The following is a 114614-nucleotide window of genomic DNA, read 5'->3' as shown; positions in this document are numbered from 1 at the left end:
CTGGCCCCCCGGTCGAACCCGGCCACCTCGGCATCCCTCGCCGCCGACTCCACAAGCCCCTCCGCCACCCAGACCACGAAACACCCGGCCACGAAACAGCCGGCCACGACGCCCCCGCCACGGAAGACCCACAAGCCCACCCATACGCCCACCGCGCGAAAGACCACCCCCAAGACCACTCCCACGCGCCCGGCCACCCCCACCCCCAAGGTCACCACGGCGCGCCCGACCAAGACCCCGACCCCTACCCCTATCCGCACCACCAAGAAACCGGCCACGACCGCCAGGGCCAGCATCCTCGAGATCGAGTTGTTCGGCGGTCCCGGCCAGAACCACGCCGATGGCTGCTACATGCCTCCGGTGCACTTCCAGACCAATGTGGAGTCGACCCAGCGTGAGGTGTGGGTCTCCTACGTCTGGCTGCTCGACGGCAAGGCGGTCTCGCGAAACAGGTCGTGGGTGCCGGAGGACCAATACACCGCGTTCGCGACTTCGGGGATGTACATGCTCAAGGCCGGGCGCCACACCGTCAACCTCAAAGTCACCTCACCCTCCGCAACGCAGAAGAGCGTCTCGTTCAACGTCTGCGACATAGAGAACATGTGACGTTGGAAGCCATCGGCCCGTACCGGGTTGTCAAGCAGCTCGGCGAGGGCGGCCAGGGTGTGGTCTACCTGGCCACCGCCCCCGACGGCACCCGGGTCGCCGTCAAGGTGCTGCGCGAGGGGCTGCCCGGTGACGGCCGGTTCGCCAAGGAGATCGCGGCCGCGCGGCGGGTCGAGCCGTTCTGCATCGCGCAGGTGCTGGACGCGTCCCTGGGCGCACGGCCGTACATTGTGACCGAGTACGTCGACGGCCCCTCGCTCCAGAACGCGGGCCTCCACGCCGGGGCCGACCTGCAGCGACTGGCGGTCGCGACGGCCACCGCGCTGGCCGCCGTCCACCGCGCGGGCGTCGTCCACCGGGACTTCAAGCCCGCCAACGTCCTGCTCGGGCGGGACGGGCCGCGCGTCATCGACTTCGGCATCGCCCGGGCGATGGATGCCGCGCTGACCCGTACCAGCAGCATCGTGGGGACGCCCGCGTACATGGCACCCGAGCAGTTCATGGGGGCCGCCGCCGGCCCGGCCGTGGACGTGTTCGCGTGGGGGGCCGTCATGGTGTACGCGGCCACCGGTGCCCCGCCGTTCGGCAACGACTCCGTGCCCGCGGTGCTCAGGCGGATCCAGTACGAGGAGCCGCGCCTCGACGGGGTGCCCGAGCCGCTGCGCTCGATCGTGTACGCGTGCCTCGCCAAGGACCCCACCGCCCGCCCGGCCATGCAGGACGTCCTCTTCCAGCTCATCGGCGGCCAGGCACCCCCACCCCCAGGACCAGGTCCAGGCGGACACGCGTACCACGCATCGCCGGGCGGTCCCGCACACGCGGCCTCCCCAGGCCACGGACCCGGGCACGTGGCATTCCCGGGCGGTCCTTCGCACGCGTCCTTCCCCGGGCCGGGCGCCGGACCCGGGCATCCGAGCCGACCTCCGGTCCACCACCTCCAGGCCGGACCCATTCGAACGACTTCCGGCAACAGGCGAACAACGGCCTTGCTGGCCGGCGGGGCCGCAGGCGTCGTGGCCGGTGCCGTGGCGGCGGCCTGGCTCTGGTCACCCATATGGCCGGGCCGGACCACCACCGCCACCATCGTCACAGCCCCGACCGCCACCCCCTCCGCAACCACCACCGAGACGACGAAGTCCGCCAAAACCCCGCACCCGACCTCCGACCCACGCCCCACCAAGACCAGCAAAACCCCGAAAGCCCCCAAGACCAGCACCACCGCCCGCCCCACCACGGAGCCCACCGAAAAGCCCACGTCGCGGCCCACCACGAGACCCACCACCGCCAAACCGACCGCGACCAGCGGCGGCTCGGGGGGCGTAACGTCGGTGGCCTTCACCTACGAGGGCGACAAAGTGGGCGACTGCTGGCGCAACGACATGAACATCTGGGCCAAGGTCGCGGCCAAGGGCACCTACAGCTACCGGTGGCTCGTCAACGGTCAGAACCAGGGCAGGCAGCAGGGCACGCCGTCGTCGAAGCCCCTGCTTCCGTCCATCACGTGGAAGGGCGCCGGCACGTACAACATCGTCTTCGAGGTGGTCACCCCCAAGAGTTTCCGGAAGAGCGTCGCGGTGAAGATCTGCAGCAACAGCGAAAGCTGGGGCGAAGGTTGGTAAGGCCCACTTCCGCGAGATGAACCGCAAGCCCGAACGTGCAGAGGCGCTACACCACCGCGGGCGGCGGGTACCGGTGGATTTCCGCCCGATGACCCGTGGAGCCCGCGAACTTGGCGTCATCGGTGAGCAACGGCACTCCCAGCAGTTCGGCGAGTGCCACGTACATGCCGTCGTATGCCGTGAGATTGTTCCGGAGCTCCAGCACTCGGGGCTGCAGGGGAAGCATGGGGTGCCGCACGATCTTGAGCTGGCCATACCGCTCCAACATGACCCTGGCACGTGCTTCGGAGATCCGCACCTCCGGCTTGCTGGTAATCACATGTCCGCGGACGACTGATGCGATCTCCACATCTATCAGCGCCGGAGCGTGCACTCTACGGGCCAACCGTTGCCGAAGAAGGTCATCGCCTTTCACGTTCGCCAGCAGGCGGAAAACGATCGAAGCGTCCACGACCAAGCTCATCGGCGCCCCTCGCGCATCGTCTCCCGCACGAAATCAGGGTCATAGGGCACTGGCTCGTCAGCCGCGATCTTGGTCATCACCTCGTCCAGGGTCGGGACGGACGCCTCCTCATTCAGCAGGTCGCGCACATATGCCGCCAGCGACTTGCCCTCACGCTCGGCCCTGGTTTTCAGCGTCCGCTCGGTCTCTTCGGGAACATCCCGAACCTGTATAACTCCCATGCATTCACATTAGCATGCAGCTTGCATGCAAAGTGCTGGTGGGAGCGGGCTTCCTGCTCATCGTCTCCTCCGCCACCGGCCTGTTCCTCCGCCGGCGCAGGCGTGTACCGGCTCTGTAGCCGGTTTGTAGGACCCGGGTTGATCGTTTACCAGCAGAGGGCCAGAAAGCCCTCTGTCCCCGAACGAAGAGGGAGAGTCCCATGGTCAAGACCGTTCGCCGGTACGCCAAGTACGCCGTCAGCACCCTGTCGACCGCGGTGTTCGTCCTCAACGGCTGACACTCGGTGTCCCCCAGGCACTCCGGGCCTGGGGGACGCACAGCTCCATCGCGACAGGAGGGCGAGGCGTGTTCGGCACAGCGGTGCGGCAACTGGGATACGCGTGGTCGATGATGTCGGGCCGGCGGTTCCGGATCCGGGACGTGCGGGCCCTGGTGGAGGACACGCGGGCGACCATGGAGGCGTTCGGCTCGCCCGGTGAGGGCTCCGAGGACATGCTGGCGGCCGCCGATCCGGAGATCCAGGAAGACCTCACGAAACGGCGCCTGCGCCGGACGATCAAGCATGCCAAGGCGGAGGTCCCGTACTACCGCCGCCTCGGGGCGGACGACCTGGCCGGCATCCCGCCCACCCCGAAGCAGGCACTGCGCGGCATGTCCGCCGCGTTCGTCTCCGACCTGGCCCGTCCCGCCGTGCTCGCGCACACCACCGGCACGACCGGCAGCCCCACGCTCGTGTGGTTCTCCACGTACGAGATCGAGCTGATGTCGTACATGGCCGCGCTCGCCGCCATGCTGAACGGCGGGCTGCGCTCCGAGCACGTGTGGGCCAACGCCATCAGCTCCCGCTCCATCGCCCAGATCGTGGCCGAGCGGGCGGTGCCCATGACGGGCGCGGGATTCGTGCACCTCGGCATGATCGACCCGCGCGCCACCCTCGACCGGCTGGCCACGCCGCTGCCCGTCCCCGGCAAGCAGCCCCTGGTCACGCACCTGAACGTGACCGCCTCCTACCTTGCCGCGCTGGTCCAGGAGGCCGAGCGGGGCGGCTGGAGCCCGCGCGACTTCGGACTGGTCGAGATCACGTCCGGCGGCGAGGTGCTCACCGACGCGCTGCGCCTGCGTGCGGAAGAGGCCCTGGGGGCCAAGGTCTTCGACGGCTACTCCATGACCGAGGTCGCGCCCGTCGCCGGCCGGGTATGCGCGGACGGCCACCTGCATCTCCCCACTGACCAGGGCCTGGTCGAGGTGCTCGACCCGGTCACCATGGAGCCCGCTGGGCCGGACGCGCCCGGCGTGCTGGTCATCACCCCGTACTCCACCTTCCGTGACACCACGCTGCTGCTCCGGTACGTCACCGGCGACCTGGTCAGGACGCTGCCCGAGCCGCCCACGTGCTCGATGGCGGCGGTCCCGGCGACCTCCCGCATCCTGGGACGCGCCGTCGATGCCGAGGTGACCACCCGTGACGTGCTGGACCTGCTGCAGGCCGAGGCCGCGGTGCCGCTGCCGACCAGGTTCGCGATCGAGGACGGCGTCCTGCACGTGGTGTCGGGCAAGGACGATCCGGCGCTGCTCGGCAGGCTGGAGGAGCGCGTCGGGGCGTTGAAGATCAAGGGCATCAGGCTGGTCGAGACCCCCGACGACCTGCCGCACCCCTGCCACGTCCGGGCGGACCTGATCGAGCAGAGCTTCGAGCACGCCGCTCCCCTCTCGATCGGAGTCAGATGACCGCGCACGTCCTGGCCCTGAACGCGCTCATCGTGCTGACCGTCGCGCTGGCGGCCCTCTTCCTGTCCCGGTACGAGATCCCGCGCCCGCCGGTCGGCAAGTTCGTCGGGTCCGACATCGCGATCATGGTCGTGGCGCTGGTGGCGATGCCGTTCGCGTACCTGCACATCCCCGTCGGCATCGTCGTGACGATCTTCGGCATCGTGGTGTTCACGTTGACGCAGCTCACGCTGGCGCCGGTGCTCGGCGGGCGGGTGGCGGCGCTGGCGGCGGCGCTGCTGATCGGCGGCGACGTGGCCGCGTACTTCGCCGGGTGGGAGCCGGGCGTGCTCGTGCTGAACGACGTGGCGGTGATCGTGCTGGTCACCGGCGTGGTCAACCTGTGGGTCCAGACGGCCATCACCCCGGCCCAGGTGGCTGCCCTGGCCGCCGCCCTGACCTGCTACGACACGCTCGCCACCGGGCTCAGCTCGCTCACCATGGACTTCGTGGCGCGGCTCGACGGGCTGCCGTTCGCGCCCGTGCTGGCCACCCGTTACGGCGCCGACCCCTCGATCGTCGGGCTGGGCGACTGCCTCATGCTCACGCTGTGGCCGCTCGTGGCGTACAAGCGGTACGGCAAGCGCGCCGGCTGGACGGCGGCCGGGATCGACGCCGCGCTGCTGATCGTGATGGCCACGGCCATCCTGTCCGGGAGCGGCGCGGTGCCGCTGCTGACCACGCTCGGCCCGCTCATCGTCGCGCAGTGGCTCTTCTGGCGCAGCCGGCCCACCCCGGCGCCGTCGCGCCCGCAGGTGGATCAGGCGCTCGGCGACACGATCCCGGAAGGGGTGTGGGTGGCGCTGGCGGACGGCCGGGTCGTCGGCGAGGGGCCGACACCGGGCCGGGCGAGGCAGGCGGCCCGGCGGTCGGGAGTGGAAGCCGTGCCGGTCATCCGGCATCAGCCGGCCAGGTAGGCCTCGACCTGCGCGCTCTCCGGTCCGCTCTCGAACAACTTGATCGACTCGCGCCACGCCGCGGTCGCGCTCTCGTGCTCCCCCAGCTCGGCGTGCGCCCGCCCGAGCTCCCGCAGCACGCGGGCCCGCCACGCCGGCGGCCCGTCGGGCCCGAGTGCGTCATGTGCGGTGCCCAGCAGGGCGAGCGCCTCCTCCGCGCGCCCCTGCCGCAGCCGCACCTCGCCCAGCGCGTACGTGGCCAGCGCCTCCCCCAGCCCGTCCCCGCACTCGCGGAACAGCGACCGCGCCCGGACGAGCGCATCGACGGCCTCCTCGAACCGGCCGAGCGCGCCCAGCGCCTCGCCGAGCCTGCGCAGCACCTTGCTCGCCGCGACCCGGTCCCCGATGTCCTCGCTGATCAGCAGGCTCTCCTGGTAGCACCGCACCGCCTCGGCCACCTCGCCACGCAGGTAGGAGGCGGTGCCCAGAGCACGCAGCAGGTCGCCGCGCGCCCGCCGGTCCTCCCCCGCCTTGGCCAGCCGCTCCTGGCAGAGCCGCACCGCCTCGCCGTGCCGGCCGAGCTCCATGTGGATCCAGATCGGCCACGTCCAGGCGTAGTCGAGCCCGCCCGTGTCGCCCAGCTCCTCCAGCATGGCGATGGCCCGGTACGCGTCGTCCAGCCCTTCCTCCCACAACCCGGCCCCGTGGTGACATGCGGCCCGGTTGATCAGCGCGTACGCGGCGCCGTGCGAGTCCGCGACTCTCTGAAAATCCCCATATAACCGGCCGAAGTGCGCCCCCGCCATTCCGTAAGTCCCACGCGACAGCGCCACCCCCGCCAGCAGCAGCTCGGCCCGCAGCGCGGTCCGCTCGCCGGGCGCCGCCGCGATCACCACCTGCTGCACCCGCTCCACGTCGTCGAAGAACCCCTCGAGGCTCAGGTAAGCCGACAAATGGTGCGCCAGCTCGGCCGCCTCCTCTGCCATCCCCAGGCCGACGGCCGCCGACACGCTGTGGACGAGCGTCCTGCGCTCCGCGGCCAGCCACGCCATGCCCAGCCCCTCGTCCACCTCGTCCGGCGACTCCGCCTGCGGATACGGCGGCGCGGTCGGGATGGGCAGGTCGCGGGTCGCAACCCTGAGCCGGCGTAAACACTCCAGCACGTGCCTGGTCAGCGCCGCCCGCTGCGCCTCCGGAGCGTCCTCGGCCTGGGCGCGTTCGCCCGCGTAGACCCGCAGCAGATCGTGCAGCCGGTAGCGCGGCTGGCCCGCCCCGTCGACCTCGCCCGCGTCGAGCATCCCCCTGGCGACCAGCGTCTCCAGCGCCTCGTCTGCTTCGATGGCCGGCACGCCGAGCAGCGCCGCCGCCGACCACTCGGCGATGCTGCCCAGATCCGCCAGCCCGAGCAGCCTGAACGCCCGCCGCGCCGGCTCCGGCAGTGCCACGTAGCTCTCCCAGAACGTGCCGCGCACATCCAGCCCGCCCACGAGCAGCTCGTCGAGCCGCCGGTCCGCGAGCCTGGTGGCGAACGCGCGTACCGGCCAGGAAGGGCGGATCGCCAGCCGGGCGCCCGCCACCCTGATCGCCAGCGGCAGCATCCCGCAGGCCCGCAGGATCGCCTCGGCGGCCTCCGGCGCCGCCCCGAGCCGGACGTCGCCCGCCACCCGCTCGAGCAGCAGCCGGGCGTCGTCCTCGCCCGGCAGGTCCAGCGGCAACCGGGTGGCCCCCTCCAGGGCCGGCATCCGGGACCTGGAGGTCACCAGCACGCAGCACCGCGCCGTGCCCGGTAGCAGGTGGCGCACCTGCGTCTCGTCCTGGGCGTCGTCGAGCACGATGAGCACCGCCAGGTCGGCCAGGCGCTGCCGGAGCAGCCCGGCCCGCTCCTCCAGCGACTCGGGGATCAGCGTGCCGTCCACGCCCAGCGACCTGAGCAGCTCGCCCAGCAGGTCGCCGGGCCTGCGCGGGCCGGCCGCGTCGCGGCCCAGCCGCAGGAAGACCTGGCCGTCGGGGTAGTCCGCGCGTAACAGGTGCGCGGCGTGCACGGCGAGCGTGGTCTTGCCCACGCCCGGCAGTCCCGAGACGACCACGATGGGCGGCGACATCCGGTCCGCCCTGGCCCGCGCCACGGGCAGCAGCACGTCCAGCTCGGCCTGCCTGCCCACGAAGTCGGCGGTGTCGGCGGGGAGCCGGCACAGCGGCGCGCGGGGGACGGGGGCGCTCTGCCCGGTGACCGGCGCGGGGCCGCCGGCGAGCAGGGCGGCGTGCAGTTCGGCCAGCTCACGGCCCGGCTCGAGGCCCAGCTCCGTGCGCAGCACCGCGCGGACCTGGCGGAAGGCGTCCAGCGCCTCGCTGCGCCGCCCGCTCTTGTGCAGGGCCAGCATGAGCTGCGCCCACAACCGCTCGCGCAGCGGGTGGGCGGCGACCAGCGTACGCAGCTCGGCCACCAGGTCCTCCCCGCCGAGCTCCAGCCGTACGTCGATCCACTCGGACCTGGCCAGCAGGAGCTGCTCCTCCAGCTCGGCGATCCTGGGCTCCATCACGCTGCCGAGCCGGGCGTCCTCCGCGGGGCTGCCCCGCCACAGGGACACCGCCGCCTCGTAGGCGCGCGCCGCGGCCTGGCGCTCGCCGGCCTGCCGCGCGCGCCGCGCCTGCCGTACGGACTCCTCGAACGCGAGCAGGTCGAGCAGGTCGGGCGTCAGCTCACACGCGTACCCGGAAGGCTCCGTGCGCAGGTGGAGCGCGGTGCCGCGCATGGTGCGGCGCAGCTGGGAGACGTACGTCTGGAGGTTGGCCACCGCCGAGCGCGGCGGGTCGTCCCAGACGGCGGCGACCAGGCGTTCGGTGGAGACGACGACGTTGGGATGGAGAAGCAGTGCGCTGAGCACGGCCCGTTGCTTGGCGCTCAGCCGGACGGGCCCTTCTGCGCCGCGCACGCGCAGGGAGCCCAGAACCTCGAAATCCACAGTGGCATCTCCCCGAAGCCGTCTGGACCCAGGAGGCAGTACATCCCTTGCCGAACTTTTTGGCAACTGCCGACCTTGCCCCGTCTAGTTTGATGGCATGGGATATCTGCCGATCGGCGAGCACGGGCTGATCGGCGACCTGCGGACGGTCGCCCTGGTGGGCACGGACGGCACCATCGACTGGTACTGCTGTCCGCGCTTCGACGCACCCAGCGTGTTCGCCTCGATCCTGGACGACGAGCGCGGCGGGTCGTTCGAGCTGGCCGCCGACCTGCCCGTGCGCACCAACCAGTTCTACGTCGCCGACACGAATGTGCTGGTCACCCGCTTCTTCACCGACGAGGGCGTGGCCGAGGTCCAGGACTTCATGCCGATCGCCGAGGAGGACTCGCGCGAGGCCGACCGGCACCGGCTGATCAGGCGGGTGCTGTGCGTGCGCGGCGCGCTGCCGTTCCGCGTGCGGGTGGCGCCCCGGTTCGACTACGGCTCCCAGCCGCACTCCGTGCGCCTGACCGACGGGCAGGCCGCGTTCGAGTCGCCCGAGTTCTCGCTGAGGCTGACCTCCACCGTGCCTCTGGAGAGCGACGGGCGCGATGTCCAGGCGCGGTTCAAGCTCACCGAGGGCCAGCAGGCCGTCTTCGCCCTCGACCGGGTGAGTGAGCGGGTCGGGCCGAAATCGTGCGCGCTCATCGAGGCAGAGAAGGCGTACAACGACACGGTGCGCTACTGGCGGCACTGGTTGTCCACCTCCCGCTACCGCGGCCGCTGGCGGGAGATGGTGCACCGCTCCGCGCTGACGCTGAAGCTGCTCACGTACGCGCCGACCGGCGGGATCGTCGCGGCCGCCACCACGAGCCTGCCGGAGCAGATCGGCGGCGGGCGCAACTGGGACTACCGCTACGTGTGGGTGCGCGACGCGGCCTTCTGCGTGTACGCCCTGCTCAGGCTGGGCTTCACCGAAGAGGCCGAGGCGTTCATGAGCTTCCTGTCGAAGCACGTCACGGTCGGCCGCGGTCAGCAGTCAGGCCCGCTGCAGATCATGTACGGCATCGACGGCCGCACCGAGCTCCCCGAGCGCGAGCTCACCCACCTGAGGGGCTACCGCGGATCCGCCCCGGTACGCGTGGGCAACGCCGCCGTCGGCCAGCTCCAGATGGACATCTACGGCGCCCTGATCGACTCCATCTACCTGTACAACAAGTGGGGCCAGCCCATCTCCAGCGACCGCTGGGACGAGATGTGCGGACTGGTCGACTGGGTCTGCAAGAACTGGGACCAGCCCGACGAGGGCATCTGGGAGACCCGCGGCGGCCGCAAGAACTTCGTCTACTCCCGGCTCATGTGCTGGGTGGCCGTGGAACGCGCCATCCGCGTGGCCATCCAGCGCGGGCTCCCGGCCGATGTGCCGACCTGGCGGGAGGCCCGCGACGCGATGTACCGCCAGATCATGCGGCACGGCTGGTCGTCCTCCTTGAACGCCTTCGTCCAGCACTTCGACGAGGACGTGCTGGACGCGTCGGTGCTGATGATGCCGCTGGCCAAGTTCGTCTCGCCCACCGACCCCAAGTGGTTGTCCACGCTCGACGCCCTGGCCGAGGGGCTGGTCTCCGACACGCTGGTGTACCGCTACGACCCCATGATCAGCCCCGACGGACTACAGGGGGAGGAGGGCACGTTCTCGATCTGCACCTTCTGGTACGTCGAGGCACTGACCAGGGCGGGACGTCTGGAGGAGGCCCGCCGGGTCTTCGACAACATCCTCAGCTACGCCAACCACCTGGGCCTGTACGCCGAGGAGATCGGGCGCTCGGGCGAGCAGCTCGGCAACTTCCCTCAGGCGTTCACCCATCTGGCTCTGATCAGCGCCGCCGTCAACCTCGACCATGCCCTGGGCTGAAGCGTTCCATCCCTCTCATGATGGCGGCGTGTGTCTCGAGCACCTGGCGCTCCATCGCCTCGTACGCGGCCTGGTTACCGGAAACGTCCACGCCGGAGTCGGCGATCAGCCCGTTGGTCTGCCGCGAGCAGTCGTCCTGCGCGGCATTGATGGCGCGGAGCAACGCCTCCGCCAGCTCCTCGCTCCCCATCCGCATCGCGCGCGGGTTGAGCTGGATCGAGTCGATCCGGCCTGAGCCGTCGGCACTCGCGACGACCAGCCCGTCCGCCGCCGTGCCCGTGCCGCGGACGGTGTCGAGCCTCTCCTGAAGGCCGGAGAGCCGCCGCAGCGCCTGGTCGGCCTCCCGCGCGACCCGCTCCAGGTCATCGGGACCGATACCGCCGGGAGTCAGCGCCATTCGCCCCTCATTTCACATTTGTCACTACATTACCGGCGAGTATACGGGATACCCTTAACCTTAGTTAAGTCAGTGTTTTTGATCTTGTAAACCACTGGCCACCAGGGGGAGAGATTCTGCCACGGACGGCGGCCAAGGGAGCACGAAGCAGGATCCGTTCGCGACCGTCGAGCAGGCCCGCGACGACCTTGCCGGCCGGACGAGCGCCCGCGATCCGGGCGTCGTCCACATCAGGGGCGGCGTCTACCAGACCGCCAAGACCATCCAGCTCAGCGGCGCGCGGAACTCCCACGTCACCTACGCCGCCTACCCGGGTGAGCAGGCCGAGTTCGCCGGGGTCACCACGCTCAAGCCGGAGAAGTTCCGCTCAAGGGGCTGAAGCTGAACGGCACCACGGGCACCGGCGTCCGCCTGCTCGACGCGGAGTCGTGCACGATCGACGGCCTGGAGATCCTCAACGTCAGCATGGACGCGGTCGCGATCGGGGAGGCCAACGACGCGATCACGGCCATCGCGGAGTACCGCACGAGCCGGGGCGGGCACCGCAACAGGGTGATCAACAGCAGGCTGCACGACCTGGGCGGCGGCGGGGTGTTCACGGCCGGCGGCGACCGCGACTCGCTGCGGCGCGGCGACCATGTCCACGACGCCCCCCACATGGCCATCCAGATCATGGGCAACGACATGGAGATCAGCCACAACAGGTTCGAGAACCTCGTGACGCACGCCTCCGACCAGGGAGTGATCTACGCGGGCCGCGACTACACGTTCCTGAACAACGTGATCTCCTACAACCTCTTCAGGAACGTGGGCCGCGCCGGCAACCAGGCCGTCTACATGGACGACGGGATGTCGGGGATGGTGATCCACCACAACTTCGTCGACGGGGCCCAGCACGGGCTGTTCTTCCAGTCGGGGCACAGCAACGTCGCGTCCGACAACGTGTTCAAGGACGTGACGTACGTCGGGCACGACAAGCTCTACCACGAGAGCGGGCTGAAGTTGCCGGTGCCCAATGCGAAGGTCGTGGTCGAGCGTTTCAACGACATGCTCAAAGCAGGCGACGGCACCGGATTCACCAACACGCGCGAGAACGTCGAGAAGTGGTACCGGCATTACGGCAAGCAGTACCCGAACATCCGGTCCTGGTACGTCCCGGCGGACTCGAGCGGGCGGATCTGCACCGCGATCGGCACCACGGAGTGCACCGAATCGTACGTGTGGCGGAACCCCGACTCCCTGTACGTGCCGTCGCACAACGTGCTGACCCGGTCGGTGAGCATCGCCTCTGGCGACTTCGCCTACACCGACGACGCCGGCGGCCTGAGCAACAAGACGTTCAACCCGGACTTCGACTCGCACCACGTCAAGAAGGAGACCGCCGCCGAATTCGCCTTCGATCCGGCCACGGGCAAGTTCGACGCGGACGCCACGCCACTCAATTCCGCCGAGGGATTCGGCCGGAAATGGGTAAAGGACTGGAACACGCACTTCACTCTGGAAGGCATCGGACCGGCGTGACGAAGAACACGGGATGGGGCCTCGTGGTGGCCGCCGCGGCATGCGTGCTGGCCACCCCGGTGGTCGTCTGGTGGCTGGTCGGGGATTTGAGCGTGGCGGCTCCGCCGAGCACCGAGCTCGACCGGGCGATCCACCCGCCGGCCATCGGCGAGGGGGCCGAGCACGCCATCGGCATCGCGGCGGCGCTGGTGACGGCCGGCACGCTGGCCCTGCTCGTACTGGCCTCCAGGCGCCGCCGGTTCGACCGCCGCTGGTGGGCGGCGCTCCTGCCGGCGCTGGCCGCGGGAGCCATCGCGGGAGCCGGTGGGCGGGTGATCACGGCGGGGACGCTCGGCGCCAACATCGGCGCGGGGCTGACGATCATTCTGGGCGGCCCGCTCGTGGCCCTGCTCCTGCTGTGGGCGATCGGCTGGTCGCTCCGCCTCCTGCTGTCCCGGGGATCCCGCTCGCTGACTTAGGCCGCTGACAGAAAAACGGCCTTTTGTAAAGATGGATCTTGCGCGAAGCCTGCCTTCGGAATTGAGCAAGATCTGCTTCTGCGTTTCCGGCCGTTTCGGGTCATCGTGAGGACGTCCCTCCCCCCGGCATCAGGAGCAGGTCCTCATGGCCAGACGATCCCTCACCGCTGTCGTCCTCTCCCTGATCACCGTGCTCGGCTTCGCGTTACCGGCGCACGCGGTGACCCTGGAGCAGAAACTCGCCGCGCTCTCCCAATTCAGCCAGCCCACCTCGGCCAGCGCCACGGCCTGGCGGGCCGCCTGGCAGAACCAGGCGGCATGGGCCGACTACGCCTTCGACTGGTCGACCGACCTGTGCTCGAGCAGCCCCGACCAGCCGCTCGGATTCGATTTCAGGATGTCCTGCAGGCGGCACGACTTCGGCTACCGCAACTACAAGGACGTGAACCAGTTCCCGGCCAACAAGTCACGCATCGATGACGCGTTCTACTTCGACATGAAGCAGGTGTGCGCGAAGTACTCGGGAGTCTCCAAGTCCACCTGCAACGGCCTCGCCTGGACGTACTACCAGGCGGTCAAGGAGTTCGGCGACCTCAACGTCACCGAGGAGCAGATCCAGGAGGTGCAGCGGCAGGCGGAGCTGCAGGCCCAGAACGCCGAGAACGTCGACGCCTGAACCACATCGGGCGGGGATGCCGTCGCATCCCCGCCCTTGATCAGGACACAGAGGACGGCATTGACCAGGAGGCGTGACTGGCGAAAACACCACACGTTCCACAAATTCGGATTCTTTGTGTCAAGTGCCCAGCTATGGTGAGCCCGTGGGCGAAGATCTTCAGCGGATCTCGGCGGGGCGGTATCGCGTTCTCGGCCCCCTCGGCAAGGGCGGCATGGGCGCCGTGTGGCGGGCGCTGGATGTGGAGTGATTTCCGGAGCGCACCGCGTGGACGCGCTCGTATGGCGGGAAGTCTGTCCGGCTCTGGAACACCCGCACCTTCGAGCAGATCGGGCCGGACATGACCCCCGTCGAGACGGAGGTCGTGTCACGCGACGACGACCGAGTCGCCATCACCCCGGACGGCAACGTCCTCATCAGCGTCTTCGGTTCCCTGTGTTTACCTAGGCAAAACGGACATCGGCGTAGCCTCGTCGCCTACCGACCGAGGTCGGGATGCGATCTGGTGGAAGCCGATGCCGCGTCCGTCCGGCGAGCCGGGCGGACCGTGGGTGAGAACCGCGTTGTCGGGGCCTGACTCCGCAGTCCTGGATGGAGTGCGGCTCTTGGGCCACCGCCCCGCCGGACGCTGTCTCGTTGGTGCGCACACCAATGGGGGCGGGGACCGGGCGCCAGTCAGGCACCCGGCGGTGACTGAACATTACCGTCCGATTACCTTACGTCGCAACCCGATTGGAGAGAAATCGGACCACAGTTCCACCGGTAACCACAGGCTCGCATAGCGAGCGCCGGTGACAGTCCATACCCGGACCAGCGCGGGCGTCGAGTTCTGGGACATCAGCTCCGCCCGTTGAGCGGCTCCCGGCAGCACGTGCGCCGGGCCGGTCAGCGATCCCAGGCCATCAGGACGGGTTCGTCGGGGACATCCTCGGCGAACAGACGTTCCAGCAGGTCGGGAAGGTGGACCGGGAGGATCTGCTCCGTACTGCCGCGCAGCTCGTCCAGGGTCCACCAGCGGAAACAATCGAGGTGGGCGCGCTCGTAGTCCTCCATGCCGGAGGTATCGATCTCCAGGCCGGGGACGCGGTGGAAGAAGAAATGGTGCTCGGAGCGCATCAGGACACCGTCATCGCGCAGCCAGACACCCGCGTTCAGCGCCACAGCCGGGCCGAGGGCGGCGGGATCGACGCGGTAGCCGATCTCTTCCCGCAGTTCCCGGGCTGCCGCGATCTCGGGCGTCTCGCCGGGGTTGAGGCCGCCGCCGGGCGTGAACCAGGCGTGCCCGCCCTTCTTCGCTGCTCGTGGCGCGCGATAGAGCAGCACCCGGTCTTCGGCGTCGGCCAGGATGACGCGGGAGGCGACGCGCAGGATCGGCGCGGGGTGGTGCCAGGGGATGACGTACGGCTCAGCCGGGACGTCGCCCTTGAGCAGCGGCTCCAGCAGGTCGGGCAGGTTGCGCGGGATCAGCTTGTCCGTCGTGGCCCGCAGTTCTGCCAAGCTCCACCAGCGGTAGGTGGTCAGGAGAGAGCGTTCGAGCTCTTCCATCGCAGAGATGTCCACGGTCGTGTCCTGGACGCGCAGCAGGAAGTAGTGGTCGGTGGCGTAGTAGATGGTGTCGTCGTACCTGATCCAGTGACCCTCGCTGACGGCGACCACCGGGCCGACCGCCTCCGGCTCGACCTGCAGCCCGGTCTCTTCGCGTAGTTCACGGGCGGCGGCCACCGCCAGGTCCTCGCCGCTGTGCACCCCACCGCCGGGGGTGAACCAGGCCAGGTCCGGGACCTTGGTCGGCCCTTGCCCCAGGAAGAGCAGGATCCGGTCATGGTTGTCGACCAGGAGGATGCGGGCAGTGGGGCGCATGATCGGTTCGGCCACGGCAGGGAGCCTATATCGAGTGGCTCAGCAACGAGTGGCACGCCTGGGCGTCCGCCAGCGAATCCGGGCATATCGGGTAGCAGAGCCGAACCGGGGCTCTATAGGATCCGCGAAAGCGCTTTCCCATGCCCGGGATCCACGACACCGACGCCGAGTGACGCCGCCCGGGTCAGAGGTCTGGAGTGAAGATGCGAATCGCGTCGTTGCGGGGCACTGATCTGTTCGTAGGCTCCGCGTCCGCGCCACGCCAGGTCGTCCGGGTGACCCTGACCGATGTGACGGGGCCGGTACGGGTGTGGGTGGAGGGTCCTGCCGTCACCACGCCCGAGCCCGTGACGGTCACCGGTGACGGAGAGGCCGAGGTGGGGGTGCTCATCGCCGCGCCCGCGCCGGAGGGCTCCGTCCACCGGGTCGCCGCCGTCGCCGAAGGTGCGGGCGAACGCCGTACTCTCGACGGGAGCGTCGAGGCGGCGGCCACCGGCTGGACGATGTGGATGGTCTCGCACTTCCACTACGACCCGGTCTGGTGGAACACCCAGGCCGGCTTCACCGAGGTGTGGCACCAACTACCCGACCTGCCGTGGGTCGGCAAGCTGCGGCCGCCGTTCGTCCGTACCGCCTTCGACCTGGTACGCGCGCACCTGGACGCGGCCAGGCACGACGACGACTACAAGTTCGTCCTGGCCGAGATCGACTACCTCAAACCGTTCTGGGACGTCTTTCCGGAGGAGCGGGAGCAACTGCGGCGCTTCCTGGCCGAAGGGCGGGTCGAACTCGTCGGCGGAACCTACAACGAGCCCAACACCAACTTGACGCACCCCGAGTCGACCATCCGCAACGCGGTCTACGGCATCGGCTACCAGCGGGACGTGCTCGGCGGCGACCCGCGTACCGCCTGGATGCTCGACGTCTTCGGCCACGACCCGGCGTTCCCAGGACTGATGGCCGACGCGGGGCTGGACTCCGCCTCGTGGGCGCGCGGGCCGTTCCACATGGTCGGCGCCAAGCGGCACACCGGCGACATCACCCGCATGCAGTTCCCCAGCGAGTTCGAGTGGGTCTCGCCGTCCGGGCGCGGGCTGCTCACCAGCTACATGTCCAACCACTACGTCGCCGGCTGGGACGTGGAGCGCAAGGCGACGCTCGAAGAGGCGATGGCTGAGGCGTACAAGCAGTTCAGCGAGCTGAAGAAGGTCGCGGCCACGCCCCATGTCCTGCTGCCCGTCGGGCACGACCACAACCTGCCGTCGCGCTGGTGCACCGAGGTGCACCGCGCATGGGCCGGCCGCTACGTCTGGCCCCGGTTCAGGGTCGGCCTGCCCCGCGAGTTCTTCGCCGCGGTACGCGCCGCCGCTCCGCGGGGCCGGATCACCCCGCAGACACGGGACATGAACCCGGTCTACACCGGCAAGGACGTCTCGTACATCGACACCAAGCAGGCGCAGCGGGCCGCCGAGGTCGCCGTGCTCGACGCCGAGCGGCTCGCCACCCTGGCCGCGCTGCTCGGCGAGCGCTACCCCAGCGAGGCGCTGGACAAGGCGTGGCGGCTGCTGGCGTACGGCGCCCACCACGACGCGATCACCGGCACCGAGTCCGACCAGGTGTACCTGGACCTGCTCGCGGGCTGGCGGGAGGCGTACGAACTGGGCGCGGCGGCCCGGGACGGCGCCATCGCGGGCCTCGCCGCCCATGCCGACACCGACGCTGGGGGCGCGGGCCGGGCGATCCTCGCCGTCAACACGCTGTCCTGGAACCGCGACGGCGCCACGACCGTGCGGGTCGCCTTCCCCGAACCGGGGACGACCGGCGCGGAGCTGCGCGACGACCGGGGCGAGCCCGTCCCGGCGGTGGCCGAGGGGGTGCTGCGCCACCCGGATGGCACCGTGGCGGAGCTGAGCCTGACGTTCGTCGCCCGTGACGTGCCGTCGCTGGGCTTCCGCGTCTACCACCTGGCCCCCGCGCCCGATCTGCCCGCCGGGTGGGCCGAGGAGCCCGGACGCGCCGCGATCGAGAACGAGACGTTCCTGATCGAAGCCGACGCCACCCGAGGCGGCGCGCTCAGCCGCGTCCTCGACCGGCGTACCGGCCGGGAACTGCTGCGGCCCGGCGGCCTCGGTGGCGAGCTCTACCTGCAGGACGAGTACGAGACGCATCCGGTCTGGCACGAGGGCCCGTGGCACCTGCTGCCGAAGGGACCCGGCGTCGGCACCCGGGAACAGGCCACGACCGTACACGTGCGCAGGTCTCCGGTAGGTCGCCGGATCGTGGCCGTCACCCGCCTCGCCGACCTGCGGGTCACCCAGGAGACGACCCTGTGGGACGGGATCGGCCGGATCGACTTCCGCACCCACGTGGACGGCTCGATCGGCCGCGACCACCTGCTGAGGGCGCGGTTCGACCTCGACCTGCCCGGCGCGCTGCCGGTCAGCGAGGTCGGCTTCGCCGCGATCGGCCGGTCGTTCGGCTTCCCGAACTCCGACACGGGAGAGCACCTGTACACGCTGGACAACCCCGCGCACACCTGGGCGGGCCTGTCGGCCACGGCGCGGATCGCCCTGTCGCTCGCGGACGGCCGCCGCGAGCACCACGCGATCGGGGTCGCCGAGGTGGTGGCGTCCGGGGACGGGGACCGCATACGCGGCCTGCTCGACCGGCTGGCCGCCTGCGGCGTCACCGCCACGCTCACCCGGCCGGACGGCCCGCGCTACGGCGCGCTCGACGGCGACTCCAACCTGCCCGACGTGCGGATCGTGCTCGGCGACGCGGACGCGAACGCCTTCGCCGAGCAGGTCCTCGGCGACGCGCCGGAGGGCTGCCGGGAGGCACTGGCACGGCACGGGCGGGTGTTCGTGCCCGCCCGCCGCACCCGGCGCGAGGCCTGGGTTCCGGGCGCCGACCTGCGCGGCGTACGGGATCTGCCCGTGCTCATCGTGGCCGGGTCCGCCATTGACGATGTCATTGACGACCTCGCCGACTCGGTGATCGACGTGCCCGTCCCCGCCGGACTGCCCGGCACCGCGGAGCCGGTCGACGACTACTCGGTCGCCGTGGTCAACCGCGGCACGCCCGGTTTCGTGGCCGAGTCCGACGGCACCTGCTACGTCTCGCTGATGCGCTCCTGCGGGGCGTGGCCGAGCGGCGTCTGGATCGACGGCCCGGCCAGGACGGCCCCCGACGGCAGCAGTTTCTCCCTTCAGCACTGGACGCACACCTTCGAGTACAGCCTGGTGGCCGGGGCCGGTGACTGGCGCGCCGCCGGATTCGTACAGGCCGGGCAGGAGGTCAACCACGCGGTGCTCGCGCGTCAGGTGGCCGCGTCGCCGGGTCCGCTGGCCACCCGGACCAGCCTCGGCGGGGTCGAGCCGGCCAGCGTCGTGCTGACCGCGTTGAAGCCGCGCGGGAACCCGATGGCGTCGGGGCGGTCCGGCGACATCGATCTTTCCGCCGGTGTCACCGTGCGGCTCTACGAGTCGGCCGGGTCGCCCGCGGTGGCGCGCGTACGCCTGCATGGCGGCCTGGCCGACGTGGAAGTCGCCACGGTGCTTGAGGCGGCGGCGCCTGAGGCGGCGACGCTCGCGGGGGCGGGTGGGCGGCCCGGCGACGCGGTGATCCCGCTGCGGCCCGCCGAGATCGTCACGCTGGGCGCGCGGGCGGCCCTGGTGCCGGGTCGTCACGCGGCCGCCCACGTCGAGCCCGCCCAGCCGGTCTTCACTCGGTACTGGCTGCACAACAAGGGTCCGGCCCCGGCCGGGTACCTGCCGGTCGCGGTCCACGTGCATCCGGTGGCGCTGCGGGTGGATCCGGGCGACGAGGAGACCGTGCGGGTCACCGTCGCCTGCTCGGCGCGGTCCGCCGTCGGCCTGGTGGAGCTGGACGTGCCGGATGGCTGGGCGGTGGCTCCTCCCGGTTCCCTGAAGTACGACCTGGAGGCCGAGGAGCACGCCGAGTTCGAGACAGTCCTGCGGCCACCCGCCGACGCCGCGGCCGGGACCTACTTCGTCGCCGCCCGCATCCGCGACGAACTGGGCCAGACCCTGGAGGACGTGGTCACCGTGACCGTCGGCGACCCGGAGCCCCGCGAGCCGCTCACCGTGACGTCGGATCCGGCCGGGCTGGAGGTCGTACCGGGTGGGTGGGCGACACTCACCGCCGAACTCGTCAATGACGCGCGCACCGAGGTACGCGGAGAGGCGCAACTGCTCAGCCCGTTCGGCACGTGGGGCGCCGGGGCCGGGGAGGTGCTCTCCGGCCCGTGGACGCAGGGCTTCGCCGTTCCCGCCGGAGGCCGCGTCCCGCTGCGCTTCACCGTACGGGCGCCGGGCGACGCCCGGCCGGGAGCGCACTGGTGGGCGGCGGTGAAGGTCAGCGCCTTCGGCCGGGTCCACTACACTCGGACGCTCCCCGTCGAGGTGCGAGCTTTGTCAGGACAAGATTTGTAAGAAAGTCATGACAATGCATCTGCCATAATGACGCTTATGATCTCCGAAGTCCCCCGGCTGGAGTCACTCGCCGCCCTTGTCGATCTCGACAAAACCAGCCCTGTCCCTCTCTACTTCCAGGTGGCGCAGCAGCTGGAGGCGGCCATCGCGGGCGGCATGCTGCCACCGGGCACCCAGCTCGACAGCGAGATCGAGCTGGCCGACCAGCTCGCGGTGTCGCGTCCCACCATGCGCAAGGCGATGGAGTTCCTCGTCGACAAGGGCCTGATCGTGCGGCGACGGGGGGTGGGCACCCGGGTCGTCCAGTCCCAGGTCCGGCGGCCGCTGGAGCTCAGCAGCCTGTACGACGACCTCAGGAGCACCGGCCAGGAGCCGGCCACGACGGTGCTGTCCAACACCGTCGAGCCGGCCTCCGCGGCCGTCGCGGAAGCCCTCAGGCTGGCCGAGGGGGCGCCGGTGATCGCGTTAGAGCGGGTCCGGATGGCCCGCGACCAGCCGCTGGCCAGGATGCGCAACTACCTGCCCGCGCTGCTCCTCGAGATCAGAACCGACGCGCTGGAGAGGCATGGGCTCTACGAGCTGATCCGGGCGGCCGGCATCCGGCTGCACGCGGCGACGCAGACGGTCGGCGCCCGCAACGCGACGGCGGCGGAGGCGCGGCTGCTCGGGGAGAGCCGGGGCGCCGCCGTCCTGACCATGGAGCGCGTCGCCTACGACGACAGCGGCACGCCCGTGGAGTACGGCACGCACATCTACGCCGGGGCCCGCTACAGCTTCCAGATGAACCTCCTGATGGGCGATCGATGACGTGATGAACGACAACCAGGTGGACGCCGCGTTCATCGCGGCGGTCCAGGCTGCCCTGACCGGGCAGGTCAAGGCCATCCTCAACGAGGGCGACGGCTGGGGTCACCTGCAACACCGCCGGCTGGCCGAGCAGATCCTGGCCCTCGTCGCGCACGGGCGGGACGGCGAGCTGCTCGATCACGCAGCCCGGCTCGCCGCCCGGCTGCGCGAGCTACAGGGCCCCGGCGGGTTGTTCACCGGCGGCGACAACGTCGACTCCCCGCCCGACTCCGCGTTCAGCGTCAACGATCTCGCCGACGCCCTGTGGCTGCTGCGGCGCGACCCTCCCGGCGCCGCCGACCATGAGCTGGCGGACCTGCTCGACGACCTGCTGACGGCGGCCACCCCGGCCCTGGCGCGGGGCGGGGTGCACACCCCCAACCACCGCTGGGAGCTCTCGGCCGCCCTGGCCAGGCTGCACCGGCTGGCGCCCGACCCGGCGCTGGCGGAACGGGTCGGCCAGTGGCTGGCCGAGGGAGTCGACATCGACGACGACGGGCTCTTCTCCGAACGCAGCGCCAACTACGCCGCGTTCGTGTCGAACCCGTCGCTGCTCGCCATCGCCGAGGTGTTCGACCGTCCCGACCTGGTCGAAGCCGTCGAACGGAACCTGGACGCCACGCTCGATCTGCTGCTGCCGGACGGGTCGGTCGAGACGGTGCTGTCGCGCCGCCAGGACCAGCGGCGGCCGCTGCCCCTGGCGCCCTACCTGCTCCCGCTGCGCCGGATCGCGCTGCTGCGCGGCCGGGGCGACCTGGCCTGGGCGGCCGGGCTCGCGCTGTCCCAGGGGGTCGTCTTGCCGGCACGCGCGGCCGCGGAGCTGATCCTCGACCCCGGCATCGCGCGGGAGCTGCCGGAACCCGCCCCGCCCCGAAGACCGCGGCGGCGCGTCTTCGGCGCCGCGGGACTGCTCGTCGATCATCGGCCCGCGACGACGACCGTGGTCTTCGGCGGTTCCGACTATCCGCGCCACAGACGCATCCGTTCCGGGCTGGCGAACTCCCCGACGTTTCTGCGCCTGTTCGCCGGGGCGGCCGTCCTGGGGGACGTGCGCCTCTCGCGTGTCTTCTTCGGCCTGGGGCCGTTCCGCGCCGCCCGATTCCTGGTCGATGGCGATCAGGGGGACACGACCGCGACGCTCACGGAATCCGTGTCGGCCTCCTACTACCAGCCGATGACGGATCAGAACCGCGACGCGCGCGGCCACTACGGGCTGGTGGACGATGGCCGGTTCAGCGCGGCGATGGACTTCGGCCGGCGCGCACGGGACGAGGTCACGCTCACCACCGCCGTCCACGTGGCCATCACGGACACCGGGGCCGAGCTGACCGTCGACCTGGCGGGTGCGGCCGTGGACTGGGCGCTGGAGCTGGCCTTCCGGCCCGGCGGGCGGATGACGGGCGCCATCGCCCTGGACGAGCACGCCTGGCAGCTCGACCCGGGCGAGCCCGCGGTCTACCGCGCCGGCGACGACTCGATCACGGTCACGGTGCCCGCCACGTCGATGGCCGCCTCCCATTCGGTTCCCGGCTACGAGCCCGGCGAGGAGTACCGGTTCCTCGGGGGCACCGACGCCGTGTCGGGAGAGCGGCTGTACGTCGCCGGACGGGTTCCGGGAAGGTTGCGTTTGTGTCTCGCGACCACCCATCACTCTGGATGAAACCGCAGCTCAGGGCCTATCGTTCGCTTCATCCTGATGTGCATATGTCAGGAGATCTTAAGTCCTTATGTCCTGACTATTGACTCGGCAAACGCTTTCCCGTTACCGTCCGACGCCACAGGCAGACGACGTTCGAGGAGACGCCATGACGACTTCTGCGACAACCCGGGGACGACTCATGCGCTGGCGCTGGCTGCCAGTAACCGTCGCCGCGGCGCTCGCGCTCACCGCGTGCGGTTCCAGCTCCGACGGGGACTCGGGCGGGGGCTCGGGCGGGGGCTCTGGCGCCAAGAGCATCACCTTCTGGCTCTCGGCGAGCGCGGCCCAGGCGCAGGGCTACCACGACCTGGCCAAGGAGTTCGAAGCCAAGGAGGGCGTCAAGGTCGAGATCGTCAACGTCCCCTACGACGGCTACCAGGACAAGCTGCGCCAGGCCGCGCAGGCCAACTCCCTGCCCGACGCGGCCAGCGTGCCCTCGCTCGACACCATCTGGATCAACCAGCTCCAGGACCTCGGCGCGACGGCCAACGCGCCGGCCAACAAGATCAACAAAGACCTGCTCACCGTCCAGGACGGCAAGGTCCTCTGCATTCCCTCCGACCTGACGGCGGCCGGGCTGTTCGTCAACAAGAGCCTGTTCGAGAAGGCCAAGGTCGACATTCCCGCCGACCCGGACAAGGCCTGGACCTGGGACGAGTTCCTGGCCGCCGCCACGAAGGTCCGCACCGCCACGAACGCCAAGTACGACCTGGTCTACGACCAGTCCCCCGCCCGCATCAGGGCCTTCATCTACGGCCACGGCGGCAAGGGCTTCCAGCTCGGCCCGGACAACAAGTACGCCACTCCAGACGACGCCACCGTGCAGGCGCTGTCGAAGTTCGCCTCGCTGAACGACGACAAGGTCATGCCGAAGTCGGTCTGGGGCGCGGGCGCCGACCCGAACGCCCTGTTCAAGAGCGGCCAGGTCGTCGCGTACTTCTCCGGTGTCTGGCAGGTGGCCGACTTCGCGGAGAGCATCACGGACTTCGACTGGGCCAGCGCGCCGACGCCGGTGGGAACCATCCACGCCACCGACATCAACCTCGGCGGCAAGGTGGTCGCCTTCAACAACGGTGACAAGGCCGACCCCGCCAAGAAGTGGGTGGACCACATCTTCCAGCCCGCGAACTACACGAAGCTCGCGCAGGTCAACGGCTACCTGCCGGTGGAGTCCGGCCTCACGCTGAACTACCCGTTCAAGAACAAGGCCGCCCTCGACGCCTTCCAGCTCTACCTCAAGGAGATCGAGCTGGCGGACCCGATCTCCTCCTATGGACACCAGAGCGGGACGAAGCTCCTGCTCGCCGGTAAGTCGTCGATCCAGGACGACCCGACCAAGGTCGAGATGGCCAAGCTGATCAACGGTCAGCAGGACGTCAAGAAGACCGTCGACAACATCGTGTCGGGACTCAACCAGCAGATCGGCTGATCATACGGCCCGCCGGCGCTTTCCCGCGCCGGCGGGCCGAGCCCTGCAGAACGCGGAAGAAGGAGGAGAGCGCAATGGCGGAGAGTGTGCCGCAATCGGCGGGGCGCGCCGACGAGACGCCGGCCCGGACCGCATCGCGGTGGTGGTCCGGCCTACGGACCCGGCGGCATGACCGCTACACCCTGGCGCCCCTGTTGCTCATCTCGTCCAACCTCGCCCTGTTCCTGCTCTTCTTCCTCTGGCCGGCCGTCATCGGCCTGGGGTACTCCTTCACCAGCTACACGGGCGTCGGCTCGGCGCCGTTCGTGGGTCTGGACAACTACCAGCGGCTGCTGAGCGACGACGCGTTCTACGCGGCGCTGGTCCGTACCCTGATCTTCACGGCGGCCGTCGTCCCGCTGACGTACGTCGCCTCGCTGAGCGCGGCCGTGCTGATCGTCAACCCGTACAGCCGTGGCAAGCCGGTCGCGCGGGTGATCTTCTTCGTGCCCTGGCTCATCTCCCCGATCATCGCCGGTGTCATCTGGCGCTGGATCTTCGGTGAGAACTTCGGGCTCGTCAACTACGTCATCATCGCGCTCGGCGGCGAGGCGGTGCCGTGGCAGTCCAACGCGGACCTGTCCCTGATCATCGTGATCATCGCCGCTGCCTGGGGCAACACCGCGGTCAACATGCTGATGTTCGTCGCGGCCATCAAGAACGTGCCGGCCGCGTACTACGAAGCCGCGTCCCTGGACGGCGCGGGCTCGTGGGCCAAGTTCCGCCACATCACGCTGCCCTCGATCGCGCCCACGTCCTTCATCGTGATCTTGCTCACCACCCTGCACTCGATGAAGGAGTACGCGCTCATCCAAGCGGTCAACGCCGGAGGTCCGGGCACCGAGAACAACCTCCTCATCCAGTACATCTTCACGACCGGCTTCCGCCGCGCCCAGATCGGTTACGCGAGCGCGGCGTCCTTCGTGCTCATGCTGCTTCTGATGATCATCGCTATCACGCAGTTGGTCATCAACCGCCGGAAGGACTCCTGAGATGGACAACCTGCTGCCGAAGAAGGTCTGGGCGACGGCGGCCCTGTGGTTCATGGTCGCCCTGTACGGCGTTCCCGTCCTGTGGTTCCTGCTCAGCTCCGTCAAACCGGCGGGAGAGCTGTTCTCCTATCCGCTGACCCTCTTCCCGAAGCAGCCGACCATCTCCGGCTTCACCCAGGCCTGGACGAGCTTCGACTTCAGCCGCTACTTCGGCAACACCCTCGTCGTGGCCGTGTCCGCGACGCTCATCACCATCGTGACGAGCGCGACCTGCGGGTACGCCCTGGCGAAGTACACCAACTGGTGGCTGCGGGCGTTCACCATCTGCATCCTGGCCACCACGATGCTGCCGGGCGAGGTCATCCTCTCCCCCCTGTTCCTCATCGTCCGCGACCTGGGTCTGTACAACAGTCTCGCCGGCGTCGTGGCCCCCTCGGTGATCACGGCGACGGGCACCTTCTTGTTCCGTCAGTTCTTCCTGAGCGTGCCGCGCGACCTGCTGGATGCGGCCCGCATCGACGGCAGCGGCGAACTGTCGATCTTCGTCCGGATCATGCTCCCGCTCTCCCGGCCGATCATCATGACCCTGGCCATCATGTCGTTCCAGTGGCGGTGGAACGACTACATCTGGCCCCTCGTGATCCTCAACGACCCGAACGAGTTCACCCTGCAGATCGGCGTCGCGAGCATCGTGGGCGCGGAGAACGTCAACTGGTCGGTCCTGCTGGGGGCGTCGGTCCTGTCCATGATCCCCCTTGTCGTGATCTATCTGATCTTCCAGAAGTACGTGATGAACGCCGACCTCAGCGCGGGCCTGAAGGATTAGGATAGGGCACCGAACAAAGAAACCCCAGCTCAGTGAACCGAGCTGGGGTTTCATGCGGTGCGCCGCCAGGGACTCGAACCCCGGACCCGCTGATTAAGAGTCAGCTGCTCTAACCAACTGAGCTAGCGGCGCTTGCAGAGAGGAATATACCGGTGATCCCCATCCTGGTCGAATCGGTATCAGGCCGGCCCGTCCGGCTAGAATAAAGTTCGGCCCCCGGAAGACAGGATCATCGATGTTCGACTCTCCCGCCGAGGTGACGGAGCGGCTCGCCGCCGTGGACTACCTCTCCGACGACGCCATCTCCACCTCGGTGTTCCTGGCCGCGGCGCTGGGCAAGCCGCTGCTGGTCGAGGGCCCGGCGGGAGTCGGCAAGACGCAGCTGGCCAAGGCGGTGGCGCTGGCGACCGGGGCCGAGCTGGTCAGGCTGCAGTGTTACGAGGGCCTCGACGAGGCCAGGGCGCTGTACGAGTGGAACTATAAGAAGCAGCTACTCAGGATCCAGGCCACGAGCGCCGACGACGACATCTTCTCCGAGGAGTTCCTGCTGGAGCGGCCGCTGCTCAAGGCGATCAGGGCCGCGGAGCCGACCGTGCTGCTCATCGACGAGACCGACAAGGCCGACGTCGAGGTCGAAGGGCTGCTGCTGGAGCTGCTGTCCGACTTCCAGGTGACGATTCCGGAGCTGGGGACCATCGTCGCGACGCGCCGGCCGTACGTGGTGCTCACCTCCAACGCCACCCGCGAGCTGTCGGAGGCGCTCAAGCGGCGCTGCCTCTACCTGCACCTCGGATACCCCACCCCCGAGCGGGAGCGGGACATCGTGCTCAGCCAGGTGCCGGGCATCCGGGCCGACCTGGCGGAGCGGCTCGCCAGGACGGTCGCGACGCTCCGGGCGCTCGAGCTGAAGAAGGCGCCGTCGGTGGCCGAGACCGTGGACTGGGCGAACACGCTGCTGGCGCTCGGGCGGGAGGAGCTGGACGAGGCCACCGTGGCGGGCACGCTGGGCGTGGTGCTCAAACACGCCTCCGATCAGGCACGGGCGGTCAAGGAGCTGGGGTTGCCGGATGTCGCTGATCGATAGGCATGTCGGGTTCGTGCGGGCGCTGCGCGAGGCCGGGATACCGGTCTCGGTGGCCGAGGGACTGGACGCCGCGCACGCGCTGCGGGTCATCGAGCTGAGCGATCGGGAGTCGCTGCGTGCCGCTTACGCGGCCACGCTGGTCAAGAAGCCGGCGTACCGGCCGGGGTTCGACGTGCTGTTCGACCTGTGGTTCCCGGCGTCGACGTCCGGCCTGTACGCCCAGCGCGCCGACAGGCCGATGAATCTGGAAACGGCCACGGTCGAGGAGCTCCGCGACCACCTCGCCCGGCTCCTGACCGGCGGCACCGACCAGGAGCTGCGCGAGTTCGCCCAGGCCATGGTCGGGCGCTTCGGCCGCCAGCCCACGACGAGCCCGGGGCGGCAGAACTGGTTCTCCTACAGCGTCATGCGCGCACTCTCCCCTGAGACGCTGATGGCGCGCATCCTCCAGAACGTCCTCCAGGGCCAGGAGCGCGGCGGTCTGGCCGAGAAGAACGTACGCAGGCGCGTCCACGACAACACCAGGCGCTTCGAGGACGCCGTGGCCACCGACGTGCGCCGCCGCATCGCCGAGGACTCGGGCATCGAGCGCATCGCCCGCTCCGCCGTACGCCCGCCGCTCGACCAGATCGACTTCCTCCGCGTCACCAAGGCCGACCTGGCCCGGCTGCGCCGGGAGGTGCATCCGCTGGCCAGGCGCCTGGCCACGCGCCTGACGATCAAGCAGCGCAAGGGCCGGCGCGGCCGGCTGGACTTCCGCAGGACCGTACGGGCCTCGCTGCAGAGCGGCGGCGTGCCACTGACCACTCACTTCCGGCCCCCGCGCCCGCACAGGCCCGAGCTGGTCATCCTCTGTGACACCAGCGACTCGGTCTCGTCGTTCGCGCACTTCACGCTGCTGCTCACGTACGCACTCAGAGAGCAGTTCACCAAGGTGCGCGCGTTCGGGTTCGTGGACACGGTGGATGAGATCACCAGGTTCTTCGTCCCCGGCGCCGACGTGGTCGAAGCCATGACAAGGCTGGCGAACGAGGCCGACATGGTGCGCTTCGGCCGCACGAACTACGGGCACTCGCTGGAGCGCTTCGCCGAACGGTACGGCGACGCCATCGGCCCCAAGACATCGCTGCTGATCCTGGGCGACGCCCGCTCCAACTACCAGCCGCCCGCCCTGGATGTGCTGAAGTCGCTCGTGGCCGGCTCGCGCCACGCGTACTGGCTCAACCCGGAGCCCAAGGCGCAGTGGGACACGGGAGACTCCGTCGCGAGCGAGTACGGCGCCGTCGTCCCGATGCATGAGTGCCGCAACGTCGCCCAGCTCACCGCCTTCATCGAGACGCTCGCCTGAGCGCACGGCGCCGGCGTCAGGTGCGCTGGAGCTCCCTGGCCGCGGTGCGGGCCAGCAGCTCGATCTGCTCGTCGTTGAGCACGACCCCATCGGCCGCCTTGATCACCTTGGCCGCGAGCCGCGGCTTGAGCAGCATGAGCCCCTCGGCGACCACGATGCCGCCCTTGGGCAGCAGCCCGCAGTGGACGGCGAGCATGGGCGTGATCGTCACCGGGACGCGCGTCTCGCGGGTGAGCAGCTCGGCGAACGCCTCGGCGGTCTCCACCAGTGGCTTGGCGGTCTTGCTGCCGTACTTCTCGCCGAAGAACAGCCGCCCGCCGTAGCAGGCGATCTCGGTGTCCGGGCTCCAGGACTCGTTGTCGATGATCCACACGCCGCCCGGGCCGATCACCAGGTGGTCGATGGAGGCCTGGCCGCGGATGGCGCGGCCGTCGAGCACGCTGTAGCCGAGACGGCCCAGCGACCTGCGCAACATCTTGCCGGTGATCGCCTCACCGCGCCGCGCGCCGCGCCAGACCGCCGTCGCGTGGAACGAGCGCCAGTCGAGGTACCAGTCGCCTCCGGCCACGATCCCAGCCAGGAGCAGGCCGAAAAGGGGGGACGCTCCGGTGAGGTCGAACCTGAGCGCGAGCGCGACCCCGATCACGAATCCCACAGCGGCCTTGACGTACCTGGCCCTGCGCCGGTTGGGGGCGTCCTCCCGCCAGAACTTCTCGTACCACCACTGCGGGGATGACCCTGTGTACTTCTCGTCTGGTTGCACGTAGATAGAGCCACCGGGCACGGCAAATCCCCCCAAATGAGTAGATATGTTGCAGGATCTGCCACGCCGAAGATCCCTCGCCGGTCAAGAGATACCCGCCTACCAACCAAGGCGAGCCTAAGGTGACGTAATTAGTACCCGCAAGACCAGCAAATGACCTCAACCGACCAGTCGGTATGCTAAGGCGGGTGACCAAGGGGGACGAAGTGAAAGAGGAACCGGTCAGGCAGCGGTTGCTCGCGGAGGCGACCCGCCTGTTCGCGGAGCGCGGCTTCGAGGGCGCCTCCGTTCAGGAGATCGTCGTGGCGGCCGGCGTCACCAAGGGCGCCATGTACCACTACTTCGACTCCAAGGACGATCTGCTGCACGAGATCTACGCCCGGGTCCTCCGCATGCAGATGGAACGGCTGACGCGGATCGCCGACGGCCCGGGCGACGTGCGGCAGCGCCTGCACAGGGCCGCGGCCGACGTCGTGGAGACCACGGCCGCGAACCTCGACGACTCCAAGATCTTCTTCAGGTCGATGCACCTGCTCGCCCCGGAGACCCAGAAGACCGTACGCGCCGAGCGCCGCCGCTACCACGAGCGCTTCCGCGAGCTCGTGGCCGAGGGGCAGCGCGCGGGCGTCTTCAGCGACCGGGTCCCGGCCGAGCTGGTCGTCGACTACTTCTTCGGCTCGGTGCACCACCTGGGCACGTGGTTCCACGCGGCGGGCCCGCTGACCGGCGCCCAGGTGGGCAAACACTTCGCCGACCTGCTGCTCACCTCACTCGGGGCCGGGCACGTCGACAAATGAGGCCAGCGCCGCGCGGTGGTCGCCGGGCGTGCCCAGCGCGATCTCCGAGGCTTTCGCACGCTTGAGATAGAGATGTACGGGGTGCTCCCACGTCATCCCGATCCCTCCATGCAGCTGCAGGGCCTCTTCCGCGGCGTGCACGGCCACGCCCGCGTTCCACGACTGGGCCACGGCCACGGAGATCGCCGAGCCGTCGGTCGCGGCACTCCTGGCGGCGGCCCTGGCCCTGACCACGTCCAGCCACAGGTCAGCCAGCCGGTGCTTGATCGCCTGGAAGGAGCCGACCGGCCGGGCGAACTGGTGGCGCTCCTTGACGTACGCGAGCGTCGTGTCGAGGCACCATTCGGCCACCCCGAGCTGCTCCGACGCGAGCAGGCCCGCCCCTGACCGCAGCACCGCCGCCAGGTCGCACTCCCCCACGTCGCGGGCCGGAGTGCGGTCGAAGGTGACGGTCGCGACCGGCCTGGTCAGGTCGAGCGACGGCACCACCTGGACGCTCGCACCCTCCTCCACGGCGTAGAGCCGGCCGTCGACGGGCGCCAGCAGCACGTCGGCCACGTCCGCCCCGGCCACGCCGGCGACGGTCCCGGTCAGCCGCCCGCTTTCGGCCCGCACGGATGCTCCGGTCCGGTACGGGTTCGCCGCGAACGGCACGGCGAGCGCGGCGGTCTTCCTGCCCTCTGCCAGCTCCCCAAGCAGGGCGTCCCCGGTCGGCAGCAGCGCGTACGTGGCCAGCACGGAGCTGGTGAAGAACGGCACCGGCGCCACTCCCCTGCCGAGCTCCTCCAGCACGACGGCCGCCTCGCTGGCCGACGCCCCGGCCCCGCCGTGCTCCTCGGGGATGAGCAGCCCCGCCACCCCGATCTCACCGGCCAGCGTCTTCCACAGGTCCAGGTCGTAGGGCTCGGACTCGATCCGCTTGAGCACGGCGGCAGGCGGGCACCGGTCGGCGAGCAGCCCGCGCACCGCGGCCCTCAGCTCCTCCTCGACCTCTGAGTAAAGAAGGCTCATCGCGGCAGGTCCTTCCAGGGCACGTCCTTGTCGACGCGGGGCTCTGAGGGCAGGCCGAGCACCCGCTCGGAGATGATGTTGCGCAGGATCTCGGAGGTGCCGCCCTCGATCGAGTTGCCCTTGGCCCGCAGGTAGCGGTAACCCGGGCCGCGGCCGTAGAAGTCGACGTCCTCCGAGCGGCGGAAGGTCCAGTCGTCATAGCCCAGGTCGCGCCCGAACTCCACTTCGAAGCCGGACAGCGCCTGATTGAGCCTGGCGAACGACAGCTTCATCCCGGACCCCTCGGGCCCCGGCTCGCCCGCCGCGAGCTGCTCGCGCAGCCGTACCCCGGAAAGGCGGGTGACCTCGGACTCGACCCAGAGCGACAGCAGCCGCTGGTGCAGGTCGTGGGTGCGCAGCTCCGGGTGCGCGCGCCAGGAGTCGAGCACGACCCCGACCATGCCGCCGCCGCGCCGCACGGGAGCGCCCCCGATGGCGATGCGCTCGTTCATCAGCGTGGTCTGCGCGACCCGCCAGCCGTCTCCGACCTCGCCGAGGCGCAGGTCGTCGGGGAGCCGCACGCCGGTCAGGAAGACCTCGTTGAACTCGGCCTCACCGGTGATCTGCCGCAGCGGCCGCACCTCGACGCCCGGCGCGTGCATGTCGCAGACGAAGTACGTCATGCCGCGGTGCTTCGGCACGTCCGGGTCGGTACGCGCGACGAGGATGGCCCACCTGGCGTGATGGGCACCGGACGTCCACACCTTCTGGCCATCGACGACCCATTCGTCCCCGTCCCTGACGGCGCGGGTCGCGAGCGTGGCCAGATCGGATCCGGCGCCGGGCTCGCTGAAGAGCTGGCACCAGATCTCCTCCCCCGTCCACAGCGGCCGGAGAAAACGGCGTTTCTGGTCCTCCGTACCGAACGCCAGGATCGTCGGAGCGGCCATCCCCAGTCCGATGCCCTGGACGCCCGAGTTGATCTGCGGCGTGCCGGCCAGCTCCCGCTCCACGACCTGCTGCAGCTCCCGCGGCGCGCCCAGCCCGCCGAGCCCTTCGGGGAACCACACCCAGGCCAGCCCCGCGTCGAACCTGGCCCGCAGGAACTCCAGCCGATCTCCGTCCGGGTCGTGCTCCGCGAGGAACGCCGCGACCCGCTCCTTGATGTTCACATCCACTTTTTCAGCTCCCGGTGGGCCAGAGACCGCTTGTGCACCTCGTCGGGGCCGTCCGCGAAGCGCAGGGAGCGGGCGCCCGCCCAGAGCCCCGCGAGCGGGAAGTCCTGGGAGACGCCGCCCGCGCCGTGCACCTGGATGGCCTTGTCGAGGATCCACTCCACGGTCTTCGGGGTGGAGATCTTGATGGCCTGGATCTCGGTGTGCGCGCCCTGGTTGCCCACTGTGTCCATGAGCCAGGCGGTCTTGAGCACGAGCAGGCGCAGCTGCTCGATCTTGATGCGCGACTCGGCGATCCAGTCCTGCACGACGCCCTGCTGGGCGACGGGCTTGCCGAACGTGGTCCTGGACAGCGCGCGCCTGCACATGAGCTCCACGGCGCGCTCGGCCATGCCGATCAGGCGCATGCAGTGGTGGATGCGGCCGGGGCCGAGCCTGGCCTGCGCGATGGCGAAGCCGCCGCCCTCCTCGCCGATCAGGTTCTCGACGGGCACCCGTACGTCCGCGAACTCGATCTCCGCGTGGCCGCCGTGGTCGGCGTCGGTGTAGCCGAACACGTGCATGCCGCGCTTGATGTGCAGCCCGGGTGTGTCGCGCGGCACCAGGACCATGCTCTGCTGGCGGTGCTTGGGCGCGTCCGGGTTCGTCTTGCCCATGACGATGAAGATCTTGCAGTTGGGGTTCATCGCGCCGGAGATGAACCACTTGCGGCCGTTGATGATGTACTCGCCGCCGTCGCGGACGATGGAGGTGGCGATGTTCGTGGCGTCGGAGGAGGCCACGTCGGGCTCGGTCATCGCGAACGCGGAGCGGATCTCCCCGTCGAGCAGCGGCTGCAGCCACTCCTTGCGCTGCCACTCGCTCCCGAACATGGACAGGACCTCCATGTTCCCGGTGTCCGGCGCGGCGCAGTTGGTGGCCGTCGGGGCGATGGTGGGACTCCGGCCCATGATCTCCGCCAGCGGCGCGTACTGGAGGTTCGTCAACCCGGCGCCGTGCTCGCCAGGGAGGAACAGGTTCCAGAGCCCGCGCTTCCTGGCCTCGTCCTTCAGGTCGGCCATCAGCGGCGGAGGGCTCCAGCCGCTGGTCGCCGCCTGCTCCTCGAAGGCGGGCTCGGCGGGATAGACGCATTCGTCCATGAAACTCAGCAGTCGTTCGCGCAGGTCCTCGGTGACCGTGTCGAAAGCGAAGTCCATACCTGCGACCCTACCGACCGGCCGGTATGAGTGTCGACAGGTGGTTCCCCGCAAAAACCGGCATGTGGCCGTAATCGTGACTCCGCGGGCTCCCTAGGGTTGCTGCCATGACCACGAAGCTGCCTGCGCCTGCAGTGCTCGAGAACGACGTCGTCCGGCTCGAGCCGCTGACCCTTGATCACATTCCCGACCTGTTCGCCGCCGGTGGCGGGGACGAGGAGGTCTGGCGCTGGCTGTCCGTCCCCGTGCCGCGTTCCGCGGACGAGCTGGCGAAGATCGCCCGCGGCCTGGTGTCGGACGACAAGCACGTTCCCTTCGCCGTGGTGGTCAAGGAGAGCGGGCGGGCCGTCGGCTGGACCACGTACGGCGACGTGCCGGGGTTCGACGAGAGCATCGAGATCGGCTGGACGTGGTACGGCCGGGCGGTGTGGCGTACGGCCGTGAACACCAACTGCAAGCTCCTGCTCATCGACCATGCCTTCGGGCTCGGCTACAACCGGGTCCTGCTCAAGACCGACCACCTCAACCTCAGGTCGCAGAACGCCATCAAGCGGATCGGCGGCCTGTACGAAGGGACGCTGCGACGGCACCGCAAGCGGCTGGACGGCACCTGGCGCGACACGGTCTGTTTCGGCATCCTCGACGAGGAGTGGCCAGAGCACCGGGCCCGCCTGACGCGCGTGGGGGGTGTGGCCGAGGACCGGCGATGAGGGTGCAGCCGGGGGTCAGCTGACCTCGGAGGTCGCCGACACGGGATGCGGCGCCGGCTTGACCTCCACCGGGGCCGGGCGGGAGTGGTCGGGGGCGAGGCGGCCGAGGGTGATCGTGCCGCCGATGGTGAGGGCGCTGGCCAGGATGGCGGGGATCGCGGTGGAGGGGCTGGCCGGCAGGGGCTCGCCGAGCAGGACCGCGCCGGCGAGGACCGAGGTGATGGGGTCGATGACCTGTACGCCGGCGTACGCGATGCCGAAGTATCCCACCGCGTAGGAGCGCTGCAGCAGCACCACCGCGCAGACCAGCAGCACGGGCACGGCGAGCGTGAACCAGTGGAGCAACCGCCCCCAGTCCCCCTGCATGCCGCCGCCGACCACCCGCACGAACGTGGACACGCTCGCCGTCACCACACCCGCGCCGACCGCCAGCAGCAACGCCCGGCTCGGGCCGTGGACGCGGGTCGCGAGCAGCTGGGTGACCAGGACGATCAGCCCGATCACGGCCAGGAACCCGAGCGCGGCGCCGTCGCTCAACCTGGGCGTCACGTTGTGCTGCGGAACCAGGAGCATGAGCCAGAGCAGGCCGACCGCCACCGCGATCGAGCCGATGATCTCTGCTCTGTACGGCTTGCGCCCGTACATGAACGCGGCCAGCGGCACGGCGAACACCAGCGTGGCGACGCTGATCGGCTGGACGGCCACCAGCGGGGCGAAACTGAGCGCCACGGCGTGCAGGCAGGCGCCCGTGAAGCCGATGATGCCGCCGATCCACCAGCGAGGCCGTCTGACCAGCTTCAGCGAGGCGCCCTCTGCCACTGCCTCGTACTGTTGCAGGGCCGCGCCGAGCGCGTACCCGAGCGCTCCCACGAGGGCGATTACCAGGCCGACCCAGGTCATCGTCGCCCACGCAGGGGCATGGATCCTTCCAAGAGCATTGCTCTAGCTTATGGGCCAAGCAAAGCGCGCGAATCATACTTTAGGTGGATCATTCAGCGATAAACGCTCCCGACCGGGACGTACATGTGGCCTCTTGTTCCATATGGCCGCCCGGCCGACGGACGCCGTGGCGGCCACAGGTCAGGACTGCTCGGGGCAGACGCAGAACAGGTGGCCCTCAGGGTCCTGCAGGACGATCCAGCGCACGCCGTCCTCCGTGACCCCCGGCTGGAACTCGGGCTTCGTGGCCCCCAGCGCGATGTAATCGGCCGCCGCCTGCTCCACGTCCGGCACCCTGAAGTCCAGGTGGAACTGCTTGTCCGGGCTCGGCCACGTCACCGGCTTGCGGTCGGGGACCCGGCCGAAGTAGATGTTCCTCGTCTCGTCCCCGATGGCCGCGTACTCGTCCTCCGCGTATTGGATCTCCCACCCGGTGATCTCGTGGTAGAACTCGGCCAGTTTCTTGGGCTCCGCGCAGTCGATGGTGAACGCCAGGAGCTTTGCCTTCGTCGTCATGGGTCCAGCCTTCCAGGCGTACCTGCCATCTTCTGTCAGGTACGGCTAGCCGCGTCGAGTGGCCGTCTTGACGCGTTTGAGAATCCGGTCCCACTCCGTGCCGAACGGGTTGTCCTGCACCAGGTACGTCCACGTCGCCGTCGGCCGCTTCAGGTCCGGCTCGGGTGCCTCGAAGGACTCCAGCGAGCGCCGTTCCACCTCCGCGAGCAGCGACTTGTACTCCGCCACCGCCTCCCGGTGGAACTCGTCGATCGGGCTCATCCGGCCCAGCGCGCGCAGGTGGATGCCCTCGCGGAGGTCTGTCAGGAACGCCAGGTGCTCGGTCCAGCAGCGGTCGATGGCGTGCAGGACGATCTGGCGGGCCGTCTCGTCCCTGGTGTCCTCCGGCAGCGACTCCCAGCGTTCCGGGTCGGCCGAGGACAGGGCCTTGGCGGCGGCGTCGCCGTGCAGGACCTTGTCGCGCCACTCCAGGATCAGCTCGCGCTGGTGCTCCAGGAGGCGGGTGTAGCGCCAGGTGTTGCGGTGGATCTCCAGGTTGACGCCCTCGGCGACGCGCTGGGCGTGGCCGACGAGGTACGCGCCGCGCCGGTGGCGGACGATGCCGTCCGCCTCGGCGGGGGGCGGGCGCTCGTCGGAGACGAACTGGGTGATCAGGTCGTCCTGCATGCTGACGAAGAAGACCGAGCCGCCCGGGTCGCCCTGGCGGCCGGCCCGGCCGCGGAGCTGGTCGTCGAGGCGGCTGCTGGCGTGGCGGCCCGAGCCGATCACGTACAGGCCGCCCAGCTCGGCGACGCCCTCCCCCAGGCGGATGTCGGTGCCGCGCCCGGCCATCTGGGTCGAGACGGTGATGGCGTCGCGCTCGCCGGCCCTGGCGATGATCGCGGCCTCTTCCGCGTCGTTCTTGGCGTTGAGCACGACCGGCTCCATGCCGCGGCGATGGAGCAGCTTGGCGAGGTTCTCCGACTCGGCGACGTCGAGCGTGCCGATGAGGATGGGCCGGCCGGTGGCGTGGGCCTCCTGGATCTCCTCGACCAGCGCGGCGTCCTTGTCGGGCACGGTCGGGTAGATGCGGTCCGGCTCGTCCCCGCGCACGCACGGGCGGTTGGACGGGATGACCGCGACCTTGAGGCCGTAGAACTCGCCGAGCTGCTCGCTGACGGCCACGGCCGTGCCGGTCATGCCGCAGATCTGCGGGTAGCGGCGGATCAGGCCCTGAACGGTGATCGAGTCGAGGATCTCGCCCTTCTCGCTCGGCGGCAGCGCCTCCTTGGCCTCCACGGCCGCCTGCAGGCCGTCGGGCCAGCGCTGGAGCAGCGCCACCCGGCCACGCGAAGGGTTGATCAGCTGGACCTTGCCGTCGCGCACGATGTAGTCGACGTCGCGGGCGAGCAGGGCGTGGGCGTGCAGGGCCAGGTTGAGCTCGATGAGCGTGCCCGGCTCGTGCTCGTCGTAGAGCTCGACGCCGAGGAGGTTCTCCACGCTGTCGGCGCCCTTGGGGGTGAGGTAGACGTTGCGGGCCTGCTCGTCGATCTCGTAGTGGTAGCCGCGAACAAGCTGCCTGACCAGCGCCGCCATCTCCGGCACCGCGTTACCCGGATCGGTCGACCCGGCCATCACGAGCGGCACGCGGGCCTCGTCGACGAGCACGGAGTCGGCCTCGTCGATCAGGGCGACCTCGGGCGCGGGCACGATGATCTCGCTCGCGTCGGTGCGGAGCCGGTCGCGCAGCACGTCGAACCCGATCTCGCTGACTGGCCCGTACGTGACGTCCTTCGCGTACGCCTCGCGCCGCTCGTCCGGCGTGGAGTTCTGTCCGATCCAGCCCACGCTGACGCCGAGCGCCTCGTAGAACGGTCCCATCCACTCGGCGTCGCGCCTGGCCAGATAGTCGTTCACCGAGATCACGTGGACACGCTTGCCCTGCAACGCGTAGCCCGCCGCCGCCATGGCGCCGGAGAGCGTCTTGCCCTCGCCGGTGGCCATCTCGGCGACCTTCCCGTCGAGGAGGGCCAGCGTGCCGAGCAACTGCACGTCGTACGGCCGCAGTCCCAGCGTCCTGTCGGCGGCCTCCCGTGCGACGGCGCAGAACTCGGCCAGATCGTCCATCGTGGGCTCGGGCAGCTCGTCAAGCTCGCGCACCCGCTCGGCACGGGCGTCAGCCGCCTTGACGACCTTGAGATAAGGGGTCAGTGGCACCCCGCCTGGACGATCCAGGAGGTTCCTGAGAATTCCCTTTATTGAGGCCACAGTTCCTCCAACGCACGCTTCGCCGACACCGTTCCCTCTTTTTAGGGAGTCCCTCTTTCAAGGGAGGGGAGCGAGCGACGATACGGCAAGCGTCGCCGTACCGGACCTTAACTCATCCGGCGCGCTGTGCCGTCACATCGCTCGCGCCCGAGTCACCTGGATTCAGTGCGTGCGGCGAGAATCCCGACGGCCGCCAGCAGCAGCGCGCACCCCGACCAGGCGAGAGGTGTGAGCGTTTCGCCGAACAGCACCACGCCGAGCAGCGCCGCGCCCACGGCCTCGCCGAGCGAGATGATCGACACCGTGGTCGCGCGGAGCACGGTGAGCGCGCTGAAGAACAGGCCGTAGGCGAGGGCGGTCGGCACCGCGCCCAGATAGAGCAGCAGCGACACCGACGCCGCGCTCACGTCCGGCACCACCCCTTCCACCAGCGCGAACGGCGCCAGGCACACCGCGCCGACCACGAACCCGCCGATCGCCACGCCCTGCGGATCGTCGTCCTTGTGCCGCCTGGAGTAGAGCGTGACGCCGGCGTATCCGGCGGCCGAGGCCAGCGCGAAGCCGATGCCGGCAACCGATGACGGGCGCGACTGCAGTGCGGTCTCGCCGGTGAGGAGGACGAGCCCGGCCAGGGCCGCGGCGAGGGCGGTGCCGGCGACGCGGCCGAGCGGCTCGCGAAGGAGGAAGCGACTGCCCAGGGCGGTGAAGACGGGCGTGGCGCCCATCGTCACCACGGTCGCGACGGCCACGCCCGAGTGGGCGATCGCGGCGAAGTACGCCGTCTGGTAGACGGCCATTCCGGCCCCCACCAGCAGGAGCCGTCCGTTGACGACGACGGGGCGGCGGGTGAGGACGAGGAGGAAGGCGGCGCCGAGAAGGTAGCGCCACAGGGAGACGCCGGCGGGGCCGAGGTCGCCGGTCTGGAAGAGCAGCGAGCCGGCGGCGCCGCCCGTGCCCCAGGCGGTCGCGGCCACGGACACGTAAAAGGCGCCCCGCCGGGCGGAGACATGGGTCATGAGAGGAGTGCTCCGGATGGAGTGGTTGGAATGGGCCCGGTGTGCGGGCAGCAACCACCCCCGGATCGATCAGACCCGGAAATTTCAGGAAATGCCGCCCGCTATCGGGCGGGGGGCGGGGAGCAGATCAAACGTCGCGGCACGGGCCCAACCTTAGCGCTCAGCGTGCCGGCGTGCTCAGGGCTTGCGGGCCACGCCGCCCAGCAGCAGTTCCTCCCAGATCGCGAGCGGGCCGGGGATGCGCTCGTCGGGATGCCATTCGGGAAAGTGCACCACTCCGGGCTCCACCAGCACCAACCCGTCGAAGAACGCGGTGATGGACGCCCGGTCGCGGAAATAGCCGGTGCCCATGGTGGCCTGGAGCATCGCCTCCAGGGCCTGGGCCTTGGGGTTGGCCGAAGCCAGCATGTTGGAGGCGGCGAGGTAGCTGCCCTTCGGCAGCGCGGACATGTACCGCCTGACCAGCCCGTGCGGGTCTGCACGGTCCGGGAAGAGGTGGAGCACACCGATGATCAGGATCGCCGTGGGCTGCGACAGGTCGATCAGGCGGCGCAGCGTCGGGTGGCCGAGCACGGCGTCCACGTCGCGAACGTCGGCGGTGATGGCGCCGGTGCACGGGTTGCCGTTCAGCAGGGCACGGGCGTGCGGCTCCACCATGGGATCGATGTCGACGTAGACCACCCTGGACCTGGGGTCGGCGAACTGGGCCACCTCATGGGTGTTCTCCACTGTGGGCAGCCCGGCGCCCAGGTCGATGATCTGCCTGACCCCGGTCTCGCGGATGAGGAAGTCCACCACCCTGCCGACGAAGGACCGGTTGCACCAGACGAGGTCCACCACCTCGGGCACCGCGTCCTTCAGCTTGCGCGCCACCGCGCGGTCGGAGGCGAAGTTCTCCATGCCGCCGAGCAGGGCGTCGTGCACGCGCGCCACGCTCGGGCGCGCCGGATCGACCCCGGGAGGAACCCACTCGTACTCGTTGGCGAGGCTCATCCCGCCCCCCTTCACCGGCTCGTGACCGGGATCGTAGCCGAGGATCGACCCGGGCCGCCGGACGACGAGCACTTTGCGAGTGGTTTACCCGGCCCGGTCCGGGTAGCGGGAGTGCGCCCGAGAAAGACGGAAGAAGAGAGGGAGAGAGCCCCCATGGAGCTCTGGAACTATCGACCTGACGTCTACGACCGCGGCCAGCCCCTGGACCTCATCGGCTACCACGTCCAGGCGACCGACGGAAAGATCGGGACCGTCGACGAGGCGACGTACGAGGTCGGCGAGAGCTACGTCATCGTCGACACCGGCCCGTGGATCTTCGGCAAGAAGGTCATGCTCCCGGCACAGGTCATCACGAGCATCGACCCTCAGGAGCGCGATCTGTACGTGGCGCGCACCAAGGCCGAGATCAAGGCCGCGCCCGAGTTCGACGAAGGCACGTTCAAGGAGCCCGAGTACCGATCGCGAATAGGCGACTACTACGGCCGCCTGCCGCGGTGACTCCAGTGCCGTGAAAGGAGGGCCGCGCCCCACGAAGGGCGCGGCCCTCCGCCGTGTCTCACGGCCACTTGGGATCGCCCAGCGGCTCGATCGGCCCCTTCAGCACGTCCAGCCGCTCCAGCAGCGTGAGGAAGGTCATCGCGTACGGCGAGTCCTGGAGCACAGCCGCCACGCGCGGCCAGTCGACCTGCTCGCGCAGCGCGCGCACCTGGGCCAGCAGCGCTCCGTAGTCGCAGGCGTGCTCCGACAGCGGCAGCAGCCACGTGATGACCAGATCGGTGGCCTCCAGTACGGGCACGATCACCGCGGAGGCCTTGAGCGGCTCGGCGCGGTCGAGCAGCTCGTCAGTGATCGGCAGGTCGGACACCCGGTAGATCAGGTCTACCAGGCGCCCCTCGTCATACGCCTTGACGAGCCAGTCCTCCGGCGGCTTGGCCGTCTGGAAGCCCAGCTCGCGCAGCGCTTCAAGCGCGGCCGGCACATCATGCTCCGTGAGCACGAAGTCCACGTCGTGCAACGACGGCGCGGCGCCCCTCGCGTACGCGGCGCACCCACCGGCCAGCGCGAACTTCACTCCGGCATCCTTCAGCCCGGAGCTGGCACGCTTGAGCGTGTCGAGGATGGCGTCGGTGACCGCGTGGCCGTGGCTAGTCATGTTTTCGGGCTACCCAAACGATCGTCAACTAGACGTTGGACAGCGTTACCTCAGGGTAGCGCCAGGAGGTATGACCGAAATCCCCGAGAAGACCGAACAGAACTATGAGGGTGGTGGTGGTGGTGGTGGGGTGGTGGTGGTGGCCGAACCCCGACATTTGACGTGCTCCTCCACATGAATGACTGATGTGGAGGATTCCTGTGCTGCTTACGCAGCAGCTCGCAGCGCGGGTGCGGGCGAGACTGTGGGACAGGATGCTTGACGCTTCACAGACCCCGGTATCCCGGAGTCTCCACGTCCTGTGACCGCCCGTCCGGCGGCAGAGTTGTACCGATGAAGCTGGTTTCGGGCGGCGTTGGTATCGGCGTTGCCGATCCATCCGCACGCCAGGTTCTTGCACGCGAACCGCGATTGCGTTTCGCGTGATCCTGGAGTGGTGGTGTGGCAGCGGTGGCACTCTTGGCTGGTGCCGTGCGGGCGGACCTTGGCGACCAGGCCGCCATGGTCGGCGCTCTTGTAGGTAAGGAGCTCCACCGTTCGGCCCCACGCCTGGTCCGCGATCGAGCGGTTCAGGCCCCGCTTTTGGGCGACGTTGATCCCCGGCTCCTGCACGGTCCCGCGCGCCGAGGCCATCATGGCGGTGATGTTCAGGTCTTCGACCACGATCGCGCTGAACCGCCGCGCGAGGTCGGTCGTGCTCTGATGCTGCCAGTCGACGGCTCGGCGCTTGGCTGTCGCGCGGAGCCGGGCGATCTGGTCGTAGGTGCGGCGTTCCCGGTTGGATACCGGGTCGCCTTTCTTGCGGGTGGCACGCTGACGGGCGCTTTTGCGCTCCAGACGCAACAGCCGCTCGCTCTGCCCGCTGGTGAGCCACGGGCCGTGCCGAAGCTGTTGCCCGTTGGAGAGGGCGAGAGGGACCGTGATACCCCGGTCCATGCCGGCCTTCGGCCCGGTGTGCAGGACGGGGGCGGATACGAGCAACTCGGCACGGAAGACGATGTTCCACCCGTGGGCTTGTTTCACCAGGCGAGCCCCGGTGATCCTTCCGGATGGTCCGCCCTTGGTGACGCCGGGCAGGTCTTTCGTCCACCGGAACTTCACCCGCCCGACCTTGGGCAGGTTCACCGCACCCCACCTGCGGTTGATCCGGGTGATCTGCAAGTCGCGGGCCTGGGGGACGTCCACGACCATCCGGGACCGGAACCGGCCCTTGAACGTCGGGCGCTTGGCCGGATGGCCGGGATTGAAGAAGTTCGCCCACGCCTGCCGGTAGGTCTTCAGTACGGCTTGCGCGGCCTGAGCGGGCAGCTGCCCCATCCACTCGATCTCGTGGCGAGCCTGGCGAATCGCCGCGTCGCACTCCTTCAGCGACGCGAACCGGCCCTGACGGAAGGTCGTGAACTCATGGAGCAGGTTCCACAAGGCACGCGCGGTATGGGCTTGACCGTCCAAAACGGCCACCTGGGCCGGACCGAGGTCGAGTCGCGCCACGTGCGCACGAGTCCGCTTCACCTTCTCCACACGCTGATCATATCGTTTGGTTTATGTCACCACGATGGAATCCGAACCCCGATACGAAAGGGGATGGTATGTCGTCTGCAACCTCCACGCCCATTTGGTGTTCGTGACAAAGTACCGGTGTGGGGTGAACCGGTGGTGATCGGCAGAGACGTGGCCTCGGCCACCGCGCCGATGACGGACCAGACGAACGGGGCCTGCCCCTGCTCGTCCAGCCACGGGTGGAAGTGATCGGATATCCAGAGGGCCTCGAAGCCGGCGCGCTCGGCGGCCTTGGCCTGCCGCACCAGCTCTCTGGGGCCGTGCTCCTCACAGGACAGGAAATAACCGAAGGTCGTCATGCGAATTCCCTGCCCCTTACGCAAGGGAAAAACATGTTATGTAACTCATCCTGAGGGCAGCTGCAGTTTATGGCTACTTTGCTCTGGATCATCGCGGTAATACTCGTCATTTCCGGGATCTATGTGATCCTGGCCAGGCGCGACCTCCTGTGGGGGATCGTGCTGATCGTACTCGGATTCCTCGTCGGACCTGGTGGGGTAAGCATCTTCAATGTGTAAGTTCGCCGCTCCCCAGGGCATGGGGAGCGTGTGAGCAAATATCCGCCGTTCAGCCGCTTCGAAACGGGCGCGGCCTCGGCGAGAGTACGTGAACAGCTCGCGCGGCTGCGGCACCGCATGCGCAACGAGGCCATACTCGACGAGGCGACCGCCCGGCTCGCGGCGCAGCTCAACATACGCCCGGGCGAAGCCGCCGCACAGCTCGCCCGGATGGCGCAGCACAGCGGGCTCGACCTGATCGAGGTCGCCAAGGGCGTCGAGCGGCCGCAGGAGGAGACACTGGCGCTCGCCGTGCCCGCCTGGATACACGGGATGCTGGAAGCCGTCCACGCCTCGGCCCTCTACCTCACACCCGTCAAAGACTCTCTGGGCCGCGTGGTGGACTTCCGCATCCTGGCGGCGAACCGGCACGCCAGAACCGTGCCGGGGCGCGCCGCCGGCGAGCTGGCCGGGCGCCGGCTCATGACGGCCACCCCCGGCGTGGCCAGCTGCGGGCTGCTCGACGACTACATCGTCGTGTACGAGACCGGCGAGGCGGTGCACCGGCAGCCCCTGGAGTACGTGGAGGTGATGGACTACCTGCTCTGGCCCGCCACGCTGAGCGTGCGCGCGTCACGCGTGGACGACGGGCTGCTGGTGAGCTGGCGCACGCTCGACGACAAGGAGCTCCTGGTCTCCGGCTGGGAACGCGCCCAGCGCCTGGCGGAGCTGGGCTGGGGCGAGTGGAACCTGGCCACCGAGCGCACGTTGTGGACGCCCCAGATGTATGAGATGTTCGGCCGCGACCGCGACGACGGGCCGATGTCGCTGGAGGAGCTGCCCGGCGTCGTCGTGCCCGAGGACCTGCCGATCGTCGAGGACATGATGCACTCCCTGCTGGAGTTCAGGGAGGCGGTCGAGACCGAGTTCAGAATCCAGCACCGGCACGGGGTGCGCCATCTCAGCGTGTTCAGCGAGCCGATACTCGACGGCGACGGCCTGCCGGTCAGGGTGCGCTGCCTGACCCAGGACGTGACCAGGAACCGCCGCAGGGAGCGGGCCCTGGCGGTGGCGCACGAACAGGCCCACTGGCAGCGCAAGCGGGCCGAGGAGGAGCACCGGGTCACCGTCCAGCTGCAGAACACGATCATGCCGATCCGCCGCGGCCTCATCCAGCTGCCCGGGCTGACCGTCTGCGTGCGTTACCTGCCCGGCGAGCAGCTGGCCCGGCTCGGCGGCGACTGGTTCAAGGCCCGCCTCATGCCCGACGGCCGCGTGCTGCTGGCGATCGGGGACGCGATGGGACACGGGCTGACCGCGGCCAGCATCATGCTCCAGATGCGCTCGGGCCTGGCCGGGCTGGCCTACACGGGAGCCCACGCGGGCCGGCTCACCACCTGGCTGAACGATCTCATCGTGCACTCCAGCGAGGGCATCACCGTGACCGGCACCGCGGTCATCGGCCACTTCGACCCTGAGGAGCACACCTACGCCTGGACGAACGCCGGACACCCGCCGCCCGTGCTGATCAGGAATGACCACGCCGCGCTGGTGCAGGGAGCGGCGGGGACGATGCTGGGGGCGTTCGACGCCGCCGAGTACGGCCTGACCACCACCCGGCTCGAGCCCGGCGACGTCCTGCTGCTCTACACCGACGGGATCGTCGAGCGGCGCGAGCAGGACCTGGAGAGCGGCATGGAGGCGCTGGTCCAGGCCGCGCACCTGTGCGCCGGGAAGGATCCAGAGGAGATCATCAACTGCCTGCTCAAGCGGCTGGGCGGGGAGAACGCCGAGGACGACATCTGCCTGCTGGCCGCGAAGGTCCTCTAGAAGCCGCTCTCGCAGTCGAGGCAGTAGACCGCGTAAGACCGTCCGAGCACCGGCATCGCGACGTTACGCACCCTGATGCCGCCCGGCGTCATGCCCTTCTCACTGCCCTTGTGCGCGTGCCCGTGCAGGATCAGGTCGGCGCCCGCCGTGTCGACCGCCTCCGCCAGCAGGTAGCTGCCCAGGAAGGGGTAGATCTCGGGCGGCTCGCCCTCCAGCGTCTCCTTGATCGGGGAGTAGTGCGACAGCACCACGCGCTTCTCGGCCACGATCTCCTTCAGCGCGACCTTCCACGACTCGGCGATGTAGCGGGTGTGGGCGACGAAGTTCTTGATCTCCCGCTCGCCGAACTCGCTGGCGCACTTGCCCGCGTACCCGCCGCCGAACCCCTTCCCGCCGACCACGCCCAGCTTCCTGTCGCCGCACTGGAGGACCGCGCCGTCGTCGTCCAGCACGACGACGCCGGCGTCGCGTAGCTCGCCGGCGATCTCGTACTGCAGGTCGGAGTGGTAGTCGTGGTTGCCGAGCACCGCGACGACGGGGATCGGCAGGCCGCGCAGCTCGTCGGCCACGACCCGTCCCTCCTCCAGTGTGCCGTGCCTGGTCAGATCTCCCGCCAGCATCAATACGTCCGCGCGTTCCTCGATGGCCCCCAGATTCTTCCGGTACTGGCCTCGGTCGTCCTCGCCCAGGTGGATGTCTCCGACGGCCGCGATGCGCAGGTCAGTCAAGACGCTCATCCTCCCCCGGTTCCCTGGCCTCCACGACCTTGATCTCGTTGTGCAAGTGGAGCTCGGGCGCGGCTTCGTGCGCCACCTGACCCAGCCGCTCGCGCTGCCCGGCGCCGCTCACCTGGCCGCGCAGGAACAACTGGTCACCTCGTATGTCGACGCGGATTCCGAGCTCGTGCGTGCGTCCGTCCTCGGCCAGCGCCTGCTGGACGCGGGCCGCGACGTACTGCGGAGCTTCCATCGCTCGCCTCCTTCTTCTGTCGCCGCATGCCCGGGGACGAACAGCTCAAACGGCGCGGATGAGGTCGATGACCGCGTGTTCCACCGTGCCCGCCGTGGCCAGCTGCCCGAAGTCGACGTCCGCGCCCAGCTCGGTCAGCACGGCCGCGATGGTCCTGTCCTGGTCGTACGCCTCGACCACCCGCGGGTCCACGTACGACGCCCTGGCCACGGTGGGGGTGTTGCCGAGGTATTCGGCGACCTCGCGCATGACCCGGGCGACCGCCCGCCTCTTCTGACCGGCCGGCTTGGACACCGCCAGGCCCACGGCGGCCAGGACCGTGGCGTGCCAGGTGCGGAAGTCCTTGGCGGTGACCTCGTACCCGATGGTCTCCCGCAGGTAGTCGTTGATGTCCTCGCTCCTGATGTCGGCCCAGCCGCCCGCGTGCCGGTAGCGCAGCAGCTCGCCCTGGACGCCGAGCGCCTTGAGCGCCCTGAGCACCTTGCACGCCCCGGGATCGGCCACCTCGACCTCCCGCAGGACGTCCCCCTTGGCCTGGTACGAGCACGAGACGATGCCGTTGACGCAGATGACGTGCTCCATCCTGAGCGTGGCGAGCCCGTAGGTGTCGTAGCTCTCGCCGCCGATAACGCCGGCAACCGCTCTGCCACCTCGAGCACCCGGTCGAACTTGGCCTGGTCCTGCTGCTCGCGCCACAGGTCGTGGTAGCGGTACTGCCTGCGCCCGGCGGCGTCCGTGCCCACGGCCTGCAGGTGGCCGCGGGGCGACCCGCAGATCCACACGTCGATCCAGGCCGGGGGGATGGCGAGCGCCTTGATCCGGTCCAGCGTGGCGCGGTCGCGCACCGGCCCCCCGTCGGGGCCCTCATAGCCGAACCCACGCCCGCGACGCTTCCGCACGATCCCCGGTTCGCTTTGGTCACTGGGATGCAGCTCGAGCACGGAACGCCGCTACCCCTGACGTTAGGCAACAAACAGCACGGGCAGATGAGCCGCATGTCTGACTTGCCTGATAACGGAAAGTGGCACGAGGAAGGCGACGCGAAAGGCCATCCCATGGTGCCGGCCACACCGCGCGACGTGGTGCACATCAGGGTCGGGTCGTTCATGCTGGTGTTCCTCTTCGCGTTCGCGGTGCTCGGGATCATCGCGCGCGCCCCGGTCATGACCGGGGTCGCAATCGTGCTGGGCATCGCCACGGTGGTCGACATCGTCCTGGCCGTACGGCGCCAGAAACTACGACAGAACGGAGAGGCGGGCTGATCTCGACATGGCACCACTTCGAGGGCGGGTGGTAGTGGTGACGGGCGCGAGCGGCGGGGTCGGCCGTGCGGTCGTCCGCATGCTCGGCCGGCAGGGAGCAAAGGTGGCGCTCATCGCCCGGGGCACGACCGGGCTGGGCGCCGCCGCCGTGGACGTGGGTGTGGAGGGAGGCACGGGGCAGGTATTCGAGGCCGACATAGCGGACTACGACCAGGTGAGGCGGGCCGGGGAGCGTATCGAGGCGGAGATGGGACCGATCTCCGTCTGGATCAACACCGCCTTCTCCTCCGTCTTCAGCAAATTCACTGAGATCTCCCCGGAGGAATACACCCGCACCACCGCGGTGACGTACCTGGGCTATGTCTGGGGCACGAAGGTGGCCCTGGACCTGATGCGCCCGCGCGGCACGGGCACGATCGTCCAGACCGGCTCGGCCCTGTCCTACCGCGGCATCCCGCTGCAGTCGGCGTACTGCGGCGCCAAACACGCGATCAAGGGCTTCACGGAGTCGCTCCGTACCGAGCTGCTGGCCGACGGCAACGGCATCCACGTCACCCTGGTGCAGTTGCCCGCGGTCAACACCCCGCAGTTCGACTGGGTGCTGTCCAAGCTCCGCCGCCACCCGCAGCCGGTCCCCCCGATCTACCAGCCGGAGGTGGCGGCCAGGGCCATCGTGTACGCGGCCGAGCACCCCGAGCGCAAGGAGTACTGGGTGGGCGCCAGCACCGCCGCCACCCTCCTGGCCCAGCGCGTGGCCCCGGCGCTGGTGGACCGCTACGTGGCCAGGACCGGCGTGCGCTCCCAGCAGACCGACGAGAAGCCGCCGAGCGGCGTGTCCAACCTGTGGCAGCCGGCCGACGAGGCGGAGGACTACGGCGCCCACGGCTCGTTCGACGACCGCTCCCATGCCCACAGCCCCCAGCTCTGGTTGTCGCAACACCGTGGCCCGGTCCTCCTCGCCCTGGCCGGAGGCACCGCCGCCGCCTTCGCCGCACTCCGCCGCCGAAACCGTTGAGCCGGGCGCGATTCTCACAGGGGTTAAGGGGGCGTGGCGGGGTAGGCGGCGGGAAACCGTTTCCGAGGAGGCCATGATGCCCGAGCGCGATCTTCAGTACCTGACCGAGCTGGCCGCGCAACTTCGTGTCGACTCCGTACGAGCGGCCGCGGAGGCCGGGTCCGGCCATCCGACCTCGTCCATGTCGGCGGCCGATCTGATGGCCGTGCTGTTCGCCTACCACCTGCGTTACGACTTCGACCACCCGGACAATCCCGCCAACGACCATTTGATCTTCTCGAAAGGCCACGCGTCGCCCCTCCTCTATTCGCTCTACAAGGCGGCCGGGGTCATCGGCGACAAGGAGTTGCTGACGTTCCGGAAGCGGAGCAGCCGGCTGGAGGGTCACCCCACGCCCCGGCTGCCCTGGGTGGACGTGGCGACCGGGTCGCTGGGGCAGGGCCTGCCGGTAGGGGTCGGGGTGGCCATGGCCGGGCGGCTGGAACGGTTGCCGTACCAGGTGTGGGTGCTCTGCGGGGACAGTGAGCTGGCCGAGGGGTCAATCTGGGAGGCGGCAGAGCACGCGGGCTGCGAGGGGCTGGCCAACCTGACCGCGATCGTGGACGTGAACCGGCTCGGCCAGCGGGGGCCGACCCGGCATGGGTGGGACACCGGGGCGTACGCGCGCAGGTTCGGGGCGTTCGGATGGCACACGATCGAGATCGACGGGCACGATCCCGGGCAGATCGACTACGCCTTGAGCGACGCCCGTAACACGCGCAGGCGGCCGACCGTGATCCTGGCCAAGACACGCAAGGGCGAGGGCGCCCTGGAGGTCGAGAACCGCGAAGGGGCCCACGGCAAGCCGCTCAAGGATCCGGACAAGGCGATCGAGGAGCTGGGCGGCTCCAGGGACGTGCGGGTGGAGGTGCACAAGCCCGATGACTCCCCCGCGCCGTACCGGTTCGAGACCAGGCCGATGAGTCTGCCGGCGTACAAGGTGGGCGACAAGGTGGCCACGCGGACGGCGTTCGGGGAGGCGCTCGCGGCGCTCGGCGCGGCGCGGGAGGACGTCGTGGTGCTGGACGGCGAGGTGGCGGACTCGACCAGGACCGAGGCGTTCGCGAAGGAGTTCCCCGAGCGGTTCTTCGAGATGTACATCGCCGAGCAGCAGCTCGTTGCCGCCGCCGTGGGCCTGCAGGTGCGCGGGTGGCGGCCGTACGCGGCCACGTTCGCGGCGTTCCTGAGCAGGGCGTACGACTTCATCAGGATGGCCGGCGTCAGCAGGGCGTCGATCCGGCTGGTCGGCTCGCACGCGGGGGTGTCGATCGGCGAGGACGGGCCGTCCCAGATGGGCCTCGAGGACCTGGCGATGCTGCGCGCCATATACGGGAGCACCGTGCTCTACCCGTGCGACGCCAATCAGGCGGCGGTGCTGACCGTCGAGCTGGCCGACCTCGAAGGCGTGTCCTACCTGCGTACGACGCGCGGGGACACGCCGGTGATCTACCCGCCGGGCGAGCGGTTCCCCGTGGGCGGGTCACGCATACTGCGCCACTCGCACAACGACCGGGCCACGATCGTCGCCGCGGGCGTGACCGTGCACGAGGCGCTGGCGGCGGCCGACGAGCTGCGTGACGCCGGGATCCCGGTGGGGGTGATCGATCTGTACTCGGTCAAGCCCGTCGACACGTCGGTGCTGGTCGAGGCGGCCACCACCACGGGCAATCTGATCACGGTGGAGGATCACCGGCTGGAGGGCGGGCTCGGCGACGCGGTGATGGACGCGGTCAGCGAGCTGGGGCCGCGGGTGGTGAAGCTGGCCGTGATGGGCCTGCCCGGGTCCGCGACGCCGGAGGAGCAGCTCGCCCTCGCCCGCATCGACCGCCGCGCGATCGCCGAGGCGGTCAAGCGGCTGTTGTGACGGACGGCGGTGACACGCATGAGGGCCGACGGCTTGTGCGCCACCGGCCCTCGGAGTGGACGGCCCCGGTCAGCGGGCCTTCGCCGTGGCCCTCCGATTGGCCTTCTTGATGGCGCTTACCAGCTCCTGCTTGGTCATCTTGGACCGGCCGCGTACCTCGAGCTGTGCGGCCACCTTCTGCAGGTGCTCCTTGCTGGCGTTGGCGTTGACGCCCTCGGCCGTCCTGCCGGACCGGTCGGTCGCGCCCTTGTCGGAAGGCCCCTTCTTCTCCTTCGGCTCCCAGTGGTCGCCGACCTTCTCGAACGAGTGCTTCAGCGCGGCGAACGCGGTCATGTGGGCGCGCCGGCCCTCGCCGTACTCCTGCACGGCGTTGTCGTGCGCCTTGATCCACGTGTTCTGCGCCTTCTTCGGCGAACGTTTGATGGTCGACGGCAGCTCTTCGACAGCGGGCATGCCGATTCACCTCCTACAGCGGTGGTTCGTCGTAGTGGCGGCGTTCCTCGTACACGGTGGTCCTGCGGGCTTCAGGCTCCTCGTAGACGTCGTGGCGGTGCACGGGCTCGTCGATCGGGCCGACCGCCCTACGGGTGACGCTGATCCGGTAAATGCCGAACAGGAGTCCGACGAGGCCACCGAGCATGAGGATGACCCCTACTACGTTGATGTCGAGGCCGGCGAGATCGAACTCGACGGCCCAGGTGAGGATCGCGCCGAGCATGATGAGGATGATGCTTCCGGCGATGGTCATCAGATTTACCTCCTTGACACGAAGGAACCTCTATCCACATGTCGAAAAACAAACCAGTCGTGGTGGTCGGGCTGATGGGCTCGGGCAAGTCGACGGCCGGCCGGTTGATCGCCGAGGCGCTGGGGCTGCCGTTCAGTGACAGCGACCCGTTCCTCCAGGCGCGGTACGGCGGCACCGCCGCGCAGCTCGCCGCCCGCGACGGCGCGGACACGCTGCATGGGTACGAGGCCGAGCACGTGCTGCACGAGCTGGCCGGGGAGCCTGAGGTCGTCGCGGCGGCCGCGAGCACGGTGGAGGACCCCCGGGTGCGCGCGGCGATGGACAAGGCGTTCGTGCTCTGGGTGGACGCCTCCGACGAGGTGCTGGCCCAGCGGATGAAGTCGAGCGACCACCGCCCCGACTTCGACCCGGCCGCGATGCGGGCCCGGCGCGAGCCGTACTTCCGCGAGGTCGCGGACCTGAGATGCGACGTCGGCACCATGCGCCCCGAGGAGGTGCGGGACGCGGCATTGCGGGAAATGGGTTTGCCCGTCGAGGACCCGCACTGATAGCCAGATGGGATGCCACACGGGATGTTCGCCGAGAAACCCACGCTGACGGGCGAGCGCGTGACGCTGCGCCCGGTCGGCCCCGAATACGTCGACGGCCTCTTCGAGCTGATCTCCGACCCCGAGGTGGGCCGGCTGACGGGCTCCCACGGCGAGATCGACCCCGAATTCGCCCGCCAGTGGTACGCCACCAGGAAGGACCACGCCGACCGGCTCGACCTGGCGATCATCGCGGACGGCGAATACGTCGGCGAGGTCGTGCTCAACGAGCTCGACCGGCACAACCTCTCCTGCAATCTGCGCATCGCGCTCATCGGCGAGCGGGTCTTCGGCAAGGGCTACGGCACCGAGGCCATCAGGCTGGTCCTCGACCACGCCTTCGCCACGACGCCGCTGCACCGGATCAAGCTCGACGTCTACGCCTTCAACGAGCGGGCGCGCCACGTGTACAAGAAGGTCGGCTTCGTGGAGGAGGGCGTGGAGCGGGACGCCCTGCTGTGGGACGGCGAGTGGCACGACGCGGTGCTCATGTCGGTGCTTCGCCACGAGTGGCCGGCAAGATCCAGGAGCCTGGCATAATGATCATGACGCATGGGTCCCCCGAGGCGCGCGGGGGACCTGTGGCGTTCTGTGGATCTTGTTGTTTCGGGGACAACCAATGTGCGGTGTCGTGCATCTAAGCATCAGTGACGATGCGCTTGGTGCCCGGTGACCCCGAGAGGCTCGGCGGCTTCTGGCTGGCGGCCAGGCTCGGCGCGGGCGGTCGCGGCGTGGTCTACGACGCGTACGACGACGAGGGGCGCCGCTTCGCGGTCACGGTGCCGCGGGGCTCGCGCGAAGGCCAGGCCGGGCGCCGGTTCGAGCGGGTGACCTGCCCCCATCTGGCCGAGGTGGTCGCCGTCGGAACCGACGAGGGTGTGCCGTACGTGGTGAGCGAATACGTGGACGGGCCGGACCTGCGGCGGGCCGTGGAGCTGCACGGGCCCTACCAGGGTGATGAGCTGGTCGCGCTGGCCGGGGCGCTGGGGTCCGCGCTGGACGCGCTGCACGAGGCGGGGCTGACGCATCGGGGGCTCGATCCGGAGAGCGTGCTGCTGGCCGCTGGCGGCCCCAAGGTGATCGAGCTGGGCGTGCCCGCCGGCGGGACGTACACGTACACGGCGCCCGAGGTCCTGACCGGGAAGGAGGCCGGGGCGGCGGCCGACGTGTTCGCGTGGGGCGCGGTGGTGGTGTTCGCGGCCACCGGGCGCGACCCGTTCAGCGGGGAGAGCCTGGGCGGGGTCATGCACCGGCTCCTGACCGTCGATCCCGACCTGGACGTGCTCCCCGAGCCGCTGCGCGAACTGGTCGGACGGGCCCTGGCCAAGGATCCCGCCGACCGGCCGGCGGCGCGGGAGCTGCGCGTCGAGAGCCCAGGCGAGGGCGCGGCGGAGGTGCGGCCGCCGGCGGGACACACGGGGCCGCGCTCGCTCGGTGAGGTGGCCGAGGAGGTGTACCAGTCGCTCACGCCGCGGCAGCAGGCGGAGGTGCCGGGGCTGCTGCTGCGCCTGTTCGACGGCGACAGCCCGCACGACGAGGGTGACGTGCTCGGCCCGCTCATGGACGCGGGTCTCCTGGTACGGCGGAGCGTACGCGTGCCGCCGACCGAGACCACAGTGGGCAAGCTCGTGGCCGTCAGCGACAACCGGGTGGCCCCCGCCAGCGCCGCGCTCTACCGGGCCTGGCCCCGGCTGCGCGACTGGCTCGCGGACGAGCGCGAGAGCATGCAGGTGCACCGGCTGATCCGCGAGGCCGCCAGGAGCTGGTCCGAGCACCGGCGCGGCCGGAGCCGGCTCCTTCGCGGCCAGGCGCTCGACACCGCGCTCGCCTGGGCCGCGACCAAGCGCCGCCATCTCCGCCTCAACCAGCTCGAACGCGACTTCGTCAACGACAGCGTGGCCCTGTCCAAGCAGCGCAGGAAGCTCCTCGCGCCCGCGCTGGCGGCGCTCGGCGCGGTGCTGGCCGTCGCGGTGACGCTGTCGGTGGTGTCCGTGCACGGGCAGAACCAGCTGCGCGAGCAGCTCATCGAGGCCAACGCGCGGGCCGTGGCCGCCAGGGCCGAGGCGCTGCGGTCGTCCGACCCGCGTACGGCGATGCGGCTGAGCGTGGCCGCCTGGAAGCTGTCGCCGGTGTTCGAGGCGCGGGCCGCGCTGCAGGCCTCTCTCGTGCAGCCGGAGCTGGGGATGTTCACCGATCCGGCCGCCGACATGCGGGCGCGTTACCTGCTGCGCGGGGACGAACTGGTCAAATGGGGCACCGGCGCGGTCACCGTCTGGGACATGGGCCGCGGGCGGCGGCTCGCGTCGTACCCGCTGCCCGCGGGGAGCGTACTGAGCGACGACGGGAAGTTCGCGGTGGGGGCCGACGGCAGGCCGTTCGAGGTGGCCACGGGGCGCCCGCCCGCCGCGACGGCCGCCTATGCGATCAGCCAGGACAACAGGACGAGGGTCTATCGGGGCGACCGGCTGCTGTTCGACGTCGCCGACCGCCAGGTGACGCTCTCCACGGACGGGACCCAAGCGGCCTTCTCCGCTCTGAACGGGCGGGTCGAGCTGTGGGAGCTCGGCGGGCGGACCAGGACGGGCGCGGTCGAGGTCCAGCCGCTCACCGGCGCGGACGCGGCGGCGCCCGCCCTGGCGTTCAGCCCGGACAGCGCCACGCTGGCGGTGGCGGGGCGCGACGGGGTCACGCTCGTGGCGGCGCGGCGGACCGGGACCGTGCGCGCGGAACGCGCGGATACGTTCGGCACCGACGGCCCCGGGCCGGCGAACACGGCACCGTCCGAACGGGACCCCGCAGGCGCGGCGTCACCGGTTCCCTCGGCATCCACTGGGCAGGAGCCCGTCGACGCGGCATCCACTGGGGAGAAGCCTGCCGACGCGGCGTCGCCGAGCCCTTCGGTGGGCGGCCGTCCTGAGGCGCTCCGCTCGGACAGGCACGACGCTCGGGACGCGGAGCGCGACAGCTCGAAGGCGCCCGTCCTGTCCGGCGTGGAGGTGGTCGGCAACGACGACCTGGGGCACACCTCGGCCGACCCGCCCGCCTTCAGCCCCGACGGCCGTCTGCTCGCCCTGCCGGGCGAGGGAGCGGTGCGGGTCTGGAACGTGGCCGAGCGCCGCCTGGCAGGCGCGTACCCGCTCAGGAACCCCGAGCGCGGCCTGGCCTTCTCCACCGACGGACGCTCGCTGCGCTACCTGAGCGGCGCCGGATCCGTCATCTCGCTCGACGTTTCAGGGCTGCCGGTCCCGTCAGAGGACAGCCACACCGCCGCCTTCTCCGGCAACGGGCGCATAGCCGCCAAAGAGGTCGGCGACTCGATCGAGCTCACCGATGCCGTCGAACGCAAGCCGCTGGGCCGCGTCGCCGCCGCCGGTGATCTGGCCTTCGACGCGGACGGCCGGCTGCTCGCCGTCGCGGGTGACCCGGTGACCGTGTGGGAGGTGGCCGGCGGCAGGCAGGTGACCGCCATCGACGCGGGCGGCGACGTGACCGCCGTCGCGCTCTCCCCCACCGGCGACACGCTGGCCACCGCGCGCGGCAAGACGCTGGAGACGTGGGACGTGCGCGCGGGGCGGCGCATCAAGATGTACGAGGGCGCGGGTGACCTGGCGCTGGCCTTCAGCCCCGACGGCTCGACGCTGGCCGCCGGCGCCAAGCTGCTCGACCTGCGCACCGGCGCGGTCACCCCGCTCGACCTCGCCCTGTCCGCCGAGGCCGGGGAGGCGCCGCCGGCGCCCACCGCGCTCGCCTTCTCCCCCGACGGGCGCACGCTGGCGTTCGGGCTGGAGGGCGGCCGGGTGCTGCTCTGGGACGTGAGCAAACAGGAGCCGCGGGGCACGATCCAGACGGGCACGGCGCCGGTGAACGAGCTCCGCTTCTCCCCCGACGGCGACCTGCTGGCCATCAACACCGCCCGTACCTCGCTCTGGGACGTGAGCACGATGCGCGAGGTCGGCCAGGCGGGCTCATGGGCCGCGGGCCCGGCCTTCACCCAGGACGGCAGGCGGCTGCGCGGCGTGGCGCTCGACGGCACCGTACGCGAGAGTCCGGTCGATCCGGCGCTGGCGGCGCAAGAGGTGTGCGCCAAGGCGGGCGGGGCGCTGAGCAGGGCGGAGTGGACCAGGTTGATCCCCGAGAGCGGCTACCAGGACAGCTGCTGACGGGCGACAAGCCGGCGACCAGAGGACGAAAAGTGGGCCGGCCCATGCTGGCCGCATGAACACCGTACAGATCCTGGCCGTTTCGCCCCGGAAGAGCGGCGAGCGTGAGCCGGACCTCACCTCCATGTACGTCATCCACCGCGCCATGCTCGCCGACCTGCGGCGCCTCACCGACCTGCTCGGCGGGGCCGGCCCGCTGCTCGGCGCCAGGCTCTGGGCGACGCGCGCGTACGCGGCCGCGATCCTCACCGAGGTGCACGACCACCACGCGAACGAGGACGAGCTGCTGTGGCCCATCATCGAGCGGACGGCCGGTCACGCTGTGGACCTCAGCCCGTACAACGACGACCACCAGGCGCTCGGCCCCATACTCGACCGGTGCCGCGCCGCGCTCGGCCGCGACCGTCACGAGCTGGAGTGGGCCCTTGGCGTGCTGCTCCACATGCTCGACGAGCACATCGCCGAGGAGGAGTCGCAGCTGTTCCCGATCATCTCCAGGTTCGTCCCGTACGAAGCGTACGCCTGGGTGGAGAAGCAGGTGGCCAAGCGGGCGGGGCTGGCGCAGCTGACGTTCACGGCGCCGTGGCTGCTGCGCTACGCCACGGCTGACGAGGGCGCGCGGCTGCTGGCGGGGGCGGGGGCGCCGCTGCGGCTGCTGTACGCCCTCACCAAGAGCCGGTACGCCCGGCGCGAGCGCATGGTCTTCGGCTAGTCCCGTCCATACTGCTGGTGTCAGGCACTTCTGGCCAGTTCCTCCGCTCCCACGCCGTGCCGGAACGGCAGCCCCTGGGCGTACCTGCCAAGCTCGTCGAGGGCCAGGTGGGCGAGGCGGGGCAACTCGCCGCCGAGCGAGCCGGCGATGTGCGGGGTGAGCAGGATGTTCGGGAGGTCGTAGAGGGGCGAGTCGGCGGGCAGCAGGTCGGGCTCGGTCACGTCGATCACCGCGTACAGCCGCCCGCTGGCCAGCTCGGCGATGAGCGCGTCCTGATCCACGAGCGCGCCGCGAGCCGTGTTGATCAGTGTCGCGCCGTCGGGCATGCGCGCGAGGCGGCTCCCGTCTATGAGGTGCCTGGTCTCCGGGAGCGCGGGCGCGTGCAGGCTGATCACGTCGCACCGCTCGAACAGCTCGTCCAGCTCGACGCGCGGCACGCCCAGGTCCTCCGTCAGGTACGGGTCGGCGACGAGCACGTCCAGCTCGAACGGGCGCAGCAGCTCGATCACCCGGCGGCCCACCCTGGAGGCGCCGACGATGCCGATCGTGCGCCGGTAGTTGCCGAAGCCGGGGAAGCGGCTCTCCAGGTCGAGTCGTGCCCGGTGCTCGCGGTAGAGCCGGGAGATGTCGAGAACCCGCTTGTTCGCGAACAGGATGGAGGCCAGCGTGTACTCGGCGACCGGCTCGGCGTTGGCCGCCGCGGCGGACGAGACCAGGATGCCGCGCTGCCAGCACGCCTCGGTGACGTGATGCTTCACGGAGCCGGCCGCGTGCACGACCGCGCGCAGCCTGGGCGCCCTGGCCAGCACCTCGTGGGTGAGGGGCGGGCACCACCAGCTCGTGTAGAGCACCTCCGCCTCGGCCAGTGCCTCGGCCACGACCGGGTCGGCGAAATCCTCGGCCACCAGGCCGGGGTCCACGTCGGCGATGCCGAGCAGGCGGTCGCGCACCTGCCCCGTGACAAGCCGCTCAGCCACCGGCCGCCCCATGGCGAGCAGGGTCTTCGGCCGCGATTCGGTCATTCGCTCCCCAACAATCAATTCGATCGAATCGATCATAACGAAGGAGCCGATCATGACTCCGCGCGCCCTCAGGACGCGGGAGCGGTGACCGCCTGAGCGGCCAGGGGCCGAGGAGGATCAGCCCCTGGCCCCGTGGTCACCTGTACCACTCGTAGTGGACGCTGGTCTTTGTCTTGGTGTCGAAGTCGATCTCGCCGTCGAGGTAGCGGTTCCACAGGTTGGCGAGTTTCGCCGACCGCACGGTGCACCCGGCCCAGCGGACCCCCTTGGGGCGGATGCTGCCGACGTAGTCGTAGCAGGCCCCGACCTTCTTGCCGTTGACCCAGAGCCGGGCGTTCAGGCTGACGTCGTAGAGCTTCGTGCGGGAGACGTTCTTGATCCGCACCTTGATGCGGCAGGTGTCCTCGCACTTGCCGAAGTAGATCTTGTAGTCGAGCAGATGCGGACGAGCTGTCGTACCTGCTCCCAGGGCGGTCTGCGCCACCGTGGACGCCGAGGCTGCCGCCGGCGCCACCGCGACGACCCCGGTCGCGGCGGTGGCGGCTAAGAGCATGCCGACAAGAGTCCTGGTCATGTTTCCCCCATGGCACTGAACAGCCGCTTCCCCCGTTGAAAGCGGCACTCTCTCTTCGATTAACCATCAGGAAAGTGCAATGGTCAACATTTATTCGCATATGTGCCCCAGGGCGTTGCGGGCCGCGTCGATCCAGGGGTGGACGCCCGCGCGTTCAGCGATCGCCAGGGACTCCCGGTAGTGCGGCTCCGAATCCACTCCCAGGTAGTCGCACAGCTCCCCCAGCACCTGCGCAGTCGGCCAGACCGCCAGGTAGCCGGTGCTTCCCACGGGTTCGGGCGAGAACGGCAGCAGCGCCTCGTACGCCGCCCTCGCCCGTTGCCGGTCGTCGATCGCGATCCCGAGCAGCCCGCGCACCGTCGTCAGCATGTGCCAGAAGTAGTCGCGCCTGATCGGCCGGGGCAAGGCGGGCACCAGGACACGGGCCTCGTCTGCCCGGCCCGCGTGGCAGAGCGCGAGCGCGTACAGCTCGAGCATCTGCTCCCGCCACGGCCCGTGGGAGGCGAGCGGCTCCAGGTCCGGCAGCAAGGGCGACAGATCCCCACGCATCAGGCGTATGCCGTACAGGGCGAGCAGCAGTAGCCCAACCTCGTGCTGCCACATCCCAAGCCTGCCGGCCAGCTCGGCGGCGGCGCGGTAGAGGGACTCGGCCCGCTCGTACTCGCCCGCCAGCGTGGCGCGCAACCCGTCGTAGAAGCCGGTCACCACCAGGGTCAGCGGCAGATCGTACTGCTCGGCCAGCCGCCTGGCCCTGGCCGCGTGCCGGTCGGCCACGTCTAGTTCGGCCCGGCTGATGGCGGCCTGCATGAGCATGAGGTTGCCGAGCACCTCGACGGTCACGTCCGAGCCCGACAGGGTCAGCAGCTCGTTGCCGATCTCGGCCCATTCGGCATGGCCACCGTAAGCGCCGAACCCGCTGCCTGCGGCTGCCCCCTGAACGCGACCGCCGTAGGACCCCACACCACTGCACGCGTCGGACTCCTGAACGCGGCCGCCGTAGGCGCCCACTCCGCTGCCTGCGGCGGGCCGCTGAACGCGGCCGCCGTACCTGAAGGACTGGTGGAAGCGGCCGTTGAGTGCGAGCACGAGCAGGTGGCGGTCGCCGAGGCGGCGGGCCATGGCGACGGCCTCCTGGGAGGCGAGGTAGCCGCGCTCGGTCGGCTCGCCCTCCAGCTCGAACGCCAATGTGGTCAGCAGTTGGCACCGGGTCCCGCCGTCCCCGGGCGGGAGCCTGGTCAGCGCCTCCTCGACCGCGTCGATCAGGCCGGTGTCGAGCGTGCCGTACTCCCTGCTGCTCCAGAACGTCGGCACGTCGAACGACACGATCACCCGGGCCAGCAGATCGGGGTCGCCCAGCGGCAGGGCGGCGCGGACGGCGCGCTCCCGGTGAGTACGGGCCTTGACGAGCTGCCCGGTGTTGGCCAGCGCACTCACAAGGGACAATGTGAGCTCGAGCCGTTCCCGCGGATCACCGGTGAACGCGTCGAGCGCCTGCCGCCAGAGCGCGGCGGCCTCGTGGTGGGCGAAGCGGCGCTCGGCCTGTTCGGCGGCGAGCCGGGCGTACCGCACGGCCTTGGCGGGGTCGGCGGCGGAGGCGGCGTAGTGGTGGGCGAGCGCGGCCACGTCGACGGGGTCGCGCTCCTCGATGGCCCTGGCCACGCGCAGGTGCAGGCGAGCGCGGCGGATGCGGGACAGGTCGTCGTAGAGCGTGTCGCGGATCAGCACATGCGCGAAACTCAGCCGCCCCGCCTCCGGCTCCGTCAGCAGCCCCGTGACCAGGCCCGACTCTATGGCGGCCAGTACGGTCTCCTCGTCGGCGCCGCTCACGACGGTCAGCACGTCCACGTCGCTCTCGCGGCCGATGACCGCGCCGTGCCGCAGGATCGTCTGCGCCTGCGCGGGCAGCCTGGCCACACGGCGGCGCAGCACGTCACGCACGCCCGCGGGGATGGCGACCACGCCCTCCGAATCCAGCAGCCTGGCGGTCTCCCTGACGAAGAACGGGTTGCCGCCGGTACGCACGGCGATCTCCGCGACCGTCTCGGGCGGTGCGGGGCGGTGGCAGGTGACGCCGATCAGCTCGCCCACCTCGGGCTCGGACAGGCCGTCGAGCGGCACACGGAGCGGCTCGCGGGCGGCGACGGTGGCCAGGGCGTCGGCGAGGTGCTCGTTCGGCTCGGTGTGGCGGTAGCTGCCCACGACGAGGACCGGCAGCCCGGCGGCCTCGCCGATCACGTGGGTGAGGATGGCCAGCGTCTCCGCGTCGGCCCGGTGCAGGTCGTCGAGCACGAGCAGCAGCGGCCGCCCGATCGACGTCACGAACGCGCCGATCGCCCGGTGTAACCGGAACCTGGCCCCCGGCACGTCGCCGCTCACCGGCATGTCGAACAGCAGCGGCGCCAGTGACTCGGGATCGCCCGGCGGGAACCGGGCGGCCAGCTCCCTGAGCAGTTCGGCCCACGCCCAGCCCGCCGGCGCGCCCTCGTGCTCGGGGCAGCGGCCCCATCCGACGGCCCAGCCCTTGGTCGCGAGCGTGCCGCGTACCTGCTCGATGAAGGCCGTCTTGCCTGCGCCCGGCTCGCCGCTGACCAGCACCACGCCCCCGCTCAGCGCGGTCACGGCGGCGAGCTCGGCGCGCCTGCCGACGTACGGCTGGGAGACGGCGGCGGGTCTGACCACGGGAACGGGCGGGGGCGCGGCCTCGCTCAGATGAGCCGCCTGCGCCAGGATGTCGTCCTCCAGTCGCCGCAGTTCGGGCCCGGGGTCGACGCCGAGCTCCGCGACGAGGTGCGCGCGGGCCCGGCGCAGCGCACCGAGCGCCTCGCCCTGCCGTCCGCACCGGTAGAGCGCCCTGGCCAGCAGCGCCCACGCCGCCTCCCGCAACGGGTGCTCGCCGACCAGCCGCTCCAGATCCGGTACGGCCTGCGTTGCCCGACCGAGCCTGATGACCGCGTCCGCGTGGCGTTCGATCGTGGACAGGCGCAGCTCCTCCAGCCGCGACGCCTCAGCATCGGCCCAGTGCGCCCCGGCGAACTCCTGGTAGGCCGGGCCGCGCCACAGCGCGAGCGCCTCGGCCAGCCCCTCGTGCCCCGCCCGAGGGTCGCTCACCAGGCTCTCGAACCGCCAGGCGTCCACCGCCCCGGCATCCAGGCGCAGCGCGTACCCCGGCGGCTGGGTGACGAGGACCCCGGCCGGGGCGCGGGGCGACCTGCCGGGCTCCAGGGCGCGGCGCAGGTTGGACACGTACGACTGGACGGCGGCCAGCGCCTTGGGCGGCACCTCGTCGGCGTACAGGTCATCGATGAGCCGGTCCACGGGGACGGCCTGGCCTCCGGCGGCCAGCAGCCGGGCGAGCACGGAGCGCTGGCGCGGCCTGCCCAACGCGACCGGCTCGCCGTCGAGGTGGGCGGCGAGCGGCCCGAGCACGCGGAAGGTCAGCACGATGCTGCCACGGTACGACACCCCTGTCCGGTCGGTCATCGCGGCCCGGGACCGGCCGCGATAGCCCCTAACCTTTGGACCATGGATCCCCTCATCAGCCGCAAGGCGCTCAACCGGGCCACGCTCGACCGGCAGCACCTGCTGCGCCGTACCGGCAAGACCGTGATCGAGGTCGTGGAGCACCTCGGCGGGCTCCAGGCGCAGACCCCGCACACCTGGTACACCGGCCTGTGGAACCGCATCGAAGGCTTCAAGCCCGCCGACGCCGCCGACCTGCTGCTCTCGCGCGATCTCGTACGCATCGCACTCCAGCGCTCCACGATCCACCTCGTGTCCGCCCGCGACTGCCTGGCCATGCGGCCGCCGCTGCAGATCGTCACCGAGCGCGGGACGCGGGGCACGTACGGCAAGAAGCTGCAGGACGTGGACCTTGACGAGCTGGCGGCGCGCGGCCGAGCACTTGTGGAGGAGCAGCCCATGACGTTCGCCGAGCTGGAGCGTGATCTCGCCGAGCGGTGGCCGTCACACGACCGCCACGCGCTCGGCCAGGCGGTCCGGTGGCTGGTGCCGCTGGTGCAGGTGCCACCCCGCGGGTTGTGGGGCAGGAGCGGGCCCGTCGCGCACACGAGCGCCGAGTCGTGGCTGGGCTTCGAGGCGCCGCCGATGACGCCTGCCGGGCTGGTGCTGCGTTATCTCGCGGCGTTCGGGCCCGCGTCGGTGATGGACGTACAGACGTGGTCGGGGCTGACCCGGCTGGGCGAGGTGGTGGAGTCGCTGGAGCTGGTCAGGTTCAGGGACGAGTCGGGACGGATCCTGTACGACCTGCCCGACGCCGTACGGCCCGACGAGGACACCCCCGCACCGGTACGGCTGATGTACGACTTCGACAACCTCTTCCTGTCGCACGCCGACCGCTCCAGGGTCATCACCGAGACGGGCCTGGCCGCGCTCCGGGGCTTCATGGGCACGAACGTGCAGCCCCGCACCATCCTGGTGGACGGCTTCACCGCCGGGGACTGGACGGTCACCCGCGCCAAGGGCACCTCCACGCTCACCATCCACCAGTGGGCGCCGATCCCCGTCCTGGAGGAGGTCGAGGAGGAGGGGCTGCGGCTGCTGGAGTTCCTGGCCCCGGGCGACAAGCATGAGATCTCGGTCGCCGATCGCCCATCAAAACCGTGACACTAGGCTTCAACCATGCACGAACTGGTGACTTTCGGTGAGACCATGGCGCTGTTCGCCGCCCGCCGCACGGGACCGCTGCGCTTCGCCCGCGATTTCGACCTCGGCCTGGGCGGCGCCGAGTCGAACGTCGCGATCGGCGTGGCCAGGCTCGGCCACAGCGCGACGTGGATCGGCAGAGTGGGGGCCGACGAGTTCGGCGACCTCATCCGCGCCACGCTGGCGGGCGAGGGCGTGGACGCGCGCGCCATCCCCGATCCCGCGGCGCCGACCGGGCTCATGATCAAGGGCAGGCGCACGGCGGACCTCATCGACGTGCGCTACTACCGCAAGGACAGCGCGGGCTCGCGGCTGTGCGCCGCCGACCTCGACCCGGAGCTCATCAGGTCCGCCAGGGTGCTGCACATCTCCGCGATCACGCCCACGCTGTCGGAGTCGGCACGCGACGCCGTACGGCACGCCATCGCCGAGGCGCGGGCCGCCGGGGTGCTGGTCTCGCTGGACGTCAACTACCGCAAGGCGCTCTGGACGCCCGAGGAGGCGGGGGCGTGGCTGCGGGAGACCATCGGGAACGTGGACGTGCTGTTCGCGACGGAGGCCGAGGGCCGGCTGATCGTCGACGCGGAAGACCCTGACGAGCTCGCCAAGGCGCTGGCGGCGCTGGGCCCGCGGCACGTGCTGGTCAAGTTCGGCGCGAAGGGCGCGATGGAGCTGTCCGAAGGCGTCGTACGGCGGGCGGAGCCGTACCAGGTGACCGAGGTCGACTCCGTGGGGGCCGGGGACGCGTTCGCGGCCGGCTGGCTGGCCGACTGGCTCGCGGGCGCCGAGCCCGGGGAGCGGCTCAGCACGGCGTGCGCGGCGGGAGCGTTCGCGGTGACCTCCCAGGGCGACTGGGAGAGCCTTCCGCGGCGGGCCGATCTGAGCCTGTTGCGGCGGCCCGCCGACGGCGTGAACAGGTGATCGCGCGGCGGGGGCGTTGGCGGCGCAACGCTTAGCATGAGCTCATGAAGCGCGCCCTGGGAGAGAAAGGGCCTGCTCAGGCGCGAGCCGGTCGGAGGCCACCGCGCTGGAGGGCAGCTCTCCAGGTCTATCCACCCAAGAGCCGCCGCACCTGACCCTCCATCCGGCCTGGAGCGTCCGCGCCTCATCGCCACCGGAACCGTGCGACCGTGCGGGACGCGTGCCGCCGCCTCGGGCGAGCGCGCTCATGCCTGCTGATAGAGGTTGACGATGTTCCCGTCAGGATCGCGCAACCACACCGATCGGCGTCCCCACGGCTGCGTGGTCGGCGGCTTGAGGATCTCGATTCCCCGGGCCGCCAGGCGCTCGTGACGCTGGTCGACGTCGGTGACCTCGAACTCCAAAGTGAAATTACCGCCCGTGGCGGCCCCCATCGAGCCATGCACCATCGCCTCCATACCCCTCACCGAGAAGAAAGAGAGCACGGCACCCGGAACGGTCACCATGGCAAACGGCTCCCCGCCCTCCGCCTCCGCTTCCAGGACGTCGGCGTAGAAAGCGGCCAGGGCCGGGACGTCATCGGTGATGAGGCACGTGCCGGTGAAGCGCGGTCGCATCCTGGCAGCCTAGGGAAACCTTCGACCTCCTTCAAGATCATGGCACCTGGGACACCGGCTCATGCGGGACCGTACGGGTCCACCAGGGGCGACGGGGTCCGGGCGACCTCCAGCACTGCCTCTGGGAAGGCCGGCCCGGTGGTGTAGAAGCGGGCACGGGTCTTGCCGATCGGGGTGAGCAGTTGGGCGGTGACCAGGTCGCGCAGGTCGCGTTGAGCCTGTTGGATGCTGAGGCCTTCGGCGGTCTCGTAGCGGGTGCGGCGGACGCGTCCGGACATCGCCGCGTCGTGAAGCGCGGTCACCACGCGCTCGTCGAGCCGCCGTTGCCCTGCGAACTCCTCCAGAAGCACCCACACCCGGTTGGAGCGCTCAAGACGGGCTTTTACCGTTTGTCCCTGCTGGTGGTAGGCGGTGAGGTTGAAGCGGATCCAATCGGAGACATCCTGGTCCGGGCGATAGGTCGCGCCGCGCCGGGCGAGCACGGCGTAGTACTCCCAGGTGTTGCCGGGCCTGCCCAGCCATGCCTCGATGGAGGAGAACTCCGGCGCGAGCACCCCGTCCCTGGCGATGATCAGAGTCTGCAGTGAGCGCGACATCCGGCCGTTGCCGTCGGCCCAGGGGTGGATCGAGACCAGGTGCAGGTGCGCCATGGCTGCTCTGATGAGCGGGTGCTCGCCGTTGTCAGTGTTGAGCCAGTCACACAACTTGCGCATCAGGACGGGTACGGCTGCCGCCTCGGGTGCGGTGTAGGCGGCGATGCTCGGATCGCGGGCGTCAGTGACGTAGACAGGGCCCTTGCGCCATTGCCCGGCCGGCTTGCGCACGGTGTGGCGGTGGCCCTGGAGCATCCAGTGGAGCGCGTTGAGGAAGCCGGTGCTGTAATGGAAGTCCTCGACGTCGTGCAGAGTCTGGATGTAGGTCATCATCCGCTGGTAGGCAAGAGTCTCCTCGCGGTTCTCTTCCGAGACATCCACGTCTCGCTCGCCCTCGATCAGGTCTTCCACGTCGATCGTGGAGACCTTGAAGCCCTCGATGGAGTTGGAGGCGGCGACCGCGTCGGCGGTCAGAAACTTTCGAAGTCCTGCAGTCCACTTGGCGGGTGTGGCACGAATCTGATGACGCAACGCGCGTCGGGCTGCCTCGATCTCTTCGAGAACCCGGCTGTCCCGCGCCGTGAGGGACGGGGTGGCATACAACATGCGGTCATGATACTTTGACGCAATCATCACGTCAAAGAACCATCTTGGATTCAGGCGCCCGGTCGCAGCAGGCCGGTCTCGTAGGCGGCGGCGACGGCGGCGGCACGGTCGTTCACCTGGAGCTTGGCGAAGATGTGCAGCAGGTGCGTCTTCACGGTGGCCTCCGTGATGAACAGCTTCCTGGCGACCTCACGATTCGTGGCCCCCCGGGAAATGAGCGAGAGGACCTCGAGCTCGCGGGGGCTGAGCGACTGCTGCTGCGGCGCGCGTACCTGCTGGGTCAGCACGCCCGCCACGGACGGGGACAGCACCGTCTCGCCGCGGGCCGCGGCCTGGACGGCGCGGCGCAGCTCGGCGCGCGGGGTGTCCTTGAGCAGGTAGCCGGTCGCGCCCTCCTCGATGGCGGGCAGCACGTCGGCGTCGTTGTCGTACGTGGTCAGGACGAGCACGCGGACGCCAGGGGCTTCCTCCCGCAGGCGGCGGATGAGCTCGGCGCCGCTCATCCGGGGCATGCGCAGGTCGGTGAGGACGACGTCGGGACTGGTGCGGGCGACAACGGCGAGCGCTTCCAGGCCGTCGCCCGCCTCGCCGACCACCTCGAACGCGTCGTCGGTGAAGATCCCGCGCAGGCCGTCGCGTACGACTGGATGATCGTCAACGATGATCAAGCGAATCGGCATGGCTCACTCAGCCGGGATGGCGGGGACGGTGGCGGAGACGCCGGTGCCCTCGCCGGGGGCCGATTCGAGCTGGAAGTCGCCGGCCAGCCTGGTCACGCGCTGGCGCATCGAGATGAGGCCGAAGCCGCTCGCCTCTGCGGACGGGGCGAAACCGGCCCCGTCGTCACGTACGTCCAGCACCACGACATCTTCCATGTACGACAGGGTGAGGGCAACCCGTCCGGCGGAGGCGTGCTTGGCGACGTTGGCCAGCGCCTCCTGCGCCACCCGCAGCAGGGTGCCCTCCACCTCCGGGTGCAGCGGGCGGGCGTCGCCGGTGACCGACACCGAGGCCGGTACGCCGCTGGACCGCGTCCACCTGCCGGCGACCTCCCGGACGGCGGCGGGGAGCTCCGCCCCCGCCAGCGGCGCCGGGCGCAGGGCCCGCACCGAACGGCGTGCCTCCTTCAGGCTGTCCCTGGCCAGGGTGCGTACGGTGTCGAGGCGGGCCCGGGCGGCGACCACGTCATCGAGCTCCTCTTCTGCGGCCTCGACCTGGGTGACGATGGCGGTCAGCCCCTGCGCGACCGTGTCGTGGATCTCCCTGGCCAGGCGCTGCCGCTCATCCAGCACCCCGGCCTCGCGGGCCCGGGTCAGCAGCTGGGCCTGCAGGTTCGCGTTCTCCTCCGCGAGCGCGGCCAGCTTGGCGCCGGTCTCCTGGAGCTGCGCGATCAGCACTTTGCGGCTCTCGTTCTGGTCGGAGATGGTCTGTACGACGAAGCCGATCGCGGAGGCGACCAGCGCGGCCACCAGGAACGAGTAGAGCAGCTGGCCGGGAGAGCGCCCGGGCTCGGGCCGCATGGAGACCAGCACGCCCGCGGTCGCCATCACCCCGGCGTAGGCCCACCACCGGGGCAGCACCGCGAAGGACTGGATGAAAGCCGCGGGCCCGGCCACCGTGAACAGCGAGTCGATGCTGACCAGCGCCCCGATGGCGGCGAGCAGGACGCCGAAGTAGACGACCGCCACCACGGGCCTCCTGACCCACCCGGTGGTGACCATGAGCCAGTGCCAGCCCACCGCGAACAGGGTCAGGGCGAGCGTGTCGAGCCGCCAGTGCTGCAGCAGCGAGGCGCCCGCGGGGAGCAGGACGAACAGGTACGGGAGCACGGGCCCGACCCGGTCCCAGCGACTGGGACCGGGTCCTTTGCTCACCAACGGAACGCCTTCACGGCTGCGCAGCCGGCGACGAGGCAGATCGCGATCATGATGATCAGCGACATGGGTGACACCGCGTGCCCCTCCCAGCCGTCGCGGATCGCCTGGACGGCGGGGGCCATGGGGGTCAGGTCGCCTATGGCCCGCATCCCGCCGCCCATGGTCTCGCGGGGGATCACGGCGCCGGAGGTGAAGACCATCGGGAAGAACAGGCTCAGTCCGATCACGGTCGCGGTGCGGCCGGACGGGACGACGGCCCCGAGCAGCAGTCCGACGCCGCTGAGGCTCAGCGCGGCGAGGATCCAGGCGACGACCACCGCGCCTGCGTTCGCGGGGGCCGTCAGGTCGTAGGCGACGAGGCCGATGGCGACCAGCAGGGCCGTGCCGAGCACGGCCAGCAGCATGTGAGCTGCCAGCTGGGCGCCGAACAACATGCCGGGCGAGGCGGGAGTGGCGCGCATCCGCTTGAGCACCCGGCGCTCGCGGTACTGCGCCAGGGTGGCCGGCAGGATGACCAGCGCGGCCAGGCCGATGACGAAGACGCTCAGCATCGGCACGGTGGCGTCCACCGCCGGCAGCCCGCCGGGCAGGGGCTTGCCGCTGCGCAACTTGACCCAGAGCATGATCGCCGGGAAGGCCAGCGCGAAGAACGCCGACATCGGATCCCGCATGATCAGCTTGAGCTCGACCCCGATGACCTGTGTGATGCCTCTCATGCCGCCTGCCCTCCCGTGAGCGTGAAGTACGCGTCCTCCAGCGAATCGGTGCCACCCTGGGCGATCAGCTCGCCCGGGGTGCCCTGGGTGATGACACGGCCGTGATCGATGATCGCCATACGGTCGCACAGCGCCTGGGCCTCGTCCATGAAGTGGGTGACCAGCACGACGGTCACCCCGCGGTCGCGGATGTCGCGGATCAGCCCCCACGTGGTGCGGCGGGCGGAGGGGTCGAGACCGGTGGTGAGCTCGTCGAGGAAGACGACCTCGGGATCGCCGACCAGGGCCAGCGCGATGAACAGGCGCTGCTTCCAGCCGCCCGACAGGCTCGAGAAGCTGGCGCGCCGCCGGTCCGCCAGCCCCCACTCCGCCATGAGCGCCCGCCAGTCGGCGGGCTTGTCGTAGAAGGAGGCGTACAGCTTCAGCGCCTCACCGACCTTGATCGCGTCCGGCAGGGCCGCCTCCTGCAGCTGGACGCCGATGCGCGGGAGCAGCCGGCGCCGGTCGGTCCGCGGGTCGAGGCCCAGCACGCGCAGGACGCCGCCGTCTCGCCCCCGCAGGCCCGACGCGCACTCCACGGTCGTGGTCTTGCCTGCGCCGTTGGGGCCGGCGATGCCGAAGATCTCGCCCTGTTCCACCCTGAGCGAGACGCCGTTCAGTACCTTGTCGCCCCGGTAGCTCTTGGTCATGCCCTCGATCTCGATGACTGTCATGTATTGAGGGTCATCCGCGGCCGGGACCTGCAACATCCTCCGAACGGTTGATGGGGGTCAGCCGTAGTAGCCCTCCACCGGCACGCGCGCCTCCTCGTACAAGGCCGGGCCTTCGGCGGGCGGTTCGACGAAGGCGCTGCCCGGCGGCTTGAGGCCGTCGAGCTGCTCCCCGGACAGCGCGTAGACGACGCGCCCCAGGCCCGAGCGGGCGATCGCCCCCGTGCACATCCCGCACGGCTGGCAGCTCGTGTACATCGTGGTCGTGGCCGCCGCGGCCGGGTCGAGCTCGCGGGCGGCCCAGCGGGCCAGCTTCAGCTCCGGGTGCGCGGTGATGTCGCGGTCGGTGAGCGAGGAGTTGCGCTCCTCGGCCAGGACCGTGCCGTCCGAGGTCGCCAGCAGGGAGCCGAACGGCGGGTTGCCGCCCGCACGGGCCTCCGCGGCCAGCTCGATGGCGCGGCGCAGGAGTCTCTCTTCGTCGCGGGTCACGCTCGCTCCTCAGGTCATGGGTCTCTGCGCCCATTGTCCATCGGCGGGTGATGCCGCCGGCGCTCAGGCGGTCAGGACTCCTGGAGCCGGCGGATCATGGCCTGTTTGGCCGCCGCGAACTCCTCGTCGGTCAGCACGCCCGACCGGTGCAGCTCCCCGAGCTCCGCCAGCCGGCGCAGGACCGCGTCGTGCACGTCGTCGGAGACGGGCGGCGGCGGGGGAGGCGGCAGCTCGGCCACCCGCGGCAGGCGGGCCAGCACCGCCGCGGCGACCAGGGCGGTGGCGCCGCCGTACCGCTGGATGCCCCACGAGACGCAGCGGAGATCCTTCTGCGGCGACAGCGCGGGCCCGTCGCTCTTGAGGCGGAAGCGGAGCGTGCCGTACCCCATGCCGGACTGCGGCTTCCACTCCACCCCGGCCACGTCCGACAGCGGGAACTCCTGCGGCCCCGCCTTCTCCTTCTCCGAGCTGGCGAACCCGGTCCACTCCAGGCGCACCCGCTCCCCGTCGAAGAGCGCCGTGCCGTCTCCCGCCGTGGCCGAGATGGGCACGGAGGGCCCGGGCAGGAGGTAGTCCTCGCAGGCTGCGGTGGGGGTCTGGTAGACGAGCAGGGTGTCGCGGACCTCGTCGGCGAAGTATTCGGCCGCGCCCGCGCGGCTCTTCGGCACGGCCAGCCGGTACGGGTCGGCGGGCGGCCCGAGCAGCCCAGCCACCGCGTCCGACAGCGGGTCGGCCCCCTTGCGCAGCCGCAGCCGCACATGGCCGCCCTTGCGTGCCGGCTCGAACGCCACGCTCGCGATCGCCTCGAGCGGGACCATCACCTCGCCCAGCGTCCTGCGCAGCTCGTGCACGTCCTTGTCGCTGCCGGGGACGATGCGCAGGAACTCGCCGTTGAACGTCCACGAGCCGTCGGCGACCGCAATCTCAGCCATGTTCCAAGTCTCTACGATCGGCCACGGGTGCTGCGCCGGGAATCCTCCCCAGGAGGGTCTTATCAGGACCCCGACCTTTACCTTTGGGCTCACACGAGAGATCCTCGAAGGTAGGGAGGTGGTCCTCCATGGAGTACAAGCAGTGGAATGTACAGATCTGGATCAGTGAAGACGACAACGACGCCGTGACCACGGCCACGGCGGTGCTGTTCACGGCTGACGGCAAACGGCACGAGAGCGTGGCCCACGCCCGGCGCAATCCCAGCGACCGGCCGGTCCCCGGGATCGGGGACGAGCTGGCCGCCGGGCGGGCGCTGTCCAACCTGGCCTCGAAGTTGATCGAGGACGGTGCTGAGGACGTGGCCCAGCTGGCCGGCACGGCTTAGCTCAGAGCAGCCCGGCGGCTGCCAGGAGCTTGCCGATCCGGCCGACCTCGTCGTCGTTCAATGAAATCTGCGGGAGCGCGGTGATCGGGCAGTCGATGACCCCGCGTAGGTGAAGTGCGGCCTTGAAAGCGCCGAGGCCGGACGAGCTGCCGCCCATGCGCGTGCCACCGACGCGGACTATCTCGAACAGCCTGACCAGGCGCTCCTGCTCCATCCTGGCCGCTTCCCAGTCACCGCGTACGGCACAGCGGTACAGCTCCACGTACCCCTGCGGGTCCACGTTGCCCAGCCCGGGCACCACGCCGTCGGCGCCCATCCACAGGGCCGAGTCCACGGTCACCTCGGACCCGGTGAGCACGCTGAACGGCGCCTCACGGCCCATGATGACCTCGCGCAAGCCGCCGTCGTCGCCGCTGGAGTCCTTCACCCCGGCCAGCGCCCCCTCGGCCGCCAGCTCGAGCAGCAGGTCGGCGCTCAGCTTGGTGTGCACGGAAACCGGCAGGTCATAGGCGTAGACCGGCAGCCCGCCGCGCGCGGCGACGGTACGGAAATGGGTGCGGATCTCCTCCGGATGCGTACGCGTGTAGAACGGCGCGGTCGCCACCACCCCCGACGCCCCGGCCTCGACCGCGACCCGCACGTGCTCCAGCACCCGCGGCGTCGTCATGTCGATCACCCCGGCCAGCACCGGCACCTGCCCGCCCACGTGGCCGACCACGGTGTCCAGCACCACCCGCCGCTGCGCGTCCGTCAGGTACGCCACCTCCGACGACGAGCCCAGCACGAACAGCGCGTCGACACCGCCGTCCAGCAGGTGGTCGACCAGCCGGACGAGCGAGCCGGCGTCCACCTCGTAGTCAGGGGTCAAAGGGGTGCACACCGGAGGGATGACGCCGGACAAACTCATACGCGCTCCTGGATCAGCTCAAGGTCGGTCGCTCCCGCCGCCACCGGGTGGTGGCAGTGGAAGCGGTGGTGGTCTTCGGCCTGTGCCGCGGGCCAGTCCGCGGCACACAGGTCGTCTGCCCGCCAGCACCGGGTGCGGAACGGGCACCCGCTCGGCGGCCTGGTGGCCGAGGGCACGGCGCCCACGAGCGGGATCGGGTTGATGGGCGAGATCAGCCCCGGGGTCGCGGAGAACAGCGCCCGCGTGTACGGGTGGCGGGCGCCCAGCGGCATGGCCTGCGCGGGCGCCTGCTCGACGATCCTGCCCAGGTACATGGTGACCACGCGGTCACTCATCCTGCGTACGGTCTGGATGTCGTGCGAGACGAACACCAGCGCGAGCCCGAGCCGTTCCTTGAGGTCGAGCAGCAGGTTGAGTATCTGGGCGCGGACGGACACGTCGAGCGCGCTGGTGGGCTCGTCGGCCACGACCAGCTCCGGCTCGAGCGCGAGCGCCCTGGCCACGGCCACGCGCTGGCGCTGCCCGCCGGAGAGCTGGCTCGGCAGCGCGTCGGCGACGCTCGCGGGCAGGCCCACCAGGTCGAGCAGCTCGCGTACGCGGGCGTCGCGCTCGGCCGGGGTGCCGCGGCGGTGCACGTTGAGCGGGTCGCGCAGGATCTGCCTGACGGGCAGGCGGCGGTTGAGCGCCGTGGACGGGTCCTGGAAGATCATCCCCATACTCGACCCGACCATGGCGCGCCGCTCGGCCTCCTTGAGCGACCACAGGTCCTTGCCGCGGAACATCACGGTGCCCTGGGTCGGTCGCTGCAGGCCGACCAGCACCTTGGCCAGCGTGGACTTGCCGCACCCCGACTCCCCCACGACCCCGACCGTCTCGCCGGGGCTCACCGTGAGGTCCGCCCCGGTCAGCGCGTAGACGCGGTCGCGGGAGAGCAGGCCGCCCGAGCGGGCCTTGTGCACGACGTGCACGTCCTTGAGCTCAAGCACGCTGCTCACTCCTCATGAGAGCAGGATGGTGGCAGGCCACCGCATGGGTCTTGTCCCCCTCCAGCACCGGTGTCTCGGTACGGCACACGTCCGTGGCCATCGGGCACCGGTCGGCGAACCGGCAGCCGGGCGGGAAGTCCGCCGGGGCGGGCACGACGCCGCGGATCTGGGTGAGCCGCTCGGCCCCCGACTCCAGCGACAGCACCGAGCCCAGCAGACCGCGGGCGTAGTGGTGGGCGGGCGCCCCGACGAGGGTCGCCGTGGCGCCGGTCTCGACGATCTGGCCGCCGTACATGACGACCACGCGGTCGGTGACGTCGGCGACCAGCGCGAGGTCGTGCGAGACGAGGATCAGCGCGAACCCCAGCTCCTCGCGCAGCTTCAGCAGCAACTCGATGACCTGTGCCTGGACGGTCACGTCGAGCGCGGTGGTGGGCTCGTCGGCGACGATCAGTTTCGGGTCGCGCGACAGCGCCATCGCGATCAGCACCCGTTGCCGCTGCCCGCCGGAGAGCTCGTGCGGGTAGGAGGACAGGGTGCGGCGGGCGTCGAGGCCGACGAGTTCGAGCAGCTCGGCGGGGGTGCGCCGGCCGCCGCGGCGGGTGAGCTGCTTGAGCTGGGCCTTGATGGTCATAGCCGGGTTCAGGGAGGAGAGCGCATCCTGGTAGATCATCGCCATCTCGTGGCCGAGCAGGCGGCGGCGGGCGCGGCGCGACTCCGAGAGCAGCTCCCGCTGGTCGAAGCGGACGTGGCCGCTGACGCGGGCGTTGCGCGGCTGCAGGCCCATGATGGTCAGCGCGGTCAGCGACTTGCCGCAGCCGGACTCGCCCACCAGGCCGAGCACCTCGCCCGGATGCACCTCGAACCCGATGCCGTCCACGATGTCCACACCGTCCGTGAACCCGATCCGCAGCCGCTCCACCGAGAGGATCGGCTGCCCCTGCGGGAGCGGGCGGGCGCGCTCGGCCAGCCTGCGGGCGGCCTCGGCCAGCCCCGGCAGCTCGACGACCTCGCCGGAGCCGGGACTGGCCTGTTCGAAGGCGTCGTCCTTCTTGGTGACGGCCTTGCGGGCGGCGGGCGCGGCCCAGGCGTCGGAGATGCCCTCGGAGAGGATGTTGAGCGCGAGCACGGTCAGCAGGATCAGCAGGCCCGGGAAGACCGTGGCCCACCAGCCGCCGAGCAGCACCATGTTCTTGCCGTCGGCGATGACGCTGCCCCAGGAGGGGTTCGGCGGGCGCACGCCGGCGCCGATGAACGACAGCGACGCCTCGAACACGATCGCGTCGGCCACCATCACCGTGCAGAACACCAGCACGGGCGCGGCACAGTTGATCGCGACGTGCTTGACGACGATGTACGGCGTGCGCGCCCCGATGATCCGCTCCGCCGCCACGTAGTCCTCGCCGTACTGGGCGATCACGTTGGCCCGCACGACCCTGGCCACGGACGGCATGTAGAGGAAGGCCATGGCCATGACCAGCACCGGGATGCTGCCGCCGAACACCGCCACCAGCACGGCGGCCAGTGCGATGCCGGGGAAGGCCATGACGACGTCGAGCAGCCGCATGATGGTCTCGTCCACGGCCCTGCGCGAGGTGGCCGCGACCGCGCCGACGACCGCCCCGGCCACCAGGGCGAGCCCGGTCGCGCCGAGGCCGATGATCAGCGACCAGCGGGACCCGTACAGGAGTCTGGACAGGATGTCGCGGTTGGCGCTGTCGAGCCCCATCCAGTGCGCGGCCGACGGGCCGCCGCCCGCGGCCTCCTGGAAGTACGGCGAGTGCGGCGCGATCCACGGCGCCAGCAGCGCGGCCAGCACGACCACGGCGACGATGCCGACCGCGACCCACGACAGGGGCTTGAGCCGGCGCAGGCCCACGCCGGGCCGGGAGAGCCGTTCCGTCAGTCCACGTCTCATGTGGCGCTCCTGAGGCGGGGGTTGACCAGCAGGTAGAGGATGTCCACGACCAGGTTGACGACCATGAAGCCGACCGCGATGGTCAGCACCACGCCCTGGACGACGGCCGGGTCGCCGTCGCGCACGGCGTTGATCATGAGCTGGCCCATGCCGGGCAGGCCGTAGATGGTCTCGATGACCACGGTGCCGCCGATCAGGTAGCCGATGCGCAGGCCGAGCACGGTCAGCGGGGTGATCAGCGCGTTGCGCAGCACGTTCCTGCCGACGACCACGATCGGCGGCAGGCCGCTGCCGATCGCGGTACGCACGTAGTCGCGGTCCAGCTCCTCCACCATCGACGTGCGGATGATGCGGGTGAGCTGGGCGGCGATCGGCAGCGACAGCGACAGTGCCGGCAGCGTCATCGACTGCAGCCAGCCGGCCGTGGAGTCGGCCGGGTTGATGTAGCCGCCGGTCGGGAAGAGGCCCTCGCCGACGGCGAGGTACTGGATCATCAGCAGCGCCAGCCAGAACGACGGCGCGGCCACCCCGATCAGCGACACCAGGCGGATCACCTGGTCCGGCCAGCGGTCGCGGTACAGCGCCGCGGTGACGCCGAACACCAGCGACAGCACCACGGCGACGGCCAGGCCCAGGAACGTGAGCTGCAACGTCAGCGGCAGCGCGGTCGTGATGGACTCCAGCACCGGCTTCTTGGTGAGCACGCTGGTGCCCATGTCGCCCTGGGCCAGGTCCGCGACGAACCGCACGTACCGCAGGGGCAGCGGGTCCAGCAGGCCGTTCTCGAGCTGGAACTGGTGGATCTGCTCGGGGGTCGGGTTCGCGCCCTGGAAGTACGCGTACTCCGGCTTGCTGTTGGAGAAGCGCATCACGATGAAGACGAACGCGACCACGCCGAGCAGCAGCGGGATCAGCATGAGGAGCCGCCGCAGCAGCATCCTGGCGACGAGCGTCATGTCCTCTTGGCCTGCAGCAGGTTGATGCCGGGGTACGGCTGGGCGCGGATGCCGGACAGCTTCTTCGGGTCCCAGGCGGTCATCAGCTCGTTGTGGACGACGGGGTAGAGGATCGCCTGCTCAGCCACAAAGTCCAGATATTTGTGGATCAGCTCGGTCTTCTTGGCCTTGTCGGTCTCCTTGCTGGCCTCGTCCATCATCGCGAACAACTTCTTGGCGTCCGCGCTGCCGTCCCAGTGGCTGTACTTCATCCACAGGCCGCCGGGCACGTAGTTGTAGTGCAGGATGAGGTCGGCGTCCATGCCGAACTGGTTGGGGTTCGAGGCGGCGGCGACCACCTGGTAGTCCTGGAACTGGTCCATCTTGGCGAACAGCGCGGCCGTGTCCTGCGGCTCCAGCGTGGTCTTGATCCCGACGGCCTCCCAGGAGGCGGCGATGGTCGGCAGGCAGTCCGCGATCCAGCTCACGTTCACGGCCATGAGGTTGATCGTGAGGTTCTTCACCCCGGCCTCCGCCAGCAGCGCCTTGGCCTTCTCCGGGTCGTAGTCGTACACGACCGAGGCCCGCTTGTAGTCGGGGTTGCCCTCGTTGAGGAAGGAACTGGAGGCCGTGCCGTGGCCCTTGAGCGCCACGTCGATCATCTTCTGCTTGTCGATCGCGTAGTGCAGCGCCTGGCGCACCCGTACGTCGTCGAAGGGCTTGGCACCGGTGTTGAACATCAGGAACATGTGGTTCATGCCCTTGCCGCCCTCGACGGTCAGGCCCTGCTTCTTGAGCTGGTCGACGTTGGCGTACGGGATGTTGTCGGCGATCTGCGCCTCGGCCGAGCCGCCGGAGATCTTGGCCACGCGGGCGGCGGCATCCACGATCGTCAGCCAGTTCATCTTCTTGGCCGTGGCCGGGCGGGGGCCGTTGTAGCCGTCGAACGCCTCGAAGGAGGTGTTGGACTTGGGGTTGTGCGCGGTCTGCTTGTACGGCCCCGAGCCCATCGTCATACCGCTCTTGGCCTTGTCCCACGCGCCCGGCTGGCTGAAGACGTGCTTCGGCATGATCTTGGCGATGGTGAGCCTGGGGGCGGCGTCGGGGAAGGGGAACTTGAAGACCAGCTCGACGTTCCTGTCGTCGACCTTCTTCACTTCCTTGAGCCAGGACTTGAAGAAGTTGCCGGCCAGGACGTTGTCGGGGCCCAGGATCCGCTCGAAGGTGAAGACGACGTCGTCGGCGGTGACCGGCTGGCCGTCGTGCCACTTGGCGCCGTCTCTGAGCGTGAACTTCCAGGACGTCGCGTTCAGGTCGGCGGGCACGGCGGTCGCGAGCGCCGGGTACGGCTCGCGCGTGATCGGGTCGGTGTCGAGCAGCCCCTCGTAGATGTGGTTGATCCCGGCCATCGCGAACGCCGACGCGGTCTGCGTCGGGTCCCAGCTCTGGTCGTTGCCGTAGCCGATGACGGCGGTGATCAGGTCCTTGTTGGATCCGGCGCCGACCGAGCCGGTCGAGGCCGGGCCTCCGGAACAGGCGGAGAGGGTGGCCGCGATGAACGCCGCCGCACCTGTCGCTCCGCTGTAACGCAGGAAGTCGCGGCGGCTGAACTCAGAGCTCACGGAATCCTCCTGGGAGATATAGTACATGGGACATCCCATGTCCTATGTTTTGCGTAAAGTGGACGCTAAACGCAGCCCATGCTTGAGGTCAACAGAAGATTTCAGGATTGTTACCTACGACGAAAGGATCTTCCATGACCGCTGTCCCGCGTCCGGCGCGGCTGAGCCGTGCCGTCGAGGCCCAGGAGGGCGTCAAGGACCTGATCGTCCAGCGCGGGCTGGTGGCCGGCGACCCGCTGCCCACAGAGTCGGAGCTCATGGAGGAGCTGCGGGTCAGCCGCAACTCGATCAGGGAGGCGCTCAAGGCCCTGCAGGCGGTCGGCATCGTGGAGATCCGCCACGGGTTCGGCATGTTCGTGGGCCGCATGTCGCTGGCGGGGCTGGTGGACGAGCTGGCCTTCCACAGCCGCATCACGCTGCAGAACGGCAAGAACCACCTGGCGCACCTCGTCGAGATCCGCGAGATCCTGGAGTCCGGCCTCGTGGAGCGCCTCATCGAGCTTGGGCCCGAGGCCGACCTGACGCCGATCGCCGACGTCATCGCCAGGATGGAGTCCGAGGCGCAGGCCGGCCCCGTCTCTCCCGAGACCGACCGCCTCTTCCACGACCTCCTCTACCGGCCGCTCGGCAATCCCCTGGTGAGCCAGCTCCTCGGCGCGTTCTGGGACGTGTACTACCAGCTCCGCGACGAGCTGGGCGCGCCGGACGAGCCGCCGGGCGACGTGGTCAGGCGCCATCGCGACATCTACACGGCCGTCCTGAGCGGCGACCGGGCCGCCGCCGTGGCCGCCGTACACGCCCATTTCCAGGGCGTACGCAACCGCGTGGCCAGGATCGGCTAGTAGGCGGACAGGCGCTCCACGCGGGGATGCCAGCGCCTGCGCCACTCCCCGTACCAGGTGGCGAACCAGGGATGGGCGCCGGCCAGCGGCATGATGTAGGCCACGGTCTCCAGGTAGTAGCGCCGCTGGAACCGCCACGGCATCCGCTGCAGCTCCTGCACGTTGCTCACCCGGTCGGCCAGCTTCACGAGCACGGCCTGGGGCGGCGCCTTGACGAGGGAGCCCAGGTAGTCGGCCTTCGCGATGCCCTGGGGCTTGGTCACCCACCTCACGAGCTCCGCCACGCGCGGGCCGAACCGCCGTACGATCTCCGCCTGCGTGCACGGCGTGTCCTCCAGCACGTCGTGCAGCACGATCGCCACCAGCACGTCCCTGTCGCTCACCCCGGCGCCGGCCACGGCCACCTCCAGCGCCTCCAGCAGATGCTCGAGGTACGGGCGCCCGGTGGGCCGCTGCTGCACGCCATGCTTGTCGCGGGCGAAGGCCACCGCGGCGCGCAGGGCTCCCACGGTCTCCGGCGGAAGCGCCCTGTTCAGCGGTCCTTCCGCCTGCGCCCAGGACGGCCAGCTCGTGAATGTCTGCATCCCGCTCCTCTCACCCCGCGTGTCCTAGGGCGAGGATATGGCCGAGATCGCCGTCGCCGAGGGCTACCCGCGCGATGACCATGGCCCAGAAAGAGCCCGGGAACCGCTCAGCGGTCCCAGGCCACCAGGACCGGATCCGTCGGGACGTCCCCGGCGAGCAGGCGTTCCAGCAGGCGCGGAAGGTTCACGGGGAGGACCAGTTCAGTGGTGGCGCGCAGCTCGTCCAAGGTCCACCAGCGGTACGTGGCCAGCAGGGAGCGTTCGAGCTCCTCCATCGCCGACAGGTCCACGGTCACGGTCTGGGTGCGGAGTAGGAAGTAGTGGTCGGTGGCGTAGTAGAGGGTGTCGTCGGAGCCGATCCAGTAGCCCTCACTGACGGCGACGACAGGCCCGAACTCCTCCGGTCTGGCCTGCAGGCCAGTCTCCTCCCGTAGTTCGCGGGCGGCGGCGACCAGCACGCTCTCTCCCGCGTGGACTCCGCCACCCGGGGTGAACCAGGCCAGATCCGGGTTCGTGGTCGGTCCCCGCCCCTGGAAGAGCAGGATCCGGTCATGGCTGTCGAGGAGGAGGATGCGGGCGGTGGGGCGCATGATCGGCTCGGGCACAACGGTGAGCCTACGCCCGGCGCAAGGGGCTGGGTCCTGGTTACTTCGGCGGCCCAACGAAATAACCCCAGCTCGGAAAATACCGAACTGGGGTTTCTCGCTGTGCGCCGCCAGGGACTCGAACCCCGGACCCGCTGATTAAGAGTCAGCTGCTCTGACCAACTGAGCTAGCGGCGCAACAGATGTAACTGTATCAGCCGCCGAGCACTGCCTGCACATCATCCGAGCCGCCCCGCCAACCCCTCATACGCCCCCAGAACCAGCTCCCAGAACCCCTTCACGTCCATCGAGGTAGCCACGAGCGCGTTCGAGTCCTGGGCGGTCACCTTGAAGTCCGTCACGGTCATCCCCCGCGTGTAACGCCCGGCCGTCTCCACGTTCACCACGGCCGGCACGCAGGTGAAAAGAGAGGGATCCAGCACGTACGCCACCGCGCATGCGTCGTGGATGGCCGGGCCGCCGTCGGCCGTCACCACCCCGTAGAACTGCGCGGCGGGCACCAGCAGCTCGGCCAGCCTCCCCAGGGGACGCATCCGGTCGAGCACCTCCGCGGTCACCATGGCGGTCAGCGTCACGTCCAGGCCCAGCATCTTCACCGTCCACCCGGCGTCGAAGACGATGGCGGCCGCCTCGGGGTCGGCCAGCATGTTGAACTCGGCGGCCGGATTGTGGTTGCCACGCGTGAACGAGCCGCCCATGATGACCAGGTCGCGGGCCCACTCCACGACGCGGGGCTCGCGGCGTACGGCGAGGGCGATGTTGGTCAGCGGTCCCACGGCCACCAGCGTGATCTCGCCCGGGGCGGCCTTCAGGGTGTCCACGATGAAGTCGACCGCGTGCCCGTCCGACGGGCCCCGGCTTGGCGCGGGCAGGACCACGCCGCCCAGGCCCGTGGTCCCGTGCACGCGGGCGGCGCGCACTGTCTCGCGCAGCAGGGCGCCGGCGCTGCCCGGCGTCACCGGGACATCGCCGAGCTCCAGGAACTCTCTCAGGGCCAGCGCGTTCGCCGTGGTCAGGGGGAGGTCGACGTTGCCGCCCACCGTGGTGACGCCCACCACGTCGAGGGAAGGGGATCCGGCCGCCAGGGCCAGGGCGAGCGCGTCGTCGATGCCGGGGTCGCAGTCAATGAGAACCTTCTTCACGAAACCGGAGGATACGCATAGATCGGGCCGGGCAGTTCCCCCAAAGCTGCCCGGCCCGATCGGCGGCGGTCCAGGCCGGCATCTTCCCCCAAAAACGCCGGCGGTCCCGCACTTAGCGAACCGCGGTCCCCCTCCGCGTCCGCTTCGGTGAAGGTTCGCTGGTCTCTTGACCTGCTACAACGCTACCGAGACGAATGCAACGGTCGCGTCATGACGGGGTCGAATATCTGTTTTATCCGACTAGGGAACCTCCAGCCGAACCTCTGTGCCTTCCTGCAACGATCTGCTCACCGTGCAGTACTTCTCGTGCACCCGCTCCGCGACCGCCCTGAACACCTCGCCGGCCTCCTCCGAGGGCAGCTCCACCTCGTACGTGACGGTGACCGGACCGAGCTTGCTCGGCTCGACCTTCTCGGCCTGCACCGTCATCGCCAGCCGCACCAGGCGGTGGCCGCGCTTGGCGGTGAGCGGCTCGACGGTCACGATGTTGCATCCGCCCACCGCCGCCAGCAGCAACTCCACGGGGGTGAACACTCCGTCCTCGTCCCCGCCGCCCATCCGTACCTCGGCGCCGCGGGCGTTCGTGGCCCGGAATCCGCCGTCCTCTGTTCGCTCAACACGCACGTTAGCCATGTTTCAGACCTTACTCAGGAACCTTTCATGTTCATTCAGCATCGTGATAGCCATGGCTAGCGAGGCGAATGCGAACCCGGGTCCCGTCCTCTTCTGGTGCGGTGTCGCGGTAGCCGAGTTCGGCGCGATCCAACCGGGTTTCGGCTACCCGTGGCGGCCGGCCGCCTACGCCGCGGCGGCGCTGCTCGTCGCGCTCGGCTTTCTCACCGTCAAGGCCGCCGACTACCTGCGCACCGAGGAGGCCAGGCAGCGGCTGCGGCTCGGCGGCTACCTCGCCGGCGCGCTGCTGGTGGCCCACGAGTTCAGCTCCACGGCGTACGTGACCGAGCTCAGCCGCGCGGGCTCGCTCATCCTGTACGCGATGGCGGCCGTCATGGCGGTCCGCAGCCACCGGGCGCCCACCACGACCAGGCCGACCCTGCTGATCGCCGCCGGCCTCGACCCGGCCGCCCTGCGGACCCGCCTGGACGGCGGGACCGACACCGTGGCGGTTTACCGGATCGAGCGCGCCACCGACGAGCTGCGCGACCTGGAGGCCCGCTACGGCCTCATCCTCGTCGAGGGCGCGGAGCACGACCCCCGGGCCAAGGAGCGCCTGAGCGCCTCGGGCCTCAGCCGTGAGATTCCCGACATCGCCGAGCGCGATGTGGTGGTGGCCGGTCCACGGCAGTTCAAGAGGTACGTACGCGGGGCGTTGTCACGCCTTGCTGTGCCGAGATCACAGATTCATTTCAAATCACAGCAAAAGGTTTAGGTCCACATTACGCCTCATCTGCAACGGTGGGCTGCGGACAAGGAGGCAAGGTGACGACTTTCCCCGGAAGCGCCCGTGTCGAGATGGTCATGGGCATGCCGGTCAGTGTGGACATCCGCACCGCTCTCCCGGCGCGCGAGCTGGTCCCCCTGCTGGATGACGCGTTCTCCTGGCTCAGATGGGTGGACGACACCTTCAGCCCGGTCAGGGAGGACAGCCAGATCGGCCGGCTCAACCGCGGGCAGACGATCAGGCAGGTCCCCGAGCTCATCGAGGTCCTCCACCGCTGCGACGAGCTCAGCGAGGCCACCAACGGCTATTTCGAGGCCCGCATCAACGGCGTCATCGACCCGTCGGGCTACATCAAGGGCTGGGCGCTCGAGCGGCTGTCCCGCGCCCTGGTCAATGCAGGCGCGGGCGACCACCGCATCAGCGCGGGCGACGACATCCGGGTGCGCGGCTCGGCCGCCCCCGGCAAACGCTGGCGCGTCGGCATCCGCGACCCGCGCAAGGACGTGGTACGCAAGGTCGTCCTCGCCCACGACCTGGGCATCGCCACCTCCGGCGGCGCGCCCGTGGTAAATCCGCACACGGGGCAGGTCGAGGAGGGCCTCGGTTCGGTCACCGTGATCGGCCCCGACCTCGGCCTGGCCGACGCGTACGCCACCGCCGTCTACGCCATGGGGCCCATCGTGGCCAGGCGCTTCGCGACCGAGCTGGCGGCGGCGGGGCCGTACCAGACGATGATCATCACTCGCGACGGACAGGAGATCAGCACACCCGGCTTCGCCGGTTACAGCGGCGCGGAAGCCCGCCTCGCGGGCTGACCACCCATCGGCGGGCCGCCCGCCGCGGCCCCGAGTGAGCCGGTCGCGCTCGAGTGGCTACGGAGGGTGGCACGCATGGCGATGTGGAGTCGCATCCTCAGCCTTCGCTCACGCTCAGGCGTCGGGATGTTTCCGCAAATACTCTATGTAGATCGGGCGCAGCGCCTCGCCCAGCTCTCCCTCGCCGGAGGCGATGGCGTCGCTGAGCAGCGCGGAGACCCTGCTGAGGTCGTTGGCGGTCTCGGAACCATGACCGCTGGCGGCCTCGGCGGCCGGGATCACCTTCAGCAGGTCCCAGAGAAACCCCAGGTCTCCGTGGCGTACGGCGTAACGCACCGCCCGATCGTGCAACTCATCGGCCGGCAACGACTCGAGCCCGTTCGCGTCCATCTCGCTCCCTCCCCTCGACGCCCCTTCCCGAGTTGGGCCGACGATAACCGGTGACTACCCTCGGTAATCGCGGGGAATCGTAGTGGCCGCGCCACTATCGAATTGCCGATCTCAAGTGGGAGGATCAACCAGCGTGAGATTCATCATCAGAACCATCGCGGCGGCGGTGGCCCTCTGGGTCGCCGTACAGGTCCTCGACGGCATCGAGGTAAACGCCCCGGCCAACTCGGTCAAATACTGGGGCGTGCTGCTGATCGTGGCGTTGATCTTCGGCCTCGTGAACGCGATCGTCAAGCCCATCGTCAAGGCGCTCGGGTGCGCGATCGTCGTCCTTACCCTCGGCCTGTTCCTGCTCGTCATCAACGCGGCCATGCTGCTGCTGACGAGCTGGATCGCGGGCCAGCTCGACATACCCTTCCACGTCGACAACTTCTACCCGGCCGCGTTCTGGGGCGCGATCATCGTCAGCGTCGTGAGCTGGCTGCTGGGCCTCATCCTTCCCGACGGCGACTGAACCCCCACGTGGAGCTCGACGGTGCCGGCCTGACCTGCGCGCAGGTGCACGAGGCCGCGTACGGCGGGGCCCGGGTCACGATCGCCTCTCTGGATCGGGCCCGGGCCGCGTGGGCCACCGCTCAGGAGCTCAAGGGCCCCGTGTACGGGCGGAGCACCGGCGTGGGCGCCAACAGGGGCGTACTCGTCGAAGAGCCCGGCCTCGACCTGCTCCGCAGCCATGTGTGCGGCGCCGGCCCGCTGATCTCGCCCGCCCGCGCCAGGGCCATGCTCGTGGTCCGGCTCAACCAGCTCCTCGCGGGCGGCTCCGGCATCGACCCGGCCGTGCTCCCGGTGCTGGCCGACGCGGTCAACGCCGGCTTCACCCCGCCGATCCAGACGTACGGCGCCATCGGCACCGGCGACCTCACGGCCCTGGCCACCACCGCCCTGTGCCTGCTGGGCGAGCTCCCCTGGCACCACGAACGCTCGCCATCCCCTCCTGACCAGCCCCGCTTCCCGCTCGCCTCCGGGGACGCGCTGCCGTTCATCAGCTCGGGGGCCGCCACGCTCGCCGACGCCGCCATCGCCTGCCACCGCCTCCGCCATCTCCTGGAGGCCGCCATCGACGTCGCCGCCATGTCGTTCACCGCCGTGCACGCCTCGGCGGAGCCGCTGGCCGCGGCCGTACAGGAGGCCCGTCCCCAACCCGGCCAGGCCGCCGTGGCGGCACGCCTGCGCGGCCTGCTCGCCCAAGGGCTGGGGACCCGCGTGCAGGACCCGTACGGGTACCGGGCCTTCGCCCAGGTGCACGGCGCCGCCATGGACGCCCTCGGCCGGGCGGGCGCCGCGATCGAGACCGACCTCAACGCCGCCACCGAGAACCCCCTCATCTCCGGCTCCCTGGCCTGGCACAACGGCAACTTCCACGCGGCACCGGTGTCCCTGGCGCTCGACTCGCTGCGTGCCGCGCTCGTACAGACGGCCCAGCTCAGCGCCGCCCGCCTGGCCACCCTCATGGACCCCGCCTACACCGGCCACCACCCCTTCCTCGCCGACCGCCCTGGCGCCTCGGGGCTGCTGATCCTGGAGTACGTGGCGCAGGACGCCCTGGCCGAGCTCCGCCACCTCGCCAACCCCGTGACGACGGGCACGGCGGTGATCTCCCTGGGCACGGAGGACCACGCCGGCTTCGCCACCCAGGCCGCCCGCCACGCCCTGCGCTGCCTGGAGCCCTTGGAGATCGTCCTGGCCTGCGAGCACACGGCCGCCACCCGCGCCCTGCACGGCCCCACCCCGGACCGCCCCCTCACCGCCGACCTCACCACCTCCCGCCGCGCCCTGTCCCTCCACCCAGCCACCTGACCCTTCTGGGGACTCCCCTGGCGACGGCGCCGCGCAGACGCGTGCACGACACTCGCCGCCCGGACGCGGGCACGGCGCGGCACCATGCGACGCCTGCGACGGCGGCCGATGGTGCGGTCCTACGCCCCCGGGACGCGCACGCTGCGCCCCAAGTGCCGAGCCCCGTCACCCCACCCGGGCGACCGACCCCCGTTCCCTGAGTGTGGGCGCCTGGACGACGCGCCGTCGTCGGGTGCCGCCGTCGGCCGCCGCCGAGATGAGCCGGACCGCGGCCCGGACGATCCCGTCGATATCCCAATCGACGGTCGTGAGCCCAGGCGTGAGCAGCCCCGACATCGGGTGGTCGTCATACCCCATGACCGACACGTCACCGGGAACGGACAGCCCAAGCTCCTGAGCGGCCGCGTAGACCCCGTAAGCGATCGAGTCGGCGAAGCAGAACACCACGCTCGGCCTCCGCGCGGCCAGCAGGTCGCGGGCGGCCGAGGTGGCGCCGGCCAGCCCGTGCGGGGCGGTGACGACCTCGATGTCCAGCCCCAGCCGGTCGGCCTCCGCCGTGACGTGCAGGTCGGCGGGCCGGTCGGGCGTGCTCGCCCTGGTCGAGGTGAGGACCGTGACGCGGCGGTGACCGAGGTCGCGCAGGTGCTCCAGGGCCATCGTCACACCGCGCCGGTTGTCGAAGACGACCTCCCCGGCCGTGCCCGCGATCGAGTCGCCGATCGCGACCACCGGCAGCGACTCGCACAACTCGGCCCAGAACGCCGCCGCCGGGTCGATCGGCTGGACGATCAGGCCGTCAACGCGCTGGTCGCGGAGCCGTTGGGCGAAGGCGCGCTCGCGGGCGGGATCGCCGACCGCATCGAGGATCAGGGCATAACGGTCTTTCTCCCGCAGACCTCTGCTGATGCCGACCGCCAGGGACTGCTGCCAGAGGTCCTCCAGCGAGCCGCAGAGCAGGCCGATCATCCCGGTGCGCCCGCTGGCCAGGGCCCTGGCGATGGGATCGGCCTCGTAGCCGAGCTCGGCCGCTGCGGCACGCACCCGCTCCATGGTCTCCTCGGACACCTGCAGGCCGCGCAGCGCATAGGAGACGGCCGCGGGGGACAGGCCCGTGGCCTGAGCCACCTCCCGGATCGTGGCTCTCTTTCGAGGCATTCAGCCACCCTATTCGGTGACACCGACAGAACCCCAGTTTCCGCCACGGGCTTGTCGGCCAGCCGCCTCCCGGAGCCGTTGACAAGCCGCATGTGAAGCGGTTCACTGAATCGTATCACTGAAACGGTTCACAGGAGCCGTTGCCCAGCACAGCCGGTTAACATGTAATGTTAGTAGGGAATAGGGGGAGGAGGAGGCCGTGCGCGTCGACATCCATCAGCATGTGTGGACCCGCCCGTTCGTCGATGCCCTGCGCGCCCGCACCTCCCCTCCTTACGTCGACGGCTGGACACTGATCCTCGACGGCGAATCCCCGTACGAGATCGACCCCGACGACCGCAGGGACACCACCGGCCTGGAGCTGGCGCTGGTGTCGATGTCGAGCCCGCTCGGCATCGAGTCCCTGCCGCCTGAGGAGTCGTGGCCGGTGATCGACGCCTACCACGAGGGCGCGCTCGCGCTGGGCGAGCCGTTCGGGGCCTGGGCGTCCACGTGCCTCAGCGAGCCCGACCCCGACCGCCTGGCCAAGGACCTCGACCGCGGCCTCACCGGGCTGCAGATCCCGGCGACGGCCGTACCGGACGACCGGCTGCTCGAGGTGCTGACGGACAGCGACCTGCCGCTGTTCGTCCACCCCGGGCCCGCCGCCGCGGCTCCCGGCACGCCGCCGTGGTGGCCCGCCGTGGTGCCGTACGTGCAGCAGTTGCACGCCGCGTGGCACTACTTCCACGCCGTGGTGCGGCCCAGGCACCCCAGGCTGCGCGTCTGCTTCGCGGCGCTCGCGGGCCTGGCCCCGCTGCACTCCGAGCGCCTGATCGCCAGGGGCGGCGGCACCCGCGGCCTGGTCGATCCGGACTTCTTCGTGGAGACCTCCTCCTACGGCCCGCGCGCGATCGACGCGATCGTCCGCGAGCTGGGCATCGACGTCGTCGTCAACGGCTCCGACGCCCCCTACGCCAAAGCACCCGAGCCCGGGCTCGGCGCGGCCGCCGGCCACGCCATCCGGGTCGTGAACCCCCGTCGTCTGCTTTCCAGAAGGGAGACTCGTACGTGAACACGAACCAGATCAAGGACGGGGGGACCTGCGCCCAGCTACCTGAGCGCACCCTCGACCGCCGCGAGCTGCGCGAGCTGGTGAACGAGCTGGCCGCCCACCCCGAGGAGTGGCGCGACCAGGTGGCCTTCCCGGAAGAGGGCGGAAGGCACTACGCCTCCCTCTACCGCGACGCGTACGTGGACGTCTGGCTCCTGTGCTGGCGCCCCGAGGACGACACAGGCTGGCACGACCACGACATCTCCTCGGGAGCGGTCCACGTGGTGCAGGGCGCGCTACTGGAGTGCAACCCCCGCATCGGCGGCGAGCACCTGGAGACCGTGGTCTCGGAGGGCCAGTCGTTCTCGTTCGGGCCCGACCACATACACCGGCTCAACGGCGCGATCGACGGCAGCGTCTCCATACACGCCTACTCGCCGCCGCTGTGGCGGCTCGGCCAGTACTCGATCGACGACACCGGCGTCATGCGCCGCGTCTCGGTGAGCTACGCCGACGAGCTCAGGCCGCTGGACGAGGCCGTGGTGGCCTGAGCACGCAGCAGCTTCCGCAGGGCTCGACATCGGGCAGTGTGATCCACAGGCAGCAGGTCCTGCGGAAGTAGCCGTCGCCGGCGGGCTCGATCAGCCCGTCGACCGGCGCGCCGATCTCCTTCAGCAGCCGCATGTAGTCGCCGGGCACGATCGAGGTCAGCGGGTGGGCGAACGCCTCCGCCGTGGAACCCCACAGCGTGCGCTCGCCCACCTTCGCCACCGCCTCGATGGCCTTCACCAGCGGCCGCTGCGACTCGGCGAGCGCCTCGCCGATCACATGGGCGCCGGAGCCCCAGCTCACGCGCGTCGCCGCGACCGTCACCCCGGCGTCCGACACCTTGAAGTACGTGTCCGCGACCCGCATGATCGGCACCCGCCCGTCCAGCGCCCACCCGAGCGCCATGGGCAGCGTGTGCCAGTAGCTGTAGGTCTTCCAGAACAGCGCCGCGCCGACGTGGCGTGGCGCGTTCCAGCGCGCGGCCGTCTCGTCGATCAGCTCGATGAGCAGCGCGTACGGCTCCCGCAACAGCTCCGTGACCGGCGTCCAGCTCTCGTCGGGCTCGATGACCAGGTCAGGCTCGACCCCGATGACCCCGCCCCGCCCGTCGGCAAGACGCTGGAGCGCCTCGGTCAGCACGCTGGAACCTCCCTATAGGTTAGCCTTGCCTAAGGTAGCAGGCCGTCCCGCGAACCACCCAGCCGCGATCTGGACGACGAGCACCCCCAGCCCCACGGTCAGCGGCACCGACCAGCCGCCGGAGACCTGCCTGAGGAACCCGAACAGCAACGGCCCCAGGGCCGCGATCACGTACCCCACGGACTGCGCCACGGCCGACAGCGCGGTCACGGCGGCCGGATCGGCGGGCCGCAGCGCGATGATCAGCAGGGCCAGCGCGAACGAGGCCTCCTGGCCGATCCCCAGCACCACCATCCACAGCCACGGGGCGGTCGCCGGGGCCAGCAGCACGCCGAGGTAGCCCAGGACGGTCAGCACGCCGGCGCCGACCACGTACGACACCTGCGACTCCCGCCTGCCGGCCAGCACGGGGACCGCGAGCGAGGCGGCCACCTGGACGAGGTTCGTCAGGCTGAGCAGGTATCCCGCCTGGTCGGCGGGGAGCCCGGCCTCCAGGAAGATCGTCGGCAGCCAGGCCAGCATGACGTAGAAGGTCAGCGACTGCAGGCCCATGAGCCCGGTCACGTACCAGGTCACGCGGCTCCTGAGCACCGCGCCGAACGGCCTCGGCCCGTTCTGGTCACCGCCCTGCTTGCGCAGCGCCTGGGGCAGCCAGAGCAGCGCGGCCAGCAGGGCCGGCACGGCGAGCAGCGCGGAGACGCCGCGCCAGCCGTACCCCGTGGCGTGCTCGACGGGGATGACCAGCCCGGAGGCGAGGGTGGCGCCGGCCACCACCGAGGCGACATAGACGCCGGTCAGGAGGTTGACCCGGGTGGGGAAGTGCTGCTTGACGACGGCGGGCATGGAGACGTTCATGACGGCTATCGCCGTGGCGGCGAGTGCGGAGCCGAGGTAGAGCACGGGCGCGCCGTCGAGGCCGCGCAGCGCCACGCCCGCCGCGATGACGAGCAGGCCGGCCAGCAGCGTGCGATCCAGCCCTAAGCGCCGCGCGAGCAGCGGCGTGACCGGTCCGAACACGCCCAGGCAGACCACCATGACCGTGGTGACCGCGCCGCCGCCGGCCGGTGAGAGGCCCACGTCTTTCATGATCTCGTCGAGGAGCGGGGAGACGCCCGCGATGGCGGGGCGCAGGTTGAGCGCGGCCAGTACGAACCCGGCGACCAGCACGGCAGATCTCAACGACATAGAGGACCACTCTCGCATAACGCCCTGACAACGTTGTCTACGAGGTCGGAGTGAGACATGATCCTGGCGTGAGACCGACGATGAAGGACGTCGCCTCGGCCGCGGGCGTGGCGCTCAAGACAGTCTCGCGCGTCGTGAACGGCGAGCCCGGCGTCCACCCGGCCACGGCCGAGCGGGTGCGCGCGGCCATCGACCGGCTGGGCTACACCCGCAACGAGAGCGCGCGGGTGCTGCGCAGCGGCAGGACCGCCACGATCGGGCTCGTCATCGAGGACGTGGCGGACCCGTTCTACTCAGGTCTGAGCCGGGCCGTCGAGGACGTCGTCATCGAGCACGGCTGCCTGCTGCTGAGCGGCTCGTCCGGCGAGGAGCCGGGCAGGGAACGGGAGCTGGTCGAGACGTTCTGCGCGCGCCGGGTGGACGGGCTGATCGTGGTGCCCGCCGGTGAGGACCACACCTACCTGCGTCCCGAGTTGGAGGCCGGTACGCCGGTGGTGTTCGCGGACCGGCCGCCGGGGGCGGGGATCGACGTGGACACGGTGCTCGCCGACAACGTGGGCGGCGCCGTGGAGGCGATCCGCCACCTCATGAGCCACGGCCACCGCAGGATCGCCTTCCTCGGGGACGCCCCGGGGATCTTCACCGCCGCCGAACGGCTCAAGGGCTACCGCGAGGCGCTCGGCGGGCTGTTCGACGAGCGGCTGGTGTCGATGCGGCCGCCCGCGCTGGAGGCGGTGCGCGCGGACCTGGCCCGCATGTTCGCACTGGACGATCCGCCGTCCGCGCTGTTCACCGGCAACGGCCGCTACACCGTGACCGCTCTGCGCGCGCTCGACGGGCAGCGGGTGGCGCTGGTGGGGTTCGACGACTTCGAGCTGGCCGACCTGCTGCATCCGCAGGTGAGCGTGGTGGCGCAGGACCCGGCGTGGATGGGCCGGGTGGCGGCCGAGCTGCTGTTCCGCCGCCTGCGCGGCGACGCGGGCCCACCTGAGCACATCGAGCTGCCGGTACGCCTCATCGCCCGCGGCTCCGGCGAGTTGCTCGCGCCCCCGTGACGCTCAGGCGAGCTGCTCCTCCACGCCCACGGTGCCGGCGCCGGCACTGTCGCAGGATCCCTGGGACTGCCCGTAGGCGCCAGGCGGCAGCGTCACCCACTCGCCCAGGACGTCGAGCGAGCGCCGGCAGACCACCACGGCGCGGAACATCCAGGTCTCGCCCGTGGGGTTGCTGCACGCGGCGACGCCGAGGGCGCTGCCCTCCTCCTGCACGACCGTGTCGCACTTGAGGACCCTGGCCACCGCGGGGGCAGGCGGCGCCATGCCCGCGGCCACGAGACCGATGGCCGCCGCGACGAACATCCCTTTGGACACTGCCCCTCCCCGCCACGACAGCTACTTTGCGCAGCCAATCGTAAGCGAAGAGTGAGCAGCAAGCCTAGGTGGACCGCTGAACGCGGCCCACCATATAGTCGTTTGCGCATCAGTTCAGAAAAAATGTTCACGCAACGTACAGGAGCGCGCGCATGAATGCCGCCGACGTCGCACCGGAGACGCAGGCCAGGTTCCCCCTGGAGCTGATGTACGCGGCGGCCCAGCAGTACTACATGGAAGAGGCCACCCAGGGCGACATCGCCAAGCGGCTCGGCGTCTCCAGAGCGACGGTGAGCCGGCTGCTGACCGAGGCCCGCAAGCAGGGCATCGTCGAGATCAAGGTGCACAGACCGGCCACGCTCGGGGACGGCCCGCTGGCCGCCGAGGTGGCGGAGGCGCTCCAGTTGCAGCGCGTCTACCTGGTCCCCAAGGTCAGCGGCCCCACCCTGGGCCCGTGGCTGGCCCCCGCCGTGGCCCGCGCGCTGGCGGGGGTCGGGCTGGAGTCAGGCGACGTCGTGCTCGTCTCGTCGGGCACCACGGTCTACGAGTGCGCCCGCGAAGGGCTCGGCCACTATCCCGGCGTCACGATCGCACCCGCGGTGGGCGGCCAGGAGGAGCCGCAGCCCTGGTTCCAGACCAACGAGACCACCCGCATCCTGGCCGAACGCGTCGGCGGCGTGCCCGCCTACCTCTACGCGCCCGCGCTGCCCGGCCCCGAGCTGTTCTACTCGCTCCAGCACGAGCCGTCCGTACGCCGGGTCATGGACCTGTGGGCGCACGCCAAGTGCGCCATCATCGGCGTCGGCTCGGCCCCGCTGATGCGGCAGATGATGCCCGCCCTCATGCCGCGCGACGCCGACAGCCTGCGCCAGGCCGTCGGCGACGTGTGCATGCGTGTCTACGACCGGGACGGCGAGCCGATCACGTACCCCGGCAGCGAGCGCCTGGTCGCCACCAAGGTCGAGGAGCTGCGCCGCATCCCGGCCACCATCGCGGTCGCGGTGGGCGCCGAGAAGGTGCTGTCCATCGTCGCGGGCGCCAAGGGCGGCTACTTCAACCAGCTCGTCACGGACGTCCCCACCGCGGAGGGCCTGGTCGCGGCCACGCGCCAAGTCTGAACATCTTTGCTGGACAAAGTTTCAGAAGGCACGCTACCGTGAGCCGCACCACAGGATGTGCCCTTTTGTGAGGGCCGTGTCCTGTTTCGGGGGCAGTGCGTCATGAATCCCGGTAGCAAGTGAGGAACAAACCCGTGAACAGAGCGAAGATGCGGACCTCCACGTTCGCCGCAGTGGCAGTGCTCGCAGGCTCGGCGCTGGCCGCGTGCGGCTCCGGCGCCGGCTCCAGCGGCGGGAACACCGGTGGTGGCGGCGCCGTCGAGAACGCCAAGGTGGCCTTCCTCATGCCGGACCTGGCCTCCACCCGGTACGAGCTGCAGGACAAGCCGCTGTTCGAGGCCAAGATGAAGCAGCTCTGCCCGACCTGCCAGGTCATCTACCAGAACGCCGACTCCGACGCCGCCAAGCAGCAGCAGCAGGCCAACTCCGCGCTCGCCCAGGGCGTCAAGGCCATCGTGATCGACCCGGTCGACTCCGCCGCCGCGGCCACCATCGTCAAGTCGGCCCAGTCGCAGCAGGTGCCGGTCATCGCCTACGACCGGCCGGTCCCGGCCACGCCCGCCGACTACTACATCTCGTTCGACAACGAGAAGATCGGCCAGATGATCGCCCAGTCCCTGGTCGACCACCTCAAGAAGGAGAACGCCAAGGGCGGCATCCTCCAGGTCAACGGCTCCCCCACGGACGCGGCGGCCGGTCTGATCAAGAAGGGCATCCACAGCGCGGTCGACCCCAGCGGCTTCAAGCTGCTGGCCGAGTACGACACCCCCGACTGGCAGCCGGAGAAGGCGCAGACCTGGGTCAGCGGCCAGATCACGCAGTTCAAGGACCAGATCGTGGGCGTCGTCGCGGCCAACGACGGCACCGGCGGCGGTTCGATCGCCGCGTTCAAGGCCGCCGGCGTGAAGGTGCCCCCGGTCACCGGCAACGACGCCGAGGTCGCCGCCGCGCAGCGCATCATCGCGGGCGACCAGTACAACACCATCTCCAAGCCGATCAAGATCGTGGCCGAGGCCGCGGCGAACACGGCCTGGGAGTTCATGCAGGGCAAGAAGCCCGCAGGTAAGACCACGCTCTACAACACCCCCTCCGAGCTGTTCGTCCCCACGGTCGTGACCAAGGAGAACATCAAGGAGGTGCTGTTCGACAGCGGCATCATGAAGGCCGCCGACGTCTGCACCGGCGAGTACGCCAAGGGCTGCGAAGAGCTCGGCATCAAGTAGGAGAGCGCCGATGACCGTCCTGTCCCTGCGCGGGATCAGCAAGACCTTCGGCGCGGTGGCCGCGCTCACCGACATCGAACTCGACGTCGCGGCCGGCCAGGTCGTCGCCGTCGTGGGCGACAACGGCGCGGGCAAGTCGACGCTGGTCAAGATCCTCTCCGGCGTGCACCCGCCGGACGCGGGCACGATCACGTTCGAGGGGAACGAGGTCGAGATCCCCACCCCGGCCGCCGCGCACAAGCTCGGCATCGCCACGGTCTTCCAGGACCTGGCGCTCTGCGAGAACCTCAACGTGATCCAGAACCTGTTCCTCGGCCAGGAGATCCGTCCGCTGCGCCTCAACGACGTGGCCATGGAGACCCGCTCGTGGGAGCTGCTCCGCCAGCTCTCCGCGAAGATCCCGAGCGTACGGGTGCCCGTCGCGGCACTGTCGGGCGGCCAGCGGCAGACGGTGGCCATCGCCAGGTCGCTGCTCGGCGACCCCAAGGTCATCATCCTCGACGAGCCCACCGCCGCGCTCGGCGTGGCGCAGACGGCCGAGGTGCTCAACCTGGTCGAGCGGCTGCGCGAGAACGGCCTGGGCGTCATCATGATCAGCCACAACATGGCGGACGTGAAGGCCGTCGCCGACACCGTCGCGGTGCTGCGGCTCGGCCGCAACAACGGAGTGTTCGACGTGGACCAGGTCTCCACCGAGGACATCATCGCCGCCATCACCGGCGCCACCGACAACGTGGTGTCCAGGCGTGCTCAGAGGGGAGCTCAGTCGTGAGCACATTGACGACAGACCGCCAGGACGAGCGGCTCCAGAACCGCGACGGGCTGCGCGGCGCGCTCACCGACGTGCTCGAGCGGGCCCGCGGCGGCGACCTGGGCGTCATCCCCGTCGTGGTCGGGCTCGTGGTCATCTGGACGGTGCTGCAGATCCTCAACCCGGTCTTCCTGTCCAGCGCGAACCTGGTGAACCTCACGCTGGAGTCCGCCGCCGTCGGCATCATCGCGCTCGGCATCGTGTGCGTGCTGCTCGTGGGCCAGATCGACCTGTCGGTGGGCTCGGTCAGCGGGCTGTCGGGCGCGGTGCTCGCGGTGCTGTTCGTGAGCGAGGGGCTGCCGGTCTGGCTGGCCATCGCGGCCGCGGTGATCATGGGTGCGGTCATCGGCTGGGTGTACGGGCAGCTGTTCAACAGGTTCGGCGTGCCGAGCTTCGTGATCACGCTGGCCGGCCTGCTCGCCTTCCTCGGTCTCCAGCTGTACGTGCTGGGCACCAAGGGCTCGATCAACCTGCCCTTCGACTCGGGCCTGGTGAACTTCGCGCAGCTCGACTTCGTCCCGGCCTGGTTGTCGTACACGTTCGCGGTCATCGCCGCCGTGTGGCTGTTCGCCAGCGGCTACCTGCACGCGAGGGAGCGGCGCAGGGCCGGGCTGTCGGCCAGGAGCGTGTCGGTGCTGGCCGCCAGGAGCGTGGCGCTGCTGGTGGTGCTGGCGTTCGTGGTCTGGTACCTGGGCCAGACCCGCGGCGTGGGCTGGATGTTCGTCTTCTTCGTGGCGCTCGTCCTGATCATGCACTACCTGCTGTCGCGCACGAAGTGGGGCAGGGCCGTCTACGCCGTGGGCGGCAACGTGGAGGCCGCCCGCCGGGCCGGCATCAACGTCAAGGCCATCTACACCTCGGTGTTCGTGCTCTGCTCGACGTTCGCGGCGGTCGGCGGCATCCTGGCCGCGGCCAGGCTCGCGGCGGCCAACCAGTCCAGCGGCACGGGCGACGTCAACCTCAACGCCATCGCGGCGGCCGTGATCGGCGGGACGAGCCTGTTCGGCGGGCGCGGGACGGCGTTCGGCGCGCTGCTCGGCATCATCGTGATCCAGTCGATCTCCAGCGGCCTCACCCTGCTCAACCTCGACTCGTCGATCAGGTTCGTGGTCACCGGTGCGGTGCTGCTGCTCGCGGTGATCGTCGACTCCGTGTCGCGGCGGTCGAGGACCTCCCACGGCAGGGCCTGATGGCGATCATCTGCGTGGACGCGGGGACCACGGTCATCAAGGCAGTCGGGTACGACGCCGAGGGCGCGGAGGCGTACGTCGCCAGGAGGGAGACCACGGTCTCCCGGCCCGCGCCCGGCCATGCCGAGCAGGACATGGGCGCCGTCTGGGAGGCGGTCGCCGCCACCGTGCGCGAGGTCGCCGCCCAGCTGGACGGCGACGTGGACTTCGTGGCCGTGACGGCGCAGGGCGACGGCTGCTGGCTGGTCGACGCCAAGGGCGAGCCGACCGGGCCCGCGATCCTGTGGAACGACGCCAGGGCGGCCTCGACCGTGGACGTGTGGACCCGCTCCGGGGTCGCGGCCGAGGCCTTCCGCCTGAACGGCTCCTCGGCCGCGTCCGGGCTGCCGCACGCGATCCTGACCTGGCTGCACACCAACGATCCTGGACGGCTCGACCGGTCGAGCACCATGCTGACCTGCGGCGGCTGGATATTCGCGAAGCTGACCGGGGAGCTGGTGGCCGACGAGTCCGACGCCTCCGCGCCGTTCATGGACCTGCGGGCGCGTGCTTACTCCCCTTCGCTGCTTGCCATGTTCGGAACGGAGTGGGCCGAGCGGCTGCTGCCCCCGATCCGCTCCGGCCACGTCGCCGAGCTGACCCGGGAGGCGGCCTCGGCGCTCGGCCTGCCCGCCGGGACACCGGTCGCGATGGCCCCGTACGACATCGCCGCCACGGCACTGGGCGCGGGCGCGGTGCGGGCCGGGCAGGCGTGCGGCATCCTCGGCACCACGCTGTGCACCGAGATCATCGTCGACTCCGCCGACCTGGAGGGCGAGCCGATCGGGATCACGGTCGCGATCCCCGGCGGCTACCTGCGGGCCTTCCCCACGTTCGCGGGCACGGAAGTGGTGCAGTGGACCTGCCGCATGCTGCGCCTGAACGGCCCGGCCGAGCTGGGCGACCTGGCCCTGCTGAGTGAGCCGGGCGCGCGCGGGCTGACGCTGCTGCCGTATCTGTCGCCCGCCGGTGAGCGGGCGCCGTTCTCCGACCCGCTGGCCAGGGGGTCGCTGCTGGGCATGTCGTTCGAGCACGGCCGCGAGGACGTGGCGCGGGCGGCGCTCGAAGGGCTGACCATGGTCATCCGCGACTGCCTGGCCGCCACCGGCGCCGAGCCGACGGAGCTGCGCGTGTGCGGCGGCGGCTCGAACAACACCGTCTGGCTCCAGCTGATCGCCGACGTCACCGGGCTGCCCGTGCGCCGCCCGGCCGACGCCGAGGTGGGCGCGCGGGGCGCGTACCTGGTGGGGCTGGCCGCCACCGGCGCCGCCCCGTCCATCGCCGCGGCGGCCTCGGAGCGGGTACGCATGCGCGACGCGCTCGAGCCCGCCCCCGCCCGCCAGGCGCTGTATTCGCGGCTGTTCGACGACTTCCTGACCCTGCGCGGGACGAACGCGGCTTCCTGGCCGCTGCTGGCCGAGATGAGGGGCCGTAGATGAGCGAGCGCAGCGAGCGAACAATCAGACGCAGCCGTGTCACGTTCATGCGACCGACGAAGGAGGGCGCATGAGCGTGTGGATCGGTGTCGATCTCGGGACGCAGAGCGTGCGGGTGCTCGCCGTGGCCGACGACGGCCAGGTGGTCGGTACGGCCAGCCGCGCGCTGACCAGCCACCGCGACGGCCCCCGCCACGAGCAGGACCCCGAGCAGTGGTGGCGCGAGCTGGCCGGCGCCGCCCGGGAGGCGCTGCGGGACGTGCCCGCGTCCGAGGTGGCCGGCGTGGCCGTCGACGCGACCTCTGGAACGATCCTGCTCACGGACTCCTCCGGCCGGGCTCTGACGCCCGCGCTCATGTACGACGACCGCCGCGCCGACGCCGGGCGCGCCAACGAGGTGGGCGCGCCCGTCTGGGAGCGGCTCGGCTACCGGCGCATGCAGCCGAACTGGGCGCTGCCGAAGCTGCTCTGGCTGCTGGCAGACGCGCCCGAAGGCGCCCGGCTCGCCCACCAGAGCGACTTCGTCAACCGGCGGCTGGTCGGGCACGAGGTGGCCACAGACCTGAGCAACGCGTTGAAGACCGGCGTCGACCTCATCGAGGAGCGCTGGCCCCTCGAGGTGATGGACGCGCTGGGAGTGCCCGCGGAGATCCTGCCCGAGGTCGTGCGGCCCGGCACCCGGCTCGGCGTGGTCTGCGCCGCGGCCGCCGAGGAGACCGGCATCCCCGCGGGCACGCCGGTGGTCGCCGGGACCACCGACGGGTGCGCGGCCCAGCTCGGCGCGGGCGCCAACCGGGTGGGCAGCTGGAACTCCGTGCTGGGCACGACACTGGTGCTCAAGGGCGTGACGAAGGAGCTGATCCACGACCCGCTCGGCGTCGTCTACTCGCACCGCGCGCCGGACGGCTCGTGGCTGCCCGGAGGCGCGTCGAGCACCGGCGCGGGCGTCCTGACGCGCGACCTGCCGGGCCGCGACCTCGACGCCCTGAGCGCCCAGGCCGCCGCCCGCCCCGGCCCGCCGGGGAGCGTCACGTACCCGCTGGTGTCGCGTGGCGAGCGCTTCCCGTTCGACGCCCCGGAGGCCGAGGGGTTCACGCTCGGCAGCCCGGCCGACGACGTCGAGCGCTACGCGGCGATCCTGCTCGGCGCGGCCTTCGTCGAGCGCCTCTGCATCGACTACCTCGACCTGCTCGGCGCTCCCGTGGACGGCGAGCTCATCCTGACCGGCGGCGCCACCCGCAGCGCGTACTGGACGCAGCTCCGGGCGGACGTCCTGGGACGTCCCGTGACGCTGCGGGAGAACGCCGAGCCCGCCCTGGGCATGGCCGTCCTGGCGGCCGGCGACCCCGGCCCGATGATCAGGACCCGCGCGGTCGTCGACCCGTCAGGAACCGATCTCACCGAGGCGTACCTGCGCTTCGTCACGGAGCTGGAGCGGCGCGGCTGGCTCGACACGGCCGCCGCGGAACACGCGCGCGAGAGGACCAACCGATGACCGACCTCGTCCTGGTACGCCACGGCGAGACCGTCTGGCACGCCGAGAACCGCTACGCCGGAATCAGCGACATCGACCTGACCCAGCGCGGCCACGCCCAGGCCGCCCAGCTCGCCGAGTGGGCCGGTCAGGCGGGGCTGTCGGCCGTCTGGGCGTCCACGCTCAGCCGCGCCCAGATCACCGCCGCCGCCGGCGCGGCCAAGGCGGGCGTCGCCCTCCAGACCGACGCCAGGCTGCGCGAGCTGGGCTTCGGCGCGGGCGAGGGCCTGACCTCCGCCGAGATGGCGGCCCGATTCCCCGAGGCGCGCGCCGCGTTCGAGTCCGACCCCGCCGAGCACCCGCTGCCCGGCGGCGAGGACCCGCACCAGGCCGCCGACCGGTTCGTCGCCGCCCTGAACGACATCGCCGCCGCCCACGCCGACGGGCGCGTGCTCGTGGTCGCGCACACCACCGCCATCCGGCTCGCGCTGTGCCGTCTCATCGGCGTGCCGCTCGGCGAGTACCGGCGGCTGTTCCCGCGCCTGGACAACTGCGCCCTGACCGAGGTGCGACTCCGCGCTGGGCGGCGGGCCGCGATGCTGCAGTACAACTCCCCGATTGGAGCCGTTCGTTGACCATCCGAGTCCTTGCCGCAGGTGACCACTTCGTCCGGAACAGCCTGCTCATCGACGCGCTCAGGCGCGAGGTCCCCGGCGAGGTGGACATCCGCGAGCTGACGCTGCCGTGGCCGGTCGAGCCGTTCGGTCGGGTGGGCGAGGTCGACGAGGCTTCGGACGTGGAGGACGAGCTGATCGAGGCGCTGCGCGGCGTCGAGGTCTGCGTGACCCAAATGGCCCCCTTGACCAAGCGTGTCCTGGACGCCTCCCCTGACCTGCGGCTGTTCTGCGTGAGCCGGGGCGGCCCCGTGAACGCCAACCTGGAGGCGGCCAAGGAGGCGGGCGTGGCGGTGACGTTCGCACCCGGCCGCAACGCGGTGGCCACCGCCGAACACACCCTGGCCATGCTGCTCGCCGCCACCCGCAGGATCCCCCAGACGCACGACGACCTGGCGGGGGGCGTCTGGCGGGGCGACTACTACATGTACGACAACGTCGGCCCCGAGCTGGACGGCAACACGGTCGGCCTGGTCGGCTACGGCGCCATCGGCACCCGCGTGGCCCGCATGCTCGAGGGCTTCGGCGCGGACGTGCTGGTCTACGACCCGTACGTGGACGTGCCCGGCAAGGTGGAGCTGGACGAGCTGCTCCGCCGCTCCCACTTCGTCTCCCTGCACGCCCGCGCCACCCCCGAGACCGTCGGCATGATCGGCGCGGCTGAGATCGCCGCCATGCCGCGCGGCTCGGTCCTGGTCAACTGCGCCAGGGGCGCGCTGCTCGACTACGACGCCGTGTGCGACGCGCTGGAGTCGGGCCATCTGTTCGGCGCCGCGATGGACGTCTTCCCCGAGGAGCCCATCCCGGCCGGCTCGCGCCTGCTCACCACCCCCAACCTGATCATGACTCCGCACCTGGCCGGGGCCAGCAAGCAGACGGCCATGAAGGCGGCCTCGATCGTGGCCGCGGACGTGGCCCGCTACGTACGCGGCGAGCCACTCGCCCACGTGGCCACCGTGTGAGCCACCGTGTGACCGGCCGGCTCCGCGTGGTCAGCGGATGCGCTCCAGCACGCCCTCCGGGCTGGTCACGACCGTGACGCTGAAGTCGTAGCTGGTCCCGGGAAGATCGCCGCCGCCCGCGGCGACCACCAGCGCGCCCTTGGAGACGCCGAGCCCGACCAGGGCCACGAGGTCGCAGCCGCCGTCGGGCAGCCACGTGGTGAGCACGACGTCGGACTCGGCCAGGCGGACCGGAAGGTCGAGCTCGGCCATCCTGGTCAGGAGGTCGGCGTGGGACATCCGGCAGCCGTCCGCCGTCAGCAGCGCGTCCTGGCGCTTGGCGTCGAGCACGGGCAGCGCGGTGGGCTCCAGCGTGAGCAGCCCGCGGAAGTCGATCGTGTCGAGCGCCGTGCCCAGCGAGACGACCTGGCGCACCCGCGACTCGTCGGCCGCCCGGACCGCCGTCTCCGCCAGGTCGGGGGTGGTGATCAGGGTGCGGGCGTCGCACTCCCGCAGCCGGGCGGCCATCTCGCCGGCGCCGAGCGCCGGGTCGATCGGCGCCGCCACCCCGCCCGCGGCCAGCACCGTGTGCACGGCCAGCGTCTGCGCGCCTGCCGTCGAGACGTGCACCCCCACCACCTGGTCGCGCCGCGCGCCCCTGCGTACGAGCCCGGAGGCGGCCCTGGTCACCTCGGTCACCAGCTTCCGGTAGCCGTAGACGTGGCCGCCGCGCAGATCGACGAGCGCCGGCCGCTCGCCGCGCTCGTAGGCCTGGCGGAACACCTCGTGGATCACGGTGCCGGTGGTCGAGGCGGTGGGCTTCATGACCGCCAAGTTACGGCCGCCCCGGCGAGCCCAGCATCGACTGATGTATGTAGGCCGATGTGCATTCCGGCGGGCGGGCCCGAGCCCTGCGCGACTCGAGCCCGCAGTCACGCGCCCGGAACCGGGCCCCCACCCCTCCGAGGAGGCCCGGCTCCGTGCGGACGCGTGACGTCCGCGATCGATCGGCCGCTACCCGCACGGCCGATCACACGTAGCAACGGTAAGTGTGCAGACGGGGGCAGCACATGCGCTGACATCGCCATTAGAGGGTGTAGCCGGGCCTGCACTGTGATGTGTAGAGAGGTGTACGGGTCAGCGGCTCTCGATTACCCATGCGGCGATCTGTGTACGTGTGGAGAAGCCCAGCTTGGACAGGATGTTGGCGACGTGGCGGGCGGCGGTCGCGGGGCTGATGACCAGTTCGTCGGCGATGGCCCGGTTGCTGAGCCCCCTGGCGATCAGCTCGGCGATCTCGCGTTCCCTGGCCGTAAGCCTGCTGTCCTGGTGGACCGATATGACGGGCGTGGCGGGCCGCTCGGGCAGCGTGCCGTCGAGAGCGCACGCCACGGCCTGCTCGGCGGTCATGCCCGTGCCCTCCGCCCACAACATGCCGACCACGGCCTCGCCGAGCTCCGCCCGGGCGGGGCGCAGGACGTCCTCGGTACGCGCGCCCGGCTGCCGGCCGCGCAGCGCGACCGAGGCGGCGGACAGCAGGACCGCGCGCCGGTGGTCGCCCTCGGCGGTGACCAGGATCGCCCACTCCTCCAGCCGCCTGGCGATGCCGGAACGCAGCCCCGCGTCACGGCTGAGCACCAGCGCCTCGGTGAGCCGTGCCCTGGCCTCCACCAGGTCGCCCTGGTCGAGCGCCACCTTGCCGAGCCCGGCGAGGCAGCTGACGATCTGCTGCCTGGCGTCCACGTGCCGCAGCAGCCGCAGCCCCGACTCGTAGTGCCGCTTGGCCCTCGCGGAATCGCCAGAGCGCCTGGCCGCCTGGGCGAGCCCGATGTGGGCGAAGGCCTGGCCGACGTGGTTGTCGAGATCCTCGCTGATCGCCAGGACCTCCTCGAACGCGCGCTGTGCCTCGTGCAGGCGGCCGTGGTGCAGGCTGATCTGGGCCTTGGTGCCCTGGGTCAGCGACTCGAGGATGAGGTCGCCGGACTGCCTGGCCTGCTCCAGCGCGCGGGACAGGGTGTCGGGCTGGCCGGTGAGCTGGGCCAGCACGATCAGGCCGATGGCCTCGCCGTACCCGTCCTTGACCGATCTGCACAGATCGAGCCCCGCACGCGTGCACCGCGTGGCCAGCTCGAGGTCGCCCGCCGCCAGCGCCAGCTCGCCGCGCAGGATGGTGGCCTGACCGCGCAGCTCCGGCCGCACCAGCGGGGCGCCGAGCGCCAGCAGGCGGTCGAGCCGCTCGGTCACGTCGAGCTTCCTGCCGCTGCCGACCAGCAGGTAGCGGATGTCGGTCAGCAGGCCGAGCGCGGTCTCCGGCTGCCCGATGGCGATCGACCAGTCGCAGGCCGAGCCGAGCTCGGCCTTGAGCGCGTCGAAGAGGTTCACGTACCGCTCGATCACCGGCCACGACGTGCGCGCACCCGGCGCGATCGCCTCCTTGAACCGGGCCGCCATCGCGGCCATCGCGGTCAGGTGCCGGTGCCGCAGCTCCGGCTCCTCGCCGGACTCGGCGAGCTGCTCCAGCGCGTATTCGCGCACGGTCTCCAGCAGCCGGTAACGGGCCTGGCCGGCGATCTCACCGTCCAGGGCGACCAGCGACTTGTCCACCAGATCGCACAGCCTGAGCAGCACGTCCTCCTCAGGCAGCCCCGGTCCTGAGCAGACGGCTTCGGCCAGGTCGAGCGTCCACGAGGAGCGGAAGGCGGCCGTGCGGCGCAGCAGCAGCCGTTCCTGCGGGGTGAGCAGCCGATAGCTCCAGTCCACGGCGGCCCTGAGCGTGCGGTGCCGGGCCGGAGCCGTACGCGCGCCGCCCGCCAGCAGCCTGAACCGGTCGTCGAGCCGCTCGACGAGCTGGCCGACCGACACCACCCTGACCATGGCGGCGGCCAGCTCGATCGCCAGCGGCAGGCCGTCGAGCGCCTGGCACAGCTCCACGACCAGGGGCCGCGTCTCGTCGGTCAGCTCGAAGTCGGGCCTGGCGGCGGTGGCCCTGGCCACGAACAGCCGCACGGCCTCGCTCTCCGCCCCGCCCACCGACAGCGGCGGCACCCGCCACACCGTCTCGCCCGGCACGCGCAACGGCTCCCTGCTGGTGGCCAGCACGGTGAGCCCAGGGCAGGCGCCGAGCAGGTCACGGCAGAGCTCCGCGCACTCGCCGATCACGGGCTCGCAGTTGTCGAGCAGCAGGAGCGCGCGCCGCCCGCCGATCGTCTCGGCCAGGTCGCCCGCGATGCCGAGCGCGGCGGCGACGTAGCCTCTCAGCTCGCCCTTCTCCAGGTCGGCCAGCTCGATCAGCCACACGCCGCCCGGGTGGCCGGAGGCGACCCTGTCGGCCAGCCGCAGGGCCAGCCGGGTCTTCCCGATGCCGCCCGCGCCGCACAGGGTCACGGCACGCGACACACGCATCAGGTGGACGAGCTCGTCAAGGTCGGACTCCCGACCCACGAACGCGTTGGGCTCGGCCGGCAAGTCGCTGAAGTCAGCAGATCGCAGCATCACTGTGAGTGTGTCACCAACTACGCCACGCGCCCAGATGTAATCGTGGAGAACTGTCAGTGCCCGCGGGCACATTCACTCCAGAGCCGCCGCGATGACGTCGTGGACGATCGTGGTCACCGCGTCGGCCCGCGGCCCCGGATGCTCCAGCACGACCCCCACCGCCACCTCGGGCGCGTTCGCGGGCGCGAAGGCGGTGATGACCGCGTGGTCGTCCGTCCCCGGGATGACCTTCGACGCGGCTTCCGCGGCCCGCCGAAGGGCCACCCCGGACCCGCCGGAGGCGGCGGCGCGCGGCACCGTCGTCATCATGGCCACCAGGTTCCTGGCCACCGCGGGCGAGACGGCCGTCCGGTAAACCGCGGGGCCGGCGCGGTCGATGACCGACCCGTCCGGCAGGCGCACCTCCTGCACCAGGTACGGCCGCATCAGCACCCCGTTGTTGGCCACCGCCGCCGACAACATGGCGACCATCAGCGGCGTCGCCCGGCTGTCGTGGTGCCCGATCGCCGACAGGGCGGTCTGCGGCCTGTTCATGCCGAGCGGATACCGGCTCACCTCCGCGACCAGCGGAACCGCCAGGCTCGGCGCGTTGAACCCGAACGCCTCGGCCTGGTCCCTGAGCAGGTCCTGCCCGAGTTGGAGCCCGATGTTGGCGAACGCGGTGTTGCAGGACACCTGGAACGCGTACGTCAGCGTCGGCCGGGCGTCCCCGCATCCGCCGCCACCAGCGTTCTGCAGGAACGTCGAGGTCCCGGGGAGCCGCAGCCGGACGGGGGCGTCCACCGGCGCGGAGGGGGTGTACTCGCCGGAGGCCAGCGCCGCCGCGGCCGTCACCAGCTTGAACGTGGACCCGGGCGGATAGAGCCGGTTCAGCGCGCGGTTCAGCAGGGGCCGCGACGGATCCTGCCCGAGTCGCCGCGAGGTCTCGGCGAGCCGCGCCGGGTCGAAGGTGCCGAAGGCGTTCGGGTCGTACGTCGGATAGGTGGCCAGTGCCAGGATCGCCCCGGTCGCCGGGTCGATGGCCACCACCGCCCCCGGCAGCCCCGTCGCCTTGAGCCCCTCGTACGCGGCCCGCTGCACCCGATCCCTGATCGTCAGCCGGACGTCCGCCCCCTCCACGGCGCCGTCCCTGACCAGCGACCGCACCTTGACCTTGGCGTCCTCCCCGGACAGCACCCCGTCGCGCGCCTCCTCGATCCCGGTGGAGCGGTAGAGCGACATGTGCCCGGTGACGGCGGCGTACAGCTCGCCGTCCCGGTAGAACCGCTGGTAGAGGTACGGGCCGGCGCGGGTCGGGCGGCTCGTGGCGATCGGCGTGCCGTCGTAGGTGAGGATGTCGCCGCGCGGATGGTCGAACCTGTCGATCAGCTGCCGCTCGTTCCTGCGGTCGGCGTTGAGCGCGCGCGAGCCGAACGCCTGGATGAGCGTTATGTGCGTCAGCACGAGGAACAGCATCGCCGAGCAGAGCTTGGCGACGCGGCGCAGCGACTCGTTGATCCGCTCCGCCCTCGATCCGGCCATGGATCTCGGTTTAACAGCCGGACCGCAAAGGCGGGGCTAGCGGATGCTGCGGTAGTAGGAGATCTTGTTGCGGATGTAGCGCTGCCGCTCGGTGAGATTGTCGATCTGTGCCCGGACCTGCCGGTCGTGCTCCTCCAGGAGCTTGATCCGGTCGGGGATCGTGTGGTCTCCCGCGCGTACGAGCTCGGCGAAGCGCTGCATCTGGCGGATGGGCATGCCCGTGTCACGCAGGCACCGGAGGGTGCCGAGCCAGCCGACGTCCTCCTGGCTGAACCTGCGCTGCCCGGCCGCGTTGCGGCCGACGCGCTCCAGCAGGCCGATCTTCTCGTAGTAACGCAGGGTGTCGAGGCTGAAGCCGGTCTCTTCGACGACTTCCGCAGGTGTGTACACGCTCACGGCTCTTAGCATCCCACCTGGAGTGCACTCCAGGTCAACGGCTTGACATGGAGCGCACTCCAGCCCGCAGAGTCGGGATCATGAACATCGCACTCGGCACGATTCCGTTCGGCACCGCCGTCGACCTGCGGGACACCTTCGCCATCCTGGACCGGTTCCACGAGGCCGGCGGCACGATGCTCGACACGGCCAACAACTACCCGTTCTGGGTGGAGGGCCGGTCGGGCGACGAGAGCGAGCTGGCCATCGGGGCGTGGCTGGCCGCCCGCGGCAACCGCGACGAGATCTTCATCAGCACGAAGGGCGGCGCCCGGCCCACCGTGCCCGGCGACAACACCCTGGACTCTGCCGAGGGTCTCTCCGCACCCGCCGTCGCCAAGGCCGCCGAGGGCAGCCTGAAGCGGTTGGGGACGGACTACATCGACCTGTACTGGTCGCACATCGAAGACCGGTCCGTCCCGCTGGAGGAGACTTTGGGGGCGCTGAACGAGCTCGCCCAGCAGGGCAAGATCCGCAGCACGGGGGCGAGCAACATCGCGACCTGGCGCCTCGAACGGGCCAGGAGCCTGTCGGCCGCCCGCGGCTGGACCCCCTACACCTCCATCCAGCTGCGCCACACGTACCTGCGGCCGCGGCCCTTCACCGAGCTCTCTGAGGGCGGGCACCGGCTGGCCTCGGACGAGACCCTCGACTACCTGGCCGCCGAGCCGGACGTGACGCTGTGGGCGTACAACACGCTGATGTTCGGCTCGTACACGCGGCCCGACCGGCCGATTCCGGAGATCTACGAGCACCCTGGGACCACGCGCCGGCTCGCGGTGCTGCGCGAGGTCGCGGACGAGCTGGGCGCCACCCCGAACCAGGTGGTCCTGGCCTGGCTGGTGGCGGACGGCATCGTGCCGATCGTGGGCGTCTCGACGATGGCCCAGCTGGAGGAGGCCATCGGCGCCGCGGACTGCAAGCTCGACCCCGAACTGCGCACCCGCCTGAACACCGCCTCCTGACCCCCGTTCGGGCGCCCCGTTGTGGCCGGGTTACGGGAGGTGGTCGGCCAGATAGCGGCGGACGAGGTGCTTGCACTCGGCGATCAGCAGCGCGTCGCCGCGGGGATCCGCGCGGAAGGCCAGCTTGAGCACCGCATCCGCGGCCTCCACCGCCACCAGCAGCGCACGATCCAGCCCCGGGCCCACGGGGGCGTCCAGGAGTTCGAGGGTGAGGGCACGCAGGCGCTCGGCCACCACCACGTTGTTCTCCTGCGTCCCGTCCAGCGCTCGCCGGCTCCCCTCGACCGAGGGTCCGCCGGGTGCGAGGAGGATCTCGCCGAAATCCACCACCGCGAACCCCGGCGTGGTGCGCTTCATGTCGACGAACTCGTCGATGGCCAGGTCGACCAGGTCCGTCCAGTGCCCGAGGTCGGCCTGGGGTATGCGGTCGATGATCCGGGCGAGAAAGGCGTCGAGGTTGCGCCGCGCCAGCGCCCGCACCAGCCCCTGCTTGTCCTGGAAGAACTGGTAGAACGTGCCGATCGGGACCTCGGCCCGGCGCGCCACTTCCTTGGTCGTCAGCGCCTCGTAGCCGACCTCGTCGAGCAGGAGCGCGCACTCGTCGAGCATCCGCTCCACCCGCTCCACGCTCCGACGCTGGGCGGGACGGCGGCGCAAAGTACTCGTCATGCCCCCATCCTGACCTATTACCCGCAGGTAAAGTTCGCCACGAAAGCGTCGGACAGGGAGGAGCCGGGATGTTCCTGTGGGGTACGGCCACGGCCGCGTACCAGATCGAGGGCGCCGTCGAGGAGGACGGCAGGGGCGTCTCCATCTGGGACACCTTCGCCCACGAGCCGGGCCGCACCCGGGACGGGCACACCGGGGACGTGGCGTGCGACCACTACCACCGGTGGGGCGAGGACATCGAGCTCATGTCCGGCCTCGGAGTGAACGCCTACCGCTTCTCGATCGCCTGGCCGCGCGTCCAGCCCCAAGGCGAGGGGCCCGTCAACGTGAAGGGGCTCGACTTCTACGAGCGGCTGGTGGACGCGCTGCTCCAGAACGGCATCCAGCCGGTGCCGACGCTGTTCCACTGGGACCTGCCGCAGGCGCTGCAAGATCGCGGCGGGTGGTTGAATCGCGAAATTTCGGAAAAGTTTGCGCACTACGCCGCCGCAGTCGCCGACCGGCTGGCCGACCGCGTCCCCCTCTGGATCACCCTGAACGAGCCGTTCGTGCACATGGCCTACGGATACGCCATGGGCATCCACGCCCCCGGCCAGGCCCTCCTCACGGACGCGCTCCCAGTCGCCCACCACCAGCTCCTGGCCCACGGACTGGCCACACAGGCACTGAGGGCCGCGGGCGCCCGCCAGGTCGCCATCACCAACAACTGCACCCCGGTCTGGCCCGCCTCGCAGCAGGAGCCCGACCTCAGGGCGGCGGACGCGTACGACATCCTCCACAACCGCCTGTTCAACGACCCCATACTTCTCGGCAAATATCCAGACTTGTCGGCATACACCCCAGCCCTGGACTTCCTCCGGGACGGCGACCTCGACATCATCGCCACCCCGCTGGACGCCCTCGGCATCAACTACTACAACCCCACCCGCATAGCCGCCCCCACCGACGCAGGACTCCCCTTCTCGGACTCGGGCATCACCGGCTACCCCACCACCGCGTTCGGCTGGCCGGTCGTCCCCGACGGCCTGCGCGAGCTCCTGACCGGCCTCAAGCAGAGGTACGGCGCCGCGCTCCCGCCCGTCCTCATCACGGAGAACGGCTGCTCCACCGAGGACACGGTCGAGGACGGCGCCCGCATCGAGTTCCTGGACGGCCACATCGGGGCGATGCGCCGGGCCATGGCCGAGGGCGTGGACGTGCGGGGCTATTTCGTCTGGTCCCTGCTGGACAACTTCGAGTGGGCCGAGGGCTACCACCAGCGCTTCGGCCTCGTACGCGTGGACTTCGAGACCCAGCGCCGCACCCCGAAGGCGTCCTACCGGTGGTTGCGGGACTTCCTGAGGGCTCAGAACACCGACACGTGAACGTGGTCGTAGTGGTTGGCCGTGATCCCGCCGCGGTCCGACATCGGATCCCAGCCGCCGCCTGACCGGATGTCGTAGTACCGCTGCTTCCAGATGATGTACATGACGCCGAGCCGGGCGCCGTTCTTGATCAGATAATCCGCCAGGGCGTCGCCGCGGGCCCCGTCGGTCCCGGCGGCCATGGTGCCGCCTCTCGACATCATGAAGTCGCAGGCCCGGCCCTTCCCGTGCTCGCCGGGGTCGCCAGGACGCAGGCAGCCAACGCCGTACTTCATAGGAAAGTTCTGCATGATGGCGGCGCGCACCGAGATCATGCGCTGCGTCAGCCCCTCGGAGCCGCCGGGCTGCTGGAAGCCGTACTTGGCGAGCAGCTTCTCGACCTCGCGCTGCTTGCTCTGCAGGTTCTTGATCTCCTTGCGCAGCTTCTCGATCTTGTCGTTGGCGGCGATCTTCGCTTCCTTGGACTTCTCGATCAGCTTCTTGACGTTCTCGACGCGCCGGGTGCGCTCCTCGGCCATGTAACTCATGTTGGCCGCCTGCCCCAGCAGCGCGGACGGGTCGGCGTTGGGGACGATGAGCTGGAAGGTGTCAAGAGGGCCCGTCATGTACGCGGTCTGCGCGATGCGCCCCACTTCCGCCTGCGCCTCCTTGAGCTGGGCCTGCAGGGCGCCGGAGGTGGTGGTGGCCTTCTTCACCTGGAGCTTGATCTCCTCCAGGCTCTGGATCTGGCCGCGGTAGCGCTTCTCCAGCTGCGCGGCCTGTTTGGTGAGTTTTCGCAGGTCACCCGGGCTGGGATCGGCCGCGGCCGGCAGCGACGCGGGGAGGCCGAGCAGCCCGGCGAGGACGGCGACAAGACCGGCGATCCGCCAGATTCTCACACCCGTCCCCTCCCTCATAGACGGACCGAAACTATAGAAGATGATCTTGATTCCTGTCATCCGAACGACCGAACTGCCGCACCTTTGGCGAAATTTCGGGCGATTTGTCCGAATTAAGGAGCAGCTAAAGATTGGGCCTTGTATAGATCGCTCCAACGGTCTGAGATGGCGGTCGAACTCGTCTCTGCGAAGGGGCAGACAGACCGTGTCTCGATCATTGACCCTCGCCGCCGCCGTCATCCTCGGCTTAGGCACGTCCATCGTGGCCACGACCGCGCAAGCGTCCGTGGATCCCTTACCGGCCGGCGACCGCATCGAGCTCTACCAGCTCGACAGCCCGCCGGGCACCGCCCAGGCCCTCAGGGAGAAGGGCTTCGACGTCGTCCAGCAGCACATTGACGGCGGCAAGGAGCACATCGAGCTGACCGCCGCCCAGACGGACCTGGCCGCGCTGCGCAAGCTCGGCCACGAACCCGAGCCGGTACGCAACCCGCATGGCCAGACCCAGCTGGAGGCCGCCAAGGCGCAGGCGGCGGGCGGCTACACCGTCTGGAAGTCCTACTCCGCGCCGGGCGGCATCGCCGACCAGCTCAAGGCCATCGCGAACGCCAACAAGGACATCGTCAAGCTCCAGTCGATCGGCAAGTCGCTGAAGGGCCAGGACATCCTGGCCGTCAAGGTCACCACGGGCGCCCGGCTGCTGCCCGACGGCGTCAAGCCCTCGACGCTCTACTCCGCCACCCAGCACGCCCGCGAGTGGATCGCCACTGAGGTGGACATGCGGCTGCTCAAGTACGTGGTCGCGAACAAGGCCACGCTGAGGGACCTGCTCAACAAGACCGAGCTGTGGTTCGTGCCGGTGGCCAACCCCGACGGGTACGACTTCACGTTCACCGAGGGCAACCGCCTGTGGCGCAAGAACCTGCATGACAACAACGGCGACGGCAAGATCACCGTCGGCGACGGCGTCGACCCGAACCGGAACTTCCCCACGAACTTCCACTACGACGAGGAAGGCTCGTCGAGCATCCCGAGCAGCGAGACCTACCGCGGCACAGGCCCGGCCAGCGAGCCGGAGACCAAGGCCATGATCGGCCTGCTCAGCCGCGTCCGGTTCGAGATGCAGCTCAACTACCACTCCTACGGCCCGCTGCTGCTCTACCCGATGGGCGTGCAGATCGCCACGGAGACGGCCGACAACCCGATCTACGAGGCGCTCACCGGGAACGACGCCAAGCCCGCGATCCCCGGGTTCGACCCCGACCTCGGCGCCGAGCTGTACACCACCAACGGCGACACCAACGACCAGGCGCACTTCCAGTACGGCACCCTGTCGTGGACGCCCGAGCTCAACGAGGGCTGCGACGGCTGCGGGTTCGTCTTCCCCGACGACGAGGCGCTGGTGCAGGCGGAGTTCGAGAAGGGCCTGCCGTTCGCGCTCGACGTGGCCAGGTCCGCGGTCAACCCCGTCGAGCCGGTGAACCACCTGGGCAACACCACCCCCGACTTCGAGATCGACCCGTTCGAGGTCAGCCACGGCAAGGACCAGGTCGTCCAGGTCAACGCCAAGCGCAAGCTCGGCCCGGTCTTCCTGAACTACCAGGTCAACGGCGGCCGTACCAGGACGGCCCTGACCTCGGAGTGGAACGGCGGCGAGCGCTACGGCAAGGGCTACAACCGCTACTACCACCGGCTGCGCGGCAAGATCACCGGCACGAAGCCCGGTGACAAGGTGAAGGTCTGGTTCAGCTCGATCGGCACGAAGAGCGCCGACTTCACCTACACCGTCGCCACTGACATCGGCGGCAAGGTGCTGATCCTGGCCGCCGAGGACGTCACGGGCCTCAGCCCCGCGCAGGGCGCGACCGAGGCCAAGTACGCCGACGAGTACGCCGACGCGCTCCAGGCGGCCGGCTACACCTCGGACGTGTACGACATGGACAAGGCGGGCCGCAAGGCCCCACACCCGCTCGGCGTGCTCAGCCACTACAAGGCGGTGGTGTGGGAGACCGGCGACGACATCATCCCGAGATCGCCCGGTCAGGTGGGCGGCACGACCTCCAAGGGCGGCGTGGACACCGAGCTGGCGGTCCGCGACTACCTGAACGAGGGCGGCAAGCTGCTGCACGCCGGCAAGTACCCGTCGTACGCGGCCAACAACAACGGCGCCTACTACTACCAGCCCGACCAGCCGGCGCAGCCCGAGTGCACGGTCCCGGACGACCCGCCGTGCATCCCGGTGTTCAACGACTTCCAGCAGTACTGGCTGGGCGCGTACGTCTACTTCGACGACGCGGGCACGGACCACAGCACCGGACAGCCGTTCGCGCTGCAGGGCCACGGGGGCACGTTCGAGGGCTTCGACGCCACGATCGAGCCGGGCCACACCAACTCGTTCGTGGCCACCTCGGCCATCCTGCCCGCCGACCGGTTCCCGCTGTTCGCGAGCTCCGCGCAGGTCAAGTGGGCACGCCCGGGCGGCCCGTTCGACCCGCACACCGGCACATGGGACGTCTACAGCGGCATCGCCGACGTCTCGTGGAAGCGGCTGACCAAGACGATCGACCTGACCGGGAAGAGCGGTGGCGACCTGTCGTTCTGGACCTCGTACAACACCGAGAGCGGCTGGGACTTCCTGACGGTCGAGGCGCGCACGGCGGGCGGCGACGACTGGACCACGCTGCCGGACGCCAACGGGCACACCACCCAGGAGACCGGCAGCAGCTGCGATCCGCCCAGCGGCGGCGCGGGCTGGCGGGCGATCCACCCGTTCACCCAGCGCTACCAGGGCCCGAACTGCGAGCCGACCGGCACCTCCGGCTCGTGGAACGCGGCCTCCGGCAACTCTGGCGGCTGGCAGCAGTGGAAGGTCGATCTGACCCCGTACGCGGGCAAGAAGGTTGAGCTGTCCATCTCCTACCTCAGCGACTGGGGCACCCAGGGCGCGGGCGTCTTCCTGGACGACTTCACGCTCACCCTGGACGGCGCGACGGCCGAGCAGACCTCGTTCGAGTCGGACCTGGGCGGCTGGACCGTGGGGGCGCCTCCCGAGGGCACCTCACCGTCGATCAACAACTGGTTCCGCACGGACCAGGTCTTCGAGGAGGGGGCCGGCATCGTCACCAAGGACACCGTCTACCTGGGATTCGGTGCTGAGAGCGTGACCGACCCGGCCACGCGTGCCGACCTCGTCAAGCGGTCCATGCGGCATCTGCTCGGTTAGGGCCCGGGAGGGGTGCGGCACGCCATGCCGCACCCCTCTTGCGTGTCCGGACAGAACATGGTTCGGTCACCTTGAGGCGTCCCGAAGGCAAGCAAGCATTCGGTCAAGCAGGAGGCTCACGACATGCGCCAGCACGACACGCTGTTCATCGGGGGCGAATGGGTGGCCCCAGCGGGCACCGGAACGATTGACGTCGTCTCCCCGCACACCGAGGAGGTGGTCGGCCGGGTGCCCGACGGCACGGCCGAGGACATGGAGCGGGCGGTCGCGGCCGCGAGAGAGGCGTTCGACCACGGGCCCTGGCCGCGGCTGACGTTCGCCGAGCGGGCCGAGGTGATCGGCAGGCTGGCCGCGATCTACAACGAGCGGCAGGGCGAGATGGCCCAGCTCATCACGGAGGAGATGGGCTCGCCGATCACGTTCTCGAACCTCGCCCAGGCGCCCCAGCCGCTGGGCATGCTGCAGTACTACGCCGAGCTGGGCAGGACGTTCGAACAGGAGGAGCAGCGGCCGGGGCTGTTCGGCCCGACCACCGTGCGCAGGGAGCCCGTGGGCGTGGTGGCGGCCGTGGTGCCGTGGAACGTGCCCCAGTTCGTCACGATGACCAAGGTCGCACCCGCGCTGCTGGCCGGCTGCACCATCGTGCTCAAGCCGGCGCCCGAGACGCCGCTGGACGCGTACCTGCTGGCCGAGTGGGCGCTCGAGGCGGGCCTCCCGGCGGGCGTGCTCAACATCGTGGCCGCGGGCCGCGAGGTCGGCGAGCGCCTCATCTCCCACCCCGGCGTGGACAAGGTGGCCTTCACCGGCTCGACGGCCGCCGGCCGGCGCATCGCGGCCATCTGCGGCGAGCAGCTCAAGCGGGTCAGCCTGGAACTGGGCGGCAAGTCCGCCGCGATCATCCTGGACGACGCCGACCTGGCCGCCAGCATGGGCTTCCTGTCCATGGCCTCCCTCATGAACAACGGCCAGGCGTGCGTGGCCCAGACCCGCATCCTGGCCTCGCGCAACCGCTACGACGAGGTCGTCGAGGCCATCGCCGGCATGGTCAACTCCCAGCCCGTCGGCGACCCCGCCGACCCGTCGACCGGCATCGGCCCGCTGGTGGCCAAGCGGCAGCAGGACCGGGTCGAGGGCTACATCAAGATCGGCATGGACGAGGGCGCCAAGGTCGTCGTCGGCGGCCTCGACCGCCCGCACGACCGCGGCTGGTACGTCTCCCCCACCGTCTTCGCCGGCGTCACCAACGACATGCGCATCGCTCGCGAGGAGATCTTCGGCCCGGTCCTGGCCGTGATCCCGTACGAGGACGAGGCGGACGCCGTACGCATCGCCAACGACAGCGACTACGGCCTGGCCGGCACGGTCTGGACGGCCGACACCGAACGCGGCATGGACGTGGCCCGCCAGGTCCGCACCGGCACGTACGGCGTCAACTGCTTCATGCTGGAGACCAACGCGCCCTTCGGCGGCTACAAGGCCAGCGGCATCGGCCGCGAGCTGGGCCCCGAGGGCCTGAACGGCTACCTGGAGTACAAGTCGATCGCGCGGCTCGGCTGAGCTCATCCGAAGGGCCTCGTGGCACGACGCCACGAGGCCCTTCTGCTGCGGAACGTGCACCCAGCGCGCCCCCGCAACGCTAGGTACAGATCCCGCTGCCGGAAGTATGTCTCACGTCCACCGCGACGGCGGTTTCCTTCCCCAGAGACTTTCTCCCGGCGGTTTCTTTCTTTCCGTCCTAGATAGACGCGTTTAACTCACGAAAGGTTCGATGCGATCCATTTGCCGATTCTGCGAATGAGATCGGGGGTCGCGGCGGACTCCGCGTGCCCGTACCCGGGCTCGATCCAGAGCTCCTTGGGCTCGCGCGCGCCCGCGTAGAGCTGGTGCGGGTGGTCGAGCGGGAAGAACGTGTCGGCGTCGCCGTGCACGATCAGCAGCGGCGTCGGCGAGATGAGCGCGGCGGCCTCGTGCGGCGGCATCGGGATCGGGTCCCACTGGCCGCGGGCGATCCTCGTGCGCTTGGCCATCCTGGCCGCCCAACGGCCCAGCGGCCGCTCGATGGCCCAGTGGACCTGCCGCATCGGCCTGGTGCCGCGGTAGTACCAGCGGGCCGGGCCGCTCACCGACACCACCGCGTCCACGCCCCCGCGCAGCGCCGCGTGCCGCACGGCCACCGCCGCGCCCATGGAGAAGCCCACGAGCGCGATCTTGGAGTAGCCGACCACGCGGGCGTGCCTGACGGCGGCCTCCACGTCGAGGATCTCCAGGTCGCCGACCGTGGTCTCGCCCCCGGAGCGCCCGTGGCCGCGGAAGTCGAAGGCGACCACACCGCCGTATTCGCTCAGCACGTGCACGATGCGCCGCGCGCTGCGCTCCCGCCACGACCCGGTGAACCCATGTGCCAGCACCAACCCCGTGTTCATGGCCTCCGCTCCGCAGAGGCGGGCTCGGTCGCTTCCGTGCCGTCGCCTTCCCTCGTCACTCCGGTCGCTACGCTCCCTGCGTTCCTCAGTCCAGGCGACGGCGCTCCCTCGCGTGCGCCTGGGGGGAGTGTGCGCGGCGTCGATGCGTACCCCGTCGTCGGTCCTGAGCATGACGGGGAAGTTGGGCGCGAAGGGCATGGATAGGAGCTTATGTTCGCCCCGCGTCCACCCCGTGCTCGGCCGCCCACACCGCGATCTGCGCCCGCGAGTCGAAGTCCAGCTTCTCCATGATGTTGGCGATGTGCCGGGCCACGGTGGCCGGGCTGATCACCAGCTCCTGGGCGATGCCGCGGTTGCTCAGGCCGCCGGCGAGCAGGGCGGCGACCTCCTGCTCCCGCGCGGTCAGCCGGCCGTACGGCGCCGACTCCTGAGCAGGTGTGCCCGGCTGCGAAAGGATGTACGCGGCCTGGCCCTCGAGCACCCACCTGGCCACCTCCTCGGGTGGCCGCTCCGCGCCCTTGGCCCAGAGCAGCGCCACCCGCCCCGCGCCGAGCTTCGAGCGGGCGAGCACCAGCAGCTCCTGGACGCGGCCTGGCGTGCCGAACTGCCCGATGGACTCGCGCAGCGCGGTGGCCGCCGAGCCGGCCAGCACCGCGCCCTCCAGGTCGTCCTGGGCCCGCGCCAGGGCGGACAGCGCCACGAGCGCGCGCATGACGCCTCTGCGCTGGCCCATCCGCCTGCTCAGGTCCAGGCCGGCGGAGATGTGGCTCCTGGCCGCGGCGTAGTCGCCCAGCCCGGCGGCCACCCGGCCGAGCTGGGCATGGCAGCGGGCCAGCTCGACGCGGTTGTCCATCTCCTCGATCAGCGGCAGCGCGGCGGCGTGGTGTGACCTGGAGA

The 114614-nt window shown here is 70.4% G+C and carries 105 protein-coding genes, 2 tRNA genes and 2 pseudogenes; 51 read left to right on the top strand and 58 right to left on the bottom strand.

The genetic code is table 11. From position 1 onward, the window contains the following. Positions 1–606 (top strand): hypothetical protein (locus ABN273_RS42950; protein WP_349455258.1); only part of this gene is annotated, 606 nt, incomplete at its 5' end. After that, entirely contained in the window at positions 603–2225 is a 1623-nt protein-coding gene (locus ABN273_RS42945) for a serine/threonine-protein kinase (protein ID WP_349455256.1), read from the top strand. The genes ABN273_RS42950 and ABN273_RS42945, both read left to right, overlap by 4 nt. Before the next feature lie 46 nt (positions 2226–2271). Here the strand turns inward: ABN273_RS42945 and ABN273_RS42940 are convergent, their stop codons facing one another. Beyond that, entirely contained in the window at positions 2272–2688 is a 417-nt protein-coding gene (locus ABN273_RS42940) for a type II toxin-antitoxin system VapC family toxin (RefSeq protein ID WP_344991045.1), read from the bottom strand. Then, positions 2685–2909: a FitA-like ribbon-helix-helix domain-containing protein gene (locus ABN273_RS42935; protein WP_349455254.1), complete on the bottom strand. Its 225-nt coding sequence runs from the start codon at positions 2907–2909 to the stop codon at positions 2685–2687. The genes ABN273_RS42940 and ABN273_RS42935 overlap by 4 nt, the downstream gene beginning before the upstream one ends. 346 nt (positions 2910–3255) lie before the next feature. On the opposite strand from ABN273_RS42935, the gene ABN273_RS42930 reads away from it, so the two are divergent. Both ABN273_RS42930 and ABN273_RS42925 read left to right on the top strand, forming a co-directional pair. Then, a complete protein-coding gene (locus tag ABN273_RS42930) occupies positions 3256–4638 on the top strand; it encodes a phenylacetate--CoA ligase family protein (RefSeq protein ID WP_349455252.1) in 1383 nt (460 codons plus the stop codon). Beyond that, positions 4635–5594: a hypothetical protein gene (locus ABN273_RS42925; protein ID WP_349455250.1), complete on the top strand. Its 960-nt coding sequence runs from the start codon at positions 4635–4637 to the stop codon at positions 5592–5594. The genes ABN273_RS42930 and ABN273_RS42925 overlap by 4 nt, the downstream gene beginning before the upstream one ends. On the opposite strand, the gene ABN273_RS42920 is transcribed toward ABN273_RS42925, so the two are convergent. Beyond that, positions 5579–8536: an AfsR/SARP family transcriptional regulator gene (locus tag ABN273_RS42920; protein WP_349455249.1), complete on the bottom strand. Its 2958-nt coding sequence runs from the start codon at positions 8534–8536 to the stop codon at positions 5579–5581. The genes ABN273_RS42925 and ABN273_RS42920 overlap by 16 nt on opposite strands. A 97-nt stretch (positions 8537–8633) precedes the next feature. Here ABN273_RS42920 and ABN273_RS42915 point away from each other — a divergent pair, with 97 nt between their 5' ends. Further along, positions 8634–10433 carry a glycoside hydrolase family 15 protein gene (locus tag ABN273_RS42915; RefSeq protein ID WP_349455248.1) on the top strand — a complete coding sequence of 600 codons (1800 nt, stop codon included), beginning with the start codon at positions 8634–8636 and terminating at the stop codon, positions 10431–10433. Here the strand turns inward: ABN273_RS42915 and ABN273_RS42910 are convergent. Continuing rightward, positions 10408–10830, bottom strand: coding sequence for a YbaB/EbfC family nucleoid-associated protein (locus ABN273_RS42910; protein ID WP_349455246.1), 423 nt, complete (start codon positions 10828–10830; stop codon positions 10408–10410). The two genes, ABN273_RS42915 and ABN273_RS42910, sit on opposite strands and share 26 nt — an antisense overlap. Before the next feature lie 465 nt (positions 10831–11295). Between ABN273_RS42910 and ABN273_RS42905 the strand changes: the two genes are divergently transcribed. The 3 genes from ABN273_RS42905 (at position 11296) to ABN273_RS42895 (ending at position 13485) form a co-directional block, all read left to right on the top strand. Next, the gene (locus ABN273_RS42905; RefSeq protein ID WP_502911216.1) at positions 11296–12351 is read left to right on the top strand and encodes a right-handed parallel beta-helix repeat-containing protein; all 1056 of its coding nucleotides are present in this window, start codon (positions 11296–11298) and stop codon (positions 12349–12351) included. After that, positions 12348–12809: a hypothetical protein gene (locus ABN273_RS42900; protein ID WP_349455245.1), complete on the top strand. Its 462-nt coding sequence runs from the start codon at positions 12348–12350 to the stop codon at positions 12807–12809. The genes ABN273_RS42905 and ABN273_RS42900 overlap by 4 nt, the downstream gene beginning before the upstream one ends. A 145-nt stretch (positions 12810–12954) precedes the next feature. Beyond that, positions 12955–13485, top strand: a complete 531-nt coding sequence (locus tag ABN273_RS42895; protein WP_349455243.1) for a phospholipase — start codon at positions 12955–12957, stop codon at positions 13483–13485. An 885-nt stretch (positions 13486–14370) separates the two neighbouring features. On the opposite strand, the gene ABN273_RS42890 is transcribed toward ABN273_RS42895, so the two are convergent. Continuing rightward, entirely contained in the window at positions 14371–15360 is a 990-nt protein-coding gene (locus ABN273_RS42890) for an NUDIX hydrolase (RefSeq protein ID WP_349455241.1), read from the bottom strand. 260 nt (positions 15361–15620) lie between these two features. Here ABN273_RS42890 and ABN273_RS42885 point away from each other — a divergent pair, with 260 nt between their 5' ends. The 6 genes from ABN273_RS42885 (at position 15621) to ABN273_RS42860 (ending at position 25630) form a co-directional block, all read left to right on the top strand. Continuing rightward, on the top strand, positions 15621–19799 hold the full coding sequence (locus ABN273_RS42885; protein WP_349455240.1) for a glycoside hydrolase family 38 N-terminal domain-containing protein: 4179 nt from the start codon (positions 15621–15623) through the stop codon (positions 19797–19799). Between the two features lie 36 nt (positions 19800–19835). Then, positions 19836–20606: a GntR family transcriptional regulator gene (locus ABN273_RS42880; RefSeq protein ID WP_349455238.1), complete on the top strand. Its 771-nt coding sequence runs from the start codon at positions 19836–19838 to the stop codon at positions 20604–20606. A gap of 4 nt (positions 20607–20610) precedes the next feature. Then, entirely contained in the window at positions 20611–22305 is a 1695-nt protein-coding gene (locus ABN273_RS42875) for a hypothetical protein (RefSeq protein WP_349455236.1), read from the top strand. Positions 22306–22450: 145 nt separating this feature from the next. Further along, on the top strand, positions 22451–23773 hold the full coding sequence (locus ABN273_RS42870; RefSeq protein ID WP_349455235.1) for an extracellular solute-binding protein: 1323 nt from the start codon (positions 22451–22453) through the stop codon (positions 23771–23773). 74 nt (positions 23774–23847) lie between these two features. Next, the gene (locus tag ABN273_RS42865; protein WP_349455234.1) at positions 23848–24804 is read left to right on the top strand and encodes a carbohydrate ABC transporter permease; all 957 of its coding nucleotides are present in this window, start codon (positions 23848–23850) and stop codon (positions 24802–24804) included. 1 nt (position 24805) lies between these two features. Continuing rightward, positions 24806–25630 (top strand): carbohydrate ABC transporter permease, encoded by an 825-nt coding sequence (locus ABN273_RS42860; RefSeq protein WP_349455231.1) that lies wholly within the window; start codon positions 24806–24808, stop codon positions 25628–25630. Positions 25631–25688: 58 nt separating this feature from the next. Here ABN273_RS42860 and ABN273_RS42855 read toward each other — a convergent pair. After that, positions 25689–25762 (bottom strand) — tRNA-Lys (locus ABN273_RS42855). A gap of 103 nt (positions 25763–25865) precedes the next feature. On the opposite strand from ABN273_RS42855, the gene ABN273_RS42850 reads away from it, so the two are divergent. Both ABN273_RS42850 and ABN273_RS42845 read left to right on the top strand, forming a co-directional pair. After that, positions 25866–26714 carry an AAA family ATPase gene (locus tag ABN273_RS42850; protein ID WP_349455230.1) on the top strand — a complete coding sequence of 283 codons (849 nt, stop codon included), beginning with the start codon at positions 25866–25868 and terminating at the stop codon, positions 26712–26714. After that, positions 26698–28062: a vWA domain-containing protein gene (locus ABN273_RS42845; RefSeq protein WP_349455229.1), complete on the top strand. Its 1365-nt coding sequence runs from the start codon at positions 26698–26700 to the stop codon at positions 28060–28062. The genes ABN273_RS42850 and ABN273_RS42845 overlap by 17 nt, the downstream gene beginning before the upstream one ends. 16 nt (positions 28063–28078) lie before the next feature. Here the strand turns inward: ABN273_RS42845 and ABN273_RS42840 are convergent, their stop codons facing one another. After that, entirely contained in the window at positions 28079–28846 is a 768-nt protein-coding gene (locus ABN273_RS42840; protein ID WP_349455227.1) for a nuclease-related domain-containing protein, read from the bottom strand. Positions 28847–29001: 155 nt separating this feature from the next. Here ABN273_RS42840 and ABN273_RS42835 point away from each other — a divergent pair, with 155 nt between their 5' ends. Continuing rightward, positions 29002–29622 (top strand): TetR/AcrR family transcriptional regulator, encoded by a 621-nt coding sequence (locus ABN273_RS42835; RefSeq protein WP_502911215.1) that lies wholly within the window; start codon positions 29002–29004, stop codon positions 29620–29622. Here the strand turns inward: ABN273_RS42835 and ABN273_RS42830 are convergent. Genes ABN273_RS42830 through ABN273_RS42820 form a run of 3 tightly spaced genes read right to left on the bottom strand, consistent with a single transcriptional unit; the run spans position 29593 to position 32983 of the window. Next, complete coding sequence (locus ABN273_RS42830) at positions 29593–30633, bottom strand: acyl-CoA dehydrogenase family protein (protein ID WP_349455223.1); 1041 nt, start codon at positions 30631–30633, stop codon at positions 29593–29595. The genes ABN273_RS42835 and ABN273_RS42830 overlap by 30 nt on opposite strands. Further along, positions 30630–31790: an acyl-CoA dehydrogenase family protein gene (locus tag ABN273_RS42825; protein WP_349455221.1), complete on the bottom strand. Its 1161-nt coding sequence runs from the start codon at positions 31788–31790 to the stop codon at positions 30630–30632. Before ABN273_RS42825 ends, ABN273_RS42830 begins: the two co-directional genes overlap by 4 nt. After that, complete coding sequence (locus tag ABN273_RS42820) at positions 31781–32983, bottom strand: acyl-CoA dehydrogenase family protein (protein ID WP_349455219.1); 1203 nt, start codon at positions 32981–32983, stop codon at positions 31781–31783. The genes ABN273_RS42825 and ABN273_RS42820 overlap by 10 nt, the downstream gene beginning before the upstream one ends. Before the next feature lie 107 nt (positions 32984–33090). Between ABN273_RS42820 and ABN273_RS42815 the strand changes: the two genes are divergently transcribed. Then, complete coding sequence (locus ABN273_RS42815; RefSeq protein ID WP_349455217.1) at positions 33091–33693, top strand: GNAT family N-acetyltransferase; 603 nt, start codon at positions 33091–33093, stop codon at positions 33691–33693. 15 nt (positions 33694–33708) lie between these two features. Here ABN273_RS42815 and ABN273_RS42810 read toward each other — a convergent pair whose 3' ends face one another. The 5 genes from ABN273_RS42810 to ABN273_RS42790 all read right to left on the bottom strand — a co-directional run bounded on the left by ABN273_RS42810 (position 33709) and on the right by ABN273_RS42790 (position 39404). Beyond that, positions 33709–34593 (bottom strand): DMT family transporter, encoded by an 885-nt coding sequence (locus ABN273_RS42810; RefSeq protein ID WP_349455216.1) that lies wholly within the window; start codon positions 34591–34593, stop codon positions 33709–33711. A gap of 180 nt (positions 34594–34773) precedes the next feature. Beyond that, entirely contained in the window at positions 34774–35148 is a 375-nt protein-coding gene (locus tag ABN273_RS42805; RefSeq protein ID WP_349455215.1) for a VOC family protein, read from the bottom strand. A gap of 45 nt (positions 35149–35193) precedes the next feature. Beyond that, positions 35194–37344: an accessory Sec system translocase SecA2 gene (gene secA2, locus ABN273_RS42800; RefSeq protein ID WP_349455214.1), complete on the bottom strand. Its 2151-nt coding sequence runs from the start codon at positions 37342–37344 to the stop codon at positions 35194–35196. Between the two features lie 203 nt (positions 37345–37547). Further along, a complete protein-coding gene (locus ABN273_RS42795) occupies positions 37548–38411 on the bottom strand; it encodes a DMT family transporter (RefSeq protein ID WP_349455212.1) in 864 nt (287 codons plus the stop codon). Between the two features lie 177 nt (positions 38412–38588). Then, positions 38589–39404 carry an SAM-dependent methyltransferase gene (locus ABN273_RS42790; protein ID WP_349455211.1) on the bottom strand — a complete coding sequence of 272 codons (816 nt, stop codon included), beginning with the start codon at positions 39402–39404 and terminating at the stop codon, positions 38589–38591. Positions 39405–39557: 153 nt separating this feature from the next. Here ABN273_RS42790 and ABN273_RS42785 point away from each other — a divergent pair, with 153 nt between their 5' ends. Then, the gene (locus tag ABN273_RS42785; RefSeq protein WP_349455210.1) at positions 39558–39902 is read left to right on the top strand and encodes a PRC-barrel domain-containing protein; all 345 of its coding nucleotides are present in this window, start codon (positions 39558–39560) and stop codon (positions 39900–39902) included. A gap of 58 nt (positions 39903–39960) precedes the next feature. On the opposite strand, the gene ABN273_RS42780 is transcribed toward ABN273_RS42785, so the two are convergent. From ABN273_RS42780 to ABN273_RS42770, 3 genes and pseudogenes are all read right to left on the bottom strand, one after another. Further along, positions 39961–40557 (bottom strand): nucleotidyltransferase, encoded by a 597-nt coding sequence (locus ABN273_RS42780; protein WP_349455209.1) that lies wholly within the window; start codon positions 40555–40557, stop codon positions 39961–39963. A 207-nt stretch (positions 40558–40764) separates the two neighbouring features. Next, positions 40765–42078 (bottom strand): RNA-guided endonuclease InsQ/TnpB family protein, encoded by a 1314-nt coding sequence (locus ABN273_RS42775; protein ID WP_349455207.1) that lies wholly within the window; start codon positions 42076–42078, stop codon positions 40765–40767. Between the two features lie 131 nt (positions 42079–42209). After that, positions 42210–42416 (bottom strand): annotated as a pseudogene (locus tag ABN273_RS42770) (LLM class flavin-dependent oxidoreductase); the annotation flags it as partial. Between the two features lie 69 nt (positions 42417–42485). Here ABN273_RS42770 and ABN273_RS42765 point away from each other — a divergent pair. Then, positions 42486–42635, top strand: coding sequence for a GPGG-motif small membrane protein (locus ABN273_RS42765; protein WP_165959640.1), 150 nt, complete (start codon positions 42486–42488; stop codon positions 42633–42635). A gap of 30 nt (positions 42636–42665) precedes the next feature. Then, the gene (locus tag ABN273_RS42760; protein ID WP_349455205.1) at positions 42666–44444 is read left to right on the top strand and encodes a PP2C family protein-serine/threonine phosphatase; all 1779 of its coding nucleotides are present in this window, start codon (positions 42666–42668) and stop codon (positions 44442–44444) included. Here the strand turns inward: ABN273_RS42760 and ABN273_RS42755 are convergent. The 4 genes and pseudogenes from ABN273_RS42755 to ABN273_RS42740 all read right to left on the bottom strand — a co-directional run. Beyond that, positions 44441–45181 (bottom strand): metallophosphoesterase family protein, encoded by a 741-nt coding sequence (locus ABN273_RS42755; protein ID WP_349455203.1) that lies wholly within the window; start codon positions 45179–45181, stop codon positions 44441–44443. The two genes, ABN273_RS42760 and ABN273_RS42755, sit on opposite strands and share 4 nt — an antisense overlap. Beyond that, a complete protein-coding gene (locus ABN273_RS42750) occupies positions 45165–45413 on the bottom strand; it encodes a BON domain-containing protein (RefSeq protein WP_349455202.1) in 249 nt (82 codons plus the stop codon). Before ABN273_RS42750 ends, ABN273_RS42755 begins: the two co-directional genes overlap by 17 nt. A 45-nt stretch (positions 45414–45458) precedes the next feature. Next, on the bottom strand, positions 45459–45995 hold the full coding sequence (locus ABN273_RS42745; RefSeq protein WP_349455201.1) for a hypothetical protein: 537 nt from the start codon (positions 45993–45995) through the stop codon (positions 45459–45461). 209 nt (positions 45996–46204) lie between these two features. Beyond that, positions 46205–46258, bottom strand: a pseudogene (locus ABN273_RS42740) (hypothetical protein); the annotation flags it as partial. 81 nt (positions 46259–46339) lie between these two features. On the opposite strand from ABN273_RS42740, the gene ABN273_RS42735 reads away from it, so the two are divergent. The 3 genes from ABN273_RS42735 to ABN273_RS42725 all read left to right on the top strand — a co-directional run bounded on the left by ABN273_RS42735 (position 46340) and on the right by ABN273_RS42725 (position 49593). Beyond that, entirely contained in the window at positions 46340–46675 is a 336-nt protein-coding gene (locus tag ABN273_RS42735; RefSeq protein ID WP_349455199.1) for a hypothetical protein, read from the top strand. A 7-nt stretch (positions 46676–46682) separates the two neighbouring features. Beyond that, a complete protein-coding gene (locus tag ABN273_RS42730) occupies positions 46683–47690 on the top strand; it encodes an SDR family oxidoreductase (protein WP_349455198.1) in 1008 nt (335 codons plus the stop codon). 73 nt (positions 47691–47763) lie between these two features. Further along, positions 47764–49593 (top strand): transketolase, encoded by a 1830-nt coding sequence (locus ABN273_RS42725; protein WP_349455197.1) that lies wholly within the window; start codon positions 47764–47766, stop codon positions 49591–49593. 69 nt (positions 49594–49662) lie between these two features. Here ABN273_RS42725 and ABN273_RS42720 read toward each other — a convergent pair whose 3' ends face one another. Both ABN273_RS42720 and ABN273_RS42715 read right to left on the bottom strand, forming a co-directional pair. Further along, the gene (locus ABN273_RS42720; protein WP_349455195.1) at positions 49663–50046 is read right to left on the bottom strand and encodes a ChaB family protein; all 384 of its coding nucleotides are present in this window, start codon (positions 50044–50046) and stop codon (positions 49663–49665) included. A 13-nt stretch (positions 50047–50059) separates the two neighbouring features. Then, positions 50060–50341, bottom strand: a complete 282-nt coding sequence (locus ABN273_RS42715; RefSeq protein ID WP_349455194.1) for a hypothetical protein — start codon at positions 50339–50341, stop codon at positions 50060–50062. A gap of 38 nt (positions 50342–50379) precedes the next feature. Here ABN273_RS42715 and ABN273_RS42710 point away from each other — a divergent pair, with 38 nt between their 5' ends. The 4 genes from ABN273_RS42710 (at position 50380) to ABN273_RS42695 (ending at position 55800) form a co-directional block, all read left to right on the top strand. Beyond that, entirely contained in the window at positions 50380–50889 is a 510-nt protein-coding gene (locus tag ABN273_RS42710) for a shikimate kinase (protein ID WP_349455193.1), read from the top strand. 12 nt (positions 50890–50901) lie between these two features. After that, positions 50902–51468, top strand: a complete 567-nt coding sequence (locus tag ABN273_RS42705; RefSeq protein ID WP_349455192.1) for a GNAT family N-acetyltransferase — start codon at positions 50902–50904, stop codon at positions 51466–51468. Between the two features lie 113 nt (positions 51469–51581). Then, a complete protein-coding gene (locus ABN273_RS42700; RefSeq protein WP_349455261.1) occupies positions 51582–55088 on the top strand; it encodes a WD40 repeat domain-containing serine/threonine protein kinase in 3507 nt (1168 codons plus the stop codon). A 55-nt stretch (positions 55089–55143) separates the two neighbouring features. Next, positions 55144–55800, top strand: a complete 657-nt coding sequence (locus ABN273_RS42695) for a hemerythrin domain-containing protein (RefSeq protein ID WP_349455191.1) — start codon at positions 55144–55146, stop codon at positions 55798–55800. A gap of 20 nt (positions 55801–55820) precedes the next feature. Here the strand turns inward: ABN273_RS42695 and ABN273_RS42690 are convergent, their stop codons facing one another. The 3 genes from ABN273_RS42690 to ABN273_RS42680 form a co-directional block, all read right to left on the bottom strand. Further along, positions 55821–56822 (bottom strand): hydroxyacid dehydrogenase, encoded by a 1002-nt coding sequence (locus ABN273_RS42690; protein ID WP_349455190.1) that lies wholly within the window; start codon positions 56820–56822, stop codon positions 55821–55823. Positions 56823–56958: 136 nt separating this feature from the next. Beyond that, the gene (locus ABN273_RS42685) at positions 56959–57396 is read right to left on the bottom strand and encodes a hypothetical protein (protein WP_349455188.1); all 438 of its coding nucleotides are present in this window, start codon (positions 57394–57396) and stop codon (positions 56959–56961) included. A gap of 90 nt (positions 57397–57486) precedes the next feature. After that, the gene (locus ABN273_RS42680; RefSeq protein ID WP_349455187.1) at positions 57487–60876 is read right to left on the bottom strand and encodes an ATP-binding protein; all 3390 of its coding nucleotides are present in this window, start codon (positions 60874–60876) and stop codon (positions 57487–57489) included. A 42-nt stretch (positions 60877–60918) separates the two neighbouring features. Between ABN273_RS42680 and ABN273_RS42675 the strand changes: the two genes are divergently transcribed. Both ABN273_RS42675 and ABN273_RS42670 read left to right on the top strand, forming a co-directional pair. Further along, a complete protein-coding gene (locus ABN273_RS42675; RefSeq protein WP_349455186.1) occupies positions 60919–62019 on the top strand; it encodes a winged helix DNA-binding domain-containing protein in 1101 nt (366 codons plus the stop codon). Positions 62020–62034: 15 nt separating this feature from the next. Next, on the top strand, positions 62035–62979 hold the full coding sequence (locus tag ABN273_RS42670) for a sugar kinase (RefSeq protein ID WP_349455185.1): 945 nt from the start codon (positions 62035–62037) through the stop codon (positions 62977–62979). Positions 62980–63224: 245 nt separating this feature from the next. Here the strand turns inward: ABN273_RS42670 and ABN273_RS42665 are convergent, their stop codons facing one another. The 8 genes from ABN273_RS42665 to ABN273_RS42630 form a co-directional block, all read right to left on the bottom strand. Then, positions 63225–63596: a VOC family protein gene (locus ABN273_RS42665; protein WP_349455184.1), complete on the bottom strand. Its 372-nt coding sequence runs from the start codon at positions 63594–63596 to the stop codon at positions 63225–63227. Between the two features lie 59 nt (positions 63597–63655). Further along, the gene (locus ABN273_RS42660; protein WP_349455182.1) at positions 63656–64795 is read right to left on the bottom strand and encodes a Fic family protein; all 1140 of its coding nucleotides are present in this window, start codon (positions 64793–64795) and stop codon (positions 63656–63658) included. A gap of 50 nt (positions 64796–64845) precedes the next feature. Continuing rightward, positions 64846–65475: a response regulator gene (locus ABN273_RS42655; protein WP_349455180.1), complete on the bottom strand. Its 630-nt coding sequence runs from the start codon at positions 65473–65475 to the stop codon at positions 64846–64848. 3 nt (positions 65476–65478) lie between these two features. After that, positions 65479–66669, bottom strand: a complete 1191-nt coding sequence (locus tag ABN273_RS42650) for a histidine kinase (protein ID WP_349455179.1) — start codon at positions 66667–66669, stop codon at positions 65479–65481. Beyond that, entirely contained in the window at positions 66666–67388 is a 723-nt protein-coding gene (locus tag ABN273_RS42645; protein ID WP_349455177.1) for an ABC transporter permease, read from the bottom strand. Before ABN273_RS42645 ends, ABN273_RS42650 begins: the two co-directional genes overlap by 4 nt. Next, a complete protein-coding gene (locus ABN273_RS42640) occupies positions 67385–68101 on the bottom strand; it encodes an ABC transporter ATP-binding protein (RefSeq protein WP_349455176.1) in 717 nt (238 codons plus the stop codon). Before ABN273_RS42640 ends, ABN273_RS42645 begins: the two co-directional genes overlap by 4 nt. Before the next feature lie 57 nt (positions 68102–68158). After that, positions 68159–68587: a nucleoside deaminase gene (locus tag ABN273_RS42635; protein WP_349455174.1), complete on the bottom strand. Its 429-nt coding sequence runs from the start codon at positions 68585–68587 to the stop codon at positions 68159–68161. A 71-nt stretch (positions 68588–68658) separates the two neighbouring features. Next, positions 68659–69519 (bottom strand): DUF4429 domain-containing protein, encoded by an 861-nt coding sequence (locus ABN273_RS42630; RefSeq protein ID WP_349455173.1) that lies wholly within the window; start codon positions 69517–69519, stop codon positions 68659–68661. Between the two features lie 128 nt (positions 69520–69647). Here ABN273_RS42630 and ABN273_RS42625 point away from each other — a divergent pair, with 128 nt between their 5' ends. After that, entirely contained in the window at positions 69648–69905 is a 258-nt protein-coding gene (locus ABN273_RS42625; protein WP_349455172.1) for a DUF1876 domain-containing protein, read from the top strand. 1 nt (position 69906) lies between these two features. Here the strand turns inward: ABN273_RS42625 and ABN273_RS42620 are convergent, their stop codons facing one another. Genes ABN273_RS42620 through ABN273_RS42600 form a run of 5 tightly spaced genes read right to left on the bottom strand, consistent with a single transcriptional unit; the run spans position 69907 to position 76273 of the window. Then, positions 69907–70812, bottom strand: coding sequence for a dihydrodipicolinate synthase family protein (locus ABN273_RS42620; RefSeq protein WP_349455170.1), 906 nt, complete (start codon positions 70810–70812; stop codon positions 69907–69909). Then, a complete protein-coding gene (locus ABN273_RS42615) occupies positions 70809–71798 on the bottom strand; it encodes an oligopeptide/dipeptide ABC transporter ATP-binding protein (RefSeq protein ID WP_349455169.1) in 990 nt (329 codons plus the stop codon). Before ABN273_RS42615 ends, ABN273_RS42620 begins: the two co-directional genes overlap by 4 nt. After that, entirely contained in the window at positions 71791–73716 is a 1926-nt protein-coding gene (locus tag ABN273_RS42610; protein ID WP_349455168.1) for a dipeptide/oligopeptide/nickel ABC transporter permease/ATP-binding protein, read from the bottom strand. The genes ABN273_RS42615 and ABN273_RS42610 overlap by 8 nt, the downstream gene beginning before the upstream one ends. Then, complete coding sequence (locus ABN273_RS42605; RefSeq protein ID WP_349455167.1) at positions 73713–74672, bottom strand: ABC transporter permease; 960 nt, start codon at positions 74670–74672, stop codon at positions 73713–73715. Before ABN273_RS42605 ends, ABN273_RS42610 begins: the two co-directional genes overlap by 4 nt. After that, positions 74669–76273, bottom strand: coding sequence for an ABC transporter substrate-binding protein (locus ABN273_RS42600; protein WP_349455166.1), 1605 nt, complete (start codon positions 76271–76273; stop codon positions 74669–74671). Before ABN273_RS42600 ends, ABN273_RS42605 begins: the two co-directional genes overlap by 4 nt. Before the next feature lie 134 nt (positions 76274–76407). Between ABN273_RS42600 and ABN273_RS42595 the strand changes: the two genes are divergently transcribed. Further along, a complete protein-coding gene (locus ABN273_RS42595) occupies positions 76408–77115 on the top strand; it encodes a FadR/GntR family transcriptional regulator (RefSeq protein ID WP_349455165.1) in 708 nt (235 codons plus the stop codon). Here ABN273_RS42595 and ABN273_RS42590 read toward each other — a convergent pair. From ABN273_RS42590 to ABN273_RS42570, 5 genes are all read right to left on the bottom strand, one after another. Next, positions 77112–77699: an HD domain-containing protein gene (locus ABN273_RS42590; RefSeq protein ID WP_349455164.1), complete on the bottom strand. Its 588-nt coding sequence runs from the start codon at positions 77697–77699 to the stop codon at positions 77112–77114. The two genes, ABN273_RS42595 and ABN273_RS42590, sit on opposite strands and share 4 nt — an antisense overlap. Positions 77700–77806: 107 nt before the next feature. After that, positions 77807–78304, bottom strand: a complete 498-nt coding sequence (locus tag ABN273_RS42585; RefSeq protein ID WP_349455163.1) for an NUDIX hydrolase — start codon at positions 78302–78304, stop codon at positions 77807–77809. Between the two features lie 103 nt (positions 78305–78407). Beyond that, positions 78408–78481, bottom strand: a tRNA-Lys gene (locus ABN273_RS42580). Positions 78482–78522: 41 nt separating this feature from the next. Continuing rightward, the gene (locus ABN273_RS42575) at positions 78523–79446 is read right to left on the bottom strand and encodes a nucleoside hydrolase (protein WP_349455162.1); all 924 of its coding nucleotides are present in this window, start codon (positions 79444–79446) and stop codon (positions 78523–78525) included. A 240-nt stretch (positions 79447–79686) separates the two neighbouring features. Beyond that, positions 79687–80079 (bottom strand): OsmC family protein, encoded by a 393-nt coding sequence (locus ABN273_RS42570; protein ID WP_344991294.1) that lies wholly within the window; start codon positions 80077–80079, stop codon positions 79687–79689. Between the two features lie 52 nt (positions 80080–80131). Between ABN273_RS42570 and ABN273_RS42565 the strand changes: the two genes are divergently transcribed. Both ABN273_RS42565 and ABN273_RS42560 read left to right on the top strand, forming a co-directional pair. Next, positions 80132–80833: a ferredoxin reductase domain-containing protein gene (locus ABN273_RS42565; protein WP_349455161.1), complete on the top strand. Its 702-nt coding sequence runs from the start codon at positions 80132–80134 to the stop codon at positions 80831–80833. 50 nt (positions 80834–80883) lie between these two features. Next, the gene (locus tag ABN273_RS42560) at positions 80884–81660 is read left to right on the top strand and encodes an FAD:protein FMN transferase (RefSeq protein ID WP_349455160.1); all 777 of its coding nucleotides are present in this window, start codon (positions 80884–80886) and stop codon (positions 81658–81660) included. 114 nt (positions 81661–81774) lie between these two features. On the opposite strand, the gene ABN273_RS42555 is transcribed toward ABN273_RS42560, so the two are convergent. Next, on the bottom strand, positions 81775–82050 hold the full coding sequence (locus tag ABN273_RS42555; protein ID WP_349455159.1) for a hypothetical protein: 276 nt from the start codon (positions 82048–82050) through the stop codon (positions 81775–81777). Between the two features lie 133 nt (positions 82051–82183). Between ABN273_RS42555 and ABN273_RS42550 the strand changes: the two genes are divergently transcribed. Together ABN273_RS42550 and ABN273_RS42545 are read left to right on the top strand one after the other, a co-directional pair. Continuing rightward, a complete protein-coding gene (locus tag ABN273_RS42550) occupies positions 82184–82564 on the top strand; it encodes a phage holin family protein (RefSeq protein WP_349455158.1) in 381 nt (126 codons plus the stop codon). A gap of 8 nt (positions 82565–82572) precedes the next feature. Beyond that, positions 82573–83907 carry an aromatic amino acid lyase gene (locus ABN273_RS42545; protein WP_349455157.1) on the top strand — a complete coding sequence of 445 codons (1335 nt, stop codon included), beginning with the start codon at positions 82573–82575 and terminating at the stop codon, positions 83905–83907. 165 nt (positions 83908–84072) lie between these two features. Here ABN273_RS42545 and ABN273_RS42540 read toward each other — a convergent pair whose 3' ends face one another. After that, on the bottom strand, positions 84073–85062 hold the full coding sequence (locus ABN273_RS42540) for a LacI family DNA-binding transcriptional regulator (RefSeq protein ID WP_349455155.1): 990 nt from the start codon (positions 85060–85062) through the stop codon (positions 84073–84075). A gap of 199 nt (positions 85063–85261) precedes the next feature. Between ABN273_RS42540 and ABN273_RS42535 the strand changes: the two genes are divergently transcribed. Further along, on the top strand, positions 85262–86116 hold the full coding sequence (locus ABN273_RS42535; RefSeq protein ID WP_349455154.1) for an amidohydrolase family protein: 855 nt from the start codon (positions 85262–85264) through the stop codon (positions 86114–86116). Then, the gene (locus ABN273_RS42530; protein ID WP_349455152.1) at positions 86113–86646 is read left to right on the top strand and encodes a cysteine dioxygenase; all 534 of its coding nucleotides are present in this window, start codon (positions 86113–86115) and stop codon (positions 86644–86646) included. Before ABN273_RS42535 ends, ABN273_RS42530 begins: the two co-directional genes overlap by 4 nt. Here the strand turns inward: ABN273_RS42530 and ABN273_RS42525 are convergent. Further along, entirely contained in the window at positions 86615–87283 is a 669-nt protein-coding gene (locus ABN273_RS42525) for a hypothetical protein (protein ID WP_349455151.1), read from the bottom strand. The two genes, ABN273_RS42530 and ABN273_RS42525, sit on opposite strands and share 32 nt — an antisense overlap. A 12-nt stretch (positions 87284–87295) precedes the next feature. After that, positions 87296–88468, bottom strand: coding sequence for a CynX/NimT family MFS transporter (locus tag ABN273_RS42520; RefSeq protein ID WP_349455149.1), 1173 nt, complete (start codon positions 88466–88468; stop codon positions 87296–87298). A 68-nt stretch (positions 88469–88536) separates the two neighbouring features. On the opposite strand from ABN273_RS42520, the gene ABN273_RS42515 reads away from it, so the two are divergent. Beyond that, a complete protein-coding gene (locus ABN273_RS42515) occupies positions 88537–89523 on the top strand; it encodes a LacI family DNA-binding transcriptional regulator (protein WP_502911214.1) in 987 nt (328 codons plus the stop codon). Positions 89524–89526: 3 nt separating this feature from the next. Here the strand turns inward: ABN273_RS42515 and ABN273_RS42510 are convergent, their stop codons facing one another. After that, positions 89527–89838 (bottom strand): hypothetical protein, encoded by a 312-nt coding sequence (locus tag ABN273_RS42510; RefSeq protein ID WP_349455148.1) that lies wholly within the window; start codon positions 89836–89838, stop codon positions 89527–89529. Positions 89839–89990: 152 nt separating this feature from the next. Here ABN273_RS42510 and ABN273_RS42505 point away from each other — a divergent pair, with 152 nt between their 5' ends. From ABN273_RS42505 to ABN273_RS42470, 8 genes are all read left to right on the top strand, one after another. Further along, positions 89991–90956, top strand: a complete 966-nt coding sequence (locus ABN273_RS42505; RefSeq protein WP_349455147.1) for a sugar-binding transcriptional regulator — start codon at positions 89991–89993, stop codon at positions 90954–90956. 134 nt (positions 90957–91090) lie between these two features. Beyond that, positions 91091–92179, top strand: a complete 1089-nt coding sequence (locus ABN273_RS42500; protein WP_349455145.1) for an ABC transporter substrate-binding protein — start codon at positions 91091–91093, stop codon at positions 92177–92179. A gap of 10 nt (positions 92180–92189) precedes the next feature. Further along, entirely contained in the window at positions 92190–92951 is a 762-nt protein-coding gene (locus ABN273_RS42495; protein WP_349455144.1) for an ATP-binding cassette domain-containing protein, read from the top strand. Beyond that, the gene (locus ABN273_RS42490) at positions 92948–94180 is read left to right on the top strand and encodes a sugar ABC transporter permease (RefSeq protein ID WP_349455142.1); all 1233 of its coding nucleotides are present in this window, start codon (positions 92948–92950) and stop codon (positions 94178–94180) included. Before ABN273_RS42495 ends, ABN273_RS42490 begins: the two co-directional genes overlap by 4 nt. After that, a complete protein-coding gene (locus ABN273_RS42485; protein WP_349455140.1) occupies positions 94180–95658 on the top strand; it encodes an FGGY family carbohydrate kinase in 1479 nt (492 codons plus the stop codon). Before ABN273_RS42490 ends, ABN273_RS42485 begins: the two co-directional genes overlap by 1 nt. Before the next feature lie 67 nt (positions 95659–95725). Continuing rightward, entirely contained in the window at positions 95726–97150 is a 1425-nt protein-coding gene (locus tag ABN273_RS42480; RefSeq protein ID WP_349455138.1) for an FGGY-family carbohydrate kinase, read from the top strand. Next, positions 97147–97764, top strand: coding sequence for a histidine phosphatase family protein (locus ABN273_RS42475; protein ID WP_349455137.1), 618 nt, complete (start codon positions 97147–97149; stop codon positions 97762–97764). Before ABN273_RS42480 ends, ABN273_RS42475 begins: the two co-directional genes overlap by 4 nt. Continuing rightward, entirely contained in the window at positions 97761–98765 is a 1005-nt protein-coding gene (locus tag ABN273_RS42470) for a 2-hydroxyacid dehydrogenase (RefSeq protein ID WP_349455136.1), read from the top strand. The genes ABN273_RS42475 and ABN273_RS42470 overlap by 4 nt, the downstream gene beginning before the upstream one ends. Positions 98766–98795: 30 nt before the next feature. Here the strand turns inward: ABN273_RS42470 and ABN273_RS42465 are convergent, their stop codons facing one another. The 4 genes from ABN273_RS42465 to ABN273_RS42450 all read right to left on the bottom strand — a co-directional run bounded on the left by ABN273_RS42465 (position 98796) and on the right by ABN273_RS42450 (position 104156). Continuing rightward, complete coding sequence (locus ABN273_RS42465; protein ID WP_349455135.1) at positions 98796–99569, bottom strand: AMP-binding protein; 774 nt, start codon at positions 99567–99569, stop codon at positions 98796–98798. Positions 99570–99881: 312 nt separating this feature from the next. Then, the gene (locus ABN273_RS42460) at positions 99882–102236 is read right to left on the bottom strand and encodes an ATP-binding protein (RefSeq protein ID WP_349455133.1); all 2355 of its coding nucleotides are present in this window, start codon (positions 102234–102236) and stop codon (positions 99882–99884) included. A 75-nt stretch (positions 102237–102311) separates the two neighbouring features. Then, on the bottom strand, positions 102312–103760 hold the full coding sequence (locus ABN273_RS42455; protein WP_349455132.1) for a penicillin-binding transpeptidase domain-containing protein: 1449 nt from the start codon (positions 103758–103760) through the stop codon (positions 102312–102314). A gap of 36 nt (positions 103761–103796) precedes the next feature. Continuing rightward, positions 103797–104156: a MerR family transcriptional regulator gene (locus tag ABN273_RS42450; protein WP_349455130.1), complete on the bottom strand. Its 360-nt coding sequence runs from the start codon at positions 104154–104156 to the stop codon at positions 103797–103799. An 80-nt stretch (positions 104157–104236) separates the two neighbouring features. Here ABN273_RS42450 and ABN273_RS42445 point away from each other — a divergent pair, with 80 nt between their 5' ends. Continuing rightward, the gene (locus ABN273_RS42445; RefSeq protein ID WP_349455129.1) at positions 104237–105160 is read left to right on the top strand and encodes an aldo/keto reductase; all 924 of its coding nucleotides are present in this window, start codon (positions 104237–104239) and stop codon (positions 105158–105160) included. Positions 105161–105190: 30 nt separating this feature from the next. Here the strand turns inward: ABN273_RS42445 and ABN273_RS42440 are convergent, their stop codons facing one another. Beyond that, positions 105191–105829, bottom strand: a complete 639-nt coding sequence (locus tag ABN273_RS42440) for a TetR/AcrR family transcriptional regulator (RefSeq protein ID WP_349455127.1) — start codon at positions 105827–105829, stop codon at positions 105191–105193. A gap of 68 nt (positions 105830–105897) precedes the next feature. Between ABN273_RS42440 and ABN273_RS42435 the strand changes: the two genes are divergently transcribed. After that, positions 105898–107193 carry a GH1 family beta-glucosidase gene (locus ABN273_RS42435; protein ID WP_349455126.1) on the top strand — a complete coding sequence of 432 codons (1296 nt, stop codon included), beginning with the start codon at positions 105898–105900 and terminating at the stop codon, positions 107191–107193. Here the strand turns inward: ABN273_RS42435 and ABN273_RS42430 are convergent. Then, entirely contained in the window at positions 107175–108071 is an 897-nt protein-coding gene (locus ABN273_RS42430; RefSeq protein WP_349455124.1) for a coiled-coil domain-containing protein, read from the bottom strand. The genes ABN273_RS42435 and ABN273_RS42430 overlap by 19 nt on opposite strands. Before the next feature lie 205 nt (positions 108072–108276). Between ABN273_RS42430 and ABN273_RS42425 the strand changes: the two genes are divergently transcribed. Continuing rightward, positions 108277–111294, top strand: coding sequence for a M14 family metallopeptidase (locus ABN273_RS42425; RefSeq protein ID WP_349455122.1), 3018 nt, complete (start codon positions 108277–108279; stop codon positions 111292–111294). A 123-nt stretch (positions 111295–111417) separates the two neighbouring features. Continuing rightward, positions 111418–112851: an aldehyde dehydrogenase gene (locus ABN273_RS42420; protein ID WP_349455121.1), complete on the top strand. Its 1434-nt coding sequence runs from the start codon at positions 111418–111420 to the stop codon at positions 112849–112851. A 197-nt stretch (positions 112852–113048) separates the two neighbouring features. On the opposite strand, the gene ABN273_RS42415 is transcribed toward ABN273_RS42420, so the two are convergent. Both ABN273_RS42415 and ABN273_RS42410 read right to left on the bottom strand, forming a co-directional pair. Next, the gene (locus ABN273_RS42415; protein WP_349455120.1) at positions 113049–113915 is read right to left on the bottom strand and encodes an alpha/beta hydrolase; all 867 of its coding nucleotides are present in this window, start codon (positions 113913–113915) and stop codon (positions 113049–113051) included. 10 nt (positions 113916–113925) lie between these two features. After that, a partial coding sequence (locus ABN273_RS42410; RefSeq protein WP_349455119.1) for a helix-turn-helix transcriptional regulator occupies positions 113926–114614 on the bottom strand: 689 nt, incomplete at its 5' end.

The organism is Nonomuraea sp. B19D2, from assembly GCF_040137845.1.
GTDB lineage: Bacteria > Actinomycetota > Actinomycetes > Streptosporangiales > Streptosporangiaceae > Nonomuraea.
This window is presented reverse-complemented; position numbering and strand designations above follow the sequence as displayed.

Bases quoted from the DNA above. Each gene is read 5' to 3' on its own strand.
- ABN273_RS42940 (WP_344991045.1), bottom strand. From the start codon at position 2,688: ATGAGCTTGGTCGTGGACGCTTCGATCGTTTTCCGCCTGCTGGCGAAC.
- ABN273_RS42935 (WP_349455254.1), bottom strand. From the start codon at position 2,909: ATGGGAGTTATACAGGTTCGGGATGTTCCCGAAGAGACCGAGCGGACG.
- ABN273_RS42925 (WP_349455250.1), top strand. From the start codon at position 4,635: ATGACCGCGCACGTCCTGGCCCTGAACGCGCTCATCGTGCTGACCGTC.
- ABN273_RS42915 (WP_349455248.1), top strand. From the start codon at position 8,634: ATGGGATATCTGCCGATCGGCGAGCACGGGCTGATCGGCGACCTGCGG.
- ABN273_RS42910 (WP_349455246.1), bottom strand. From the start codon at position 10,830: ATGGCGCTGACTCCCGGCGGTATCGGTCCCGATGACCTGGAGCGGGTC.
- ABN273_RS42905 (WP_502911216.1), top strand. From the start codon at position 11,296: ATGGACGCGGTCGCGATCGGGGAGGCCAACGACGCGATCACGGCCATC.
- ABN273_RS42895 (WP_349455243.1), top strand. From the start codon at position 12,955: ATGGCCAGACGATCCCTCACCGCTGTCGTCCTCTCCCTGATCACCGTG.
- ABN273_RS42880 (WP_349455238.1), top strand. From the start codon at position 19,836: ATGATCTCCGAAGTCCCCCGGCTGGAGTCACTCGCCGCCCTTGTCGAT.
- ABN273_RS42875 (WP_349455236.1), top strand. From the start codon at position 20,611: ATGAACGACAACCAGGTGGACGCCGCGTTCATCGCGGCGGTCCAGGCT.
- ABN273_RS42870 (WP_349455235.1), top strand. From the start codon at position 22,451: ATGACGACTTCTGCGACAACCCGGGGACGACTCATGCGCTGGCGCTGG.
- ABN273_RS42865 (WP_349455234.1), top strand. From the start codon at position 23,848: ATGGCGGAGAGTGTGCCGCAATCGGCGGGGCGCGCCGACGAGACGCCG.
- ABN273_RS42860 (WP_349455231.1), top strand. From the start codon at position 24,806: ATGGACAACCTGCTGCCGAAGAAGGTCTGGGCGACGGCGGCCCTGTGG.
- ABN273_RS42850 (WP_349455230.1), top strand. From the start codon at position 25,866: ATGTTCGACTCTCCCGCCGAGGTGACGGAGCGGCTCGCCGCCGTGGAC.
- ABN273_RS42845 (WP_349455229.1), top strand. From the start codon at position 26,698: ATGTCGCTGATCGATAGGCATGTCGGGTTCGTGCGGGCGCTGCGCGAG.
- ABN273_RS42835 (WP_502911215.1), top strand. From the start codon at position 29,002: ATGCTAAGGCGGGTGACCAAGGGGGACGAAGTGAAAGAGGAACCGGTC.
- ABN273_RS42830 (WP_349455223.1), bottom strand. From the start codon at position 30,633: ATGAGCCTTCTTTACTCAGAGGTCGAGGAGGAGCTGAGGGCCGCGGTG.
- ABN273_RS42820 (WP_349455219.1), bottom strand. From the start codon at position 32,983: ATGGACTTCGCTTTCGACACGGTCACCGAGGACCTGCGCGAACGACTG.
- ABN273_RS42815 (WP_349455217.1), top strand. From the start codon at position 33,091: ATGACCACGAAGCTGCCTGCGCCTGCAGTGCTCGAGAACGACGTCGTC.
- ABN273_RS42810 (WP_349455216.1), bottom strand. From the start codon at position 34,593: ATGACCTGGGTCGGCCTGGTAATCGCCCTCGTGGGAGCGCTCGGGTAC.
- ABN273_RS42805 (WP_349455215.1), bottom strand. From the start codon at position 35,148: ATGACGACGAAGGCAAAGCTCCTGGCGTTCACCATCGACTGCGCGGAG.
- ABN273_RS42795 (WP_349455212.1), bottom strand. From the start codon at position 38,411: ATGACCCATGTCTCCGCCCGGCGGGGCGCCTTTTACGTGTCCGTGGCC.
- ABN273_RS42790 (WP_349455211.1), bottom strand. From the start codon at position 39,404: ATGAGCCTCGCCAACGAGTACGAGTGGGTTCCTCCCGGGGTCGATCCG.
- ABN273_RS42785 (WP_349455210.1), top strand. From the start codon at position 39,558: ATGGAGCTCTGGAACTATCGACCTGACGTCTACGACCGCGGCCAGCCC.
- ABN273_RS42780 (WP_349455209.1), bottom strand. From the start codon at position 40,557: ATGACTAGCCACGGCCACGCGGTCACCGACGCCATCCTCGACACGCTC.
- ABN273_RS42765 (WP_165959640.1), top strand. From the start codon at position 42,486: ATGGCTACTTTGCTCTGGATCATCGCGGTAATACTCGTCATTTCCGGG.
- ABN273_RS42755 (WP_349455203.1), bottom strand. From the start codon at position 45,181: ATGAGCGTCTTGACTGACCTGCGCATCGCGGCCGTCGGAGACATCCAC.
- ABN273_RS42750 (WP_349455202.1), bottom strand. From the start codon at position 45,413: ATGGAAGCTCCGCAGTACGTCGCGGCCCGCGTCCAGCAGGCGCTGGCC.
- ABN273_RS42745 (WP_349455201.1), bottom strand. From the start codon at position 45,995: ATGGAGCACGTCATCTGCGTCAACGGCATCGTCTCGTGCTCGTACCAG.
- ABN273_RS42735 (WP_349455199.1), top strand. From the start codon at position 46,340: ATGCAGCTCGAGCACGGAACGCCGCTACCCCTGACGTTAGGCAACAAA.
- ABN273_RS42730 (WP_349455198.1), top strand. From the start codon at position 46,683: ATGGCACCACTTCGAGGGCGGGTGGTAGTGGTGACGGGCGCGAGCGGC.
- ABN273_RS42725 (WP_349455197.1), top strand. From the start codon at position 47,764: ATGATGCCCGAGCGCGATCTTCAGTACCTGACCGAGCTGGCCGCGCAA.
- ABN273_RS42720 (WP_349455195.1), bottom strand. From the start codon at position 50,046: ATGCCCGCTGTCGAAGAGCTGCCGTCGACCATCAAACGTTCGCCGAAG.
- ABN273_RS42715 (WP_349455194.1), bottom strand. From the start codon at position 50,341: ATGACCATCGCCGGAAGCATCATCCTCATCATGCTCGGCGCGATCCTC.
- ABN273_RS42710 (WP_349455193.1), top strand. From the start codon at position 50,380: ATGTCGAAAAACAAACCAGTCGTGGTGGTCGGGCTGATGGGCTCGGGC.
- ABN273_RS42705 (WP_349455192.1), top strand. From the start codon at position 50,902: ATGCCACACGGGATGTTCGCCGAGAAACCCACGCTGACGGGCGAGCGC.
- ABN273_RS42700 (WP_349455261.1), top strand. From the start codon at position 51,582: ATGCGCTTGGTGCCCGGTGACCCCGAGAGGCTCGGCGGCTTCTGGCTG.
- ABN273_RS42695 (WP_349455191.1), top strand. From the start codon at position 55,144: ATGAACACCGTACAGATCCTGGCCGTTTCGCCCCGGAAGAGCGGCGAG.
- ABN273_RS42690 (WP_349455190.1), bottom strand. From the start codon at position 56,822: ATGACCGAATCGCGGCCGAAGACCCTGCTCGCCATGGGGCGGCCGGTG.
- ABN273_RS42685 (WP_349455188.1), bottom strand. From the start codon at position 57,396: ATGACCAGGACTCTTGTCGGCATGCTCTTAGCCGCCACCGCCGCGACC.
- ABN273_RS42680 (WP_349455187.1), bottom strand. From the start codon at position 60,876: ATGACCGACCGGACAGGGGTGTCGTACCGTGGCAGCATCGTGCTGACC.
- ABN273_RS42675 (WP_349455186.1), top strand. From the start codon at position 60,919: ATGGATCCCCTCATCAGCCGCAAGGCGCTCAACCGGGCCACGCTCGAC.
- ABN273_RS42670 (WP_349455185.1), top strand. From the start codon at position 62,035: ATGCACGAACTGGTGACTTTCGGTGAGACCATGGCGCTGTTCGCCGCC.
- ABN273_RS42665 (WP_349455184.1), bottom strand. From the start codon at position 63,596: ATGCGACCGCGCTTCACCGGCACGTGCCTCATCACCGATGACGTCCCG.
- ABN273_RS42660 (WP_349455182.1), bottom strand. From the start codon at position 64,795: ATGTTGTATGCCACCCCGTCCCTCACGGCGCGGGACAGCCGGGTTCTC.
- ABN273_RS42655 (WP_349455180.1), bottom strand. From the start codon at position 65,475: ATGCCGATTCGCTTGATCATCGTTGACGATCATCCAGTCGTACGCGAC.
- ABN273_RS42645 (WP_349455177.1), bottom strand. From the start codon at position 67,388: ATGAGAGGCATCACACAGGTCATCGGGGTCGAGCTCAAGCTGATCATG.
- ABN273_RS42640 (WP_349455176.1), bottom strand. From the start codon at position 68,101: ATGACAGTCATCGAGATCGAGGGCATGACCAAGAGCTACCGGGGCGAC.
- ABN273_RS42630 (WP_349455173.1), bottom strand. From the start codon at position 69,519: ATGGCTGAGATTGCGGTCGCCGACGGCTCGTGGACGTTCAACGGCGAG.
- ABN273_RS42625 (WP_349455172.1), top strand. From the start codon at position 69,648: ATGGAGTACAAGCAGTGGAATGTACAGATCTGGATCAGTGAAGACGAC.
- ABN273_RS42620 (WP_349455170.1), bottom strand. From the start codon at position 70,812: ATGAGTTTGTCCGGCGTCATCCCTCCGGTGTGCACCCCTTTGACCCCT.
- ABN273_RS42610 (WP_349455168.1), bottom strand. From the start codon at position 73,716: ATGAGACGTGGACTGACGGAACGGCTCTCCCGGCCCGGCGTGGGCCTG.
- ABN273_RS42605 (WP_349455167.1), bottom strand. From the start codon at position 74,672: ATGACGCTCGTCGCCAGGATGCTGCTGCGGCGGCTCCTCATGCTGATC.
- ABN273_RS42595 (WP_349455165.1), top strand. From the start codon at position 76,408: ATGACCGCTGTCCCGCGTCCGGCGCGGCTGAGCCGTGCCGTCGAGGCC.
- ABN273_RS42590 (WP_349455164.1), bottom strand. From the start codon at position 77,699: ATGCAGACATTCACGAGCTGGCCGTCCTGGGCGCAGGCGGAAGGACCG.
- ABN273_RS42570 (WP_344991294.1), bottom strand. From the start codon at position 80,079: ATGGCTAACGTGCGTGTTGAGCGAACAGAGGACGGCGGATTCCGGGCC.
- ABN273_RS42565 (WP_349455161.1), top strand. From the start codon at position 80,132: ATGGCTAGCGAGGCGAATGCGAACCCGGGTCCCGTCCTCTTCTGGTGC.
- ABN273_RS42555 (WP_349455159.1), bottom strand. From the start codon at position 82,050: ATGGACGCGAACGGGCTCGAGTCGTTGCCGGCCGATGAGTTGCACGAT.
- ABN273_RS42540 (WP_349455155.1), bottom strand. From the start codon at position 85,062: ATGCCTCGAAAGAGAGCCACGATCCGGGAGGTGGCTCAGGCCACGGGC.
- ABN273_RS42520 (WP_349455149.1), bottom strand. From the start codon at position 88,468: ATGTCGTTGAGATCTGCCGTGCTGGTCGCCGGGTTCGTACTGGCCGCG.
- ABN273_RS42505 (WP_349455147.1), top strand. From the start codon at position 89,991: ATGAATGCCGCCGACGTCGCACCGGAGACGCAGGCCAGGTTCCCCCTG.
- ABN273_RS42495 (WP_349455144.1), top strand. From the start codon at position 92,190: ATGACCGTCCTGTCCCTGCGCGGGATCAGCAAGACCTTCGGCGCGGTG.
- ABN273_RS42485 (WP_349455140.1), top strand. From the start codon at position 94,180: ATGGCGATCATCTGCGTGGACGCGGGGACCACGGTCATCAAGGCAGTC.
- ABN273_RS42480 (WP_349455138.1), top strand. From the start codon at position 95,726: ATGAGCGTGTGGATCGGTGTCGATCTCGGGACGCAGAGCGTGCGGGTG.
- ABN273_RS42475 (WP_349455137.1), top strand. From the start codon at position 97,147: ATGACCGACCTCGTCCTGGTACGCCACGGCGAGACCGTCTGGCACGCC.
- ABN273_RS42465 (WP_349455135.1), bottom strand. From the start codon at position 99,569: ATGAAGCCCACCGCCTCGACCACCGGCACCGTGATCCACGAGGTGTTC.
- ABN273_RS42460 (WP_349455133.1), bottom strand. From the start codon at position 102,236: ATGCTGCGATCTGCTGACTTCAGCGACTTGCCGGCCGAGCCCAACGCG.
- ABN273_RS42455 (WP_349455132.1), bottom strand. From the start codon at position 103,760: ATGGCCGGATCGAGGGCGGAGCGGATCAACGAGTCGCTGCGCCGCGTC.
- ABN273_RS42445 (WP_349455129.1), top strand. From the start codon at position 104,237: ATGAACATCGCACTCGGCACGATTCCGTTCGGCACCGCCGTCGACCTG.
- ABN273_RS42440 (WP_349455127.1), bottom strand. From the start codon at position 105,829: ATGACGAGTACTTTGCGCCGCCGTCCCGCCCAGCGTCGGAGCGTGGAG.
- ABN273_RS42435 (WP_349455126.1), top strand. From the start codon at position 105,898: ATGTTCCTGTGGGGTACGGCCACGGCCGCGTACCAGATCGAGGGCGCC.
- ABN273_RS42420 (WP_349455121.1), top strand. From the start codon at position 111,418: ATGCGCCAGCACGACACGCTGTTCATCGGGGGCGAATGGGTGGCCCCA.
- ABN273_RS42415 (WP_349455120.1), bottom strand. From the start codon at position 113,915: ATGCCCTTCGCGCCCAACTTCCCCGTCATGCTCAGGACCGACGACGGG.